Raw genomic sequence first — 113,886 nt, 5'->3', positions numbered from 1 at the left:
ACCACGACCTCGGCGGCCGCGGTCGGAGGCAGGAATGTCATCGCGTCCGCCCGTGCGTCTGTGCGGGCCGGCCCGTCACCGGTGAGGTCCTCACGCCAATCCTGGTCACCAACGCTTCCTCGCTTCCCGGCCCGTCGCTGTCGCGGGCGTGACCGGCTCGGGCTCGCCAGTTCCAGGCGAGATCTCGTTTCGGCGGTACTCGGGCCATCATCCGCGACGGCGGTACTCGAAACGGCCTCAGAACAGCTTCACCGCCGGTACGGGAGTCTCACCGCTCGCAGGACAGGCGAGATACGCCGTACTCGGCACGCTGGCGGCGGCCATTGTCACCTCCGGGGCTGGAATTGCCGCGGTCCACGCCGAGGTCGGCCGGCAGGCCGGCCCGCGGACCGTTCCGCTGGTGCGCTATTTCGACGGGCTGAAGCACTATGTGACCAGCGGGGCGCGGCCGGGCCCGAACTACCGCGAAGAGGGCCGATTCCCTATTTTGACCAGCAACGTTCCGGGCACGAGGGCGATCTACGGCTGTATGGCCGGCCAAGCTCCGCGCGACCAGTTCCTGTCGGCCACGGCCAACTGCGAGAACAGCGTCGCCAGCGCGAAGAAAAACACGGCCCTTCGGCAGGAGGGGTTCCTTTACAAGAGCCCGGGGGCGGGCAGGCGTCCCCTCTACCGCTGTTATGTCCCGCACACGAAGAGCCACTTCGTATCTGTCCGCTCCGACTGCGAGTCGAATCCGCCGACGTCGAAGGTGAACGTCGAATTCATCCTGGGCTATTTCCCGTACTCCGGGTAGCGAGCGGGGCTGCGTCTCCTCTTCGGGTAATGTGACGTGCGAGGCTCCCCGTGCGGTGGTGAACCTTCAAGGTGCACCGCTCGGGGAGCTTCTGCATTGGCGGGACTTCAGCCGCCCTGCACCTGCCCGTCAGTTGGACTGCCACCATCGCCGTCAGCTTCCCCGGCGTAAGTGAGGCCGTTCCCGACGACGCCGGGGCAAGGCTCACGTGACTATCTCAACGGCCTGGCCCGTCGCCAGGACGGCCAAGTCAGCGTCGCCGACCAGCCGTCACCGAGACCGACGCTGGCGCCCTGGACGAGTCCCGCGGTCGGCACAGACTCGGCGAGTTCCTCGGCTTCGTCATGCCCGCCCTGACTTCTGTGCGGGATCAGAACCCAGATCACGCCGTAGTCGGCGAGGTTGCCCGCCGCGTCCATGAGGGCGTCCACCAGGTCACCATCGCCCGCACGCCAGCACAGCAACACGACGTCGACAATCTCATCGGCACTCTCGTCCAGCAGATCGCCGCCGCTGCGTTCCGTGACGGCGGCCCTGAGGCCGACAGGGAACCGAGCGTTGTCCCGCCCCCAGTTTCTGCCCTGGACCACCATCCCCGGTTCGATGCCGAGCTCGTCGGCGACGACACCCTGGTAAGGGTCCTTCACGACTTCCCTTCCCTTCGCTCTCTCGCAGTGTGCATCTGACCGGCCACCAGGCCGGGCGGTGACCCGATCCCTGGTGCCGGGACGGCTTCAGCAGGCGCCGCCCCCACCTCCTCCGCCGCTGCTTCCACCGGTGCCGCTGTAGACGCCGCTCGAAGAGCCGCCGCCGGAGTAGCCGCCGTAGGAGTGCTTGGAGGAGCCGGAGGGGCGGGTCCCGGCGCCCGGGGAGCGGGATGCGCGGCGACGCTCGCGCGCCTCGCTGACCAGACCCGCCAGCATCAGAGCCGCGAAGGCCGCCCCTATGATGATCATCATTGTCAAGCCGATGATGTGCTTCAGAGAGGCGCGCGGTCCCTCGATGCCGAGGATGCTGCCGAGTCCGGACACCACGTCGGCCCCTTCGGGGTTGTCGTCCAGCAGACCGCGCGGGAAGGCCAGCTCGGCGGTGCGGGCCTGGCCGGGGGCGACTCGCCGTTCGGTCATGGTGGCCGTCCGCGTGGTCGCGTCGATGGTGAGCGCGGAGCCCTTGCCGCTTTCCAAGACACCCTCACCCGGGTCGCCACCGCGCGGCAGCCGGATCTCGACCTGAAGCAGGTCGAGCGCCCGCGGCCAGTTCTTCCCCCACACCGGCAGGCGGAGGAATGCCTGGTCGGGGTAGGCGGTGACGGCTCCGCGCAGGGTGTAGCGGACGGTGAAGGTGCGGGTGGAGCCGGGGGCGGCGGAAAAGTACCAGCTCACGCGCTGCTGGTCGGCGTCGCAGCAGGCCGTCCGGTACGTGCCGGCCGGACGGTCCGCGCCGCCGGCGGCGTCAGGACTGTGATGGTAGGCGACGTCACCCTCGCTGACTGAAATGTCCTCGACACGCATCTCCGAGGTCAGGGGGATGTCGACGTAAGCGGCGTGTCCCGGCCGCTGCCAGGTGAAAGCGTGTTTCTCAGTGACCGCGACCCGGCCGTCCGCCGTGACCTCCGCCAGCACGGACGTCCCCGGAAGCGTGTAGCTCGGATCGTCATGGGTCGCCGCCTGCGCGGCCGCGCTGCCGGGGAGGAGCAGCGCACACGGTGCGAGGATCAACATCAGTAATTGACGCATTGATTCCCCCTGCGCGTCATCTGAGCAGATTTCCGTGCTTCGAGCGTACGAGGAAAAGACACGTCCATGCCGCTCGCCATCGGGGCGGGCTGACCGTGGCCGAGGAGATTCGCACCGCCACCAACTGCCGGAACACCACTCTTGTCGCTGGCCTGCCATGAGTTCAGCCGCTCCGCAATGCCCGCCAAATGTCCGGTTGCTGCCCTGAGGCGGCCACTTCTCATCGTAGAAAATGTACTGATTTGAAAGGTCGTGCGGATGTCTGATCCCCTTCATCCGATGGGGCGTGGCATGCCGTGCCGTCACCGTGAAGAACGCTCAGGCGTGGTCTGGAGGCACGTGATGGGCGATGTGTCGCGGCAGGGCGCGCTGACGCCGACGGTCGCCTGGCTGTTCGCCCCGGCCTTCCTGTGCCTGGTGCTACCCGCCAGGTCGGCCGTGGCGGTGTACGGGGCCGGACCGGTCGGCGCGGTGGCGGCCATGACGCTGTTCGTGCTGCCGTTGTCGTACGCGGTTCCGCCCGGCCGGGCGCTGTGGGCCCGTTTCCGTGGCCCGCTGCTCGTCGTCCAGGCTGTCCTGACGTATGTGCCGTTCGTCGTGTTCGGTCAGGACTGGTTCGTGGGGCTGGCGGGACTGCTGGGCGGTCTGCTGCTGCTCACGGTGGGAGCGCCGGCCTCCTGGGTCCTGTTCGGCGCCGTCCTTCTGCTCGAAGGGATCCTGCGGGCCGACAGCTCGTGGTCGTTGACCATCTGGGCGCTGACGGGCCCGGTGAACATGGCTTTGGCGTTGTTCGGCCTGGTCCGGTTGGCCGATCTGGTCCAGGAAATGCATATAACCCAGGCCGAGCTGGTCGCCATGGCCGTAGCCCGGCAGCGCCTTCGCGCGGCCGGGCTCCTGCGTGAGGCGATCGGGGACCGGCTCCAAGCCGTCACCGCACATGGCAAAGCCGCCTTGGCGTTGATCATCGACAGTCCGGGCCAGGCGCGTGACCGTCTCATCGAGGCGGCCGGCATTACGCGTCAGGCGCTCGACCAGGTCCGGGTGAGGGTGGCCCGCGACGACCGCGCCCACGGCCCGCCGAAGGCCGGACGGGAAGGCGACACCGCCGACGGCATTCAGGGCGGCATTCAGGGCGGGACTGTGGCACCGCAGGTGGCCCGGATGGTGCTGGTGGTGGTGCTGTGCGCTTTCTCGGCCCAGACGCTGGTCAACGTACTGGAAACGGCGGCGGATGTGGCCGCCAAGGTCGGCGCGTGCACCGTCATCGTCGCGGTAGGGGCGCTGCAGCTCCGGCACACCCGTGATCGCCGCGATGGTGTTCGCCCCCCTGGCTGGGTCTGGACTTTCACGGCTCAGACGCTGCTGAGCGTCGCGTCGGTCTGGGTCTTCGACGAGGTGAACCTGCTCGGCATGGCGGGATTCGCGGCGGGTTCGGCGATGCTGCTGATTCCGGGCCGCTGGGCGTGGGCGGCATTCGGGGCCATCTCGCTCGTGGCCGGGACGACGATGGTGGCCTACAGCAGGTACGGACTCTACGACGCGGTGTATGCCGCGACAGGAACAGCGGCGTACGGCCTGGTGGTATACGGGCTCTCGCGACTGACCGACCTGGCGCTCAGGGTGGAGGCCGCTCATCGGGAACTGGCCGGCAACGCCGTGGTACGGGAGCGGACACGTGTCGCCAGGGACACCCACGACCTTCTGGGCCTGGGCCTGTCGGCCGTCGCACTCAAGTGCGACCTGGTGGTGCGACTCATCGACCGCGACAACGCCAGTGCCCGAAACGAACTGGAGCAGCTCCTGCGGATCATTGCCGAGTCCCGTGACGAGGTTCGGTCGGTAACTGAGGATGTGCGCGATCAACTGTCCTTTCTCCATGAGCTCGCCACGGCCCGTGACGCTCTGGCCGCCGCCGGCGTCGAGGTTCGCACCGATCTGCCCGTTGTGCCGATCCCTCCTCCGATCGACGAGGTGCTGGCCACTGTGCTGCGCGAAGGCATCACCAACGTCCTTCGCCACGCGGCAGCCGAGTGGTGCGCCATCCGGCTGTCCGCCACGGACGAAGCCGTCCGGCTGCGCATCACCAATGACGGTGCCCGTCCCTCCGAGGCGGCCGGCACCGGCCTTGGCAACCTCCGCGCACGAGTCGGTGCCCTCAGCGGGCGCCTCACCGCCGCGGACGATGGTGCGGGCCGCTTCGATCTGGCCGTGGAGATTCCGCTCGTTCTTTGAGCAGGGGCGGTGCCGGCGTCCACGGGTGCTACGTTGAGGGCTCGTCGGCAGTGGGAACATCGGCAGTGGGAACAGTGGTGGTGGCCTGGACACCGGGCCATAAGGTCGCAGCAGCCGTCGTGGTCGCCGCGGGAGGTGGAGATGATCCGGGTCCTGATCGCCGAGGACATGCGCATCCTGCGCGACACCCTGGTCGCCCTCCTGGAGTTGGAGGACGACCTCAAGGTCGTCGCCGCATTGAGTTCCGGTGAGGACGTCGTACCCGCCGCGCTTGAGCATCGCCCCGATGTGGCCGTGATCGATATCGACCTGCCCGGTTCCGATGGGCTCACCGCCGCCGCCGAACTGCGTCGGCGGCTACCGCAGTGCCACACCTTGATCCTTACAGGCCTGGGCAGGCCAGGGACACTGCGCCGCGCACTCGCCGCGCAGGTGTCCGGGTTTCTCGTAAAAGACGCTCCGGCGCAGGAACTGCTCGACGCGGTACGCCGGGTTGCCAAGGGCGAGCGCGTGATCGACACGAAACTGGCTCTCGCCGCACTGGAGACCACCGAGAGCCCGCTTTCTCCCCGGGAAGCCGAGGTGCTCAGGCGTCACGCAAACGGGGCCTCGGCGGCCGAAATCGCTGTAGAGGTGCATCTGACGTACGGGACCGTACGGAACTATCTGGCATCGGCGGTCACCAAGCTGGGCGCGCGCAACCGGGTGGACGCTGCGCGCATCGCCGATGAGGCCGGCTGGCTGTAGCCGGCCTGCGCCCACGTGATCGATCAGGGTCGGCAGCCACGCGCAGTGCCGTCACCGCCATCCGCCGTCCGGAGAACGCGGGCCCGCCGAACCAGCCAGGCGGCGCCGAGGGCGGCGGCCAGTCCCGTCAGGCCCAGCAAGAGCGGGCGCAGGGCCAGCGTCCATGGCCACCCGGGACCGGACAGCCCAAGCCCGTCGGCCGGGTACTCCAGGACCTTGGCGGCCCACCGCGCCGTGGGAACATCCATCGTGCGGGCGACATCCCGCAGTGCCTCGTCGAAGGCGAAGCCCGGTCGCGCCTGGAGGTACTCCACCGGCACACCTCCCCGTCGGGCGGCCTCGACTGCAGGCTGCGGATTCGCCGCCGCAGCGGCGCCGGGCACCAACAACCGGTCAAATCGGACAGTGGCGTTCGCCAGGGTGTCCCGCGGGGTGAACGTCAGCCCATGGCGGGAGCGGATGGCGGCTCCATCCGGCGTGACCGCGACGGTACGCGCGGCCATCGAGTGCTCGGCATACGGGTCGAACGCAGCGGCCAGTTCAATCTCGCCGACGCCGTCGGTGAGCACAACACCCACGTTGGGAGCTTCCCAGCGGAAGCCCACGTTGAGCGTATGCAGGATGGCATCGCCGAGAGTCAGCTTCGACTGAGGGAGCGTGGCGGCCTTCCCGGGGGTGTAGTACCGCCAGCCGACGGACTCGGCGGCGGCCCGGGCGGAGTCGGTGCCGAGGAGCCGCTCGACCACGCGCAGTGTTCCGTCGACCGCCGACAACAGCCCGCCCGTGCTGATCACATCGCCGTCATCGACATATCGGATGCCGCGCTGCCAGTTCACCTCGGGATGGTCGCGCTGGAGCCGGGAAATCCAGTACCAGTGCGAGGCCGCGTCGCGCCCGTCGAGCAGCCCGGCTTCGGCGACCAGTTGCGCGCCGGCACACACGCTCAGCAGCAGCCCCTTACTCGCGGTGTCCCGAATCCAGGTGGTCACCATCGTACGGTCGGAGGCGTCTGAGTCCGGCATGGCAGGCACTACGGTCACGTCCGGGGCCGAACCACTCATCAACTGCTCCAACTGCGCGAAGCTGAAGTCCGGCACCAGATCCAGCCCACCAAGCAGAGGTAGCGGACGGCGGTCCGGCGCGACGGTGTAGACGTTGAACTTTCCCGTGATGGCCAGGATCTCGTACGAGACGAGTGCGTCGGCGATGTTGGCACCGCTGTTGCCGACGACGACCACGGCCGTGGGCTTGCCCGGATCGTACGCCGACGGCGTCACGGTGGCCGTGGTCCTCTCAGGTTGGCTGTACTGGTTTCTCGCGTAGGCCGCGGAGCCCGCTGTGTACGCGGCGCCGGGAACAAGCAGGAAGGCGAGCAGAACGGCCAGGCCGCGGCCGAGCTTCCGGACAGCCGGCCGGGCAGGACCGTGGGCCATGCTGTATTCCTGACGGCGGCGGAGCATGACAATCAGCATGGCCGGCAGCATCAGCACGTGCAGCAGCATCATGAGCGCCCCGTCCGAAACTGCTCCCGCCCATAGCAGTGCCACCAGCACCACGAGCGGGGCGACCATGGCCGCCACCATCTCCAGGATGCTCCCCCACCCGTGCCGGCGGTAGCGCATCCATGCGGCCATGCCCAGCGACATGGTGAGCACCATTTCGCTCGCGCCGATCACCGGGTGATCGGCGTGGGAGTAATCCCACCCGACGGCGCTGAGCACAATGCTCAGCGCCGTTCCCAAGGCCAGCATCCCGGCCAGCATCGCCACGACCATTTCCACGTAGTGCCAGGCGAAGCGCCACCAGCTTCCGCGGTGAGCGGTATCCGCCCCTTCGACGGCCCGCACCCGGCCGGCCGGCGTGTCATGATCCAGTCCGGTGTGAGTCATCACACAGTTCCTCCTCCACGGGAACGGAATTCGCTCCTGTTCCCCGAATTGTCTGCTTGACGGGGCGAACCGGACCAGTGCCAGACGCACGACCTGCATATGGGATCCGCAGCAGTTCGGGGATGCAAAATGCACAAACGGTCTTCCATGCACCGGAAGAGAAAAGCGTCGTGAACTGAAGGCATGGAGAAGGCCCAGTACCTGTCGAAAAAACCGGTCGCGGGGATGCCAGCCGCGGAGCTGAAGCATCGCATTCATCTCAAAGCGGAACCCGCAGCAGGGCGAGAGTCCCCGCCACCGCCTGACCAACGGGCTTCATGACGAGGGATCCGGCAGCGTCGTAGGCGTGCACCCGGCCTCAGCGCCAAGAGCACGAGCACCTGCCACCGTTCGGGTGCGCCCAGGGCGAACAGGAGGGCGAGCAGCGGCTGAAAGACCAGGCGTGACCGGTGTCCGCTCAGAGCCGGCTTTGTTGGGATAAAGATGATCGAACGCTCCTCTGGTGGAGGCCGACTCCCCCATTAGGGAAGGGCCGCATCCGGGCAGCAGGAGGAGAAGAACCAGGGAATCGCCCGTGTCCGCAATACCGAGGCATTATGCCGATCATCGGGTGCGAACAACGCTATCTTCGAACATTCCCACATGAATATCCGGAAGCCCGATCAGGCCGGCACATGACCGGTGCTGTCGTCAGCGCTGGGTCACCCGCATCGAGCTCGCCACCTGGGCACGCTCACCCCGATACAGTCCCAGAACGCGTCCACCGTGCCATGACAATCCAGGAACGCGACTCCACCAAACTCGGGGCTCACCGGTGCCGGAGCGGTTCACGCAGCCAACAGGGCGCGGACCTTGTTGGCCTCGGGGCTGCCGATGTCGGTGAACAGCTCCAGAGCTTCCTTCCAGCGGCGCACGGCCGTCAGGAGATCGCCGGCATCATGGAGCACACACCCCATCACCTGCAGGGCGCGGGCGGCCCCGAGTCTGTGACCGGTTTGCTGGTGCAGCTCCAATGCCTGCCGGGCGTGCATGAGCGCTTGGTCATAGCAGCCGAGCCGATGGTGGGTCGCGGCCAGCGTGATGTGGGCGTTGCCCTGAAGGAGGCGGATGCCAGCTTCGGCTGCGAAGTCCAGTGCTAGCCGGGCACCGTCGAGGGCCTGGCGGGGCTGGTCGAGGGCGAGGCAGACGTCGGCCAGCCCCAGCCGCGCGGTGGCCTCGGTCCAACGGCTGAAGATACGCTGTGCCAGCTTCAGAGCCCGCCGGCAGTGATCATCGGCGTCATGGGCCTGGCCGAGATGCAGGTGAATCCTGGCCAGGACGATACGGACCCTGGCCTCGGTATAGGGGTCGCCGATCTCTACGGCCAGCCGCAGTGCCTCCTCAGCTGTGACCAGCGCCTCCTGAGGCTGACCGGCATCGCATGTCACTGCGGCAAGGGCACGCAGCCAGTAGGCTCGCCCGAACCGCATGCCCAGCTCCTCATAGAGCCGCGCCGCGTCGGCGAGGTGCTGGCGGGCGGTCTCCCACTGCCCCAGCTCGTGGTCGATCTCGCCCAGGGCGCCCATGACGCCCGTGTCCCCGAGGCGTGAGCCGATCTGCCGGTAAAGCTCGGACGCCTGGTGGTGGTGGGCGGCAGCCTCCTGCAACTGGCCAAGCTCCCGCTCGGCCAGGGCGAGGTCGAACAGGCTGTCGGCCTGCGCGCCCTGCGAACCGCTGCTGTGGTACAACGCCACCGCCTGGGCCAGCTCTTCGGTGGCCTGCCGGAGGTCGCCCGACAACACGCTGACGACTCCCTGGCAGCTCAGGGCGGCGGCCTGGCCCTCGGTCCAGCCGACCTGCCGGGCCAGGGTGAGCGCGTCGGTGAGATGTCGGCGAGCCAACTGCGGCCGGCCGGCAGCCCGGTCGACTTGGCCGAGGCTGAGGTGGCCGAGGACCTGGGCGCGTACGTCGCCGATGACCGTGGCGGCCTCGAGTCCGGCCTGAGCGATCAACTGCCATTCCACCATGGGCCGTCGCTGCCAGAAGTATTCACGCAGCGCGTCGGCCAGGCGCCAGGCGACCGGATGAGGACCGTGGTCGGCAGCGTATCTGGTGGCTGCGACCAGGTTGGCCAACTCGGCTTCGAGCCACGCGGCCGCCTCTGGCAGATCGCCGAACGCTGTCGGGAAGGTGGTGTCGGCCGCCGCTGGCTGAGGCAGCCGCATCGCCTCCGGATACAGCAGCCCCACGGCCGCGTCGACTCCGCCCAGGTACCAGTCCAGCAGCCGTTCCACAGCCGCCTCGCATTCCACTTGGCCGTCGTGAAGGTGCGCGCGCTGGCGCGCGTACACCCGCAGCAGGTCGTGCATGCTGTACCGGTCCCGGCCGTGTGGCTGCACCAGGTGTGCGTCCGCCAATTCGCTGAGCGCCCGTCTCGCATCCTCTGCCTCAACGTCCGCCAGCACCGCGACGCCCGCGACGCAGACGTCCGGGCCTGGGATCAGGCCCAGCAGCCGGTACAGCCGTTGGCGGTCAGGGGTCAGGCGATCATAGGAGTGGTCGAAGGCCACCCGGATGGCCGCTTGGGGATCGCGGGAGATGGTCAGGCCGTCCAGCCGGTCCTCCTCCTGCAGTTCGGCCAGATACTCGGCGATCAGCTTGTCCGGCCGGCCGGTGAGGTTGGCCGCGGCGATTCGCAAGGCCAGCGGCAGGTAGCCGCACACCTGTGCCAGCGCGGTCACGGCCTCAGGCTCGGCCGCCGCCCGCTCCGGCCCGATGATGTGCGTCAGCAGCATTGCCGCCTCGCCAGGGTCCAGGACCTCCAAGGTCAGCCGGTGGCCACCGTGGGTGGCCGTCAGCCCGGTCAGCCGGTCACGGCTGGTGACGATCACCATGCATCCCTGAGCGCCGGGCAGCAGCGGGCGGACCTGCTCGGCGCTGTGGGCGTTGTCCAACATCACGAGGATCCGTTTGCCCGCCAGCAGCGATCGGTACAGCCCTGTGGCCTCCTCCAGTTCCGTCGGGACCTGGCCGGCCGTGACGCCCAGGCCGCGCACAAGCGTGGCCAGCGCCTGTAGCGGGGAGAGCGGCGGCCCTGGTGCGTACCCCTGGAGGTTGATGTAGAGCTGTCCGTCGGGAAAACGGTCGGCCATCCGGTGCGCCCAATGCACCGCCAGCGCGGTTTTCCCTACACCCCCCATCCCGTCGATGGCCGTGATGATCAGGGTACCCGCGACGTGGGCCTCGTCCACGAAGGCCAGTTCCCGCCCGCGGCCCACGAACGCCGCCACATCAGGAGGCAACTGCCGCGGCATCATCACCGGCGCCGGATGCGAAAGGTGCGGAGCGGCGTTCGTGGTATTGATCAGAAGCGACGATTCCTCGGCATCCAGGCCCAGTGCCTCGGCCAGCAACCGCAGCGATGAACTGCGCGGCCGTCGCAGCTCACCGGTCTCCAGCCGGCGTACGGTTCGCTCATTAAGCCCTGCGCGTACCGCCAGTTCCTTCTGGGTCAGCAGCGCCCGCTCACGCCAGACGCGCAACAATGCACTCAACGTCGCTTTCTGCGCGTGAGGATCCTCCAGACCATTGTCGCGTGCGTCTAACGGCATGAACGCCCCTCCTCGCTCCCTCGACTTTGCAGACTACCGGGCTTGGACCTCCTGAGAGTCTGTCCCGCGGATAGGGCCGATGCGTTCTCGGCTGGTGGGACACACGCGGGCTGGTTGAGGCCGGGCGGTTGAGGGGGCACCCCGGGGTACAGATGGCAAACGCGACCCCTGATGATCGTTGGGTGTCCACACCAGGCGATCAAGAACAGGGGCCGCGTTCGCGTGCCGTCATCCCCGATCGACGTGCTCGCCCGCTACTTGGAGCACGTCACCGTCACCGTCCCGCTGATTGACCCGTCCGGCCTGCCGACCTCTGGCCGAGGTTCTGAACGCCGTTCCTGACCCGCGAAGCCCGCCAGGGACGCCGCTACCGGCTCGGCCCGCTGCTGGCGTTATCCCTGCTCACCGTCCTCAGCGGAGCAACATCCCTGGTAACGATCACCCGGTTCATCAACGGATACGATCCCGACCTGCGCGCCCGCGCCGGCCTGCCCGCCACCTGTCGACTGGCCGCCAGCACCCTGGGACGCCTGCTCGCCCGCCTGAACGGTGACGTCTTCGACACCGCCACCTGCAGCTACCTGGCCATTCTCGCCGCCGATGCGCCACCCACCAGCAACCCGTACCCAAGCCGGGTTCCGCTGTCCGGCCTGGCCGTGGACGGCAAGACCCTGCGCGGCAGCCGCACCGCCGACGGCACCACGGTCCACCTGCTGGCCGCCACCCGTCATGACTCCCAGACCGTCGTGGCCCAACGCCAGATCGCAGCTAAGAGTAACGAGATCCCCGCGTTCACGCCGCTGCTGTCCGGGCTGAACCTGACCGGCGTGGTGATCACCGCCCACCAGCAGGTCCAGCATCTCCAGGCAGTCGTCGACCGCCTTGCCCTCCAGATAGATCACCGTGGCCAGCAGCGTAGCGAGCTGACGGGAGGGGCCATGGCGGCGCAAAGCGGTCGCCGTGGCCTGCATGCCGTACCGCGCCAGACCGACCATCCGCCGGTGCGGCACCTCCAGCGGCAGCGGCATGGCCCCCAGCCCCACTCCGAGGATTTCCGCAGCGAGCTCCAGCGCCTTCTCCAGATTCCTGCCCGAGGGCGCCGCCGGGCCCTTGCGCCAGCGCTCCAGGTCCGAGGAGCGCCGACCTTCGGGCATCTCCAGCAGCATCTCCAGGAACCGCTGCCGCGGCGACAGCACCCCGCGCAGCGTGTCATAGAGACGGTCGGTGGCCTCATCCCGCACCCGGGCGACCAGCAGGGCCAGCGTGGTCACACCCGGGAGCAGCACCTTGTTGGTGCGCAGCCACGTCACCCCGTCATAGAAGATCGTCTTCTTGCCGTCGCCAGTGTTCCACGCCCGCGCGCTCGCCCACACGATGAAATCCGCTTCCACCTGGGAGAACTCCTTCAACGCGTATGCCTTGCGGATCACGTCCTGGTGCTCGAACGGCGTGCTGCGCCGCTCGGTGTACTGGCTGATCTGCGGGACATCCTCGATCCCGAGTTGCTCGCCGAGGTACACCAGCACCTCATCGGGCACATCCAGCGGGTCGGTTCACCCGCTAACGGGACTTTTCGTTCGGATGCTCGTCATGCCCCGTTACCCGAAGGAGCTGCGCCTCGGCGACGCCGTCGCCAAGGGCGCCTACTGCTACTCCGACCCGCACATACCGATCAGCCCGCTCGGATTCGACGTGCTGGGCCACTTCGCGCACTGTTTCTACAAGCCCTACACCATCACCGTCGACTTCACCGCGATGAGCCTCTACATCGCCCGTGGCACGGCCGCCGCCTGATCGGCGGCTCCGCACGCCGGGCAGCGGCGGGAGTTCACGGGACTGCCGCCGCCGTCCTCATCGACCCGCGACCCTGGAACCCGTGAAGGTTCACCACCTCAACTGCGGCACCATGCGCCTGCCCACCGCGCATCTGGTCTGCCACGTCCTGCTGCTCGAGTCCGGCAACGGGCTGGTCCTGGTCGACACCGGCTTCGGACTGGCCGACATCGAGGACCCCGCCCGCCGCCTCGGCCCCTACCGCCACCTCATCAAGCCGGCCCTGGACCCTGCGGAGACGGCCGCCCACCAGGTCGAACGCCTCGGCCACCGGCGCGCCGACGTCCGGCACATCGTGCTCACCCACCTCGACATCGACCACATCGGCGGCTTGGCCGACTTTCCGCACGCCCGCGTCCACCTCACCGCGGCCGAAGCCGAAGGGGCGATCCGAGCGCCGTCGCGTGCCGAGAGGATCCGCTACAGCCCGGCCCAGTGGGCCCACCGCCCCCACCTCGTCGAGCACACCCCCGACGGAGAGCAGTGGTGGGGGTTCCCCGCTGCCCTGCCGCTCGACGAGGTCTCGCCAGGCATCGTCCTCATCGCGCTGCCGGGTCACACCCGCGGGCATGCCGCCGTCGCCGTCGACGCCGGGGACCGCTGGATCCTGCACTGCGGCGATGCCTTCTACCACACGGGGACCCTCGACCGGCGCTTGCGCGTACCCGCCGTCCTCCGCCTTCAGGAAACGCTCGTCGCCTTCGACCGGGCAAAGGTCCGCGACAACCATGCCCGCCTCGCCGAGCTGTACCAGCGCGCCGACCCCCGCCTGAGCATCGTCTGCTCCCACGACCCCGTCCTCTACCAGCAGGCACGCGCCGGCGCCTGACACGAGCGCCGACCTGCGGGCGGCGCCTGTCGGCTCGCCGGAGAAGAGCGGGCATGACGGCCCGGCAATGTGTCCTGTGAATGTCCACAGAATGTCCTGGCCGGCATTCACCACGCGGCGGGACAATGGCCTCTCCGGCCTGCGAGAACGACATGCCGGAGAGAACGACATGCGAAGAGGTGAAGAACCGGTGCGGCGCGAAGGTGTCGGGCCGCTTGGTTCGAAACGTCCATGAGGGTGGAACTCCATGATGTCCGCTGTGATCCGGAACCGCCTGAGTATCGGGAGTTCCGTCGCAGTGAACGATTGACCGCGGCGTGGTCCTATGACGTTCTGCAGGCATTGTCCCACTCTTCTTGGGCGCCCGTTCTCATCGCCTTGCTGCGCGCCGGCCCACGCGTGTGCGGAGTGGTCTGCGCCGGCTATTTTGGCGTGCGGCGCAACGGGCGCCCGAGACCGCGGAGAGAGCTTTGTTGCACACCAGCTGCAGCCGCAGCCGCCGCGCCCACCGCAGGTCCAGCTTTGGGGTTTCACCGGTCGCCCATGCACCGGGTGGCCGTACCGCGCTGGCGACTCGGCACGAAGAGGCAGAAGAAGGCGAGGAAGGCGGCGGGTATCTGGTCGCCGTGGCGCTCGCCGGAATCATCTGGTTCGGCCTGCCGCACGAACGCGAGATCGATTCGCTGTGTGCTGTTTCTGTTCAAGCTGACGCCGTTCGCGGCGGCCGGTGTCGCGATCGGCTGTGGCGAAGACGTCCTCGTGGGCGAACAACGTCGCGAAGTAGTCCGCGCGGCCGAGGCCAGGCTGGCAGCCGCCCTGGACACCCTCGAACTGGACATCAAGCCGAGCTGAGCGTCTCGGCATGCTCCTTGAGGGCGTTCTTCAACAATCCGGCTGTACCCTCGTCCGACCGACGAGGCAACCCGCTCACGAAGGACTGAGATGATCACGGACAGGGCCGGCGCGATGCCCGCCGAGGCGACCACGCCCACCTGGAGGAACGCTGCGCGCCTGACGACCTCGGCCTGCGCCGTGTCCCTTTCCGTCGTGCTCCTCGCGAGTTGTTCGCCGGTGCCGGGGCCCATCCAGGACCCCGGCCAAGGCCTCGCCGCGACGCGGAACCCCGCCACGGCGACCGCGACGCCGGCGCCGTCGTCCGGCCCGGCCGACGCGTTCGCCGGTGTCGATCCGTGCGGGCTCGTGCCCCACGACGCCCGCACCCGGCTCGGCCTGACCGACCCGCGGGACAAGCAGGTCGGTCAGGCCCGCGTCTGCCGGTTCCGGATCCAGGGCGCGACCCTGCGCAACAGCTACACCGTGGGCGTCGAGTTGTTCTCCACCCGCGGGCTGGAGGACATCGTGGCCGCCCGGACGGATCGGCTTGCCGACATCGGGCACCACCGGGCCGTCAGGTTCGAGGGCGCCAACGGCGGATGCGCGGTCGCGCTGGGCGTGGGCGACCGGTCGCGGGTGGACGTCACCGCGGTCGGCGGCGACCTCGAACCCGCCTGCGACATCGTCGCCAGGCTCGCCGCCGCGCTCGAACCCTCGCTCCCGTGACGGGGATGAGCCGGCACGCGGGCGGGGACGACACCGAGATCAGGCGGCCCGCCACGCCGTGCAGTTGTTGTCCGTCCCCGAGGGGCGCCAGCAGAATCTGACCCCGGTCACGTTGGACGGCAGGTCGCGCTGGTAGCACAAACTGGGGACGGGCGGCGCGTCATAGCGGCGGAGAACGCCGGTGCCGAACCTCACCGTGGCCCAGACGTCCGAAGCGGGGTACCTGCCGAGAATCCTGCAGATGTTCAGCTGCGCGTGGTTGGAGGTGAGCTGTGCGTAGCCCCACGCGTTGCCCACGCTCACGGTGTGCGCCTGCGCGGGGGAGGCCATGGCGAAAGTCATCACACCTGCGGCGATGGCCGCCTGAGCTGTTCGTGTGATCGTCCGGTGCATGCTCGTTTCCTTCTTCCGTTCTCACAACGGGACTCGCGCCTGACGCTGTTGCTGGAAAGCGGCTGCTGACCGGCAGTTTCGCTGCCGGCGATGGCCGTGGCAAGGGCGGTGACCGGGCACTTCCCGGACTCTTCGCGCAGCCACCGCGTGCGCCTGCCAGCCCCGCCGCGCCGAACGAGTTGAATTGCCGGTATGTGTCCGGTGAATGTCCTGGCCATCGCCTTACTCGCTCTTTATAGTCCGAAGAAGGCAGGAGTTCCCCGGGCCACAGAGACGGGACGCCCGAAGCAGCGGCATCCGTCGTCTACGAAGCGGAAACCTCACCCACACCCATGCTGTTTCAGCGGAAATGCCAGGAACAGGTAATGAATCCCTGATTCCGGCGTTCTTCTCATCGCTCTCCGGCGTGCCGGAGAGCAGCCCCTCGCTCTGAAAGGAGCCATGCCCATGCGACGCGTCATGACCGGTCGGCGCGCGGCGGCGCTGCTCGCCGGCTGCGCTCTCGTCCCGCTCCTGGCGAACTCGGCCGTCGCCGCACCTGCGGCGTCGGCGCAGCGACAGGCGATGTGGGGATGCCGGACGTCCACGCTGACCGACGTGGTCGACAGGACCACGCGGGTTTCGGCAGGCGGATCGATATCCTGCGACAAGGTGCTGACACCCGATTTCATGTCGCTCATCATCTTCGTCGAACTCTACCGCAACGGCACCAAAGTAGCGGCGGCGACCAAGGCCTGTCCCGGCAAATACTCGTGCTGGGCCGGGGTGGAATTCACCGACAACACGGCCGGCAACCAGAAATGGCAGGCCAAGGCCACTTACGGCGGTGTCTGGACTGAAGTGAAGTGGGGCAACGTCCTTTATCACTGACCATTCGCGAGCCGGGCCGGCCTGTCGTCCGAGGCGTTCTGGTCCGCCATGACGCGCAGGAGCATGCAGAAAGGAAATTGCGATGTCATCGACCTTAGCCCGCACGACCGGACGGGTCTGCCGTCTCCTCGCGGGAGTGGTGCTCGCCGCCGCCACCGCGAGCGTGGTGACGGCGAGCCCGGCCCAGGCGGAACCCGCCTGCAAACTCTGGGTCCTGACCGACAAGGTGGATCGGCAGGCGCTGGTGTACGGAGCTGGCGGCTCCAACGGCTGCATCGGCGGGCACGCGGCAGGCGTTCTCGCCGTGGACCTGTTCCTGGACACCCGCCTGGTGTCGCACAGTCAGACCGGCCCCTGCGGGCGGGTACGCTGCGCCACCTCGACCAGGTCGATCGCCATACCGAGGGGATCGCACTCGTGGTGCACCATCACCAAGGTCTACACCATCCTGGGCAGTCATACCGACACCGAGACGAAGTCGCACTGCATGGTCACCACGGCCTGACCCGAGGCACCGGCCACGGCGGGCTCCCGCCCGTCCATGGCCGGTGCCGCCCTGTGCGACTCACGGCCGGCCCAGTAGCGCCAGCGCCTGACGGGAGATGATTCCCGAGATTTCGTCGAGTGTCAGGCGCCCGTCCGGCCGGTACCCCAGCGCCACGCCGTTGCACATCTGGATGATGGAGAACCGGGTCAGGGCCGGGTCTTCGGGCTTGAAGCTGCCGTCGGCGATGCCGTCCTCGATGACGTCGCGCCAGATCTGCTCGAACTCGTCGCGCAGCGCCACCAGTTCCACGCGCGCCTCGGGCTGATGACCTCCAGTTCCGAGCGGTTCAGCCGCCACACCTGGCTGTCGCGCACCTCCGCCAGGACGTGCGCCTTGACCAGGTTGATCAGCCGCTCGGCCGGAGTCGTCCCGGTCATGGCCGCCTGCCTGGCGCGCGCGGTGGTGCGGGCGTAGTTGCGCCGCATCAGCGTGAGGAACAGGTCTTCCTTGCTGGCAGCAGGGTGGCGCTGGGGCGGCGCTCCACCGTGCCCAGTTCGCAGTGCACGGTCTCCTCCAGCGCCAGCGGGGCGCCGAAGGTCCAGGTGAAGGCGCGGTTGAGCACCGTGCGGAAGCTGCCCATGTGCCGGCCGCGGGTGATCAGCCCGGACGCGGTCAGCACGATCAGCGGCCACGGTATGTGCCCGGGGAGGTCCTGGTCCCGGGTGGGGTCGCCGGGCAGCCACGTGCGGAAGAGGCGGGCGTCGGCCTCCGTCATGGTCCGGCCGGCGGAAGGCCGTCCTGGCTTGCGGGGCAGGTCGGCGGGGGGCCCGGTGACGACGGATCCGTGTGTGACGATCTGCCCGTCGGCCGTCCCGCTCAGGGTGTGCTCCTCGCCCGCGGAGTGTCCCCGCACCTCCAGCCGGGTGCCTTCGAACAGCGGCCTGTCGAAGGACCAGCGCAGCCGGGTCAGCGGAGCCCAGATCAGCTCGGGCCGGTAGGCGTCGATCGCGAGCAGCATGCCGGAGACGCCCGACAGGATGCGCTGCCTGAACATGCTCTTGCGGGCCATGAGGCGGTTGGTGTGCAGTTCGTCTCCGGTGCCTTCCCAGATCGATCCCATCAGGAAGTCGCGGGCGGTGACGACGTGCGGGGCGAGCTCCGCCGTCATGTCAGATCTCCACCTGGCATCTGGCGGGGTCGATATGAATGCGCAACGTCTCTCCTGTGATCTGGTCGCTGGTCTGGTGCATGGGGATGTGGGCGATGAGCGGGCCGAGCAGGGTGGTGGTGAGATCGACGCGTGCGTGCTCGCCCAGGAACACCACCGGTCAGCTGGCCAGCAGGTCCAGGAAGAAGCCGGCGATGAACAGCACGAAAGCCACCCAGCGCAGCACGTGGCCAGGACGGGCGCGGTCGAGCACGGCGGCGACGAGACCGGCGATCCTCGCGGCGAGGAGCTGGGGCAGCAGCCCGACGTGCGGGCCCTTGCGCAGAGCCAGGAAGATCGAGGCCAGGAACAGGGCGAAGCCGATGCCCACTGCTCCGGGCGCGGCGACCGTCTCGGGGACGAGGCCGTGGGCGGTAGCCAACCTGCCTGTCACGAGCAGGACGACGAACGCGGCCATGCCGCTCACGAAGCACACCGCCGCGCCCTTGGTGTCGGCACGCGCCATGCGATCGCTGTGCGCCAGGAGTTCGCGTTCGCGGGGCGGCAGGGCGGCCAGGACGAACTCCCGCACGCGGTCGCGCACGTAGCGGGCCTGGGCGTCGCACGGCTGGCGGCCGTACCAGTGAACGTGCTCGCTGCCGCAGGCGTGTGCCGAGGCCAGCGAGGCGATGATCGTGTCGCGTAACCCGTCCGTCATCTCGACGGTGATCCACGGCTGGTCGGGCAGCGGCTCCATGGGCCAGGTGCCGTCCACCATGAGCAGGCGTTCGTCCTTGATGTCGGAGCCGGACACGCGCATGATCCGTCCGCTGACGTGGTGGTGGAGCCTGACCAGCGGACGCTGCTCGTACATGCGGGCCAGCATGGCCCGGTGGCCGCGCCATCGGCCGGTGGCACGCGCGCCCGCGGCGCGCAGGCGTTCCGGCCCCACCAGGTCGAGGAGCACGGCACAACCCGCGAGGAACTGCAGCAGCTTGCCCGCCCGCCCCCACCACACCATGGAAAGGCCCCACAGGGTGCTGCCCGAGGTCTGGCTTCCTGACAGCCAGATCGTGACGACCTTCTCCAGGTCCTGATGGCCCCGTACGACCACGACCACGAGGGCGACCGCCAGGCCCCAGACTGCCGTGGTGAAGACGATCCTCGACCGCATGACACCAGCGTGTCACGCAGCGTGCGCCGCTGCTCGGTCCGCATCGCCCTCGCCGCCCGGAGGCGGGCGGAGGCGGGCGGAGGCGGGCGGTGCGCGCCGGCTACCGCCCACGAGGCGGGCCCGGCCGATCACGGCCAGGCATAGGTCATCTCGCAGGGGGCGTGGTCGACGGACTCGATGGACATGCAGATATCGGCGCCCGCGTCGTAGGCGTACTCACGGGCGTGGTCGATCCCCCACTCGCCGATGAGGGAATCACTGCCCGCGCCACCGTAAAGGTAGTCGCCGCCGCCTATCAGATCGCTGTCGTCGGAGTCGCCGTAGAGCTTGTCGTTGCCGGGACCGCCGTAGAGCCAGTCGCCGCCCGGCATGCCGATGAGCGTGTCGCTGCCGCCGGGACCGCCGTTCATGGTGTTGTTCGCGCGGTTGCCGACGAGGGTGTCGTTCGCCCAGCCGCCGTAGAGGTCCTCCACGTCGTCCGGGACGTTCTCCAGCTCGCCCGGCGCGCCGTCGTCGGCCTTGCCGTTCAGCGACACCCTCACGGCCGCCGTGTGGTCGGCGTAGCTCACCAGGTCGTGGACGCCCGCGCCCCCACGGTAGGTGTCGGTGCCGAGGCCGCCCCGGAGGTCGTCGTCGCCCGCCCCGCCGACGAGGTCGTCGTCGCCGTCCGACCCCTCCAGCAGGTCTCCGCCGTCCGCGCACTGCTGCTCGCAGCCGCCGAAGAGCCGGTCGTCACCCGCTTCCTGCTTGCCCGCGTTGAGGCGCAGGTCGTCGGGGCTGAGCCCCCCGGAGACCCACTGCACCCCGGGCCCGCCGTAGATGACGTCGTTCCCCTTGCCGCCGAACAGGCGGGCATCGGTCTTGCTGCTCGTCGGCAGTAGGTTGACGATCGTGTCGTCGCCCCCGCGGCCGTCGACGTACAGTTTGGTGGCGCCCGCACTGCAGCGGACCTCGTTGTCCGTGAGGGCGATGCAGCCGCCACCGGCGTAGATCGGGAAGTTGTCGTCGATGACTCGCACCCGGCCGTTGGCGTCCGGCACGATCCGGACGTCATTGTCCCCGTGGCCGCCGTCGAAGTACAGGACTCCTGCCGTGTCGAGCCTGACGTCGCCGGTGCTGGGTCGAGCGGGTCCACCTCAGCCGTGGCGCTGACCGGCGCGACCGCGGTGAACCCCGCGGCTAACGAGTTTGAAGGCGTGATGTCGTCCAGGGCTGACAGGCAACAGTCGTAGCGGTATGCCTGGTTGATGAGGTATCCGCAAGGCGGTGGGCTGACAGCCGAGCGGCGTGCCTTCCGCGAGGGCATCCGCAGGCAGGCGGCCGAGCGTTTCCTGCAAGGCGCACCCAACACGACGATCGCCAAAGAGTTACGGGTCACCATCCGGTCGGTCCAGCGCTGGCGCGCCGCATGGCAGGCGGCCGGGCCGGCCGCATTACGCTCCAAGGGCTCGCCAGGGCGGCCGCGGCTGAGCCCGGCACTGCTGCAAGCACTGGAACAGGAGCTGGACAAAGGACCCCTCGCGCATGGCTGGCCGGATCAGACCTGGACCCTGCGCAGGATCCAGACGGTGATCGGGCGGCGCTTCCACAAGAGCATCTCCTTATCCGGGATCGCGCAGCTGCTCCGGCGGCGCGGCTGGACCCATCAGCTCCCTGCCAGGCGCGCCACCGAACGCGACCATGCAGCGGTGACCGGATGGATCAAGGAGACCTGGCCACAGGTGGAAGCACCGCGGCCGCGCTCGGGGCATGGATCGTCTTCGAGGACGAGGCCGGCTTCTCGATGACGCCGCCGACCCGGCGGACCTGGTCCCGGCGCGGCCACACCCCCGTCGTCACCGTACGCGGCCGTTCCCAGCGGCGCTTTTCCATCGCGGCCCTGACCTGCTACCGGCCCGGCCACCGCTCCCGCCTGATCTACCGGCCCAAACGCCATCCCGACCACCGTAGCGGGCAACGGCGCAGCTTCGCCTGGACCGACTACCGCGACCTGCTGATCGCCGCCCACCACCAGCTCGGCGGCCCGCTCGTGCTGATCTGGGACAACCTCAACGTCCATCGCGATGCCCGGCTGCGTGCCTTCATCGACGCGCAGGACTGGCTGAGGGTCTACTACCTGCCGCCGTATGCACCCGATCTCAATCCGGTGGAGAGCATCTGGTCGCTGCTGCGGCGAAGCAGCCAGGCCAACCGCGCCTTCACGGATCCAGAGCACCTGCTCGGCACCCTTCGACGAGGGCTTCGCCGGCTCCAGTACCGTCGCGAAGTGATCGACGGATGTCTCGCCGCAACTGGCCTGAATCTGACGACATCACGCCTTCAAGCTCGTTAATATCGCGATGCCCAGCCACAGGGCGACTTGCCTGCATTTCATGTTCTCTCCTTCTGCCTGCCTGAGGGGCGCCGATCTAGAGACGCAGGGACCAGCCGTCGATCCGGCCCTCGGAACCGGTGACGAGATCCCGGGCGCGCAGTTTCCACGTTCCGTCCGCCACCGAGAAGGAGAGGTTCTCCGTGAAGGTCTTGTGAATGCCCGGCAGCCCGCTGCTGGTCCGGTAGTGCAGCGCGATCGCGCGCCCGCTCGCCGACACCAGCCACACCTCCAGGTCGGAGATCCTAGGGTGGACGATGTCCACCGTCACCGTCGCCGTCGTCGAGGCGTTGCCCCCGCAGCCGTCGATGGCGATGTACGACTCCGTCATGGCCGTGATCGGGATGTCGGTGCCGTTCGCGCCCGAGCAGCCCGGTTCGGGCACCGGGACGACCGTCCAGTCGTATGAGGTGCTGCCCGAACGCTTCGGGTTGGTCGAGTCGTTCACCGTGACCCGCACGGTGAACGACCCTACCTCGGTGGGGGTGCCGGAGATCGTACCCGTAGTGGCCTTGATGGACAGGCCGGGAGGCAGGCCCGTCGCCGTCCAGGTGTAGGGACTCTTCCCGTCCGCAGTCGTATGGCTCACCGGCGAGATCGCGGTGCCCACCACATCGGCCTGCATGCCCGGGCCCCGCACCTCCAGGCCGCCGGCCGGCACCCACTCCCAGTCGGTCACGTCGACGTTCTGGCCGCCGGTCATGTGGACGCCGCCCTCGTAGTCGGCATGGAGGTACCTGCCGGTCTCGTAGTTCGAGATCGAGGCCCACGAGCGGCCCGCGGCGGCGACGATGTGCCATTTCATGGCGGGCCGCGCCGGCCAGTCGCCGCAGCTGTGCAGGTAGACGTCGGTGTAGGCGGCTTCCAGGCATTGGAAGCCGTCGTAGGTCTGCAGGCGGTAGTCCGCGTTCGTCACCTGGTTGAAGCGCCACTTGGTGCCTTCGGAGCCGCATGTCGCCAACGCGACCTCGGTACCGCTGTACGCGAGACACTGGTCGGTGTCGAGAACCCGGAGATAACTCACGTACGCGATCGTCGAGTCGGCCGCGGTCGGCGCCGGAGCCGCCAGGCCGCCCGCGAGCGCCGCCATCGCCGTGATGGCCGTGCCGATACGCCGCAGGGATAATATGCCCGGCTTCTTCATGTGTTGCCTCCTGAATTTTCGGGTCTCCGGCCGCCGGACAGCGGGTTCGGTGATGTCGTCCTGGCCGGGCCGCGTGACGCGTTGCCGTCCATGAATACGAGCCACGAACCGTCCACGCTCATCGGCGTCCGCCGACGGGTGAATTTCTGACGGCCGTGCTACGTGAATGTGCACGGGGCCGGCGTCAAATCTGCTTCACCCAAGGCCGCCTCCATCTGCGTGCGCGGGAGAGGTGAAGTCGGAGTGAAACGGCGTCCCAATACCATCGCACTACCGAAGAACGGATGAAAGGGGAGCGGGATGCGGCGACTCGCATGGTTGGCGACAATGGCCGTCATCGCACCAGCCCTGGTCGTGGGCAATTCCGGTGCGGCACAGGCGGATCCGGGAAACTGCCGGTGGGGCAGGTACGATGCCCACTCCGGTTACGCCCGCTGCTATTCGGGCTCGGGCTGGTACCGGGCGTGGGCGACCTGCTGGGGACGCTCCAACGTGTACGGCCCGTACGTCGCCAGCGGCCAGACGAGCATCGCCTACTGCGGCATCGCCTACGAGGTGAAAGAGGTCTTCCTGCAGATCAAATAGGGCATCGCCGAACGCGCAGGCCGCCCGCCGATCGGACGACTTCATGAGGCCGGAGCCGGCGTCGATCCGTCGTCCGATCGCGCCCATGACGAGGCGGTGCGGCCTGGTATTCCCCTCAGTCCACGTAGACGTAGAGAATCCAGTACGGATGCGTACCCGAAGAATACTTGCAGTAATAGTCGATGACTTCCCCGCTCCTGACCAGGTCCTCGCCCACATAGACGCATGCGGAATACGGGACGTAGGTCGCGTACGTGTACCAGAGGTAGTTCGTGGAGAAGTCGGGGGCCGCCGAGACGGCCGTTCGCGGTGACGCGTGGGCGGTTCCGATCAGCCCGAATCCGAGCCCGGCCGCCACCAGGATGACAGCGAAATCCTTCTGATCACGATGTATCTCCGATCTCCGTTCCCGGGGAGGAGCGCGATGCCGGGAGCCATTGCGCAAATGGCCCCGAAGTGACTGCGGGTGCGACGGGCGAGCAGGCGGGGCAGCAGCCGGGCAGGGCCGGACTGCCACAGGGCCTCGACCAGGTGCCGGTCGATGACCTTCGTGGCGTCGGTGTTCTCCCGGCGCCGCTAGACCAGCACGGCCAGGTCGGAGGTCAGTGTCGTCGGCGGCCGGGGGCCGCCGATCGCGCTCGTCTCGCGTACCGGCACGACGCTCGACCTGGACGGGGTGCTCGCATACAAGGCCGACAGCACCGACGAGCCGCTGGGGCAGCATCAACAAGATCTCCATCGACCAGGAATGGCAACGCCAGACAATTACGTCTTCAGGGACATTGCCAGCGGCGGACTGAGGAGAGCTTCCACGCCGGCAAGGACCTGTTCGGCCTGGACCAGTCCCGGGTCCGTCTCTATGAAGCGATCCTGCGGCACGCCGTGCTGGTCATGGCCGCCCTGGCCATCTGCGCGGTCAGCGCCGCAGCCGCCCGCCGGCGCACCGATACCCAGGCCCCGCCACAAACCAGACTCGACCAGATCCCGCCCGCGGATCCCAGCATGATCCCGTTGACCGTCGCCGCCATCAAGCACCTGTTCAACGCCGCCACCGCACACACTTCATCGCTGGAACACGCCGTCCATTGGTCAGCCTGGCGTCGCCGCCACCAAGCACGCGCCAGCTGGTTCCACCGGCGAGCCCGCCTCGCAACCGCATACACCCAGCTCAGTTAATAAATGGCGGCTGCCGTACTGGTGCCGTACGCCTGCTCGAACTCGGCGTCAGCGAATAATTCGCCCAGCCTATCGCGGACCCGCATGGTCGGCGGGTAAGCACCCTTGGCCGAGTCGGCCCGGGCCACCTTCGCGGTCATCTCCGGAATCTGCGCCCACGGCCGCGGCTGCACTGACACTACACGCCTCATTCCACGGCCGGGATAGGGGGGAACCGGCTGCAGAGGGCATCATCGTGACAGATCAGCCCAAGATCACGACATCGCAGGCGTGTCATGGCAATTGGCCACCAGGGTCCGCGTGACCTTCACCCCGGGCCGTCATGTCCGGTAAACGTCCGGTAGAAGCCCTGGCTCGAAAATCATCGTTACATTAATATCATAAACATCCGACCCTAAATCGGTTGCGGAGACAAATTCGATCTTGGCACAGCTCGCCAACAATCGGAGCAGGCATGTCAATGAACTTCCGGAAAGCCCGGCCGAGCATAACGCTAGCCGCAACCGTCGCCGCTGCTATCAGACTTTCCCCGCTACCCGCACAAGCCGCAATTTTCGAGAAAATCTGCCCTGGCGGAACTCCGATAACCGGCCCACTGGCGTGCCAGGTCAACTATTCCGGCTTTCCCGGCGGCAGGATCTCCTTTGATGTCGAACAGACGGGCTCCAACACAGCTTCGCAGGACATCATCCTCGCTTCGGGCGGCAGGATCATTTGCCGCACGACGTATAGGGCGGTCGATCCGCCCAGGTCGTGGATCTGCAACAACGTGCCCAGGGGAAGCGGTACGCTCACCGCCCTTAAGCGTCCCTATAACGTGGGCAGAGTTGCGGTTCGTTGGTGACGATCGCGTCAGAGAGCCTTGCCACGCAGGCCCCCGTCCGGTCGCGCATCACTGAGCCGGGGGCTTTCGCGGTTGCTCTGGTACGGCAGCCGAAGATCGTGATCCCCATGGCGTTGCCGCTGGTCGTGTGCCGTGACGCGAAGAGCCGCCGCGATCATGTCAAGGTGTAAATCAAGATCAGGCCGCGGCGGCTCGCGCCGTCACCATAGCGCATGCTGAGCATGCCCACTACAGCCCGTGCTCTCCGCCGTGCTCTCCCCGGTGCTCACTGCCGCACTCAGCGGTCAGGCCACAGGGGTCGGCGGTGGCCAGCAGCAACTCGCTGAGGGCGGGTGGGTCAGGTGTGTCGCCACGCCGCAGTTGCAGGCAGGCCAGCAGCGCCGCGACCCCGGCGACGATCGGTGCGGCCACGCTGGTGCCGCTCCTGCGTGTTGTGCCCCCGCCGGGCAGGGCGACCGGGATGTCGTGGCCGGGGGCCAGCAGGCCGTGGCGACGGCTGCGGGGCCCGAAGTTGCTGCTCGGCAAGGGGTTGCCGCGCTCGTCGCGAGCGCCGACGACCAGCACCCCCTCGAGCGCGGCGGGCACGTGATCACACAGACAGCCGTCGTTGCCGGCGGCGGCCACGATCAGCACCCCCTGCTCGCGGCAGTGGCGCACCGCCCGCGCCAGCACGTCCTCGGCGCCGCCGGTCTCAACCAGTTGCCCACCGCTGATATTGATGACGTGTGCGCCGACGTCGGCGGCCAGGTCGAGCGCACGTGCCAACTCCAGCTGCGAGGTACGCCGCCCTTCGGCGAACACCGGCACGCTGACCGCCCGGCAGCCGGGAGCCACACGCGGGACCGGGCCGTCGTGCCGGCCGAACAGCACGCCGGCCACCGCAGTGCCGTGGGCGGCTTTGGCGCCCGCGCCTTCGCCGCCCGGCCACAACTCGGGCAACTGGGTCAACTTCGCGCCGGGGAAGGCCGGGTGAGTCTCGTCGACCAGGCCGTCGATGACGGCCACCGTGATCCGGTCATCACCCGTGCTCTGCTGCCACAACGCGGCCAGACCGGGGGATGTCGGGCAGCTCGCCCATGGCACTCCAGCCGTTTCAGGAAGGTCGGAGGTGGATCGGACTGACCGCTGCGGCCAGCGCCCGGTGCGGGCCGCCGACAGCGGCGAGAGCCGGGGCGCTCACCGGTTCAGCGGGTGCTACTCGTCACCCTCACCGGCGAACGGCGAGGCGTAGAGCATCTGGAACGAGACCAGGGCGGGGTTTGCCATGAGAGCCGCGGAGGGTTCGGCACCGAACCGGTCGGCCGAAGGAGCTCCGATGATCATACGCCTCCCGCTCGATGGACTTCACGCTGACGTTGCCCGGCTCTTCGCGGATCGCGGCGAAGATGTCAGCGCCCACGAGCTCGTCCTCGTCCCCCTCTTGCCCCTGTTCGTGTGGAGCCACCTGCTTCGCCGCGTTCGCGTTTTCTGCGGTCTGGTACCCGCCCGCCTCGGTTGTCGCCTCAGCTATGGAGCCCTCCGGGCTGTCCTTGCCGTCGGGCGCCTTGTCCGGCAAGGCTGTGCGCCGGGCGATCAGGGTGAGCATGCGCTCGATGGTCTCGACGGGTATCCGGGAGGCGATCTTCGTAGTCAGGGCGGCTTCGGAGCGGCTCAGCGCGGAGCCGATCATCTGGCTCAGCCGCAGGCGAGTGGGCCGTTCGAGACGTTCCTCCCGCAGTTGCGCCAGCAGCGCCTCACGCACCCGATCGGCGCGGCGCTCCCGCTCGCACACCTGGGTGGCCAGCCAGTGCGTCAGCCGCTCGGCATCGGCCACGGTGCATTCGCCGAAGTCCAGGAACGTGCGGACCTGCGCCCGGTGGCGTTCGGCGGTGCGGCCCTGCCAGTCGAACAGGCTCAGCTCGGCGGCGGGGACTTCACCTGGGCGGCGACGAAAGCGACCACCTCGTCCGGCAACTCCGAGCGGCCCTCGGGGAAGCGGCCGTGCTGGGCGAAGAACTTCAGCCATAACGCCAGCGCCAGCTTGGACGGGTCGGCCCGGCCGATCAGCAGATCCGGCTCCTTGCCGATCAGCAGCCAGTGTTCGATCAGCTCATCTTCGTCCGGGGCGCGCGCCACGGGATTCGGGTCTCTCTTCTACGCTCACGAAGGTGGCGGCCTGTCAGCCGCCGCGGGCATGCGTGCGTGGAAAGTGCCGAGAACAGCCGGAGGCGGCACTTTCCTCCCCGAAACGGTTCCCATCCTGGACGTATCGGTACCAGCGTGTCCCCAAAACCGGCGAAGTGCCGATGCCATCTGGCAACTCCTCGGCACTTCGAACGGGTAGCTACGGCGTAGATGTCCGGCTGTGATGATGGGTTGCTATCAGCTGCCTATGCGGGTGTCACTGGGTGATGTCGAAGCGACCTGCTGCGCTGGCCTTGAGGCTTGGGGCTTGCGCAGGGTTAGGGCCACCGCCGCACCGACGAGAGTCAGTGCGGCCGCCAGCAAGCCGGCGGTTCGTAGTCCATCGGTGGTGGCGGCACCAGCAGGGCCGGTGTTGATGACGGCGACCAGGACGGCCAATCCGACCGCGCTGCCGATCTGCTGGGTGGTGGAGGCCATCGCCGAGGCGATGCCTTGACGTTCTGGTGCGACACCGGTGGAGGCGGCCACGAACATGGCCGTCCAAGCGATGCCCTGCCCGAGGCTGATCATGACGATGCCGGGCAAGAGTACGGCATAGCCGCCCTGCGGGGACAGCGCCAGCCCGAATGCGATCATTCCGGCTGCCCCCAGCCCCAGGCCAGTGAGCAGCGTGGTGCGGGTGCCTGTCCGGACCAGCATCCGCTCGCTCACCTTGGTACCTACCAGAGCCATGAGGCCCCCCGGTAGGAACGCCAAGCCCGTCGCCAGAGCGTCGAAGCCGCGCAGGTCTTGGAGATAGACGGTCAGGATGTAGTACTGCGCACCAAACGTCCCCATGAAGATGAACGTGACCGCCATGGCGGCGGTGAGACTGCGGTTGGTGAACAGCCGCAGCGGCATCAGCGGCTCAGCGGAGCGAGCCTCGATCGCGACGAACAGTCCAAGCAACGCCATCGCCGCGAGCAAGGCGCCCACGATGATCGGGCTGCCCCATCCCGCCTCCGGCCCCTGAACCAGCCCGAAGACAAGCAGCGTGGACCCCAGCGTGGCACTGAGCGCGCCGGGGAGATCGAAACCGCCGCGCCTGTCACCACGAGGTTCGGCGGGAAACAGGATGAACGCCCCAGCAACGGCGACGGCAGCGAGCGGAACGTTGACGAAGAACACCGACTCCCAGCCGAGGGCATCGGTGAGAACACCACCCAGCAGAGATCCGAGCGCAAGCCCAACGCCCCCGGCGCCGCCCCAGACCGCCAGAGCTCGGCTGCGCGCAGGCCCCTCAGCAAACGTGGTATTGATCAGGGACAGCGTGGCCGGCAACAGCAATGCGCCGCCGAGTCCCTGCACGGCCCTGGCCGCGATCAGCAGACCGGGAGAGGCCGCCAAACCGCCGGCCAGGGATGCGATGCCGTACAGGGCCAGCGCGACAGCGAACATCCGGCGCCGCCCCAGCAGATCGGCGGCCCGCCCGCCCAAGAGCAGGAACCCGCCGAACGCGACGGCATACGCGCTGACCACCCATTGCAGCGTCTGCGTCGAAAACCCGATCTGGCGGCCGATCTCAGGCAGCGCCACATAGACGATGTTGTAGTCGATGGCGCTGATGAACTGGGCGAAGGCCAGCAAAGCCAGCATCAGACCGCCCCGCGATCTCCCGGACCCAGGCATGAAATCCCTTCCTCCTGACATAAGAGGGAGTGGTTAATCACTCACTCATTCGGTGAAAAGAAAATCGGGCCGCTCGCAGGCGACCCGATGACGACTCAGCCGAGCAAGGTGCGCGCCCACCGCGCATCCAGCGCGGCCGCGTCGACGCCGACGAGAACATTGGCCAGCAAGCCGTCGCCGAAGAACCGGCGGATCTGCTCATCGGAGGCGCCCGAGGCCGCACGCACATACTCGACCTGCTTGGCATAACATGCCCGTACCGCCTCCCGAATCGCCGGCTCGCTGCTCGCGCACGTGGCATGCAGAAGCACCATGAGCAGATCGCGATCGGCGATCAGCTCTGTATACGCGGCGGCCATCGCGGCCAGCACTGCAGCAGGTTCGGCCGTGGCGGCGGCCGCCGCACCCTCGGCATGGCATTCGCGGATCCTCGCCGAGCAGTAGTCCACGACCGCGACGAACAGCGTCTCTTTGTCGGGAAAGAGCCGGTACAGATACGCCTGCGAGATGCCGGCGGCCTTGGCGACCTCGGTCGTGGTGGTGCCGTAGTAACCACGTGCCGCGAAAGCTTTGATCGCCGTGCGTAGGACGGTGTGGCGTCGCTCCTCCGCTGTCGACAGCCGACGCGAACTCGTCATCGTCATGTGAGTAATAAACCACTCACACTTTGCATGGTCAAGCTCCCTTTAGCTTCTTGGCCGAGCACTCACCCCTGGGATGTCACAGATGGCGGCTGGTGGGGCCGTCCTTACCGGCAGGCCGACATCCGGGCCAGGCCCAGGTTCGTGGACATCGCGATGAGCACCGCCAGGATGATGCGCTTGGTCTCGGTCGAGGTGCTGAGCTTGCGGCCGCCGGCGTGCGTGAAGCAGTCCAGGAAGTGCGTGCGCGCGTCCAGCTCGATCGGCAGCGAGGCGATCGGAGCGAACGGCAGCATCGCGGCCAGCTCGTCCTTCAGCGCCTTGGCCTCGGCGGGCACGTCCTCGGCCGACAGCGGCGGCACCACCAAGTGCTCGTCCTCATCCAGCCGGACCATGCCGGCGTCGCCGGGAGCGGCACCGGCCAGGGTCTGCTCCAACTCCTCCAGGGCGGTGTGCAGTTCCTCCTTGCCCTGCTCCAGCGCGTCCGCCCCATTCGAGGGCTTGCCCACCAGGCGGCAGTACTCGCCGCGCCGCGGCGCCCACTGCTCGGGCGTGTACAGGTAGGTGGCCGGATCGGCGTAGCGGCGCGAGCCCGGCACGAACACGTCCCCGCTGCGTAACCCGTCCCGCAGGCACAAGATCACGCACAGTTCCCAGAAGTGGCGGTAGGCGGTGTCCTCGCCGGACTTGCGGGCCTTGGCCAGGTAGTCGGCGTACTTGGCGGGCACGAAGCCGGTCGGCGCCCCCGTGGGCACTTTCCGGCCGCCGAGCCGGTTCATCTCCTTCAAGATGGCCATCGCCTCCGATAACAGCGGAGCAAGCCGCACTGCGCGCGTGGAGAAGTGGGTCGACAATAGCGACAACGAATTCACCATCCGCTCCATGGACGGCAACGTAAGTCGCTGCACCATCGAACCGTGGCTCACGTACGACAACCCGAAGGACCCCGGCAGTCGCGACCGGCAAACACTTCCAGGATGGGGACACCCAGCATGGGTGGACGCGAATCCTGAGCGTCTCCGCGAAACTGCGCCTAGGGTCCGCTGCGACAACCTACCAATGGGAGGGGCCGTTGAGTATTACAAGGGCGGCTGCATCTTCTCTGCGGCCAAGCGAGTCCTGGTCCTGAACTCCTGGAACTACGACTACGGGCAGGTGGCCAGGCACATACAAACGGCGTTCACCAAGCCCAGCACCACCGTGCCGTTCAAGACTGATGGCCCCAAGCACATCCCAGGCAACCGAAATGCAGGAGAAAGGACCCCGGAAAGAGAGCCGCTCACACGCATCCTCTCAAGCTCGTCCCGCTATTCACAGAACAGGACAGCCAAGGACAAGGTGTGCAAGGAATTTTTCAGTGACCGCCCCCTGGAGAGCAATGGAGCCCCGGAGGACGAGTGGCAAGAGTGCGATGAATATCCGTTCGCATCCACGAAGGAAGGCGGCGCTTACGACCACCCTGAGCACCGAAAGAACAACTTCTCCGTACAGGCCGTGCTGGGGCGGCACAACTCGATCGCGGGTAGCGATCTTGGCGTGTTCTTCGCTAGATACCGTGTCCTGAACGGTAACAAGTTCTGGGTCGCCGTTCGCTGACCTGCGCGGGGCGCCGCTTGAGCGGCGCCCCCGCAGCACCATGAGATATCAGGAGGAGACCGATGAGGGAGTCGGAGAGGCTTTGGCACCTCGCTCACAAGTACCGTATGGGCATGTCATTCCACGGCTTATGGGTGGAAGATGCAAACCTCGCCGACGTTGCGTCAAGGATCGGCGCGGACCCCGCATCGGGCGTCGAGTGCACATGGGCGGACATCGGCGAAGGCCCGAACCCTGGCGGCAATACCGGTATCGCGTGGATGGGACAGCTCAACACCGGCTGGACACAAATCATCGTCGTCGGGGCCACACCGTTCGATCCCCTGTCGGCGTTGTCGGCAGGAAATCGCCGCGCTTTGGAGTTCGCCTGGACGGTGAACGGCGTTCACGATGTCCTCCTTGCAGTTGACGGACGCTATGTCACGGCGCTCAGCGCAACACGGCCAGGAGTACGGAAAGGCACAGACCCGCACGCACTCGACCGCTACACCAGCGGCCTCCAGTTCGATGCCGAAGACTCCTCCTGGCGGAGTGATCCCGATCTCCTGCCCAACTGGCTTGAATACTCCGACTGGGCGGAAACGCTTATCGACATGTCGGACGACGACATGGTCGACGATCCGCACGAAAGCATGCCATCAGAATTCAGGCAGCCGCTGGAACTGTCCCTCAATGGCTACAGCCCGCCAATGGCCACCTGTGTCACCTCCGCACTCGTTGTCGTGGGGCGGGTAACCGGGAGAGAATTGGACGAGGAGTGGATGAACGGGCTCCACACCCGGGTCCTCATCCCCTGACGGACTCTTGCCCTGACCTACGGTTGAGCAGCGTAGTGCCGCGCGATACCGTTTGATGGTAGTTCATGCCGCCTCCCGCGTACATCGCGTGTCAGGCAGTGCCGGGCCTTGACGACACGTGACGGAGCGTACGAGCACGCACCGAGCACGGCGAACACCCTGATGTGGTCATTGCGGTTGGCGCCACACAATGGATTCAGTACCGCACACGAAGCGATGACCGGGCACGGCGAGGTCCATGTCGTCACCCGCGGCCACCTGCCGCACGACCCCATGGACGGAGTCTTCGCCGACCTGTGCGAGGACTGGCCGCGCCCATTGGCCCGCGTCGGCGCCTCGGGTCGCACAGTCTGGCCGACAGGAGCGACCGCCATCCGTCCCCTCATTGCGCGCCCGACGGAACGGCATGAGCTCTACATTTAGAGGGCATATCGATCTTCACCAGCGGAGAGCGTCAGGGAGGATGTCGCGATCCAGGCCAGCAGCCGGCATCCATCACCGAGCTGGCGCCACGGTGCGGCAAGACACACAGGCGTGCTTGAAGCTCCTCGCGCTGAATCCGATGTTGCCCCGGCCTCCACTTTGAACCGCTCTGGCGGAGCCGCTGCAGCTTGTGCTCGAATAGAAGTATCCCTCGATGGTGCTGTTGTTAATAAACGACAGGAAAGGGTTGCCAAGCGTTTCACATGTCCCACTCGGGCTGCGGGTTATCTGGAATGGCCAGCCCTCGTAATTCGCCTTTTTGTAGATGCAGAAGGTTCCTGAACCGCATGCCGGGGCCGCTGATGCCGGCGAGCCAGCCAGGAACGCGCCAAATGCGACGAGAACACTCGTCACGATGGCCACGGCTTTGATTGCTCTCTGTGCCACAATCTCCATGGTCACTGATTGTAGAGCACGGGACACACCCTCAAAAGGGCACTATCCAGGCATTTACGGGACTTTACCGCGGGCCTTCGCTGGCGCCACCGGACTATGTGAGCGGCTGCAGAACACGGGAAAGCCTGATCAGCGATGCCGCCTGCCCGTCACCGCGGGGGCTGTCCGAAGCGCGTCTCACGCCCGCAGCCAGGCAAGAAGACATCCGGCATCGGTTCGGCGAATGTCGCGAGCACGAGGTGACACTGTAGTGACGCCGATCTGAAGGTCGCCGCTGGAACGATGGACTCAGGATCTCACCAAGTCAGCTCATTGCTGCCAGATGCGCTACAGGAGGTTCGCTATGGCAATGGCGCCTTCACTAGCCGCGCATCCTGAACTACATCTGCCCGGCTACTGACCCCTCAAAGACCTGGCGCTATGCCCAGCCTTGAAGGATGCTTCAACGAGGCCTCATATGGCTCAAAACGATTCTGCACGCGAGGCAAACTCCCCACAGCCGGATACCATCAGGAGGGTTCATGAAAGTTAACCGAAAAATCAGCTCCGTCGCTACCTTGATGACATCCATCATCGCTGCAACAGCGCTGTCCGCCCAACCCGCGCATGCTGCGATGTATGAGAAGATGTGTCCCGGGGCGTCCCCTGTTACCGGTCCCGGCCTGTGTATGGTCAACTATTCTGGATTCCCTGGTGGAACCATTTCTTTCGACGTCGAACAGCTCGGATCCAGCTCAAAAGCTCAAGACATAATCGTGGCTGTCGGCGGCCGGATCATCTGTCGCACCACCTACAAGGCAGTCGATCCGCCAAGGTCGTGGATCTGTAACAACGTGCCGAGAGGAAGTGGCACAGTCAGTGCCGTAAAATGGCCCTACAATGCGGCCAGAGTCGCGGTTCGATGGTAGCTACGTGACATACGTCGCACTGTCGAATCCGTACAGATTTCGACAGGCCGTCCGGGATTTTTCGTGCGGTCGGGCGGCTTGGGAGGTGCCGGGGTAGCTGGCCGACCTGTCTCTTCACCGCAGCGATCTCGGCGGGTGCTCGCGCACGCAGATGTGTGCGCGAGCACCCGCTCCCTGATCTCGGATCGTGCTACCGCCACAGAGCGGATACGTATGGGTAAGGAGCCGACGCCAGTAGAAGCTCCAGGGTTGATACACCAGCGGCTACAGGACGAATTCGATAACCCCATGCCCGTGACACGGCCACGGTATGCCGCATGCGGCGGCGACTCCGCAGCGGCTCCGGTGGGGGCGTCGACGACTTGGCGGCCTTGCGCCTGCCGATAATTGCATCCACCGAGGTCATGACTCTGCGAGGGCTTCGCGTGGCGTACGCGAGCTCCGGTCACCCGGGAGACGGAAGCGCGTACGGCAGGATGATCCGCTGTGCTGCTTCGCCTGGCCTACCTGACCGTCACGAACGCCTTCGCCGCCCTGCGGTTGCTACCCATGGGCGATCGGGACAAGGACGTGGAGATACTTGCTCTGCGTCACCAGATCACCGTCCTTGAACGCCATCTCGGCGCCGACACCCGAGTGAGATTCGCGCCCGAGGACCGAGCCTTCCTTGCCGCGCTCCTGACGTCGCTGCCGCGCAAGGTCCTGCGCCGGCTGCGGCTCCTCATCCGTCCGGACACGGTTCTGCGCTGGCACCGCGATCTGATGCGACGGCGTCATGCCCGTACCTGTCGGCCGAAGCGGCCTGGCCGCCCACCCACCGTCCGCTCCATCCGCGCCCTCATCCTGCGCCTGGTTCGAGAGAACCCCGGCTGGGGCTATCGGCGGGTGCATGGTGAACTCGCCGCAGTCGGCATCAAAGTCGCGCCGTCCACCGTGTGGGAGATCCTCAAGCAGGCCGGTCTTGGTCCGGCGCCCGAGCGGGCCTCCACCACCTGGGCCGACTTCCTGCGCTCGCAAGCCGACGCCATGCTGGCCTGCGACTTTGTCGAGACCATTACCCTCAATGGGCAACGCCAGTACATCCTGGCCGTCATCGAGCACACCACCAGGCGTGTCCGTGTGCTCGGCACCACCGCACACCCGAGCGCGAGCTGGGTCATCCAAGCGATCAGGAATCTGGTGATGGATCTGAACGATGCGGGCTGTCGGGCGCGCTTTCTGCTCCGCGATCGGGATGGGAAGTATCCCGCCCTCATGGACGAGATTCTCTCCGAGGCCAGCATCAAGACCGTGATCACCGGCATCCGCATGCCGCGCATGAACTCGATCATGGAGCGATGGGTGCAATCATGCCGTAACGAGCTTCTCGACCGCTGCCTGATCTGGAACGAACGCCACCTGCGGCACGCCCTGCGCGAATACGAACACTTCTACAACCAGCACCGAGCACATCAAGCCCTGAACCAAGCAGCCCCGCTGCGCACCGTCCCGGATCCGATCACGGATCCAGAGCGAATCATCGACCTGAATGTCCGCCGACGAGACCGGCTCGGCGGCGTCCTCCACGAGTACTCACAAGCGGCTTGACCTGCATGGATGGAATTGTCGGCAGGCGCAGGCCCCTGAATCACGGTCGAGCCGGCAGACAAACTCAGCTTGTGCCCGCCAAAATATTGTGTCTCCTCAGGTGAGCTGCGAGTACTCATGCAAGAAGCCGCTGAGCCGGTCTCGTCCGGTGACGCGATGTCAGCGTCGACCGCATCGGTGGCCGCGACCCCGCCCCGGCCTGGCGACCACATCCGGTGGTCTGGCTACGCCTGCACGTCTCGCCCGGGATCATGCTGGACAGACCGCACGCCATCCTGGTCTGTACGGCACCATTACCAGCAGGCCATCGCCGTGGTTCCGTCGCGATGCGGGCCACGGAGTCCGGCGAGTGATCCGGCGATTCACTGTCAGCCGCAGTTGGAGTGGTAAGGGAGCGCGAGCAGGTAGCGCTGCCACTGCGGGCGGGTCGGGGTGTCGGTGTTGGCGCAGATCTGTCGGACGCTCACGTCCACTGCCAGCGGCCACAATCGCACCGTGTTGTCCCGTCCGCCGGTGGCGAGAATCTGGCTGTTGGGGACGTATGCCAGTGAGGTGAGTTCGGCAGTGCTGATGGCGAGGGGTTGGCCGATCGCCGCAGGGTGGGCCGGGTCCCTGACGTTCCACAGGCGCACACCGTCTCCGCTGGTGGCGAGAGTGTGCCCGTCAGGGCTGAAGGCCAGGGCGGTGACATTGCTGGTGTAGCCGCTCAGCGGCGGCCCGAGGAGCGTGGGGTGGTTGCGGTCGGAGATGTCCCACAGCTTGACGTCGCCGTCTCCCGGGCCGTCCTTGACCGGGGCTGAGCTGACCGTGGCCAGGGTGCCCCCGTCCGGGCTGAGTGCCATCGACCGTGCGCCGCCGGCGATGGGTGGCCCCGACCGGATCGGGTGGTCCGGATCGCTCACATCCCACAACTGCACCGTGTTGGACGTGTAGCGACCGGCGATGACCAGGGTGCGCCCGTCGGAGCTGAAGCGGGTCTGCATCGGACCGTTGGCGCCGTCACCATCAGTGTTGATCGATTTTCCACGTTGCCGGGGGTGGACGGGGTCCGACACGTCCCAGAGTCGCACGCTGTGTTCGCCGCCGACGACGGAGGTGCTGATGGCAGTGGCCATGGTCTGCCCGTCGGGACTGAACTCCACCCACGAGACGCCGGTCCCAGCTCCCAGGGGGAAGTAAATCTGTGAGAGCACAGCGGGCTTGGCCGATTCGTCAAGGCTCCAGAGGATCACGCGTCTCTCGCCGTTGGGGAGGGTGGCGAGGATGCGGCTGTCGCGGCTGAACGCCAAGGAAATGACGGCTTCGCTGAAGCCGTTGATCATGCTGAGGGGGGTGGGGTGCGCCGGGTCCGAGGTGTTCCACAGTCGCACGGTGTTGTCGGCGGAGGCAGTGGCGAGGATGCGGGCGTCCGGAGAGAGCACGGTCGAGGTGACGACTTCCGTGTGGCCGGTCAGCAGGGCGGTGGGCAGGTGCCACAGATGCACCACGCGCTGGTCACCGCCGGTGGTGGCGACTGTGCGACCATCGGGTGCGAACGACATGTTGCTCATGCCGCGGCTGGGCATGGGCGGAGCGATGGACGACGGATGAGCAGGGTCGGTGATGTTCCACAGCCGGAACGTCTGCTCTTCGCCGGGGGTGGCGAGTGTGCGGCCGTCCGCGCTCAAGGCAATCGCGCCGATATTGCCCAGGAAACTCGTCACGGGACCGCCCAAGGCGACCACATGCGTAGGGTCGGTCACGTTCAGCAGTTGGACCGTGCCGCCGTCGCCGACGGCGAGGGTGTGGCCGTCCGGTGTGAAGAGCGCGACGCCGAGAGCGTCCCAGATCTTGCCCAGCAGGACAGGGTGCGTGGGGTCCGTGACGTTCCACATCCGTGCCCCGTCCTCCACGGAGGAGGTGACGAGGGACCGGCTGTCAGGGCTGAACGTGACGACGTTGACTGCGGACGCGTGCTTGAGGGGTCGGCCCAGCGGGACCGGGCGGGCGGGGTCCCGCACGTCCCACAGTTGTTCCTCCGTGTAGCTGCGGGTGCCGGTGGCCAGCGTGTGCCCGTCAGGGCTGAACGCCAGCGGGCTGCCACCGACGGTATCCGGGAGGGTGGTGCCGAGCGCGCGGGGACGGGTGGGGTCCGTGATGTCCCACAGTCGTACTCCCGCATTGCCGGGGACCGGGCCGGAGGATGTGGCGAGTACGTCTCCAGCAGGGCTGAACACCATCCAGGCAGCCCCAGGAACCCTAAGGGGCTTGCCGAGCGGGACGGGACGTGCCGGGTTCGTCATGTCCCAGAACCGCACGACGCCTGTGTCCTTGGCGTCGTCGTGGCCGGCGGCGGCGAGCGTATGGCCATCAGGACTGAAGGCCACCTTGTGGACGCTCAGGGAAAAACCACCCAGGACGGTGGACAGCGGCTTGTTCGCGTCTTCGATCAGACGTGTATAGCTGTCTCCAGTGGGGTTCAGTCGATATGCCTCGATGTCGACCCTGGCCGCGAGTGAAGGATCGGTGGCGCGTAGCTGGTCCGCTCGTGCCGTGACCTGGCTGATCAGCGCGTTCTGTTGCTGGGTTCGGGCGAGGTCGCGCTGGTGGAGGGCAAATGCCCCCGCCGTCACGGCGGCGAGGACGAGCGCTGTGACGACGATACGACCAGCGCGCAACTGCCGAGCGTACCGGTCGGCCTCGCGCAGGGAGGCGGCGAACCTCACGTCACCGGGACGGGGAGCAGTGGCCGAGACTTCGAGCCGGTTGGGCTCGGGCGCCACCAGCCGGAAGCCCTTGCGGCGCGCGGCAAGCAGCTTCGCGTCCAAGTCCGCGACCCTGAGCAGGCGACCATCCGTGTCGAGAGCGCCCGTCACCACGGTGCGCGGACGCGGCCCGAAGAAAACGTCGCGGAGCCGGCCCGCACCGGGCCTGCTTCGCAGCAGGGCGCGAAGCCCGAGCACGAAGGCAACGCCGAGGGAGGGCCCCTCGATCCGTTCCGGGGCCGCGGGCTCGTCGGACAGGATGATCCGCCACACCACGCAGCGGCCTTCGGCCTGCCTACCGGCCAGGTGCCAAGCAGTGGCCAGCGCGGAGGCGAACTGGGCGTTCGGGCTGCGCACTCCGTCCATTGTTCGCGGGTCGGGATACAGCCCTGCCGGTCCCGGCGTGAACTCGCGCAGTTCCAGAATGCCAGTTACGCCCTCCACGGCCGGGATCTCCCCGTTCCGCCCGCGTGAACGGCCGAAGACCACCGGGACCCGCACGACAGGGCGCCCGCGCGGCGTGACGCCCGCCATCATGAGCGCAGCGATCACCAGCAGTCTCTCAGCGGCCGGCGACGGCCCGCCTAGGGCCGCGGCACGGCGCAGTTGCCGGCTTCGTTGGAGGAGCGTGTCGATCCCGCCGGCGAGACGGGGCGAGAGCTCAGCGAGTCTCTTGCCGGAGGGCTCCGCCGGCCCAGGAGCGGCTTCGGAGCACAGCAGTCCGCTGTCCTCCCACGCTTCCAGCAGTCGTACGAGTGCGCCGTCGCGCTCCTCGGCACCGTCCTTCGGCGCGACGAGCGCTCTGGCCAGGAGGAGGGCGTGGTCGGCTCGCACCACAGCCGCGCGCTCCTGGTCCGGCGCGGTTGCCCCGAGCCAGGCGTGCAGTTCCTCGCAGTCGCGACCGGCGAGCCAGGCCGGATCGTCACGAACCGCCTCGCTGCAGCAGCTCCACCACAGCGCCGACTCGCCCAGCATCTCCCGAACGGCAGCCTGCGAGCCGGATGCCCGCGCCAGGACGTTCTCGACCGTTGCCCGAGCCGCAGGGCCGCCGCGGATCGTGTGCCGGCGCCAGCCCGTCCGGCGCGTCGCCCCAGCCTTTGAGCGGGCTGCATCTCGAGTACTCGCTGAATGCCCAGGTCCCGTTGGCCCGGTCATCGCAGCTCCTGGTCGATGGCGCGATGAAGACCGACGTCCGAGATCAGCTCCCGCACCTCGCGCCAGGCATCACGGGTCGCGTCATTAAGCGAGGCGCCGATCGACAGCGTGACCGTCGCGACGTCCCACGTACTGTCCGGCCCCACCGGTGCCATCGAGGCCGTCCACTCCTCGCCGACGTAACCCGGGAGCCGGACGTACGAGGCAGCTGGGCCAAAACGCCTCCGCACCACAGGCACGAGCAGCACTCGCTCCGAACCGGCCCCGTCCGCGTACCTGACCGCTGTCATCAGTGGCGCGGTGCCCTCGATGCCGTGCACGACAAGTTCCAGGCTGTACCCAGGGACGGAGTCCCTGTGCCTGCGCACGAGGAACCGGGCGGTGCCGTCCGGGGACGATGCCTCCAGCAGGCCATTGTCGTCTCCCGCGGCGGCCAAGCCGCCGGCCCGCGGGAACTGTGGGAGATGAAACCAACCAGGACCAAGCGGCTGAGGACGTGACCGATCACGCGCAGATTTGGAAGCCGGATGCGGGTTCCCGTCTGGCTCCTCCGGGAGGGCAGGCTCGGTGGCGGGCGGGGCGGAGGGTAGGTCAGCGCCGATGAACGAGGCCCATAGCCGCTGCCGCAGTGTGTACCCCCCGCGGGCGCGAGCCCCCGTCAGGGGGCGGTGGGCGACCGTGCCACCAGTGAACGAGCGCCAGGAGCGCCGGACGACCGAGCCTATGCTCATGACGACGCCTCTCTGGACACGGGAGGCGTTCCCTCGTGGTCCGCTGAGGTCGGAAGTGTCTCCAGCGGTGCTGCGCCGGGTGCGCGGAGAGCCTCGGCTGATGTGGCCGCACGGCCGATCTGGGCCAGTAGTGCCGGGGCGGCGGCTCCCACGGTCACCGCTGCGTAGATACCGGTGACCTCGGTGTGGAGCAGCCACCCCGCCGCGCCTCCCATCGCCACGCGCATGAGTGCGGCGAGTGAGTCCGCAAGTGGATCAATGAACCTGCCGAGCGGGGGGAGCGGTATCTCTGCAGCCAGCGCCGCATGTCGCGCGTCTTGCCAGTTTCGTAAACGTCCGTAGGTGACGACTGCTTCGGCGATCAGCCCACCGGCCGCCCCGGATGCCACAGCTTCGATCCACGTCAGCATCAATCTGCCCTCAGTCGATCTCATGTCGCAGTACCTGACGGGAAGTTAGCGTATGCCTTCGTGTAGGCGTGGGGCTGGCATTCAAGGCCACCACCGGAGCCGAACTGCCTCATCGCCGTCGACCCCATCCGGGGATCTGGACAGCCCGACGGGCAGCCCGCTGGCAACAGTCAGGAGAACGTCCGGCGACCGCGGTGTGGACCGAACAGCAGCTCGCGGCGTTCCTGGCCGACCTGACACAGGACGGCCTGTACGCCGCCTGGTGGCTGGCCGCGCTGCGCGGCCTGCGGCGGGGCGAGATGGCCGGGCTCCACCGGACGGACGTCGACCTGCAAGGTGCGGAGCTGACGGTGGCGCAGCAGCGAGTGCACGCCTACGGCCAGGTCATGGTCGGCCCGCCGAAGAGCGCCCCCATCTGCCGGGTAGTGGCCCTGGATGGGAGACCGTGCGGGTGCTGATGCGGCATCGCGAGCGGCAGGAGGAGCTGAGCGCGGCGGCGGGTGCAGGCTGGCAGGATTCGGGGTACGTGTTCACCACCGCTACAGGTGCGCCGCTGCGGCCGGACTACCTCACTGGCCGGTTCCGCCATCTGATGGCCGCCTCCGGGCTGCCACCGATCCGGCTGCACGACCTACGCCATGGCGCCGCCACGCTGGCGCTGGCCGCGCACACTGACCTCAAGGTGGTGCAGGCCATGCTGGGGCACGCCAGCATCGTGCTCACCGCCGACACCTACGTCTCGGTGCTGCCGGAGGTGGCCCACCAGGCGGCCCAGGAAACGGCCCAGCTGGTGCTGAAAGCCGCGTCCGCGCTGGGGCAGCCGCTCGGCGGCTGACTCAGGATTGCCTCACATCGCCCCATGCCGCGCCGGCGCGCAAACACGGCTGCGGTTTCCGCTGGTGAAAAGCGCGCCCTGCAGGATTCGAACCTAATGACCGTCGGATTAGAAGGCTGTGCCGTGGTGTGATGGTTCGTGCCACCTCAGCGCATTTTGTGTGTCAGGCGGTGTCAGGTCCTGACGGCGTGTGACGGGGCGTACGAGCACGCACCGAGCACGGCTGACACCGCTAATTAGATCATTGCAGGTGGCGCCACATATGAATCCTGTACCCAGAGCACGCCAGCACCACGTATAGATGACGGTCACTGTGCTCGGCACGTGCTCTATCGGGTGAAGCCGCCATGATCAGTGGGAGGCTTGTACCTCGGCAGGGGTTCACTCCAGGTCCTGCCACCTCCATGAGGCGGCGGGGCTTCCGCCCGGTTCGCGTCCGAACATGAACGCGTCCTCCTGGTCACCGCGGAGGGCGTGCCGGAAGTGCCCTGCGGCGCAGAGCCGATCAACCAAGGTGGCCACCAGCCCGTATTCCTTGAGCTCCCGAAGGGCTCTTAACAGCCGGGCCGCGGCGTCCGGGTCGTCGACAGCGGCCTGCTTCGCGGCACGCTCCGCCAGGGAGTGGAGATGTTCGCGGGCGCCGAGGTGATGCAGTCTGATCATCAGGTCGAGCGCGGTCTCCGGGTCCTCGACCGCGGCTTGGGCGGCGCGGTCGGCTAGCATGCAGGCCTGCGCGTTGGCCTCGGCGTCTTCGACGTCTTCGATGTCCTCCAGGCTCTGCAGCAGATCAGCCCCGATGTCCGGGAGGGCAAGCGCGGCGGGCGCGCCAGGGTCGCCGCTCAGCGGTGTCGTCGCAGCCTGCCACTCGTCCAGGCGCACGGCGGCGCGGGCGGCCAATCGGGTGGCTTGCTCCTGCTCCCCCATGCTCTGCAGCGTTTCCAACAGCCTAAACACGGCGCTCATCTCGTCGAGGCGTACCCGCGCTGCCGGGTCGCGAGCCAGCAGCACCTTGATCGACTCGTCCACCCCGAGCTCGAGCAGGCTCTCCAGGAGCCTTGTCACGGCCTCCGGATCGTCGACGGGGCTTTGTGCGGCGGCGAGGTCCGCCAGCGTGATGCCGTGCTCGTGGGCGCCCATGTGGTGCAGGTGTGTCAAAAGCCTGGCTGTGGCGGACGGATTGTGGACGGTGATGCGGCTGGTGGCGCGGGCCGCCAGCGCGCGGGCGTGCTCGTGCTCGCCGATGCTGGCCAGCGTGCCCAAAAGGTCGGCCACGCTGCTGGGGTCGTCGAGACAGGCGTGTGCTGCCGGGTCACGGGCCAGCAGTATCTTGATCTGTTCATCCGCCCCGAAGTAGTACAGCCTGCTCAGCAGCTCAGCGACGCTGCCTGCCCGGTCGAGGGGAACGTGGGCGGCGGCGCGGGCGGCTAGTACGGCGGTGTGCCGATCGATCGGCCCGAGGTCTCGCGGGCGGGCCAGCAGGGCGACGTGGTCGTCGAATTGCAGGTTCCGCAGGGCGTACAGCAGATCCTCCACGGCGCGCGGGTCGTCGAGGGCGGCGTGCGCGGCAGGATCGCGCCTGAGCAGCGCGGCGAGCTGCGCCTCAGCGCCGGCCTCACGCAGCCCTCTCAGCAGGACGGCCACGCGGGAGGGCTCATCCAGCGGTACGTGTGCGGCGGCCCGGCCTGCCAACACCTTCAACGGCGCATCAGCCCCGAGCTCCCGAAGTTCCAGCAGCAAGTCGGTCAGGGCGTGCTCGTCATCGAGTGGGGAGTGCGCGGCGGCCCGGTCGGCCAGTGCCGTGAAGTGTGGGTCGGCCCCCACCTCCTGCAGCGTGCTCAGCAAGCCCGCCGTCGCGTACAGGTGGTCGAGGGCGACCTTCGCCGCGGCGCGGCCAGCCAGCTTGGTGACCTGATCGCGCGCCCCGACGTGGTCCAGCGTGATCAGCAGGCCAGCTACGTGGGCGGCGTGATCCAGGACGGCCTGTCCGGCAGGGTCGCGCGCCAGTAGCGTGGCGATCGCCCCCCACGCCCCTGCCGTTCGCAGACTCTCCAGCAGATCGAGCACGGCATCGGGGTCCTCGAGTGCCGCATAGGTGGCTGCCCAACTGGCGGCGTGAAGACCGGTGTCTGGCAGGGCGCGTACGTGTCGGACGAGGTCGTCGGCGGCGCGGGCGTCACCGTGGCGGGTGGCGTTCTTCCACAGCTGAGCCGCGTGACGATATAGGCCGCGAGCCTGTGCCGCCCGGCCCAGAGCGCCGAGATCGCCAGGAAGGGCATGCCGAGCGGCCGCGATCCACACGTCCTCGCGCGGCCATGTGTCGGCGGCGCGGTGGCGGGCGCCGTGCTGCTGGAGGTAATCGGCCAGCCGATACAGCGGCCCAAACTCCGTACCGGCAGATGGGGCAGCGGCCGCGCGGCCGGGCCGCCCGGTCCGGCGCCCATGCGGTCTGGCCAGGACCGGGACGAGGATTCCGGGGATGCCTCGGCAAGGGCGAGTCAGGTATTCCAGCGCCTCGGTCGGCCAGCGCGTGCCGTCAAGTTGTTCCCAAGCGGTCTCGGTGAGGTAAGCGGGAGCCGCCTCGATCAGGAACGCCAGCGGCAGGCCTGGCCCGCAGCCGAGCCGACGGGCCTCCAGCGCAGCAGCAATCATCGCTGCGGCCTCCGGCGGCGCGTTGTGGTAGCGGCTCATCAAGACGGGTACCCCAGCCAGGTACTGCGTGATCTGGCCATCCCGGGCGCGTGTGGCCGCCTCCTGAAGTCGAGGATCCTTGTCCGCCTGGCTTGCAAGCGCATCGCGGTCGGCGCCGGTGAACGCGGCCGGAACCGGGATCTCGCTTCCGGTGAGAAGCTGCCGGGCGTGGGCGTGCCGGTCCGGCTCTGCCGGACTCGTCAGGGTGTCCCAGTACCTGGGCCATAGCGTGGCCAGCACCAGCACCGGCGCCCGCCCCGGATTACGTAACAGCTCCCGCAGCTCAGCCGCGACCCGCTCGCCTCGTTCCCGGTCAGCCAGATAGTACTGGGCCTCGTTCAGCCACACCACGGTGTAGGGCGCGATGTTGTGAAGCCCGGCAAGGATGGCCTCGGGGCGGGCAGGGGCGATGGGATGCCACAGCCGCCACGGCTGGTCCCGCCCGCGCAGCAGGTGCAGCACCTCCCAGCAGGCACGGGTCTTGCCAGTGGAGGACCCCCCGACCAGCACCGCGATCTGGCTGGTCCCAGCGATGGCCTGCTCCGCCACCGTCCGCAGCGCCCGGTCGTGCGCACGCGGAACGTAGGCCGGAAGGCGCGGCAGCACGGCGGGAGGATAGTCGATGGCGTGGTGGACCTCCAGGGCGAAGGGGTCGCTCACCTGCTGCAGCGGCCACCCTGCCCCAGCACGCGCCTCTGCCGCAGGCCAGGGCAGGGACGTTTTCCGGTCGGCCTCCAGCCGTTCGGCCCAGGCCCGCACCGACGGGGGCTCCTCTTGGGCCCATCTGGCCAGCACAGCGCCAACCTGCGCCAGCTGATCCACCTCACGGGGCAGGAACGCTCCGGTCGACCAGGAGTTCACTGTCTGCGGCGGTACACCAGACTCCTTGGACAGCCGTTTTTGCGTCGGCCGGCGCCCCTCGTGATGGGCGGCCTGGTCCCACAGCCGAGCCAGTTCGGCCAGCACCCGCGAGGACGCATGGGGGCCGGTCTCGGGACGAAACGGCGATCCCGGCACGCACCCCTCCCGGCACTAGCGGCTCGGATCCGGCTGGGACATGACCGGATCCCCGCCTGAAGCAGGAGCATAACCAAGCGTGGCCCAGCCGGATCCGGAATCGGTCGTATCCGGTCGGCCTGCCCTCCTTAATTGGCATCAGGCCGCCCCGATAGCCCCGGCAGCCTTTGTCTCTGCCACCGCGAGAAAGGAATATCTGCTGATGCAGGTCTCCCGCTCCACGCTTCGCCGTCTCGGTCATGCCGTCGTCTTCGCCGCCGCCCGCGGCGCGGCCGCAGCCTCGGGCTCCGCCCTTGTCGGTGCCGTCATCTGGTGGATCACCCACCAAAGCTGATCGCCTGCCCCACAGGTAGGTGACACGAAGGCCAAGGGCAAAGGCAGCCCTCAAGATCCCCCGCCACGACGGCGGCGACATGGACTGGTACTCGGGTCCCGCAGGCTTGCCGATCATCGGGCTTTGGGCACCCTGAACATCGACGAACGCCAGGTGCTCATGGCCATCTGTGAGCCTGACCCGCACCTCCTGACTGACAGTCCCGGCCTACTTCTTGGATTGGCTGCTCATCATGAAGGCGAGGACCGCCACGCAGAAGCTTAGAGCGGTGAACGCCATGTCGAGGGGCGCATGGATCTTGTCATCAAGGGCTACGGCAATGGGGGCGCTCAAAGCGGCCCCAAACGAACCGCCGAGGATCATGTACCACATGTGCTGCGCTGCCCGCTTCGGGTCACAAGTAGGCAGGTCCTCCACCAGCGCCTCGATGGGTTCACGAAGTTCACTGCTGGCCAAGATGTCACTTGTGAGGACTTCGATGGCCTCGGAGTTCTCACGCGCCAGGCTGACCAACTGAATCTCATCGTCGGAAGCGTTTGGTGGAAGTACCGCTTCGTCCAGTGCGATCGACACCGCACGCAGAACGTCAGGCCGGCTTTTGAGCGACTGCCTGTAGTCCTCCAGATTGGCCTGCGCTCGTTCGCGCTGTTCAGAACGACGTGCGGCTACAGCCCTGACGATCTCGCTGCGCCGCGCCTCTGCCGCTTGCCGAAGTGCTGCACTAGCAAGGATACCTCTGTGAAGTTCCTCAAAGAGTTCGGCGTTGTCGCGGGCGATACGGGCGAAGACAGGAGAAAGGGACTCCTGAATCTCGCGCATTTGCTGTACCGCGGGAGCGAACGGTACCGCAAGTGCCGGGCCTACTGCCTTTGCAAGCTGCTCTACCTGCGGCAAAATCGCCCTACGTATCGATTCGCCAATGGAAGCCAGCAGTCTCTGGGCGGCAGGAGACAGCTGCCTGGCAACACCGTCGTCATCCGCGAAGCTCAAGGTGGTCACGGCGGTCAGACTATCGATCAGCTCCGACAAACGCCCCGTGCTCGCAGGTGGGCCATGAGAAGGTTGCCTGTCATGCAACCCTCCTCAAACCGAGTATGTCGACCACTGCAACGGTCATCGCCCACACCAGTCCCGCTCGCAGCGACCACCCGATCACGATGAGCAAACCAGTGTGCCACTGGAAGACCGGATCGAACGCCGCAAGATACTCGACCGGCTGATCAACGAGTACCATCGAGCAGCGTAGCCACTCCGGAGGACTCCCAGGCTCAAGCCCCATGCGATGATTTGAAGCGGTACGCCGTCTGCCGCTCACGCAACGTCAGTAGGTGCAACGCCGAAGTCACCGCGTGGCTGCGACGCAAGCATCTGGACGGACGTCCCTTCCTGCTGCGCCACCTCGAGATCAAGGCCGCGCTCGCGCTGCAGTTCCAAGGGAGCCCAGACGCCCGGCGAGCTTGAGCGTGACAGAGTCGAGCGCCTGGCGTCACGGGCTGTGCACCATTGGGTGATCAATCTTGCGCCTGGGTCACGTCCACGGACGTGGTGTATGAGTCGATCTTCGCGTGATCCTATTTCTGCAGGTTAAGCGGTAAGTGTCTGCGGGAGTGGGTTCTGGGCCGGTGTGTCGCTTGCGATGAGCCGGACGCGGGCCTTGGCCAGGATTGCGCCTGCCGATAATTACGTCCACCCAGGTCGTGGCCCTGCGAGGGCTTCGCGAGCTCTGGTCACCCGAGAGACGGAAGCGCGTACGGCAGGATGATCGGCTGTGCTGCTTCGCCTGGCCTACCTGACCGACACGAACACGTTCGCCGCGCTGCGGTTGCTGCCCATGGGCGATCGGGACAAGGACGTGGAGATACTTGCTCTGCGTCACCAGATCACCGTCCTTGAACGCCAGCTCGGCGCCGACACCAGAGTGAGATTCGCGCCCGAGGATCGAGCCTTACTTGCCGCGCTCCTGACGTCGCTACCGCGCGAGGTCCTGCGCCAACTGCGGCTCCTCATCCGTCCGGACACGGTTCTCCGCTGGCACCGCGATCTGATGCGACGTCGCCATGCCCGTACCTGCCGGCCGAAGCGACGTGGGCGCCCGTCCACGGTCCGCCCCATCCGCGTTCTAATCCTCCGTCTGGTTCGGGAGAACCCGAGCTGGGGCTATCGGCGGGTGCATGGTGAACTCACCACGCTCGGCATCAAGGTCGCGCCGTCCACGGTATGGGAAATCCTCAAGCAGGAAGGTCTCGATCCGGCGCCCGAGCGGCCGGCCACCACGTGGGCCGACTTCCTGCGCTCGCAAGCCGACGCCCTGCTGGCCGCTGATTTCATCGAGACCATCACCCTCAACGGGCAACGCCAGTACATTCTGGCGGTGATCGAGCACGCCACCAGGCGTGTCCGGGTGCTCGGCACCACCGCACACCCGAGCGCCAGCTGGGTCATCCAGACGATCAGGAATCTCGGGATGGATCTGCACGATGCGGGCTGCCGGGCGCACTTTCTGCTCCGCGATCGGGATGGGAAGTTCCCTGCCCTCATGGACGAGGTGCTCGCCGAGGCCGGCATCAAGACGGTGCTCACCGGCATCCGGATGCCGTGGATGGACTCGATCATAGAGCGGTGGGTGCAATCGTGCCGTCACGAGCTTCTCGACCGCTGTCTGATCTGGAACGAACACCACTTGCGGCACGCCCTGCGCGAAATGAACACTTCTACAACCAGCACCGAGCACATCAAGCCCTGAACCAAGCAGCCCCGCTGCGCACCATCCCCGATCCGATCACGGCCCAGAGCGAATCCTCGACCTGAAGGTCCGCCGACGAGACCGGCTCGGCGGCGTCCTCCATGAGTACTCACAAGCGGCTTGACCTGCGTGGATGGAATTGTCGGCAGGCGCAGAGTACGAGCAGGGGCTTGCCGGGATGGGTCCAGCCGTCGCCATCGGCAGCGGCGCGCAGCCCGCTGCGCGCGGATCAGTTCGGCCAGGCGGATCAGGATGTGATTGGACAGCGGAATCGCGGCACGGTATGACAGCAACGAGGCTCTCCGGTAGAGGCATCGGATCTTGGTCGACTGCCGTCTTACCGGGAGCCTCTTCTCATGCCAACCCGTCCCGGCGCCATCCCTGTTGACCAGCGCGATCAGGTTGGAAAAGCCTCTATGTATAGCAACAGACGCGCATCCTTACAGCCTCAGCGAGTCTCAGCCATACCGATAAGCAGGTATTTAGTCCGCGTGATGCCAGTTGTAAATGACTGAGAAACAGTTACTTCGAGAGTTGCTATGACTTGACGCTCATACCAATTACGAAGTTGCGGAACAAGATCCTCTCTCACTTTTCCCACCAACACTTCACCTTCTGGCGTAACAAGCTCAAACGCGTTTCGAAGGCTACTTACTCCTCGGACAACCCCTACTTTTTCCTGAATTTCCTCCCCAACCCTGGCACGCTTGAGAATTTCATGGATTCTACGGGCCTGGGTGGCTCTTAGGTGCGCTCGGCGCTCACCATCGATGGGTGATAGCAGGCTAAGTTCCGCATCGATTCCGGCGTCCGCCATTATCCGCAGCAGGCTATTGAGGTGCTTATGCGTTCGTGGACCTAGTGGGTACACGTCATCGACTAGAGTGTCCTCGTTGAGATCCTCGGGTTGTGCGTCGCGGACTACAGAAAGTAGTCGCTCAACTGCAGCGACCGCCAGTGGCGGAGGCTGATCTGTAGCATCCGGGAAGGGGAGTTCATCCTCCGTACGAGGATCGGCAGGAGTACGCAGTTGGAGAACTACGGAACCAGGCGCTGCGGCTTCAAGAGAGAGCGAAGTTTGCTCTCGGATCTCTGAAGGGATGGAGCTGAAAGCAGTCGCACTCCCTTTGAGCGCCTGCCCGATCGAAGATACAGTTTCCTGCAACTCATCTAGAAATGGCCCGAGCGCATCCAGCTTTATTTCATTGCCCACGATGGCTGACCCTGCAAGATCGATACGCACCTTCGGGCGTCTGCAATCGTCAAGGCGCGCGACAACTTGTTCCAACCTGCGTCGCAGACTAGAAAGGGCCAAGCGAACACTCGGAGAGGAATCGCTTGCACGCTCGGCAATCATTTGTTCGAGCTCTTGGCGCTCCTCTTCGAGGTTGGCGATCCAAGTCATCACCGCACCTCCAAATAGCCCTTGGCCATCCCCGGACGAAACCGGGACCAGGCGCCACTCCAGTAGTCCCGGTCACTTTGGTATAGCGCACTCCGATGGTCCCCATCAGGGAACACGGACACTATATAACTATCGACGCGTGAATAGGCGAGCTGACCGTGGCTGTTACACAGCTCTGTGATCACATCACGGCGCCATCTGGGAAGGCGGTCATACGCGGGACCGTCCACAAAAGTGACGACATCGATGTCACTGGGATTTAATTTGTTGGTAACAAAACTCCCATCTATCCACTGATAGAGCACAGGAGCAAGCTGCTTCATGGCTGCCCTGTGTGACCGCCATTCGTCATAGATCGTCGAACGGTTGCTCGTGTGCGAGAACGCCTCAACAAACCGGCGCTTCACCCCTCCGGGCGAGCACTGGTATCGACCGGGAGGGAGCACCCCCTCCTCGGTGAAGGAAGGAAGCGTGGTCTGTCCGGCGACCGTCACAGCCCCTCCTGTTGACGACTGCATAGCTACACCACACTAGCTGAGCTGGTGATGGTTCGGCAGAGGCGGTCGGTAACAGGTCGGCATGTCGTACAGAAGCAGAAGTATCTAGTGCTGTGACCGGAAATGATCACCGGGTTGGCGTGTGAGACGGTCCTGCCGGTTGGATGAGCTGATCACGTTCGTTCAGCAGTCGGGAGGCCCGGTGACGCAACCGGTCAAGGTCCGCAGGCTCTCGGACCAAGAGGGGCAGAAGCTGCAGCACATCGTGCGGCGCGACACGATGAGCACAGTGCTTTACCGGCGGGCGATGATCCTGCTGGCCTCGGTCGGCGGCAACACCGTCCCGCTCATCGCGCGCCTGGTCCATGCCGATGAGGACACCGTGCAGGACGTCATCCACCGGTCCAACGAGATCGGGCTGGCCTGCCTGGACCCTCAGTGGGCGGGAGGCCGTCCCCGCCTGATGAGTCCTGACGACGAAGACTTCATCACGGCGACGGCCACCACCCGCCCGACCAAGCTCAGCCAGCCGTTCACCCGCTGGTCCATCCGCAAGCTCCTGCACTATCTGCGCCGCCTGCCCGGCCGGGCCATCACCCTCGGCCGGGAGGCGTTACGCACCCTCCTACACCGGCACGGGATCACCTTTCAACGCACCAAGATTTGGAAGGACTCGCCCGACCCGGACTTCGACGCGAAGCTGGAGGAGATCGAGCATGCCCTCACCCACCGCCCCGAGCGCACCTTCGCCTTCGACGAGTTCGGCCCGCTCGGCATCCGTCCCACCGCCGGGACGGGCTGGGCACCCGCCGGTGAGCCGGACCGGTTGCCGGCCACCTACCGCCGTACCCAGGGCGTGCGGTATTTCCACGGCTGCTACTCCGTCGGCGATGACCTGCCATGGGGAGTTAACCGGATGCGCAAGGGCACCGACCACACCTGGGTCGCCCTGAAATCGATCCGGGCCGTCCGTCCCGATGGCGCACCGATCTACGTGATCCTGGACAACCTGTCGGCGCACAAGAACTGACGCAACCGCACCTGGGCCAAGAAACACAAGGTCAGGCTGCTGTTCACGCCGACCTACGCCTCCTGGGCCAACCCGATCGAGGCCCACTTCGGGCCGCTGCGCCAGTTCACCCTGGCCAACTCCGACACTCTTCGGGGATGTGTGCGGGGATCGTGTGGATCACTTTGGCACGGTTGGATCGCTTCCGACAGGGGTAAGAGGTTGCCGCCAGGTTCCCAGCGGGAGCCATTTGGTTGGCCTCGCGAGCGGGTGTCACCTGGACAGTTCCTGATCCTTTCGATGGTGTACGCCGTCACTCGCCGTTCGTTGTCTGAGGTGCCCACCTCCAGGTCATGCTGAACACCAGTAGCACCGCCCTCGCCACCCTGGCCGACCTGCCCGACATCGAACCGGCTCCCCTGAAGGTCATCGAAGCCTGCCTGCCGTCCGATCGGCACATTGACCCCGGCCTGGGGATCGCCGCCCTCTCCACCCGGTGACCGCCCACCGCCTGGCTGCCGCTCAAAACCCAGCGGACGAGCAGCGCTCCATCTCACCCGTGCGAATCGAATCGCAACAGCAGCCAGCACCAGAACACCCCAAAGCCTCCCAGCGGGCCGTCGACCTGTACGGCGAGCTGGCCTGACTCACTTTAAGGTCCCCCGCACTCCCAACACTTGATCTCAGGCCATCGCCCGATCCAATGCGATACTGGCACGTCTGTCGTCGCCGGAGACCGGGGTGCTGGCCAGCCGGACGCGGCGGGCGCTGGATTCGACGGTGCTGCGGGATGCGGCCGCCACCCAGGACACCATCACCCAGTTGATCGCCGCGATCCGCCGGGTCGCCCGCCAGGTGCCCGGCGCGAGCACGCTGATAGCGGCACACTGAGCACTTTTCATCTTGAGTAGCGGCCTTCTTCGATGAGTTGCAGGACGAGGATGGCCTGCACGATCGTGGTGGCGCGGTGTGGGCGGCATCGCAGCCGGGTCAGGACTTTCCAGATCTTCAAAGTGGCAACGGCGCGTTCCCCGCGGGCGTGGATGCGGGCGTGTGCGCGGTTGACCGCGCGCTGATGGCGTGACAGCGGTGGCCGCAGGTGGTGGCCTTTGAACGGGGTGCGGATGCTGCCGCCTGCGCCTTGATATGCCTTGTCGGCGAAGGATCATGCGTGGCGCCGGGCAGCGCGGGTGAGGCCCACACCAGCCGGCCGGCCGGATCGGCCAGGACCTGCACGTTCACGCCGTGGCGGCGGTGTTTAGAGTACGAGTCAGGCCATGGCCCCGGAGCAGCACAACATGATTCTCACAGCCGGAGTAGTACGGGCGTTCGTCGGCCAGCCGGTCCATCGGGATCAGGGTGCCGTCCAGGATGGCGTAGGCCAGCCGGCCGGCGCGTAAGACGGCGGCGTGGACGTCGTCGGCGAGCATGGCGAGCAGGTCGGTCGCCTCGCGGACGTAGCGCCAGGCGGTGCTGGTGCCGACGTGGAAGCCGGCGGCCAGGCGGGCGTAGGTGTCGCCGTTGCGCAGGTGGGCGAGTACGAGCAGGGCTTGCCGGGATGGGTCCAGTCGTCGCCATCGGCAGCGGCGCGCAGCCCGCTGCGCGCGGATCAGTTCGGCCAGGGGGGGCAGGGTGTGATTGGACAGCGGGATCGCGGCACGGTATGACAGCAACGAGGCTCTCCGGTAGAGGCATCGGATCTTGGTCGACTGCTGTCTTACCGGGAGCCTCTTCTCATGCCAACCCGTCCCGGCGCCGCCCCCTGCTGACCAGCGCAATCAGGTTGGAAAAGCCTCACTGCCATACCCACGACTACACCGACCCGGGCAAACCGAAGATCGCCTGGGACGATGAGGAAGCCGAGAACGCCCTGGCGAGCGGGCTGGTCACCCACGCGCTCACCCTGCCAGACCACCTCAACGGCCAGCCTGTGGACAACATGGCCGAGTTCACCATTCATACGCCGGTGTCTCCGCCTCGAGTTCTCTGCAGCCATGCGCAGGACAAGGGCCTTGACCGCAGTCGCAGTGGTGGCCGTCCGGGACAGCGCCGTCTGCTGTGGTCCTGCTTCTTGGCCACGATTTCGCGGTGCCAGGCCAGCAGCGTGGCCGGAGGATCGGCAAGATTGACCCGTCGGGAGCGAAGTACCAGATGCGAGAGCGCCGCGAACCAAAGGCGGTCGGCTGGTTGGAAGCGCACCTGCGGGACCTGACTGTGTAGAACCGTGTTCTATGTCGCAGCACGAGCAGTTCCGCCTCCTTGTAGACCCCCAAGCCGTAGCAGCAGCAGTACAGGCAAAGACAGCAGGCGCCGTGTAACGATGTATACGGTGGACGAGATCACACAATATGGTCCTGGGCAACCCCGGCCAACCGCTTGGCGGTCCTCAACCGCACCCGCCAACGAAGGCTCTCCTCGTGATAAGTGATAGGAGTTCTTGAGCCCCATAGTTTCTCGTGACGGAGCACCAGCCGCTCAAAGTCATGGGACGGGCCGGCACATCCAGCACCGGCGGCAGGCTGATCAAACCCCTCACCAACCGGTAGACAAACGGCACAACACCCCGGCAATATCGCAGCCCTCTGATCATGCAGCAAAACCCCAGCTCACAGCACGAAGCCGTGTCTCCAAGCGGGACGCCATCTCGTACGCCGCGTCGCGCGCATCGACACGGCCGCCACCCATGGGGACCTGACCGACTCAAATCTCCCATCAACAGCTGGTCGGCGGCGTACCCTATCGGGGTGGGCCATCCGGGTGGGACTACTTCAGGGCGGTCTCCGATCATCGGCCCCCGCTTTGTCAGTCCCCTTGCTACGTTCACCTATATACACAGACCAATCTCGCAAGGACCGCAATGACAGAGAGTAATCGGAAGCTCCACATAGTTCGCGCCCTCCAGCAGTACGAGCAAGCGCCAGGCGCAAAGGAGACTCTCACGCTCCCACTCAGAGGTGGGACGATCCTCCCCGTTATCGAGCTCCCCCTCGACGTTCCCCTCCTGAATCACGAAAGCTTCCGCATCGCCCCGCAGCTTGACGACCATCCCGACTGCGAACTGGTACGAGCAGATCCAACTTCCGAGCGCTCACAAAGGGTCATAGCCCAGCTAGTTGAGGAGGTGCATCGCAACGCCGATGCCCTTAAAGAGAATCTATCTCAGGAGGGACAGCAGCAACCCGGGCTTATAACCCGTTCGGCGAAGCTTATCAACGGAAACACGCGATGCGTGCTACTCCGGCAGCTGGACCGGTCAGGAAAGGGAAGCACAACCACTATCAAGGTCGCTGTCCTGAGCGACATCTTCGATAACCGTGAACTCCTAGAGATCGAGACCGTACTTCAACAACAAGTCGAACTCAAAGACTCCTACAGACTCGCAAATCAGCTTATGATGATAAAAAGGCTCCATGAAGCTGAGCTTACTGACGAGCAAATAGCACGGACGCTGCGCCTCAATAAAGCCAACGGTATGACCGCAGCAGAACGAGTTTTCGAGCGTAGAGAAATCCTTCGACTCATGGAGAGAGCGCGCAAGCTCGTACATCCACCGCTTCCTATGACGGTATTCGCCACAGACGCGGACAAGCTGCAAAATTGGCAGGAACTCCTAAGAAGCGTCAAGCACGCCGAGCTGGAGCGGAATAACACCTTCGCTTCTGATCCGATCATAGCGAGCTGGATGATCGCATATTTGACTGGCAACAACTCAGTACACAAGCTTCGCCACGCGACCGGCAGCTTCATCGAAGAACACGTCCTAGAAGAGCTCGGCAGGTACAAGGAGCAGCTTCAACCCGCTGGTTCTACGCCTAAGGGGCCGCCGCTAGAGGGCGATTCTGCCGACGGCCTGGATATTCTCGGAGAGGATACAGAAGATCCAAACGACGCCGTGCAGCCAGAAATCCGAGCTCTCCTCAATGTTGTCGCACGGGCCCATCAGGCCGACGAACATACCGAAATCGTCCTTCCCACCGGGGAAACTGTCGCAGCGCCCGACCTCCTTTCCGAAGTGGGCGTCAAGGTCAAGAAGGCTCTCGACCTTGAGAAACGACGCAGTGCAGCCGGCACGAAGCTCCTCAGACCACAAGGACACCTCAACAGCGCCAAGACTGCTCTCAACGATGCTCTCAAAGCACTACAGGATGTCAGGACCGACATTCAATTCGAAGGCAGCAAGCCCACTGTCCTTATGCTCCTCCAAGAAATACAAGAACTCGCAGGTAAGGTCGCTCAACTTGTCGCGGACTCCCCAACCCAAGAAGTCATCGTTCTGGAGGAGCGTAGCTAAATGAATCCATCGGTCCGCATGTTCTTGCACGGTACGCCGCCGTCGATCGTGGTTGAGCGCCACAACATGGATAGAGGAGTATGGGAGGACATACTCCTCGCGCTGAACGATGGATCGTCGTCACTCGGCCTCGAAACCAAGATCCGTCCTGACACGTTGGTTGGCAGAAGACGCATACTCAAAGGCGTGCTACGTCGCCATGGAGTCCGCCTCGAGGTTGATCACGCAGTGGCGTCCCTTCTCGAGGCGGCCAATCGCGACTCTAAGGCTCTCAAGGGCGCCCTAGACCGAGTAGATCACGGCGGTTCCGCATCAATCGATGGCCGCTCAATCGGACCGACACTCGATCTGCAAACACGCTTTACGCGTAGTCTCCGAGACTTCCAAATTCGGGACTTTAGCAAGCTTGCGAGCCTTCCTCACGGTGCTAACTTCTCAGTTCCGGGCGCAGGCAAGACAACCGTCACCTTCGCCCTACACGAACACGTGAAACGGGCGGGCCAAGTTAATCGTCTCCTCGTTGTGGCGCCGCTTTCAGCCTTTAGTGCTTGGCAAGAAGAAGCCACCAAACTGCACGAGCCGCCCCTGACTTTCTCCCGTTGGATGAACGGTCCCGTTCAAGATACGGACCTGGTTCTTATCAATTACCAACGTCTTTTAGCTGCACAGGTCCCTCTCAGTATATGGATGGCCGAGCACGCAGTGCATCTCGTTATCGATGAAGCACATCGGGCAAAGAGAGGAACAGCTGGCGAGTGGGGAAGGGCTATCATCGACCTAGCCCCCTTTGCGGCACGAAGGGACATCCTGACCGGCACGCCCGCACCCAACCATCCCCGTGATATTGCGGCATTACTCGATATTCTCTGGCCTGGCGGCGAGATTTCTCGCCAGCTTCCTGACGACGCGTTGCGCGCGGATCCCTCCACGACCGCTCTATCACAGATGAACCACACGATCCGCCCACTGTACGTGCGTACCACGAAAGGGGAACTCAAACTTCCAGAACCAGACATCGAAGCGATGCTCGTACGCCCGGGCCGCATACAGCGCGCTATCTATGACGCAATGCTCAACAGATATGCCGGAATGTTCGATCTCGATCGACGCGATAGTGCCATGTTTTCACAAATGGGTGAGGTCGCGATGTATCTCCTTCAGGCCGCTAGTAGTCCGCGATTGCTCGCACAAGATGCCGACCCAGGCCGTGCATACCGTTTCCCGCCACTCTCGATTCCACCTGGGAGCCGCCTTGCACAACTCGTTGAATCATATTCACAACATGAAGTTGCGCCCAAGATAGCTCATGCGTGCGCTATCGCTAGAGAGAATGCACTCGAGAAAGAAAAGACCCTTATCTGGTCCAACTTCCCCGATAATCTACTTGACCTTGAACAACAGCTATCCGCTCTGCGTCCAGCGCTGATCTATGGCGCCATTCCTTCCCAGGACGATGCCCCCACGGGAACACGAACCCGGGAACGCGAGCTCGATAGATTCCGCAATGACCCTAGTTGTCGGGTCCTGCTCGCTAACCCAGCGGCTATGGCCGAAGGCGTCAGCCTGCACAAAGACTGCCATCACGCTATCTACATCGATAGAACATTCAACGCTGGCCAGTACTTGCAATCGCTCGACCGGATTCATCGTCTTGGCCTCGACCCGAATATCACCACCAAAATGACAATCCTGATCACGCAGGGTACTATTGACGAACGCGTAGCGCGCAGAGTCGAACAAAAGACACGTAGACTAGGCGCCATTCTGGCGGATGACTATCTTGCTCAGATGGCTCTTCCAGACGATGAGGATTATGGCGCCCCGATGGACGACCCTGCAGACCTCGAAGAGATTTTGCGCCACCTTCAGGAAGATAAATTTGGGTGAATAACGTTAATCGTCACGCGAGAGTGACCTACTACGAACTACGGAGTGCCCTTTACGTCGCACGCCTTCTTGATGTACAAGGTAACAGCGAAGCGGCTCTACATGCCTCATATCAGCGTGCGTTAACTGACGGCCTCCATATGCCACAGAGCCTTCGTCGTGGTGAGCAACTTTTACTAAGCCTCCGGCTTTTGTCTAAGAAGGCAGACGATCATATAGTTGCGACGCGGGAACTCCGCCAAATTGCTTTGCTGGACGACCGGCAGGCGCTGACATACCTTGCTATCTGCCTCGGCGCAGACATCCACTCTGCACGTCGCCTTGCCTCTGCAGAAGAGCGATCGCTTGGAGTCGGGTCTGGAGCGACGGGCCTCGACGCTAGAGCTGAGTTGGGGGAGCTTGGTGAAACGTTCGTCGTCGAACGATGCGCCGATGAGCTCGCTTCGCTTGGTCGAACCGATCTGGCTTCGAAGGTGCTGCAGGTTAGTAAGATTTCGGACTCCTTTGGCTATGATGTTAGTGCCCCGACTATTAGTCGGGAGAGTCGGCTGCTCGAAGTCAAGACTCAGAGGAGCCGAGGCGGATCCACCTTTCGCCTCTTCATCTCCAGAAATGAGGTGGAGGTCGGGCGTATTGAATCAGCCTGGGCCCTCGTCTGCTGCGAAGTAACAGACAGCGAAGTTTCGATTGTAGGATGGTGCCGCTGCCAGGCTTTAATGCCTTACCTGCCTGAGGACAGGAATGGGCGCTGGACCGAAGCATTAGTCGTTCTACCTAAGAGCGTATTGGCTACTCACTTTCCAACCGCGATTTGAGTTCTCTCAGAAAGCAGATAGCTGGCCCAACTCTTCATGCGGCAAATCTTCAATGCCTAGCACGACGCAGTACGGGATCCTTCACGATGTCGTACGGGATCCTTACTGTCAGGAGAGCCCGTGGCTCCAGCTTCAGGAGGCCGTCCCCGTGATGTCGGGCTACTGCCGCAAGTGCGGCTTGTCCATCGTCGCTTCGAAGCCATTCTGCTAAACACCTCAACCAGCCGTCGAAGAACTGGATCTCCGTTGATTGCCGAGTATGCCAGCTCTGTTGTTTCCAGCACTGCCGAGACGGGGTCCTTGCCCCGTCCGCCAGCCAAGAAATTGTTCGCTCCCGGGCACTTGGGTGAGCTGACCGCGCTCGTGCCGTTCGAGATCGTCGCTGCGATCCTCGAGGAGACACGCAACGTGCAGCGTCGCCTGCGCGGCCTGCCCTCGCGGGTCGGGGTCTACTTCCTGTTGGCGATGTGCCTGTTCCCCGAGGTCGGCTACCTACTGGTCTGGCAGAAACTGACGGCCTCGCTGACCGCCCTGCCGGTCCTGGCACCCACCGCCAAAGCCCTGCGTGACCTACGCCGCAGGGTCGGCAGTGCGCCGATGCAGCGTCTGTTCGAGGTGCTGAGCGGACCGCTGGCCCAGCCTCGAACTCCCGGAGCGCGCTTCGGGGTCTACCGCACGGTCTCCCTCGACAGCTGCAGCTCGCTCAAGGCCCCCGACACCGTTCGTAACCGGGCCTGGCTCGGCAGCCCCGGCCACGGCGGCTACCCCCTGCTGGAACTGATGACACTCGTCGAGACGAGAACCCGGGCCCTGATCGGTGTGGTCTTCGGCCCCACCGGCGAAGGCGAGAGCGCCTATGCCCGGCGCCTGCTGCAACTGCTGAAGCCGAACATGCTCGTGTTATGGGACAAAGGCTTCGACGGCAATGTCTTCCTCGCCCAGGTCAGCGCCACCGGCGCGCAGTTCCTCGGCCGGCTGCGCAGCAACCGGCGCACCCCCATCCTGGCTCCGCTCACCGACGGCTCCTACCTGTCGATGATCGGTACCTTACAGATCCGCATCATCGAGGCCCGCGTGACGGTGACCTGTGCGGACGGCACCACCTTCGCCGGCACCTACCGCCTGGCCACCACGCTGACCAACGCCCGCCGCTATCCGGCCGCCGCCCTGATCAGCCTCTACCACCAGCGGTGGGAACACGAGTCGGCCTACTACGCGCTCCGCCACACGGTCATGCAAGGGCGGAGACTGCGGTCAGGCGATCCCGCCGGCTTGGAGCAGCAGATGTGGTCGATACTCACCCTCTATCAACTCCTCCGGACGGTAGTGGTCGACGCCGCCGAGTCCCGGCCCGGCACCGACCCCGATCGCTGCGGCTTCTCTATCGCCCTGCATGCTCCGCGCGACCTGGTGATTCGGCCTGGCGACAATTCGGGGTATGCCACCGGCCTGGTGGGCGTCGTCGGGCGCCGTGTCTTGGCCGCGCTGCTCCCACCCCCCGCCCGCGAATCAGCACCCGCAAGGTCAAATCGCCTATCTCCTGTTACAACGAACGCGTACTCCGGCAGAGGCGCTCAACGAGCAGCTAGGCTTGCTGACAGGCAGTGTTGCAACGACTCCTTGAACCCGAGCTGCGCCTCGTTATCGGTGTGAAACACCGCGGCGTCCAGACGGCCGCATAGCCGAGACGATCCGCCACGGATCCCCTATCGGCGTCGTGACACGGTCTGCCCCAGCATCCCGGTGCTCCCGAGTGGTCAGCAGCCGCGAGGCGAGATCGACCACCGAGCGCCGGTCGTGAACTCCGCCGAAGGTGACCAGGCCATCGCGCATCAACATCGTGGCGGCCCGTACCGGCCCATCGCTGCTCGCCAGGTTCACGTAGTGGCTGGCGAAAGCCTCATGGTCCACCGTCATCACCTCTGATAGCCGCCGGGCGCGGGGTTTCTCGGCTCCAGCGTCTGGTAGACCGTCCGCATTGGACAAGTGGCAGGTTGTCAACTCCCGGATCCCCGGTCTGCAGCGGTCGGCCGTGTTAGGTGCCAGGCACAGCCATCCACGAAGAGAGGCCCCTGCTGATGAACTACCGCCCCCCACACCTTTTCCTGTGGCGGTAAAGGGCGTGATCGTCCGCGAGGGCAAGGTGCTGCTGCTGCGCAACTAACGCGATGAATGGGAACTGCCCGGGTGGCAAACTCGAGCTCGGCGAAGACCCGCCAGCCAGCCTCGAGCGCGAGATCAGCGAGGAAGCCGGCTGGGATGCCCACATCGAACCGATCCTGGACTCCTGGCAGTACCACATCTTCCACGGCGTCGACGTGCTGATCGTGACGTACGGCGCCACCGTAACCACCGACAAGCCGCCGGTGCTCAGCCACGAGCACAAAACAGGTGGGCCTGTTCGCCGAACATGAGGTGGAGGACCTGTGGATGCCGCAAGGCTACAAGCGCTCGATCGCCGAGTGGTTCTCCAGGCTGCATGATCCTCTAAGGTAGGGCACTTGCTGTGTGCCGCGTGCGCGACAACCGTCGACGACGGATGGAACGCCTCCCAGGTCTGCCTCGCCTGTCACATCATCAGCGGCGCCCCACTGCCCAGCCGCGCCTCCGCCGGCTCACCAATCTGGCTGTGGACATCTCCATCCGCGAGCCTAGCCCTGGCCTCCGGCACCTGGCAGTGGTCACCAAAGCGTACCGACGCACCACCCAGATCACCCAGTCCACCGTGAGCGCAGTGGGCTTGAGCCGGTTTGGCGGACATCCGAGATCAGGGGTTCGTCCCCGGAAGGATGTCCATGATGCAGAGCATGGGGAAGAAGAAACCGCGTCCTCGCCGCTCGTTCACGCCGGAGTTCAAGGCCGAGATCGTCGAGCTGTGCCGGCGCGGTGACCGCTCGGTCGGTCAAGTGGCCAAGGACTTCGACCTGACCGAGACCGCGGTGCGTCAATGGATCCGCCAGGCCGAGGTCGATGCCGGCCAGCGCGACGGGCTGACCAGCAGTGAGCGGCAGGAGCTGGAGGCGTTGCGGCGGGAGAACCGGCGGCTGCGCGAGGACGTCGACGTTCTCAAGCGGGCCACGGCTTTCTTCGCCAAGGAGACCCGGTGAACGTGCACCCGTTCATCGAGGCGGAGAAGCAGGGCGGTCACAGCGTCAAGCGGGCGTGTGAGCTGCTGGGAGTCTCCCGTGCCGCCTTCTACGCCCGCCGCAACGCCGCACCCGGCCCCGCGCGCGGTACGCGATGCCGAACTGGCCGAGCAGATCGCTCAGGTGCACGCGCGCTCGCGGGGCAGCTATGGCGCGCCGCGGGTGCACGCGCAGCTGCGGCAGGACGGGCAGCGGTGCGGACGGCGGCGGGTGGCCCGCCTGATGCGTGCGCTCGGCCTGGCCGGACGGTATCGGCGTCGGCAGGTCACCACGATCCCCGACCCGCATGCGGGCCTTCGGCCGGACCTGATCGAGCGCGACTTCACGCCGGACGCGGCGGCCGTCGATACGCGCTGGTGTGGCGACATCACTTACATCGCCACCGAGGAGGGCTGGCTGTATCTGGCCACCGTCATCGACATCGCCTCCCGGCGGGTGGTCGGCTGGGCGACCGCCGATCACCTGCGCACCGGCCTGGTGGCCGAGGCCCTGCAGCAGGCCTGCGCCCGACGCCGGCCGACCGGGCCGGTGATCTTCCCCTCCGATCGCGGCTGTCAAAATACGAGCGCCGGCTACGCCCGTCTGGCCGGGCGGCTCGGCGTGCGGCTGTCGGTCGGGCGCACCGGCCAGTGCTGGGACAACGCGCTGGCCGAGTCGTTCTTCGCGGCCATCAAGGGCGAACTCCTCGACCAGCAGTCCTGGCCCACCAGAGCTGCGGCCCGCAGCGCGATCTTCGAGTTCATCGAGGGCTGGTACAACCTGCACCACCTGCACAGCAGCCTGGGCTACCGTAGCCCTGCCGACTACGAGGCCGCCGCAGCGGCCTGACCACCACAACAACGGTGTCCGTCAAAGCGGAGCAAGCTCACAGCGCTCGGCTATGACACGACCTATATCTCGATGCTTGAGAACGGGCGGCGAGCCATCACGGACGTGCCCACCCTTCGACGGCTGGCCCAATATATGGGACCGCCCCCACATAGTCTCGGCGTTACCGACCCCGCGGAAGCCGACTTCATCTCCGTGATCAAGTTCGGCGAATCCACCATCCGCCTGGCCTCCGTCGCTCGCGGGCCAGGACACAGCGCCGAGGCCATCAACGAACTGTGGCCCCTCGTCTGGCGACTCGAAGCACGGCTTCTCGAAGGGCACGCCGACCATGCCGCCGCGCGCTGGACCGGCCGCGCCCTTCTCATCGCCCACCGCCTCGACGACGTCGCCCTCCAAACCTGCGCTCTACGCGTCCACGGCAACGAACTACGCAAGATCGAAAAGAAGCCGGCAGCCGCTGCTCGTCTTCAACGAGCCCGCGACATCGCTCCAGCCACCGCACGCGGCGCAGTCCTCATCCCCCTGGCCCGTACGCTCGCCGAACTCGGCAACATCGAGTACTTCGACACCACCATCATCGACCTGCAACACTTCGTGGACTCCCACCACGGCACACCACTGGTCAATCCCTTCGTTCTACGAGAAGTACACCTCCGCGGCTTGCTCGCCACCGGCCGTCTCCAGGAGGCGACGCGTCTCGCAGAAGCGGACGCACCAGACGCGACCGGTGTCGCGCCGCAACGGCAGCCCATCGAACGCGTCACCGTCGCCGAAGTCTTCCGCGCCACGGGCGACAAAGCCGCAGCCTCCTATGCACTCCTGCAGTCGATCGCGACCGCGGAGAGCACACGGCTTCCGCATCAGATTCAACGTGCCATGCGAGCCTCACGTGGGAGCCCTGCCGCAAGTCGAAGAGGCTGGCGCAGCCGCTCTCCAACGCCTGTACCTCACGTTGCCAGCGGCCTGATCACTCAGAGGTTTCGCCCCTAACGTGATAGCCCACGAGTTTAATCTGCTTCTTTTCGATGCTTGTGGTCCTGAGCCGATGGCTGCGGTCGCATCAACGTGTGCTCTCGATGAATCTCGCGAGAGCTTCTAGGTCGTGCGCCCAGAACAATGCAAGCCCGTCCTGCTGCGCTGCCTGAAGGTTACGTAGCTTGAATACACCGGCCAGCATCGCGGCCGGAATTATTTGTGCAGTCCCAAACTCGCGCAGCCAAATCTTCGCTTTTACTGCAGCATCGTTATTCAGACGCTTTATACTGTTGGTGGAAGAGTTACTCACCTTGCACTCTAAGGGCATGTGGCGCCCATCCCACAGACCAACAGTCAGATCCGCCTTTCGGCTACCGAAAATACTTTCTTTACAGTATTCACCAGCTCGCGGAGCGAGGCTTAGATTAGAAATCGTCCGAGTTGCAACCTCGCGAAATCCAACGGACTCCAAGAAGTCAGCAACAGCTCCTTCTTGATCATTTTTAGAGCCATTGGCTCGATCCGTCATCACTCGACGGGTCGCAATTAGGGCCGCCGTGGAATTGATGGCAATGGCCAATTCATCATCCTCGGCAGGCCGATTGCGATGAACCCAAGGAAATCGTTTAGGATCCAAGACCGAGAGAATTGTACGGATGACACGACGCGCCATCTCTTCGTCCGCCTGGAGCCTCGTGGGCGAGAGACGGGCATCGGCGAGGACTTTAAGATCATCCTCACTAACGGCAGGTGAGGCAAGATACCTGCAGGCGACCAGCAGGTTTGGCTTTGTCAAGACATCGCATGCCTTAGCTTCCAAGTCAGCAAGATTCCGAGTGCTCTTCAAAAGAGTGCGAACCGCCATGCTGTAGTCGTCGAACGCCTTAAGATACTCCTCAAGAGGTTCCTCGATTCTCTCTGCACGGAAAATATCGATCGCCTTCACGCGATCGACTTCCAGTTCCTCTGCAGTCAACACTGGTGGACCCAGAAGCATTGGATCGTCTCTCCAAACCGATGGCTAGATTACCCTTTTGCTAGAAAGTCGTATGCGACGGACAGATCATGGAACCACCAGATAGCGAGGCCCCTAGTCTGCGCGTCCTGTAGATCATTTATCGCATAGGGTCCAGCGAGGATGGCCGCAGAAACAGTCGACGACCCTAGAATCTCTTTCCATCCTTCAGCCCGCGGCACAGTCTCAACGAAAATCCTTTTATGGGAGTTCAACTCCGTGCTGCTCGACTTACATTCAACCGGAACCGCCAAGCCGTCCCAGCGCCTGATGACAAAGTCGGCTTGGCCGCCCTTATCTCCATCCTTTATAGAAGCACGTCCACAGAACTGCCCGGGACCGGGTAGATCTTCGCGCCGCTGGATTTTCCGTGATTTAACCTTCTCGAAGCCGCGCTCTTCCAAGCCTTTGCAGAACTTCTCCACCTTGGCGCGCTGTTTTGCCTTACGTGCGACTTCGCTGTCATTAGCAGACATCAGAGCAGCGGTGGCGAGTGCAGCAGCCGTAGTCTCGTGCTCATCCGGCTCATAGTCATGGCCTATCCAAGGAAATCTTGATCGATCATGCCCATCATAGATGACTTGGACAATGATGTCCCGCGCTTCGAAGTTGTTCCTGATCTCTTTCTCTGAGACCGAAGAAAGACCTGTAACCTCTTGGAGGTCACCCTCAGATATAGGCGGTCCGGCAATATATCTGAACGGTTTAAGAAATTCACGCTTTGCGAGTGTTGGGGGATCTAGAACGGACAGATCTCTGAGATCACGAGTCTCTGCTAGCAAAGCATCGACGAGGTCACGATTCTTGTCGAAGCGATCGTGGTACTCCTGCGTCTCTTCCGTCAGCCGCTCGTCCCGGAAAATATCAGCCGACCGCTTACGGTCAGCTTCGAGCTCGTCTGACGTCCAGAGCTGAAACTTGTCACGACCAGGCACATGGTTACCATAGGAGATCAAAGGCCGTTCAGCAAGGTCTCAACGGCTGGCACCGGGAGCCGCTCCATCTCCTTGGGTTCGAACTTGGTCAACCCGCCGGCGTATGTCCTGCCCTGTGTCTGGCTTACCTCAGTCCTTAGATGTGCAGCAAGGCGTTCGAGAGCTTGTGGAGGGAGTTCCATTCGTGGATAGATCCCATGCGCGATGTTGAGGTAACTAGCGTGGGCATCGTTGAGTACGAACGCTGGCGGCCGTCGTGCCATGTAACTAGCAAGGATCGGGGCTGCTTGCCGCACCCCCAGGTTCCACCACACACGCCGTTTGGAAGCCAAATACCCTTCACGAACGCCTTGTTCTTCCGCGAACTTGAGAAAGGCTCGAACTGCCGCGTGCTCCTCGTCGTTCAAATCCTGGAGACTGCTAGGAATATCAATGATACAACGCAGATTCTCAGCACTTTTAAGCCGCTCTCCTGCGGCAAAGAGCTCTCTTGCTCGGGTGACTGCAGGCACCAGGCAACTGCGTGGGATTCGCCCGTCGTTCATATCCGTCACCCATACATCGTTAGCACCTGTGGCGGTGCCGCGGTGAACCCTCGCCAGCTCGCCCAGTTCCACGAAGTCTTTCGGGAGCTTTGGTGTTACGCGCGTGAGTACGGACCAGCGGTTTGCATCTGCTAGGCGCGCGCGAGAGATCTCGCGCCCTCCTTCGAGGCTTCCCAAGTTCTTGGTATCCTTGACGCGCCTGAGTCGCATCTTGGCGTGCGCCTTCCCGACTTCAAAACACGTAATCGCCCCAGTGGTTACAGCATCGGCAAACGGTCTTGCCTCAGGCTCGATGACATGAATAGCCGTTCCACCAAGGCCATCAAGTAGGAGTTGGCGAACTAGGCTTCCATAGTTGACATCAAGCCATTCTGCACTAGTAATAAACGTGCCAAAGTCACCTGGCGCCGCCTGTTGAGCAGTAGCTAGGAAGAAATGGACATGCAAGCCTGCCAGCGCTGAAGCGCGCAGACCCCGCTCCTGAGCAGTTTTGAGAAGCCACTGCTTCCAGGTGCTGTCGATTTGGTGATGCCGAACATAAGGCGGATTGCCAATATAGAGTGTTCGTCCTACGTGGGGAGCGGCTCCCATAATACGGTAGTCGCCTAGGGCAACCGTTGCAGATGCTGCGTGGCCAGCAGCGGCAAGGCTCGCGCGAGTCATCAGCGTCGCCAGGGGGTCAATGTCGATAGCGAGTAGCTGCGCCTTCGGGAAGCGTCGCGCAGCAGCAAGGATATAGCGGCCTGAGCCGGATCCGGGGTCGATTACTCGGTCGGGTATGCTTTGTGCGGCGGACCACTCGATCATCGAGTTGATGATCGCCTCGGGTGTGTAGGTTTGCCCCAAGGGCCTTCGCGCCTCTGCAGACCTTATTCGATAGAATTCATCGCCGAGAGGGTCTTGCCCTTCCCGAATTGCCTCTCGCAACGAAGCAATGTCGGACTGGCTCAATGATTGAGGCCTTGCAGCGAAGCGACCGATAAGTTCGAATTCCTCGCGGCTCCAACCTGCGACTTCTTGCGCTCCAAGCGCAAGCGCCATAGATACCAACCGCGCCATCGAATCATCCGTCGTTGTCATGTGCACATCGTGCCCCATGACGCCGACATTTTCACGTCGGTTCACACTAGCAACTGTCGCATTCGTGGATCTTCACCGGGTGCAACCGCCTCCCAGTCGTTCTACTGGAGAGTAGCAGGTGAAGAAGTCGGATCATCATACGAGGTCACTCCTCCTCCTCTGAACCCGGGCCTGCGGCAACATCGAGGCAGGAGCATCATCGCCCGCGGTAGATCGCTCCGGCCAGAAGCCTGCGCCACGTGCCTCGCGCATGCTCTCATGACGACACCCACGCCGCTTGAGCGCTCAGCACAAGATGAGCTCTTCGACAGGCTTGAGGTGGCTGTCAACGACGGCCGAATTCTGGATCAGGCACACATTCCGTGATCGGACCCGTCGAGTAGACCACGGTTCGGGCGTTCTGGCCGGCAGCCGTGCCTCTGATCACAAGCATCTGCAGCGTGTTGATCGAAGAGCTGTTCGCTGTCCTGTTCCCTCATCTGGTCGGCGTGTGCGTTGAGCAAGTCTTCGGTCGGGAACCACGGTACGGATCCAGGCCAGGACCGACACCGTGGAGACCGCCTGCCCGGCCTGCGGAACACTATCGCAGCGGGTGCACAGCCTGTACCGATCATAGTGCTCCGCCACGAGATGGCCGTGTTGAAGCGTCAACTCGCCCGCCCGAAGCCGGACTGGGCCGATTGGGCGCTCCTGGCCGCCTTGACACGCTTCCTACCTGCGGTACTGCGGGCGCATCGGCTGGTCACTCCGGGCACCTTGTTGGCATGGCATCGCCGATTGATCAAACGCTCGTGGACCTATCCCCACCGCCCTGGCCGTCCCGGAACGAGCAAGGAAGTCCGGGATCTGGTCCTCCGCCTGGCACGGGAGAATCCGAGGAGGGAGTATCGGCAGATACACGGTGAACTGGTTCGGCTCGGCTTACAGGTCAGCGCAGCGACCGTGCGACGGATCCTGCGTTCGCGCCGACACGGTCCGACTCCCCGAAGCCTCGACACCTCCTGGCGGACGTTTCTACGCCTGCAAGCGAAGGCGCTGCTCACCTGCGACTTCTTCCACGTCGACACGATCTTCTTGAGACGCCTGTACGTGTTGTTTATGATGGAGGTGGCGACATGGCGGGTGCACGTCCTGGGCGTGACCGCCAACCCCACCGGCGCATGAACGGCCCAGCAGGCCCGCCACCTGCTCATGAACCTCGGGCGGAGGGCCAGCTCATTTCGGTTCCTCATCCGTGATCGGGACACCAAGTTCACCGCCGTTTTCGATGAGATCTTCGCCGGCGAGGGTGTCACGGTGATGAAGACGCCGCCGCGGACGCCCCGAGCCAACTGCTACGCCGAGCGCTGGGTGCGCACCGTCCGGGCCGAATACACCGACCGGATGCTGATCTACGACGAACGCCACCTTCGATCGGTCCTGGAGGAGTACGCCGAGCACTACAACGCGCACCGCCCGCACCAGTCCCGTCAACAACGCCCACCCGATCAAGATGAGCACGTTGTGGTACCGCTGGAAGGCCGGATTCAGTGCCGAAAGGCGCTCTGCGGAGCGATCAACGAGTACCACCGAGCAGCCTAGCCGACCCAAGAAACACCAGTTCAGACCACGCTCACGAGTTTTGAAGCGCTACAGGTGCCGAGTTTTTCTCTTAGGCCCCTATCTGGCTTTAATAGACATTGTCTAGTGCGGAGTATCGTCACGTCCGAACGCGACATCGTTCAGATCAGTCATCTTCTTCGCCTGACGGCAAGGAGCGCTCTCGCGTCGGCGGCGGGTCATCAGCCGCACCGCACAACTCCAGCGCTTCGAGCACATTGCTCGGCTGCGTCATGTCGGCGCTGCGCTCCAAGAAGATGAGCTGACGCTGCGTCAGCGTACGGACTGCCAGGCGGCCCGCGTCTTTGATGACCAGGACCGACCCGACCATTACCACCGCCTGTTCGGTGCCATCGAGCGCCTGGATGAGGGTCGCTGCGGCCTGCGCCTGCTTGCTGTCGTTCTCAGCCTGGACGCTGTGCAGCGCGCGAAGCTCAGCCGCCCGACGCAGTTCTTCGGCGATCTCCTTAGCATCCGCAGACATCGCCAGGTCTCTAGCCTTCAACCGGAACCGGCGGAACCACGAGCCCTCCAGTGGCTCGGAACGCGGCGTCACTTCCCACCCAAACGCCTCACCGAACTGCCGCAGCGCCCTCTCCACTGCCGGCGCACTCTCGGCGTCTCCCAGATAGGCGAAGCTCTCCTGCGCGCCCCTGGGCAAGAGCGACTCACGCAAGGCGTCCAGCACCTCGTCGTCCGGCCCGTCCGGCATGACCTCCAATGCCGGATCCGGCTCCACCTCGTCCGGCCTGACATCGGCGAGCGCCTGCATGACCAGCGCAGCGGAGAAGGCACCCTTCAAGGGATCTGATGATGGGCGATAGCCAAAGAAGGCGAGGAAGGCCCTCTCCCCCCCGTCCGCAGCCTGCATTCCCAGTTGAAGCGGCACCTCGTCCGATGGCCGTCCCGCTGACAAGATCTTCGATATGCGACGGTCTAAACGGCCTGATGTCGTACGATCCGAATCCAGGGCTGCCAAGGCATGATCCACGTCTGGTGAAGTCGGTAGCCCAATCTGGCGAGCCACCGTCCGCCATACCCCCGCTTCGCTCGCCAGGGTTGCGCCTCCGCCCACCTCACGCGCGTCGAGCCATGCGCGCAGCATGAATCGCCAGCCGCCCGGAGTAATCCGTTCCGCACCGGACAGGTCAAAGATCAGCCAGCGTTCACTCTGCTCAAGGTGGGCCCCCAGCAACCGGGCGACCTCCTTCGCGGCGCGGTCGTCAACCACCCCTCGCAGTACAACCACGATCGCCTGGGGCGTGGGACGCGCCACAGTTCCTCCTCCGTGAATAGCCATCATCGAGCATACGCGCGCTGCGTTCGCCACGCATGAAACGTCTCAAAAAGTTTGATAGCCACTGTCTCGCGACAGATGTACGGACGAAACCGTGATTCGGCTCGATGGATTTCGCGAGAATCGCAAATAGGTTGGTTTCCGAAGCAATCGGCTCGGTTCGGGTTATCGTCGTTGGGGGCCTTGAGAGCCGTACCGAGGGGATCCGGGATGCCTGGTCTTGATCGAGAGGCGATGCAGGCAGCAGTGGTACGCATCCAGAAGTTGTCTGATGACCACTGGTGGACGCTGCATCCTTCCTGCACGTTGATGGGTGCCCGGGCCTGGGTGGGAACGAGCGGGAGTCGCTTCGAGCAGACCTTGCTCAGTCGCCAGCGCGAGCTGCGTGCGTTGTTGGCAGGGGCCGTCGCGGATGCCAAGGACGAGTTGGCGAGCATGCGATGAGCTACAGCGGAGTCAAGCAGCCCGAGTTCGACACCCTGGTCGCCCGCCACACCACTGCGGCGCTGCAACTGGAGGATCTGGCCGCGATGCTGCACGGCGAGCTCTCCGCGGCAGGGCTGAGCACCGAGCCGGCCCTGCGCATCCGCGCCATGGCGAAAGAAGTCAGTGCGGAAGTAGACGATCTGCGCCGGCGTCAGCGCATCGTCCAGGAGATGGAACGCATGAAGGTCGTCTACCGTGAGTGCACGCCAGACGGGACTATGATCGCGGTTCCTGATTCGACGGCGGCCGCGCAGGGTTTTCTGGATGGGACACTGGCCGCGAACGCGGCGGTTGCCGCCAGTCGCGGGGACAAGGCGGCGCTGGCCAAGCTGCACGGGTATGCGAATAGGGCAAAGGATCCGGAGTTCGTCAAGGTCTTCCTGGCCAAGCTAGGTGCCAAGGGCATCACTGAGCTACCGGCCGCGTTGGGGCTGCAAGTACGCGCCAACGTCACGTCCCAACGTGATCCGCAACAGATCGAGCAGGTCAAACAGGTGATGAAACTGCTGTCCACGGCCCTGGCCAAGGGCACCGACCCCGCTGACGAGGCCTACATGGGACAGGCTTACCTGGATCAGCTTGTGAAGGAAGGCCGTGCCGAGCACAAGGCGCTTGAGGTGACCTACGTCGGCTACCAGGCTCAGGCGCTCATCTGGCGGGCCAGCGAGGGCAAGCCACCGTTCTCGAAGCGGTTCATGGAAATAGTGGGCCGGGACGTGGTTGTGCATCAGAAGGAACTGTCGGATTCCCGCGGCCCGTACGCCAACAGCCTGGATTTGGCCACGGTGCTCGGCATCAGCGACTCCATGCAACCGGGCGGACCACGCATGGGGCAGCCTGGAGAACAGATCAAGGCCAGCGTCATCGACGATCTCTCGCAGGCCGGAAGATTCTCGTCGCCAGCGGCGCAGGCGTTGCTCTTCCACACTCCGAAGGGCTGGACGACGTCCATCATGGAGTACCTGCTCACCGATCGGCTCGACGGCTTTAACCACACGCGCAACCAGGCCCCGTTCGCCGGCCTGCTGCAGAAAGCGCTCAGTGGCAAGGACAAAGAGTCTCTCACGCACACCAACGAAGCACTCATCCTCCTCAAGGAGGAGCTCGACGGGGTGGTCGGACGGGGTGCAGACGGCAAACTGGAGATCCTCGATCGGAAGAAGCTGGACCGGATGTCCTTTCTCAGCGGCCCGATGGGAATGATCATGGCCGCCCACGTCGACAAGATCTTTGGAGTCTTCGATGACAAGACGCCCGAGCTCAAAGACGTCGACCGTGCCGAGATGGATCGGCTGCTCCTTTTCGTCGGCCGTGACGAGGCCGCCACGAAGGCGCTCGTGGGTGCGGAGGTCGAGAGAATGCTGCTGAAGGTCCAGGAGTCCTACCGGCGGGACGGTGGCGAGAGCTTGAATGAGGTGCTGATCCCCGAGGCACGCTTCATGGGACATCTGCTCGAAACTCGACGACTGTTCCTCCTTTCGCAGGCCACGAGCGACGGGCAGGCCAAAGAGGAAATGAAGAGCCTGATCAGCGGTGTGCTCAGTGAGGCGACCGGACCGGTCGGCAAACTCGCCACGCGATTCGGATTCTGGGGCGACAAGGCACATGAGAAGCTCACGCCGATGGGATTCGACAAACTCTCGGCGTTCCTGACCGACCGGCTGATGAAGGAGGGCCTCTCCGCGGACTCGGCCCTGCAGGAGGCGGGCAACGATCGCGAGATGGCCATGTGGATGGTCCACAAGATGGTCCTCAGCAGCAGCATCGCGAACGGTCAGTGGAGCCGCAGCGCGCTCGAGGACGCCAAGGGCTCGCCCTTCGCCACGAACAACGACCCGCCCAAACTGAAACCGCTCGACGAGATCGTCGCCGACCCAGAGACCTTCGACAAGTTCATCGAGTGGGCGCGCTGGCACACCAAGGTCGAAAGCAGTACTCAGACCGTCAAGGAAGCCATGGACAACAGTGCTCTGTTCGACGTGCACAGCAATCTCGGCATCGAGCGGTATTGACATGTCCACACGCGCCGCGATTGCTGGCCTCGGTACTCTTGTCATGCTGACGCTGAGCGTCGGCTGCGCCCAGCAGAACACCCCTCCTCCGGCCAAGACGACTGTCGCACCACAGCCGGTGATTGACTCCAGCCCTTATTGGTGCGACGTCGTCCCGCAGGAGGCCATACGGACGATCAGCGGTCTGACCCTACCGCTGGAAGAGAGCAAGGACGGCGTTCCCGCCACGCATGGCGCCTGCTCGCTGAGAAACGAGTACAACCGCTTCTCACTCAACTGGTCCATTCGTGATGGACAAGAAGCACTTGATCTCGCCCGCGAGAACTTTGGAAAGAAACGCCTGTCAGAACTTCCAGCAGACCTGGGAAAAGGGCTGATCGCCTACACGGGGAACAGCCCTAGGACGAGGCCGTATGTGGCGTTCATTCTCTTCCGATGCGGCAACGACCGGCCATGGATGGGGATGGATGTTTCACAGGTAGCGCAAGGGCGGAATTTGGTCAAGGACTTCACCGACCTACTCCGAATCGCCCGCGACCGCTACGGACAGCTGCATAACTGCGTCCCAGAAGTGGCATAGCCCTCAGCGCGCATCCATACAGCCGCATCAGTCGCAGCGCAGGGTACATGATGATCTTGTACGACGGCGCAGCCCCGTCACCTGCTGACAACACCCCTGTGATGCAACTGACGGGCGCGAACAACTACCTCCCCCCATACTGACTGCGCTGCCGTACCGGCCCTTGCATAGGGCAGACTCCGCTTCTTCCGCGGTAGACAGCTCTGCTGATGCACCACGCCGCCGCCCAGACGCAGCCCTCGTCACTCTCAGGTTGCTCCAGGGATGGCGGCAGCGAGCCGGTCCTCTGGTCCATATCAGTGACCGTGGACTCTCCTGCTGTGGGCTACGGAGGCCAACAGGGGACTGCTGCTCAGCCCAGCACTCGAGGACCAGACGAGGCTTAGCACCCGTTGGACTGTCGTTCTTCGGACATATCGTGATCCAGTGGCATTATCAGACCTCAAACGCGAGATGGTCCTCCTGGCCATCGAGGAGTACGACCAACTGGGCCGCGACACCTTCCTTGAGCGGTACGGCTACCGAGAAGCACGCGACTACTTCATCATCCACAACGAACGCCGGTACGACTCCAAGGCAATCGCCGGCGTGGCATACCGAGGTGTCAACGGCCGCGCGCTTCGCCCTTCGGAGTTCTCTGGAGGGGCCGCAACGGTCGGCAGGATTCTCGGCCACCTCGGGTTCCTTCTTGGTGCGCGCCAAGACGCATCGCCTGCCGCGGCGTTCCTGGCGAAGATCGGAGATCTCGACACTGCCGTCCCGAACGGCCGCCCCAAGCGTTATCAGCCGCTCACCCTCCTGTGGGCCCTTGGTCGAGCGGCGCACGGAGCGGAGCGCCTTGTTCCGTGGGATGTCACACGAGCCGAGATCCGTACCCTATTCAGAGAGTTCGGTCTACAGGGCGACCGGCCCACCCCCCCCAATACCCTTGAAGCTCGCGCACTTCGGGTTGTGGACGCTGCCCGACCACCCGGAGCCGCCTCGCCCCAGCGGCAGTCCGCCTTTGGCATGGATGAGCCGGAACCAGCCGGTCTCCGATCTGCGCGAGTGGGTGTTCGACCTGGTGGCGGAAGACCAGGCGGTACGGTCTCAAGCGAGCGCGTGCCTCTTGGAGAAGTACTTCCCGGACGAGGATCAGAACGCGCTGCTCCTACGCGTCGGCCTGAGAGACATCGAAGAAGAGCCGCTCCCACCGCCCGACGACGTTCGTGCAACGGAACGCCGCCCAGCCACGATCAAGCGCATCGTTCGGGACAGCGCACTCTCGCGGCTGATCAAAACCCTGCACGATCACACCTGCCAGATGTGCGGAGTCCGACTGCTCCTCCCTAACGGCCCGTACGCCGAGGGAGCGCATATCCGGCCGCTCGGCAACCCGCACGACGGCTACGACGTGGCAGGCAATCTCCTCTGTCTATGCCCCAATGACCACGTGCTTTTCGACCAGGGCGCCATCATCGTCAAAGACGACCTTACGGTGGTCAATCAGCTTACCGGCGAGTCGAGGGACGCCTTGCGGACCGTTCCCGGGCACGACGTCGATCGGCAGCATCTGACATACCACCGCAATCTGTACTGACCCGTAGCACTGTTGATTACGAGTGTTCAGCCTGCGATGAAACTTGCCGTACCCCTCTGCCATGATTCCTCTGTGACGGATCCCACAATTCCCACGTACAAAGACCTTTTATGGCCCACCCTCACGGCAGTCCGGGACCTCGATGGCTCTGGATCGATCACCGAGATCAGCTCCAGGGTCATCGAGAGTGAGCGGATCTCGGAAGAACAACAGGCTGTCCTCAATAACCGGGGGGCGCAGAGCCTGCTGGAGGAGCGGATCGGGTGGGCAAGGAGCTATCTCAAGGGCATGGGGCTCCTCACTAACAGCAAGCGGGTATGGTCTCTCACCGAGTACGGACGCACGGTACGACTCGACGAGATCGAAAAGCTCCACAAGGACTACCAGCTGGCTGTCCGGAATAGGCCGCGGCAGGAGAGCGACCAGGCCACCGAGCCAACAGGGAAGGTCGTCACTCTTCCGGAGGAGGAGCTACCACCTCCTGACAGCAGCGCGGTGGAGCCCGGGCAGGAAACCTGGCGGGAGGTTCTCCGTGAGACCCTGCTGGCGATGCCTCCGGACGCTTTCGAGCGTCTGTCGCAGCGGCTCCTGCGTGAGGCTGGCTTCTCCAACACCCACGTCACCAAGCTTTTCGGCGATGGCGGCATCGACGGTTGGGGGAAGTACCGGATCTCACTTGTCAGCTTTCCAGTCTTCTTCCAGTGCAAGCGCTACCGCGGGACCGTGGGCGCGCCCGAAGTCCAAGCTTTCCGCGGTGCGTTGAGCGGACGTGGCGACCGCGGATTGATGATCACAACGGGAACGTTCACCGAACCCGCTAAGAAGGAAGCTACTCGCGATGGAGCCACACCCATCGATCTCATTGACGGTGATCAGCTGTGTGACCTGCTCAAGGAGTACGGGATCGGAGTCACCACCACAATTCGCCAGGTAGAGGACGTGGTGATCGACACGGATTTTCTCCGAGGGATGTGATGGTTCGCCGGGGGAACCGGTCGACGGACGGTCCTAATCCGTAGAGGTCCGCCAACGGTAGACGAACGTCGAGCGCGAAGAGAGACGGCCCCAGCTTGGCCGGGGCCGTCGTCGCTCCAGTGACCTAACCGGTCAACACATCGGCGATCTTCGAGTTGATGTGCTCTTGCTGGCCGGTCCATGCACTTCACCTACACCCGAAGCTGTCAAGAGCTCAAATCACTACCAGCGCAGAGCCCTTCGTCCGGTTGAACGGAAGGGGTCAGGGCGTCGAACGGCCAGCCCGGGTCGCCTGGGATCATGTTTCATGATCATGTCTACTCTGTATGCGTCACCGGGCGCCCGCTCAGCGAAGGCCCGCGCTGCCGTTTCGCCGACGAAACGGCCCAGCAGATGGGCAACTTCTTCACTGTCGATCTTCGACGCCTCGACCAGATGGCCGGCCTGCCGCCAGGCATTGATCTTCGTGTCGAGCGTGCCGGTGAGCAGGGAGTCATGGAGACCCAGGACCGGAGCGTTGGTCATGTCATGTCCTCGGAGACATAGGAAGATCACATATCTAGCTGATGCCGCCTAGGACGGCAAGGGATCACCAGGCGCGCTCGTCCGCGATGTCGGACATGACCTCGAAGCCGCCGACCATTAAGCGCTCCGGCTTCGGTGGCAGCTCGTCCCTTGCAAGGACCGAGTCATGGCAGCCAAGCCATCCCAGCCCGGGCCGAGCTGCGTAAGCATGCGGTCCGGACGGTCGCTGAAGTCCCCCCGGATTACGCGATCGAGCGGGCCGCAGACCTACTGACACGCGTGCGCGACGTTGAAACTGACGGCCTATCTCACTCTCTGCATTGCCATGATCGCCCTCATGGCCTGCCGCCTCACCAGCGCGAACACCCCTACCTAGAGCAGCACCTGAACTCGGGATCAACCGGCCTAAACGCCCACAAAGTACGCTAAAGAACCCCGAGTGGCCAATTGTATTTGGCCTGCAGTTATAGCGGTGCAAGCGTTACAGCCCTCGCAGCCCGGCCCCGGAAATACGAAATACTCTCGCGTTCTTTCGGCATAGCGGGCCATACCTATCAAGTTGAGCCAGAACGCTTAATTCCCCATTTCGGCGTTACCTAGGACGCCACTTGTGCGAGTATGGGTCCGCACGTCGGTGGCTCTCCACCTACGTCCGCCTCATGCCGCCGTCGGCGGAGTAGGAGCCAGAAGCGAAACGCCCAGGCGCCACCGTGGCGCCGGTAGGGCTGTTCTTTCTGCGGGCAGAGGCAGGAGGGCCGTACGGAGCAGGCCGCAATCGGGGACACTGCACGAACCGGTTCGTATTCTGCTGGCGCGAGACTTCGGTTTCGGGTGCGTGTCACGCCCTCGGCAGCCGAGCGCGTGCTTCTCCCGGCATCGCCGGAGAAAGCCAGCCCATAATGACTGCTATAAGACGGCCAGACGGCATCTATCCCTACATCGGTACCGAGGCTTATGCGGAGCGCCTGGCCGACGCCATCGAAAACACCTGCATAGAGCAGGAGGTTACCCCGCCGCCACGCGACGCAATCATCGAAGGCCTCGCCACCACCCTAGGCAACACCGAGATAAAGAAGCTGCTGACTTCCCAGCGCGGCAAGAAAATCCTTGCCCCCCACGCTTATCGAATCGTCCAGGCTGGCCAAGAAAAGGTGCTCCTGCTCACCTGTGACGTCCACGGCGCAGGTATCGTCCCCTGGGACCTGAACGACCGCACTGCCGGAGCGTGGACCACTCCCGACGAGGAGGCCATGCAGCGAGTCCGGGAACTAGTCGCTGCCGAGGTCGCTATGGAGCAGGCCGACAAGGATGCGAAGCTAGCGGAGAAGGAGCGCGATGCTCGTCGCCGTACGGGAGACAGTCAACCCCACGCCGCGGCCGCGCTTGCGGCGGCAGACGACAAACTCCGGGTAGCACGCAAGGCGGTGGCAGAAGCGCAGCGCGAGTGCGAGCGCCTGCTGTCATCGCTCGGCAATCGCCGACCCCGCCCCGCCGTACGGCCAGCGGAGCACAACGGACAGCCTGCGGCCGCGTTTACACTCGCGCCTCAACCGCAGGACGTCGCCGTGCACCTCCAGCGCTACGCAGTAGAAAGCCTTCGCCGCGCTGGCCGCCGCCGAGGCTACAACCTCATTGAGTCACTGGTCGCGTCCGGTCAACTGTCTCGGGGGACGTGTGCGCTCCAGCAGTGGCAGATTCAGCAGCCAGACGGTCAGATCACGAGTCTGTGGCGCATGGTCGCCGTGACGGCGAACAACAGAACCCTAGCCCGTCTCGACATCTACGGAGTGCATACCGAGCACCTGGTGACAGGCATGCCCCAGCATCTGTGTCCGATGACGAACGACAAACCCGAGTCCACACTCCTGCTGCTGAACATGCGGGAAATCCTGAACCGCATCTCTGTCAACCTCAACACCGTACGTGCCAAAGAGGATGCGGGTCACGAACTCCCGGCGCACCGTGCCGCAAAGATCACCACCGTGCCCACGGACATCGTGATCGGCTGTAGTAATCCGGCAGCACTGGAGCATGTGCTGCGGACCCTGAACGTCGACGACCACCTGCGCGGCATCCAACCCTACGACGAAGACGCCCGCCTCATAGCGCTCTGGGCAATCCTCGTCGACGCCTACGTCACTGACGAGCGACTCGTACCAGCACTTAGCGACGCGTTCCCCGATGCCAAAGCTTCCGACCGGCTCAACGTGGACGCCGTGCGGGCAGCGCTAACCGCAAACGGGCCACTCGATCCGCTCGCTCCGCTACTACCCATGGAGGAGATAGCCGACCCAATAGCACTGCGGGACATTGCCATCCGCTCCATCACCGCACTCGTCTTTCCCGACCTTCCGCCAGCGCCGCCAGAGACCGGACGGCGCCAAGTACGCGACACTGGACCTAACTGGCCGATTGTGCGCGGCGCGCTACAGGAGCCAGCCTGGAGCCAAATCAGCGCGAAGGCCGCCGTGACCCGTACAAGACTCTGGTCCGCAGCCGTCGCTCAACTATTCTTGCAGCGCGGGAACATTCTGTCCGCGACTGGACTGTTCGGAGTATCGGACGTCAAAGAGGGCGCCCGACAAGACCCCAGGTCGGTCAGAAAACTGCTGCTAAAAGCCGAAGCCGGCGATTCCGCAGCCTGGTCAGCACTGGTCGACCGCATAGTGCCTAACCTGATCCACGCCCCCGAGCCGCTGGTCACCCCCGGCCAGGGCAGCGAGGCGGGCGACCTTCGTAAGGGAACACGCCGCAGTCCGTCAAGTGCCGTTGCCGCGCTAAAGATGGCCTACACGCGGGGGGCGCCGGCCGTCACCCGGGAACTGCTTATCGCCTTCGCGAAGGAGATCCTCTCCCATCCCGACGCATCCAGCGCTCCGGAGGCTCCTGACGGAACGACTCCCGTCTGTTACGGGGAGCAAAACAGAGTTCCTGAGAACAGGACGCCGATCGTGCCTGGCATGATCCTGGTTCCCGACAGCGAGGGGAACCCTACGAACTTCCTAGTGGACAAGGCATGGTTCGACGAGATCTTCGGACCTGACATGGCACCGGTCCCGAACCGTTCCGAAGGCGGGGGGGACGAGGACGAGGAAAGCGGCTGGTTCAGCAGCGGAAACTCCGGCCCAGAGAGCGTGATGAGGGTAGCTGAAACCATCGCGACTAGCCCTCGTACGCAACTCAGTGATCTTCGGCGGGAGCTACCCGCTCGGATCGAGGTCGTCGCTGGTTCGTACGAACACGCAGTCCAGTCCGCCGACGCTCTGCTGAACGACTTCGAAACAGCCCGGCAGTTGCGCATCGATCTAGAGGAACAGACTCTCTCCGCTGACCAGCGGATTGAGTGGATGGAGAAGCTGACCAAAGCACGCAGTGCCGCCGAGGCCAGTATCGCTGCTCTGCAGCAGGTCGAGGCGTTGATCCTCCAACTGTAACTTCCATGCGCCGTCCGCATGAGATCCCACGCGGACGGCGCAGGCGGTGACGCCACTTTCAGACGGTGTCGGTCCTGAAGCCGTTCCTGCTGGTAGCTGCATACCGCATGCCCGTCGTGCCACCCAGCGCCAGCGCTGACCTCTCAACTCCCCCAGCTATCTATGACGACCTCCAGTGGCGCGATGCCCTTGTGATCCGGCTGGGGTGGGCCCAGCGGACGCGATCAGCAGCACCCAAGTGCCTTAGGCGAGATGGTTGAGGGATCGGCGGCATATCGCGTCTCGCATCCCCATTGGCGCAACGGCGGCGCACGTCCATCGCCTGGTCCCACGGCGGGCGGGCGGAGATCCGTACCTGGTGGAAGTGCGCCGGTACTGGCAGCGAGGAGTACCGCTGGGTCGTCGACGGGTTCGCCGAGGGCGTCGCCCGGGCGAGAGCGAACGCCTACTCCTTGCAGTACCTGCGGGTCATCTGCTAGCGAGCCGGTCTTGAGTTCTGGTCTCACCACATGAGGTGAGTTCCGTTTCAGGCCGTGACGATTTCGCTGTATCGCGTTCTGCTGAGGAGATGGGCGACAACAGACTGGAACCGCTCGTGCTGAGTGAGGCCGAGCGGATGGCGTTGCAGGGCTGGGCCGGCCGCCGCTCCACCGCACAGGGCTTGGCCAAACGGGCGCAAGATCGTGCTGGCCTGCGCCCAAGGGCTGAGCATCACGGCGGTGGCGGCGCGGCTGGACACCGATCGCGGCACCGTGGCCCGATGGCGCAGGCGATTCTTACGCGATCGGCTGGACGGGCTGACCGACGAACCCCGGCCAGGGGTGCCGCGTACCATCACCGACGCCCAGGTGGAGGAGGTGGTGGTACGCACTCTGGAAGAAGTGCCAGCGGGGCTACCCACTGGTCCAAGCGTGAACTGGCTCGCCGGGTGGGCATCTCGCCGACCAGCGTGCTGCGCATCTGGCGAGCGTTCGGGCTACAGCCCTGGCGCACCGAGACCTTCAAGATCTCGGCCGACCCACTGCTGATCGACAAGATCCGGGACGTGGCCGGGCTGTATCTGGCCCCACCGGCCCATGCCGCGGTGTTCGCCGTCGATGAGAAGCCGCAGATCCAGGCGTTGCAACGGAGCGCTCCGGTGCTGCCGATGCTGCCCGGGGTGCCCGAGCGGCGCAGCTTCGATTACGTCCGGCACGGCACCGTGGACCTGTTCGCCGCCTTGAACACCGCCACCGGCAAGGTGATCGGCAAACTGTCCGCCCGGCATCGCGCCGTCGACTTCCGCGACTTCCTGGAGGAGATCGACCGCCAGGTCGAGCCGGGCCTGGCGGTCCATCTCATCTGCGACAACCTGTCCACCCACAAGGCGCAGGTGGTGCACGCCTGGCTGCTGGCCCACCCGCGTTTCACGCTGCACTTCACCCCGACCTACTCCTCCTGGATCAACCAGGTCGAGCGCTGGTTCGCCGAGCTGGAGCGGCGCTGTCTGGAGCGCGGCAACTTCTGCTCCCTGGACGCGCTCAAGACCGCGCTGGAGGAGTGGATCAAGCTCTGGAACGAGGACGCCAAGCCGTTCACCGGGACCAAGACCGCCGACCAGATCCTCGACCGCATCTGCCGCTACTGCGACCGAATCTCAAAACCAGCTCACTAGGGATCGCCCACCGCGATGGCGGGCATGCGGCGGCCTCGCCAGACCATGGTCGCCCAGCCGTGCGGCGTCGCGATGGTTCGTGTGGCTGCGCGCAGCTGGGCGATCCGGTGGGCACGCAGGATGCGCGTGTGGACGAGGTGAAGGCCGCTCGGGCTCCAGCATCTGATCGGGCCGCGGCCCCAGGTGTCGAATCGTATTTCGACGCGCGCGTGCTGCCCGGCCGGAGGGGGCTCAGCAGTGCTGATGGCGGTAGTGCCCAGTGAGAGCCAGTCGGAGTCGTATTCGAACACGACCCATTCCAGAGCATTCCCATGAGCGAACAACGCTGAGGCTTTTCCAACCTGATTGCGCTGGTCAGCAGGGGGCGGCGCCGGGACGGGTTGGCATGAGAAGAGGCTCCCGGTAAGACAGCAGTCGACCAAGATCCGATGCCTCTACCGGAGAGCCTCGTTGCTGTCATACCGTGCCGCGATCCCGCTGTCCAATCACACCCTGCCCCCCCTGGCCGAACTGATCCGCGCGCAGCGGGCTGCGCGCCGCTGCCGATGGCGACGACTGGACCCATCCCGGCAAGCCCTGCTCGTACTCGCCCACCTGCGCAACGGCGACACCTACGCCCGCCTGGCCGCCGGCTTCCACGTCGGCACCAGCACCGCCTGGCGCTACGTCCGCGAGGCGACCGACCTGCTCGCCATGCTCGCCGACGACGTCCACGCCGCCGTCTTACGCGCCGGCCGGCTGGCCTACGCCATCCTGGACGGCACCCTGATCCCGATGGACCGGCTGGCCGACGAACGCCCGTACTACTCCGGCTGTGAGAATCATGTTGTGCTGCTCCGGGGCCATGGCCTGACTCGTACTCTAAACACCGCCGCCACGGCGTGAACGTGCAGGTCCTGGCCGATCCGGCCGGCCGGCTGGTGTGGGCCTCACCCGCGCTGCCCGGCGCCACGCATGATCCTTCGCCGACAAGGCATATCAAGGCGCAGGCGGCAGCATCCGCACCCCGTTCAAAGGCCACCACCTGCGGCCACCGCTGTCACGCCATCAGCGCGCGGTCAACCGCGCACACGCCCGCATCCACGCCCGCGGGGAACGCGCCGTTGCCACTTTGAAGATCTGGAAAGTCCTGACCCGGCTGCGATGCCGCCCACACCGCGCCACCACGATCGTGCAGGCCATCCTCGTCCTGCAACTCATCGAAGAAGGCCGCTACTCAAGATGAAAAGTGCTCGCTGCAGCAGAGTCGCCTTCGACAACATCACGCGACACGGCACCGGGTCGGCATCGTGCGGAATGTCCAGCCCATGCCCGATGATCCGGCGACCCTGTTCGGCCAGGGCCGGGTGGAACTCTGGCATGAGCTGACAGTACGTCTGCCAGATCGGGCGTGTCGAGGAACGTTGGCCTCATGGGAACACTCGACAGGCGCAGTGCCGCCCGCTCCATGCCGAGGTTACGTGCGCATTCACCTATTGCTTGTGGTGACTGAGTAAGGAGCCGACAGGTCGAATCTCCCGGGCAGACCGAGCGTGGCGTCCCGTGGTGGGGACGCCGCGACATGACCCGGGCAGGAAGTGAAGCGGCCCCGGTCGGGCCGGGGCCGAAGGCAGATGCATGCGGGCTATTCGTTCAGAGCCTCGTTGATCTTGCTATTGATGTGCTCCTGCTGGCCGTCCATGCATTTCGCGTAAACCCGCAGCAGGACATCCACGCTATGGCCCGCGCGCTTGGCGACTTCGACGGCCGGGACGCCCGCGTTCAACCAAAGCGAAACTGCCGCGTGCCGCAGGTCGTACGGTCGAGCAGCCATAGAAGAGGCGAACTGCGCCGGGGTGAGCGCGAGTTTGCGAGCTTCCTGCCAGACATAGGAATGCGCCGAACTGGAGTAGGTGCCACCGGTACCCGTGTGGAAGACTCTGCCGTCCTCGGCGGTGCCGTACTCGGCGATGTGCTCGCGAAGCATGGCAACCAGGACGGGCGGGATGGGGATCTCTCGTGTTTCCTTGTCCGCGCGGTGCTTCAGGTTGCGCGATTCATGGGTCTCGCCGGAGTTGGTCCAGCGTTTCGTTCCCTGGGGCCGCGCCTTTTCCAGGACAATCAGGCCCCATCCCGCGTCCGGCAACGTGCAGTTGGTCAGCCGCAGGTCCGCTGCTTCCTCCGGCCGGAGCGCGGCGTAGTAGACGCATGCGAACAGGGTTTTGAGCCGAGGACCGCGCTTGCGGCCTACTTTGGGCACTGCGTCGAGGAGTTGCCGTGCTTGGGTGGGGTTGACCACTGTACGGGGATCAACGAGTGTCACAGGCTTGGGCACTCTCCTTTTGATCTTGTCCAGCGGATTGCTGTTGAACAGTCGCTCCTCGACCGCATGCTCCAGCAGGTGATGCAGGATGGCGCGCCTGCGTCGTACCGTGTTGGCTGCCGCCGGTGCGCCCGAGAAGGTGATCGAGATGGCGTCGAGGGCCTTGCGAAGGACCAGTGCTTCTTCCAAGGCCGTCATCGGTAGAGAGGCCCTCTCCAACCAGCCCAAAGCCACGGCTTGTGCCGTTGTCAGGTCGGCCCGCCGCTTCTCCGGGAGCAGCGTGTGGATCCGGAGAACCTCCCTGAGTTCCCCAGCGGTGGGACGGTGCGGCGCGTCGGTAACCAGCTCGGGAACGAGAGACAGCAGTGCGTACGCGTCTGTCTCCCGCGTTCGAGGCGCTGTCGAGTTCCAGCGCCGAAGAAGGTACGCCTGAGCGAACTGCAGGACGGACGGCCCGGAGGATTGCCGCGCGCGCTTCGACACCGGGAGACCGGTGGCGAGGTCGAACTCCTCCCCCACCTTGGTCGCCTGCCGCAAGTCGGATATGAAGGCGTTGGCCAGGCCCTTGGTCCGGAAGCTCTTCGACCTCTCCTTGCCGGCCACTCGCCAGCGGGCGATGTAGGTGGGTGCACTTCTATTGGAGCGCTGCTGGACGTAGCCCACTTTCACGTCGTACGTGGTGCTCACCTCGACTCCCGTCGTGAGTCGAGCCAGGCCATGAGATCGCTCCGCCAGACGCGGAGTTCGAGATTGGGTAGTTGGACGCAGACTGGTGCGCGGCCAAGCTGACGCCAGCGGTAGAAGGTGCGGCGGGACACGCCGCCCAGCTCTTTGAGGACCTGAGGAACGGTCAGCAGCTCGTCATGCCTGGTCATCGACCAACACCCGCGTTTGGAGCGCCGGTACTGACGTGGCCGCTCTCTGCGAGGGCCAGATGAACTACGGCACGTCGCACCTTGCAGTGGACGCGGCGGACACTGTCCAGCTTATCGGTGGTGTTGTCGTGGCACAGGAGCCCGCCCGGGGTGTGGTTTGGGCGGTTCACAATGCCATGTAGGTGAAGGCGTCGACGGGGCTCGCCGGTTCTGCAGATCTGGCTGGCCCCGCAGTCGTCAGTTTCGGCATTCAGCCAGTTGGTCGTCCCAGTAGTGGTGCGGGAATGAGCAAGGTTGTCCAAGATGTACGTCTTTCCTCTCCGGTGATCTGATCTGATCTGGCCTCGGCTCGACAGGTGTCCTGGCGGACGTACGGTCCGACGATCACCGCATGGTGGGTGATTGCCGGCCCGGCTGACGCACGGGCTATGGACGCTCACCTCTGGCCGCGTCGTCAAGTCCAGCGGCTTGGCGCGCTCACGTATCGCGGCAGCTCAGCGTGGGCCGAACCGCCGAGCGGATGAAGCGGGCCAGGGAGCGGTTCTCGGTGGCTTGCGGAAGACGCGCAGACCTTCGTACGCGGCGGCGTAGATCGGCAGTCCACGCGCCCAGCCTTTACATGCTTCGACCAGTTGGAAGAACGACGCACGGTTCCGCAGCTCGCCGCGGCCCAGCCCGCACGGAAGGCACACGATCCGGTCGGTGAGCACCAGCGCGCCGCGCTGGGCTACCTTCTGTACGTGGCTGGGCAGCTCAACCAACTCTCCCCGGTGCCGGTACGGATGAACCGTCACCGCGACCACGCCACTCGGCCGCAATAGCTGGGGTACAGCCAGTCGGATCTGGGCGAACCCATCCAGCATCGGTGAGCCAGGTAGGTGCGGTCGAGCAGATGAGCGGGCCTTTCCCCAAGGCCAGGTAGTTAAGGTTTCTGAGCTGCTGGCAAGAGCGCTGCGAAGATCGGCTCGGCCGAGTAGACGCCTGGTTTGATCTTGCGGATGAGTCGGTTGGCGGCCCAGCGCGATAGCTGCCGACACATCGTGTTTAGAGTGACATCGCCGAGGTGCTGGGCGATGTCACGGGCCTTCCAGGGTCGGTTGGGGTCTTGACGCAGGAGGGCCAGGACCTGTTGTTGTCTGCGGCGGTCGGCCGCGGCCATGGGCCGTTCGTCGCGGGACGCGGCAGGCAGTTTGGGTGGGAGCGGCAGGAGGGTGATGTCGAGGTCGGTGATGGTGCGGCTGTGGTCGAGTCTGCCGTCGTAACCTGGCAGGCTGACCACGTTCAGAAACAGGCTGAGCACGCGACAGGGGGCAGGACCATGCCAAAAGGGTGCCTCATCACCCTGCTCGCCGCCCTGGCCATCGGCGTGCTCAGCCCGTTCGTTCTCGGTTATTTATACGGGGCGTCGGCCGCGAGCCATAACGAAGAAATGGCCGATCTTTTCGCGACGAGATTGTCGCAGGAATGGGGAACCGAACTGCCGCCGGCGGGTGCCGTCAAGGGCTGGCCCGGTGAGATCTCGGTCTTCTCCTCGGCGCGAGAGCCGCAAAGGCTACTCCTGAAGATCGCCGTGGTGACAGCCAAGGAGAACCTCTTCGGCCAGAGCACATTCGTTCGCTGCTACACGCTGGCCTTCGACCGCCTTTCGGCAGGCGCAGTCCGGCACAAGGTCGAGGATCTGCCCGGGTGCCCGTATGAGGAAGGCTGAGTCGAGAGACCCCAGGTTGCGAGGCCGCGGCCGCAGCCTGGGATAGCTGCGCCTGGCGGAGAGTCCATCCTGTGGGGTTCAAAGAGTCGAATCACTCCCAGCGCAGAGCCTGTCGCCCCTGCTGGATAACTCGCGTGGTGCCGGCCGGTTCGTGATCTGATGCCTTCTGTTCCTGATCACGTTCGCGGGAGCAGCCATCGCCTTCGTCTGGCTGCGGGATAGATAGAGGTAGCTGTGTCGATGCAGCCAAGGCCGTGGCCGGAGTTGGCGCCAGAGGTCCCGGCGGCGATACGGACGATCTACCGGGGCAAGCGGCAGGTGCCGTTACCGGTTCGGGTGCGTGATGAATTAGGTGAGGTGTTCGCCGATGACGTGTTCGCAGGAGCCTTTGGCGCCCGCAGCGATACATCAGACCATCGGTCCCACGTGCAGTTGGTCCCGAGAGGCGGGTCCAGCCTTCGCCGTCCGGGATCCGCCCTCGCGATTTCACTCGTGCGCACCTCGCCGGCCACGTGGAACACGGCTCTCTCAACCGCGGCCAGCACCTCAAAGAAGACGTGAGCATAACGGGCCGAGGTGCTATCGACCCTTGGCGGCGTAAGTCAAGACGGTAAGACAGAAGTGGTGGAGCCGTTCACAAAGGCGGCCCTGACCTGCTATTCGGCCTTATCTCTTTCGATGTCGGTAGTGGTCAGAAGTCGAACTCACCCTTCTTGGCGCCGTCGATGAACGCAGCCCATACTTCGGGTCGAACAACAAAGGGGGCCTGGTCAGGCGCTTCCGTGTCACGGATGCCGACACGACCGCCGGACAGTGGTGCGACTTCGATGCAGTCTCCGCCGTTACCAGTCGAGCGTGTCGCTTTGCGCCAGGCCGCCGTCTCCAGTTCGGCCGTCAGGTCCATTTCTCCACCATCTTCCTGATGAACTCGACCGACGCCCTCTGGGGGAGAGCATCCGCCCGGATGGCGTCCAATTTCATGGTAACCATTTCAATCACCTCGGCATGGCTTGTGACGAGCGGTTCCGCGGCGGTCTCCAAGTACACCGTGCGACGGGTGCCGTTGGGAGCTTTCGCGATGACGATACCTCCGCTCAAGCCGGGGTTGGCGCCCAGTGGGCAGATCTGCACGGTGATGTGTGGGACGTGCGTAGCCTGCAGAAGTCGCTCCAACTGCTCGCGCATGACTGCAGGCCCGCCGATGGGCCGGCTGAGTACCCCTTCGTCCAGCACCACCAGATAGCGTGGCGGATGCGTGCGCGAAAGGACCTTCTGCCTGGCCAGGCGAGCAGCTACGAGTGCGTCGATGCGTTCGGGATCGTAACCGTTCTCGCTTTCCAACAGGGATCGGGCGTAGTCGGCTGTCTGCAGCAGCCCGGGAACCACCAGCGGCTGCCAGGTGCTCAGGGACTGGGCTTGCTCCTCTTCCTGGAGCCAGGGGGCGAACCAGACAGGGGCGGTGTCGCGGTGGCGTGACAGCGAGGACCACAGGTCACGCAGGCCAGGCCCGAGTGCCTTCTCGACCTCGGTGAGGAATTGCTCGGTAGGCGGGCGTTTGCCGACCTCTACCGCGCCGATCTGGCTTGATGAGTAACCTGCACGACGTCCGAGCTCGGCTTGGGTGAGCTGCGCCTCCTCGCGCATGCGCCGCAGCTCAGCGCCGAAGGCCGCTGTCCTGCTCTCGTTCGGATCTAGTTGGCGTGCCGCGGGCATGTTCCACCTCCGCATGATTGGTCCCGCATCGGCTACGCATCCCACACTCACGAATGCGACAACCTGTCGGATGAATGGCGGCGAAGACTGCGCCACAACTTACCGCCAAGACACCAAGCTATGGAGAGAACACAGGGAGTCAAGGGGTTCGGAACTCTTCATCCCACAAGTGATCTATCAAACGCCGTGGCGCTTCTGGCCACAAGAACAAAAGCGACAAGAAGGTGTTCTCGCGTGAATTCACATTCGCGTGGTGAGTCGGTGTACATCGGCCTGGGCTTGCGTCGGGCGTGGCACGCCGTCATCCAGACCAAGAAGCTCCACGCCGCCATCAGCCCGGGAGCTTCGGAGCAGGTGGCCTCCGGACCGGCCATCCCGGGGCCGGTCGCCTCAGCGAATCGCCGAGGCTGGCATAACTCTCTAACCATTCCAGGTGCCAGACAGGCTGCGGTCGACGGAACCTGCAGTGCGGCTTTGTCGGCTTGGTGCCAGCCGCCGAGTTCACTTTCCGGGCATGCGAGAGGCCGCCGACCACCACAACGTTTCTCTTCACCTCGTATTGACGTAGATTGCGCGGACGGAGGCTGGGAAGTAGCGAGGCGAATCCGGTGATCTATCCCATGGCTCCCACCACCCGCTTCGAGCAACTCGGTGCCACCCATCTACCGTGCAGCGATCAAGCGCCCTATCTGGCACGTCAGGCGGTGCGCGCATGGCTGGGAATCGAGCATGCCGCTCAGGAGATCGTGACGTTGGCGACCTCGGAACTGGTCACCAACGCTGTGAAGTACACCGACGCCACCGCCGCCGATGACAACTGCAGCCAGATCACGCTCAAGTTGTCTCAGGACAAGTCCGTCCTCCGGTTGGCGGTGACCGATCCCGGTTCACGCTGCTCGACGCCTGCCCGAACCCCGATGCAGGGGCCGAACCTGCACTCCGAGCACGGGCGAGGGCTGGCGATCGTGGACCACCTGTCGCATGGGCGATGGGGAACCTATCGGATGCCCAGGCGTGGATACCGCTGCGTGTGGTGCCACCTGGACCGCGAGCCCACCCCGGAGCAGATGGAGGAACTCTTCCGGCCTCCGATCTAGTCGGCGGACGAGCCTTGCTGCTGACCGCCGGGTTCATTGCCTTCATGCTCCTGGCCCCCACCGCCCTGGCCCGACCAGTGTCCAAGGCGGTGCTTGATCACCTCTTCGGCGTCGTTGCAGTGGTCCTGGGAAAGGCCCGCCTCACTCGGCGTTCTGCCGGCCGCACTCAGCCGCCTCCTAGATGCCGCCGCTGTCCAACCTCCCTGGGAGAGACCGCCCATGTCTGAACCCGTCCCCACCGCCGTGGCCAAGCAGGCCACCATCCACCTCAGCGACCTGCAAACCCTCCTGCAAGAACAGGGCCTGCACGCCCGCATCCTCACCCAGCCTGAGCATTTGCCGCGCCTGCGGGTGATCAATCCGGGCTGCACCGCCCTGTGCGAGGTCATCACGGCCGCACCCGTAGAAGGCGAGTGGAGCTTCTGGTGGTCGTGGGCCGAGCCGATCACCCCGACCAGCGACACGGCCACGGCCGCCGAACGCATCGGCCATGTGCTGACCCCGACCGCCCACCAGCCCGCCTGACCTGTCCCCCGGGTAACCCGCCTGTAGGGCGCACTTCCCGCCCGTCCCGCGACCGGCCGCGGGCAGGAATCGACGCCGAACCAACCCACCCGTTCAGCGTCGTCGGACACATCACACACTCCTGTCAGCCACCGCCACACGTGGCGCTGCGACTGGCAGAGCTCTCACCCGGCCGCCCAGGAGGCCGGGTGAGAGCACTCCTTCTCGAGAGCGCACGGCCGTCATGAGAACGAACTGGACACGCTCTCGAACCGATGGACCGCGAACGTCCCAACTGCAAGGCGTCGTCGCGGTCGTCCACGGATGGCTGGCCGCTGCACCGAGACCGGCCTGCCATCTCGCCGGCGGCGATCACGGTGGTGCCCCCGTCCGCCTGATCGCCGCCCAGGGCGGCCCCTGGATGAGATGACGTCGCAGACGCAGAGCCGTGCGACGCGAGGGGGCCGCCCATCTCCATAGACGTCCGGCAGCAGCGGGCCACCTTCCCAGCCTGTGCTGCTGCCGGACCGAGCCTCTTGGGCAAAGCGCCGCAGTTACGTCCACGGACGAGAGCATCGTCCCCGCCTGCCGTCGGAGTGAGCGGGCAGTTCAAGCTGGTAGCCCCAGGTGCCGTGGGAGGTGCTCCACCGGCTGCCGCCGTCACCGTGGGCGCGGCGCAGTTCGGGGCAGGTCTTGCAGATGTTCTTACCGGTGACGGGGTCGATGCGCGAGCAGATCTTGAACGTGGTGCCCTTGGCAACTCTCGCCGCCTTCACCGCTGTCCGTTCCGCATCTTCGGCCATTGTGGTTATCCTTCCCGTCCTGATGGGCTGTTGTAGCCATCCGGGGTGATGGGGTCGAGCAGCGCCCGCAGTCCGCGCACCGGCACCGCGTACCGTCCGCCGATCCTGAGCACCCGGCACGGGAACTCGCCCGCCTTGGCTAGACGATATGCCTTGGTGCGGCCGATGCCGAGCAGCCGTCCGGCTGTCAACAGGCTGACCACTTCTGGCTGTTCATTGGCCTCGGTCGCCTGGGATTGGGTTGGGGTTGTGCTGGTCATGCATCACCTCCATGAGCGTTGATGAACAAGGCCGTTCGGGATGCGCGGCCGGTGCGGCTGTGGTGGACGCTGCGCCACCGGCCCGGCACCGCCCGCGGGTGTGGGGGATGTGACCGCCGTTCATGGAGCGGGCGGTCACAGCCCCGGCCCGTGGTTTCGGTGCGGGGGTGGGGCGTGGCGGCGGTATGAACGCCCACCTTCGGCCCGCGTCAAGCGAAAGCTGCAGGTCTACCCACGCACCCCTGTTCGTGGCCCGGATCCGGGCCACGAACAGAGGGCTCGTCACCGGCTACTCCAACTCGCGGCCGTCCCGAAGGTCATCCCCGTGGCGGGAGCCGGGCTCGTGCGGCGGCGCGGAAGGCTTGCGGAAGACCAGTAGGTCCTCATGAGCGACGGCGTGGATGGGCAGGCCGCGCGCCCACGCCTTGCGCGCCTCATACAGCTGGAAGAACGACGCCCGGTTCAGCAGGTGGCCCTGGCCCAGCCCGCACAGCAGACACACAATCCGGTCCGCGAACGCCAGGCCCGCTTCCTTCGCCACCTGGTGGATGTGACCAGGCAAATCGACCAGCTCACCGCGCGCCCGATATGGCCGCACCGTGATCGCCGCCACCCCGCCAGGACACAGGAGCTCCATGCATCCGGCCAGGATGCGACCGAATCCCTCCAGCAATGCCGGGAGCTGCTGATGGGCGAGGTTGCCGCGGTCGGTCGAGTAGTGATGGTTCCACTTGCGCACACCCGGCTCGCCGGTGTCGCGGGTGGAGCGGATGTGTCCGTGGGTGTGTGCGCCGTACGGCGGGGAGGTCAGCACCAGCGCCGCTCGCCCGGTCAGATCCGGCAACAGCCGGGTGATGTTGCGGGCATCCCCGGCCACCACCCGACAGAAGCCGGACGCCCCCTGCTTCTTGGCAAGACCGAGGTTCGCGACGGCCAGGCGCGCCCATATCTCCTCGTACTCCACGCCCACGGCGTGCCTGCCCAGATGGGCGGCTTCGACCAGGGTGGTGCCGATCCCGCACATCGGGTCGACCACCAGCTCGCCCGGCCGGGTGTAGGAGGCGATCACTCGGGCGGCGATCGAGGGGAGCATCTTGCCCGGATGCCGCATCGACTCCGGCACATACCGGCCGCGTCGCTGCACGCGCGAGGGCTGCTGCCCAGTGGCCCATACCGACGTCGTCACCTCGGCCATTAACGCCCACCTCCTACCTGGGCAACGGCCCCGGCAGCAATCGGCGAGGCAGCAGCATCCGAAGGTGTCGTTTCTGAGTTTTGAGGCGCAGAAAGCCCCTTTGGCCGAGTAAACAGCAGCACGTCCGAGTGCACCCGAGCACTGGCCGGCAATCCAGCACAGGCCGGGAGTTCCTGCAGCGCGCGCAGGCCACGACGCAGGGGGTCCGGTTCGATGCGCTCGCCACGAGCGGGGTGGCGCAGGGCGATGATGTGCTGCAGGTATGCCAGCCCCGCCTCGCGGGCCTGAACGATGATCTCCGGCAGCGGATCGACTACGCCGCCTTGCCGCTGCAGGCCGGCCACCACTGCCAGATGTCCGTCTGGCTTCACCAGTCTCGCCGCCGCCGTGATGCTGTGCATCTTGGCCGCATCCGGCGAGCTTGGCCGGCCGAGGTGTCGGCCCGGCCGGTCGCAGGTCTGCTCCATCACCACCAGCCCCACCCTGCCGACGAGGTCGGCATACGGCGTCTCGTCGTCATCGAGGTCGGTGATGCGCAGGTCGGTGACCTCCAAGTCGTGGGCGGGATGGGTATGCGCGAGCCGGGTCCAGATCACGCCCGCGCGGGCGGCGTCGGTAAAAACAGCCACGGGCAGGCAGCCCGCCGTCAACGCGGCCGTGACCAGTTGGTGGTCGGTGGCGCCGAGATGGACCACCGTGTCGCCCAGCTGAGTACACACCGCGACGAGGTGGCGGGCCAGCGGGCCGTTGACCGGATGACAACAGCCCCCCGTGCAGGCAGAAACCAATTCGGTGTCGGCTGCCGCCAGCCACACGGTCAGCGGCAAATGCCCCTCGATGGCCGGTGTGGAGGTAATGGAGGTGCCAGGCGAAGAGGTGATGGGTTCGGTCATGCGGGTGTGGCCCGAGTACCGGGTCAGCGATCCCTGTCACTGATCCAAATACCGGTCCAGGAGCCTGAGTCGGGACAGGCCGTCAAGCAAAAGTTCGGCAATGCCTGCCGCTACCGTCCGGCTCCGCGGTGTTCTTGGTTCGGTCTTCTCTGCGAGCCCATGGCCAAAGCACCAAACGAGCCGGATATCGAGGGTCGGCCCGTACGCGTGGGTTGGACGTACCCTGCCACCGCCAGACGACCCGCCTCGCGCCGCACACGTTTTCGCAGGTCACAGTATTCTCGTGCACACGTCGTACGTGCTTCGGACAGCATCCGTCACCCGGCTTCATCTCCCCTGGCCACCGCTTCCGCGCAGCATCGGCCTACGCTGAGAAGACACGGACCCGGCCGTGTCAGCGGGAGGTGGCTCGCATGAACAGCCGGAAGGACGAGCTGGCCCAACGCCGCTTCGCCAAGCTCGTCGACCAGCTCAAAGCGATGATGACCGCCAACCTCAGACCGGAGTACCGCGGGTTCTGCGGCCAGCTCATCCTCAACCGCGACGTTGTGACGGAACTAGGAGAGCTCGCGGACCTCCGACGGGCCGCACGAGCAGCCGGTCGCCAGCTCGGCTGGCGTGTACGCACTCATGTAGCCAACAACGGGACCCTCGTCATCATCGACGACCGTGACCCTCCCCAGGAGATCCGCGAACTGGCAGGCCGTCACGCGGCCGAGGCCGTCTCGGCCGTCATCTCCCGAGCCCGGGCGGAGGCCCGCATGCTCCGCACCAGCCAGCCCATCACCCGACCGATCAACCCCGCCGAAGACTCCTGACCTACTGCACGGCAGCTCGCCTGCCGCGATGCGCCCCAACGCCTAAACCCAGGTGCGGTCTTCGGTTCGCGTCCGGTCCACCCCGTTGAAGCAATCTTGACGCGACAGTTTTGGCCATAGCTCGTTCTCGCAGGTCAGGCAGCTTTCCCCATCCAGCATCGTGGGATGCGACTTCGTGTCAACCGGCAGGCACAGACGCCATTTCTCGACGTTTTCCCAGGTCATCCTTAGTTCAGACGTGTCATCCAAAGCTGACGTGATCTTTACCCTGTCCGATGTCTGATCATTTCCCGTCCGGTTTTTGCCCAGACCCACTGGCGGGATAGCGACGTCCGAACCGAACACATCTTTCGGGAGCGTCGCCATGTCTCACCCTTCGGCCCGCCTGTCTGCAGACATCGCCAGCCCGATCATCAACAGCCTGTCGTCGTCCGCCCTCGTCCTCGAAACCTCAGACCAGAAGCGCAACGACCTCGACCACGGGCCCGGACTGGCCAGTGCGCTGCCGCTCGACGTGGCCGAGCACGCCTTCCACCTGCTCATGCGCGGCCCGGACCCGCTATCGGTCGACGGCGCGGCAGGTCGCCAACCCGCACAACCGCAGAAAACGCCTTGTCGTCGTGGATGAGGCCTGGCTGCTGATGAAGGAGCCCGAGGGAGCACGGTTCCTGTTTCGGATGGCCAAGGCCGCACGCAAGCACTGGGCCGGGCTCGCCGTCGTCACCCAGGACGCCGCCGACCTGCTTGGCTCCGAGCTCGGGCAGGCCATCGTGGCCAACGCGGCCAACCAGATCCTCCTGCGCCAGGCGCCGCAGGCCATCGGCGCGGTCGGGGACGCCTTCGACCTGACCGACGGCGAGCGTCAGTTCCTGCTCACTGCCGAACGCGGCGAGGCACTCCTGGTCGCCGGCCCCGCCAGTCGAGCCGCCTTCCACGTCATCGCCTCGCCTCGGGAGATCGAGCTGATCACCACCGACCCCGCCCAGCTGATCCGACTCGACCAGCACGATCAACACGGCCAGTTCCAGGCTCAGGCGGCGCAACCACCCAGCTCGCCTGGCTTGCCCGAGATCGGCACCGCTGACCAGGACGACGACGGCGAGAGCGACCCGCTGTGACCGTCATCCCGTCAGCTCACCAGGATGAGCCGTGCCGACTGTGCAGCATCGACGACCACGACGTCCAGAATGCGCTCGACTTCCTCGCCGAGCTTCCTGGGCGCCTGCCCGAACTCGCCCTCGCTTACGGCCCACGCCTCGCCTTGGCTCTCGCCGTCGTCTGGTCCCTGGCCGGCGCTGTACGACACCTGTGCGGCTGGCTCCGCCACATCGACATGACGCCCGAGGCCCGACTCATCGAGATTTCCAGCCCGCCCCGCAGTGACCCCGAGGGCGCCGTGGTGCTGTGGCGCCAGCTCGTCGGCCTGCTCCGACCCGCCTGGAAGCGCCTGCTCACCGGACAACCGCACCTGGTGTGGGAGTACTACGGAAGCGAGGCGGGGGTGCGCATCCGGCTATGGGTGCCCGGCCTCATCCCGCCCGGGATCGTGGAGAAGGCCGTCCAAGCTGCCTGGCCAGGCTCGACCACGACCACAAGCGCCGCCACCCCGCCCTTCCACAAGAACTCCAAGGTTGCGGGCGGGCGGCTCGTCCTAGCCGCTCCGGAGCACTTTCCGCTCAGAACGGACCACGACCACGATCCGGTCCGATCGCTGCTGGAGGCCATGAGCGGACTGCGCGAGGGCGAGCACGCCGTCGTCCAGATCCTGGCCCGGCCCACCACCGGCCGGCGTCTGCGCCACGCCTATCGAGCAGCAGCCTCTTTGCGCGGAGGGGGCAGCCGCAATCACTTCGGCCGCCTCTTCGATGAGGTTCTGCCCCTGCCCACCCATGCTCGCGACCACCGCCCCGGTGACCTCGCCCGCGACTTTCCCGAACGCACCGAGCAGGTGCGCGCGATCCTGGCCAAAGCCGGTCAGCCTCGGTACGAGGTGGCCATTCGCTACGCCGTCGCCGCCGACCGTGAACCCGCTGCAGCCCCGCAACCCTACGATGTCCGAGCCGGTACCACGACGCCTCCGGAGCTGGTCCGCGGATGGCTGCGAGGTCAAGCACACACCCTGGCCGGCGTCTTCGCCCTCTTCTCCGGCAGCCACCAGTACCTGCGCCGAGTCCGCCTATGGCACCCCCGTCGCGTGGTCGCCTCGCGTCGTCTCGACGGCGGCTATCTGTTGTCCGTTGCTGAGTTGGCCGCGCTCGCCCACCTGCCGTGGGACATGGACGCCCCCGGCATCACTCGCGCGGGAGCCCGTCCCATCGCCCCGTCCTCGGCCGTACCGCGCACGACACCGGGAGGGACGGCCCGCATCCTGGGGGACGCCGACAGCGGCCCACGGCGGCCCGTCGCGTTGCCCGTAGCCGACGCCCGTCACCACACCCATGTGCTCGGCGGCACCGGTGTCGGCAAATCCACCCTGCTGGCCAACCTCGTCCTGGCCGACGCCCACGCAGGGCGAGGCGCCCTGGTCATCGATCCCAAGGGCGACCTGGTCACGGACATCCTCAACCGGCTCCCCAAGCGAGCCATCGGCAGAACCGTGGTGTTCGACCCGCAAGACGACGCGCCGCCGCCGTCGATCAACATCCTCGCCGGGCACGACCCCACCTTCGCCGTCGACTCCGTCGTCACCATCTTCCACCGCTGCTTCTCCACAGCCTGGGGACCACGCGTGGATGACCTGCTCCGCTCCACCTGCCTCACCCTGACCAGCGTTCTCGGACGCAAGGCAACCCTGGCCGACGTACCGAGGTTGCTCACCGACCAGGCGTTCCGCGCGCAGATCACCGGCCGCCTGGACGACAGCCTGCTGGGCGGGTTCTGGGACTCGTATGAAGCCCTGACCCCAGCCGGGCAGGCCACGGTCATCGGTCCGGTGATGAACAAACTCCGGGCCGTCCTGCTCCGCCCCTTCGTCCGGCAGGCACTGGCCAGCCCAGACACCACCGTCCCCATCGGCCGGCTCCTTGACCAGGGTGGGCTGGTCCTCGCGCGACTCCCGAAGGGCATCCTCGGAGATGACGCCGCCCGGCTGTTCGGCTCCATCCTGCTCGCTCACACCTGGCAAGCCACCACCCGCCGCTCCACACTCGCCGAAACCGCCCGGCCCGACGCCTCGCTCGTCATCGACGAGTGCCATAACTTCCTGAACCTGCCCGGCCACATCAACGACGTACTCGCCGAAGCACGCGGCTACCGCCTGTCCCTGGTCCTGGCCCATCAACACCTCGATCAGCTACCAGCCGACCTGCGCGAAGCCCTGTCAGCCGACGCCCGCAACAAGGTCTACTTCGCCACCTCGCCCAAAGACGCAGGCGACCTCAAGCACCACACCGCGCCCCTGATCAACCCGCACGACCTCACTCACCTCGGCGCCTACCAAGCCGCCACCCGCCTCATCGTGAACGGCCAGCAAACCCCCGCGTTCACGCTGCGCACCCGGCCCTTGCCCACCGCCGTTGAGGGCCGCGAAGCCGAGATTCGGCAGGCGTCCCGTGAGCAGTTCACACAGCCCGGCACCGCGCCCAAGCTCCCCATCCGCAGGGCACGCCAGGTCAGTGTTGATCTGGATGTGCGGCCCCGCCTCCAAGGCCAGCCCACAGCTCGTGACGAGCAGCTCGGCTAACCCCACCCAAGCCCGCCGCTCGCCCCGCGCCACTAGGAGAATCGTCATGCCCGTCACGCGCATCCCACTCGGCTTGCCGCGTTTCGACGCCGAGGCCATCGCCTACGCCGCCGCCCGTCTCACACCGCGCGACTACCAGATTCTGGAGCACCTTCTCCATCATCGGGTACTGACCACCCATCAGCTTCAGCGGCTGTTCTTCACCAAGCCACAACCCACGCGCCGCCGTCTGGGAGTCCTGTACAAACTCAACACGATCACGCGGTATCGACCCTGGAGCCCCTACGGCGGCTCAAGCCCTCACCACTGGGTTCTCGGCCGAGCGGGGGCCGAGCTCCTCGCTCTGCGCCGCCACACCACCGTCAAAGAGCTGGGCTATCACCCGGACCTTGCCATGTCGATCGCAGTCTCGTCCAAGAGCGGCCATCAGATCGGCGTCAACGACTTCTTTGTCCACCTAGGCCACCTGGCCCGCCACGACCCCGAAACTCACGTACGGGCGTGGCTGTCGGAAAAGCAGTGCGCCAAGATCTGGGGCGACCTGGCCCGACCAGACGCCTACGGCTGCTGGTCCGAGCACGGCCATCAGGTCGACTTCTTCCTCGAACACGACACCGGCAGCATGACCCTCGCGAAGGTCACCAACAAACTCGCTGCCTACGCCGACCTCGCCGACACCACCGGCATCACCACCCCGGTGCTGTTCTGGCTGCCGAGTCGCACCCGGGAGAACAATCTCCGCTCGCTGATCACCACCGCCGACCTCCCGATCGCCACCGCCGTACAGACTGACCTCGATGACGGCCCAGCAGGACCCTGCTGGCTCCCCACCACCGCCAAGACCGGCCAAAACCGGATGCGACTGGCCGACCTCGCCAGCGGCTGGCCGCATCTCGCCCTCGGCCAGACCACCGAACAAGCCGCCACCGGCGAAGACGACAGCGAGCGCCTCTACCGCATCGTCGGCGAGGAGAGCAGGTGAAGGCAGCCGCGGCCGGCGCCGCCCTCCTGCTGCTCATCATCTTGGCGCTCCTCGCAGCCGCCACCAGTCTCCTGAGCACCTCCGGGACACCCGGCGGCGTCGCCTGCGAGGTCACGACCGCGACGATGAGCAGTATGGCCGGCGAGCCGGTCGCCACCCCGGCTGGCACCAACCAGGCCTCCGGGCCGATCCTGGACAGCGAGCAGCAGGCCAACGCAGCGCTCATCGTCCAGATCGCGATGGAACGCGGCCTCCCCGCGCGGGCGGCGGTGATCGCTCTGGCCACCGCCCTACAGGAGTCCAAGCTGCGCAACCTGCGCTACGGCCATCTGGACTCGCTGGGCTTGTTCCAGCAACGACCCTCCCAGGGCTGGGGAACCACGGAGCAGGTTCTCGACCCTCGGCACGCCACAGGCACCTTCTATGACCGCTTGGTCAAGGTGCCGCGTTGGGAACAACTCCCGCTCACTCGCGCCGCCCAGGCGGTGCAACGCTCCGGCTTCCCCGATGCCTACGCCCAGTGGGAGCCGATCGCCCAAGGCACCGTCGATGCCCTGGCCGGAACCTGCGTCCTGCTCATCCCCGGGGAGCAGATCGCCGCCGTGCTCGCCTACGCTCACGCCCAACTCGGCAAGCCCTACCTGTGGGGAGCCGAAGGCCCGGCCGCCTTCGACTGCTCCGGCCTGACCATGCGTGCCTATCAAGCCGCCGGGATCTCGATCCCCCGCGTTGCCGCCGACCAGTGGCGGCACGGCCCTGCCATCCCACCCGGCCGTGAACAGCCCGGCGACCTCGCCTTTTTCCGCATGGAAGCCGACGGCCCCGGGCACGTCGGCATCGTCCTCGGCAACGGCCAGATGATCCACGCACCCCACCAGCACGCAGTTGTGACGATCAGCAGTTACCAGCGCCCCGACCTGATCGCGTTCACCCGCCCGGCCGCCCACGCGTCCACCGGCCGACCCGATTCACGCTGACAGACGCCACCGACCCAACTGAGCGGGCACCGCCCCAGGCCGGCCTCGCCGTACAGGAACGCCCTGACGGGCCGTCGCATGGCCCACGCGGGACCGTGAACGGTCATGTACGGCATTTAGCCGCGCGGTCAACCAGCAGTGACATCACGTCGCGCTGGCACTGCCTGAAACGCCCCTCTGCCCGCCCGATCTCGGGGGCCAGCTGCTCGGTTCTTCTCGAAACTCGCAGTTACTATCAGCGACTTGGTCGATACTGCTGAGGAAGGACCCGTCGCGGCACCAGGTGAAGGAGACGCCCCATGTGCGCCGTGCGACTCGCCCCTCCCCCGCTCGTCGTCAGCCTCTCCTACGACCTCAACAACCCGATCAAGATTCGGGCCAAGCACAAAGTCGCCGGCATGCTCCTGCTCGACCGAGACCACGCCAACCGCCTCGAGCGAGGCTGGAACGTCCCCGGCGCCTACATCCTGCTCGACCGTCCGGACGCGGAGGGCCGGTGGGGAGCGTACATCGGCAAAGCCACCAACCCCGGACTCCGGCAACGCGTCCTCCAGCAGCTCAAAGACCGTGACCACTGGTACCGGGCCCTGCTCATCCGCTACGAATCCAACGACGACGAGACACTCAACAGCAGCGAAGCCGGGTGGCTCGAAAGCCGCCTCTACGACCACCTCGCCGAGGCCAGGCAGGTCAACCTGCACAACCGCAACCGGCCTCAAGACCTCACCCTCTCGGACGACGACGAAACCGGCCTGATCGACTACCTACTCCCGATTGAATGCGCTCTACGCCTCATTGGCCACACACTTCATCCCCGAAACCCCAACGGCCCAGACGGCGGCGGTCCCCTCGTCAAAATGATCAAAGGCGAGTCAGCGCCTGCGCAGGAGGCGCCAAAGCCCTACGTGAGCGTCTTTGGGTACGGACCCAACCCGTATCTCCTTCAGAACCCAACGCCTCAGGCCCTTCAGGAACGCATTGCGTTGATCAAAGCAGGCAAGCATCCTCGAATCATGGAAACGAATTCCCCCAGGCCGGTGTGATCCGGTGGTGCAGAAGGTCTGCCCCGGCCAGCACACTGTCTCTGTGCTGGACGGGGCATGCCTCCTACGCCACCGGATCAGGCGCTACGGCAAGTAGCCCTGTCCCTTCTCCCCGCCGAAGATCCGGCAGGCGAGTTCCTCCTCGGTCGTGAGTACCACGGCGGGCAGCTCTGCCACTCCCATGGCCAGGGCCTTGTACAGGCGGTGCCAGCCGTCGATGATCAGCATCCCGCCGTTCGGAACGGTAGCCACGATCAAGGGCTCGGACAGATTCACCTGGGCGGCGTGCTCGGTGTCGATGGAGACCAGCCGGAGCATGCCCGCCCATTCCGTAGGCTCGATCCGACCCTGCGGGGTGCGGGCGCGGGTGAGCTTCTTGGCGGTGGTGATGTCCCACCTCCAGGCCAGCATCTGGAAGAACTCCAACCGCGAGCTGTCGGCGCGGTCCGGGGCGGGTCCGCTCGTGGTCGGTGACTCGGGCACGCTGGAGGGACTGCCGGAGGCGATGCTGTTGCTCATGCCTCCGCCTCCTGCCCCGCCGAGCTGCCGAGAGCCTGCTCCGCCGGGGAGGCCGGCACAAGTCTCGTGACTTGAGCCAGGAAGGTTCGAGCCGCGTCTTGCCGGATGAGGGCCAAGGCCCGCTCGACGTGGGCCAGGGCGAGCTCGTGCTCGCAGCGCAGCCCAAGGACTCTGAAGCTCGTAGCGGTGTCGAGCACGCTGGAGTCGTCATCCTGGTACGGGCTGATCCAGGAGACGAACCTGGCCACCGTCTGCTCCGGGGTCAGGCCTTGGCCGTGCTGGATGTGCCGGTCGACGAGCAGCCACCAACCGGCGAGTGTTTGGGCGTGCAGGACGTCGTAGAGCACCTCGGCGCTCAGCCGCTCGCCTCGGCCCAGCCGCCGTCCGATGGTGTCGGCGTTGTGCTTCCACATCTGGCGGGCCTGCTCGATCACCGCCTCGACCGACAGCGTCTCGCGCTGAGCTGGGCTAGAGGCGGGGGCGCTATTCATGCCGCTGCGTACGCCAGGTACGGAGGCGTCGGTGCGTTGCGGGTTACCCATGGAACTGTCCTTTCGTTGGGTGATGACGCCAGCGACGGAAGCGCTGACACGGCCGGTCGAATGGTCACGGCGCAGCCGCCCTTGTTGAGGGAGCCGATGGGACCGCTACCGGGTTCGGCGTCGAGCCGGTGGCGTGGCGATTGGGCAAGGGAACGCCTGAAGCCGGAACACCGGCTCCGTCACTGGGCTCGGCGAGGTGCTGGGTGAGAAGCTGGCCGCTGGCGGTGAGGAAGTCGCGGGCGGCGATGCGTGAAGCATGGGCGATTGCGTGGTCGAACAGTGTGCCGGGTCGGGCGACCGGAGGCTCCCCGGTCAGATAGTGGCGGGCCCAGGAGCGCACCCGCCGTACCGCGTGATCGGAGGTCAGCTTCTTGCCGCTGATCTCCTGTTCCGCCAGATCCCACCAAGCGCGGGTCGCGCGTGAGTGGGCGGCGGCGAACAACTGCTCGCTGGAAAGCCAACGCCCGTTCTGCAGGGCGATGACCACCTCGGCCGCCGCCGCGTAGTAGGCGTGGCGCGCGGCGGCAATCTTCTCTGCGGTCAGCTCATCGAAGGAGCGTGCGTCTTCGGCCGGACCAGCGCTGGGCCCGGATGCGAACGTGGTGCCGCCCTGCTCGCCATTGGGGCGCGCGTAGCCGGGCTGGTAGTGGTCATCCATGGATGGCGTTCCTTTCGTCGGGTTACATGAACGCTGAAGGGTGAGGATCATGGGGCGGCCGCTCGTCCGGCGACCTGCCCATCGCCGCTGTGAACCGACGCTGGTGCGACAGCAGCGGAAGGCGTGGTGAGTGCGTCGGCGAGCGCCTGGGTCGCGTCCAGGAAGGCACGGGCGCCGCCTCGACAGGACTCGGCCATCGCCAAGGCGAACAGACCACCGTTGGTCAGCGGGCGGGCGTTGATCAGCAGTTCCTGCGCCCGTTGCCGGACGATCAGCAGCGCGCTTGCGCCATCAACGGTCTCCTCGTGGCCGCAGATGAGGTCGGTGACCTGCTGCCACCACGACATCCGGTGGTAGGCGTAGGCGATACGGCCCAGGTCCTTGCCACGCAACGTCCCCTCATCGTCGAGGCTGGCGAGGCGGTTGAGGGCCTCGCTGAGCTCATGCCGGGCGAGGTTGGCGTTGTGCAGGGCTAGGTCTTCGAGTCGTCCCATGGTGAACTCCTTGGTTGGCGGTTGGTGGGGTGGGACGGCGTGCAGCGCCGCAATATCCGGTACGGCCCCACACCGGGGCCGTACCGAGCACCTGGGTGTCAGGCGGTGGCCAGGAGGCGGAAGGCGCGGGCCTTGATCTTGGCGTTGTCGTGGTCATCGAGCAGGGCCCGCTCCGCGCGCACCGTCGCGACATCGCGGCTGCCGAACACCGGACTCTTGTGATCCAGCCGCTCTGTCACGGCGTTGTACGCGGCCCAGCGCGTGTTACGGATCGGCTCCTGGGTGGGGGCCTGCGCGAACAGGTACTCCAGCTCGCGCATGGTCAGGTCGTGGTTCCGCCTGGCCAGCTCCTTCGCGTCCGAGGGGAGCGGGTGGAGGCGGGTGGCGAACTGACGGAACTCCTTGAGGTCCATCGGAACGGCGAGGAGTTTCTCGGCCTCGGCGGCGAAGGCTTCGCCATGCTTCCACGTGAGCTTGAGTGCCTCTCGGGCCTCCGCGATGCGCCCGGCCACGTTGCCGGTATGCCGGACAGTGAACTTCGAGGCGTGATTCGCCAGCGCCGCCCGTTCGGTGTTCGCGCACACCACCCGTACCGGGGTCGCAACGGTCGTGAACGCGCCCCACCCGTCATGCCGAGAGAACGCCGCCAGGTAGAGGTCTATCTGATCGAACCCACCGACCATTAGCGGCTCGGGGAGGCGCATGGTTACGAACACCCGCCGCCCACCGTTCAGCGAGCCGCCCGTGTCGAAGATCGCTCCCGACTCGTCCACCAGCGTCTGCAGGAAGTCGGTGACGTCCTCGTTCTGCAGGATCTGGTAATCCCTGCCGACACGGCCGAGGCGCTCCGGCTGGCCCGTGACCGGGTTGGTACGCACCACGAGGAAGTCCTCGTCCGTGACCACCGGCTGGCCGGTGACCGGGTCGGTGACCTGACCGACCGGCACCTTGCGTACATTCCACCCGGCGAGCTGGGCGTTGGACAGGAGTTCCTCGGCGGTCATCGGGCCAGGCGCGGTGTAGCCGAGCCCGTGCCAGCCGGGCTTCCCTGCGGCGGCGAATCCGGCCGAACCGTTGGCGAAGATCTCGATCTCGTGAGCCATGACAGTGCCTTTCTGATGCGTGATGTGATGTGCGGACATGCGGAACAGACGCGGTGGTGCGGGTGGTGGTGTTCCGGCTCCGTACGGGCCGATTGGTGGAAGCGCCGTACATCGGCGCGTTCCGGTCCGGCAGCGGGCGGGTCTGTAGGGGTGTCCCACCCGCTACCAGATCGGGGGCGTGCGGGCCGGTGAAGGACGGCCCGGCTCAGCTGCCGTAGGAGGCGACCTCCGCGTCCGCCTCGCCGTCCGCGTCGGCGGTGGCGAGGGCGAACCGGCGGGGCCGCTCACAGGACAGCACCGCCTCGCCGAGACTGACCAGGCGATCCAGGGCGTTGGCCACCGCACCGGACGAACGGTTGATGACCTTCCCGATCTCGTACGGGGTGAAGTCCTTGTCCGGGAACGCGACCAGGTGCGCGTGAACCATGTCGCGCAACCCGCCCTGCCGCACCATGTCGCCCGCGCCCGCGCCGCTGGCGGACGTGCCCGAACGGTCACTCGACCCCGCGCGGGCCGGGGCGACGGTGCCGGTCAGTACCGCTCGCGCGGTGCGGTGTGCCGAGGTGACCTTCGTCATGGCCATCTCCAGGCATCCCAACGCCATCACGGCGTTCCCCTCGTCCTTCGCCAGGATCGCCCCGCTGAGCAGGCTCGCTATCTCGGCGAGCTCCGCCTTCGCGCGTGCCCACGCCGGGTCCTCCGCCTCCGGCTCAGGCACCAGCTCCGATGCGGCGGCCTCGGGGGCCGAGCCGAGGTCGCTGTCCGTTCCGTCTGGCTCCTGACCGGCCGCCTCGTCGGCATTCAGGTCCTCCGGCTGGCTGACCGGCTCCTCGGTCAGGTTCCCCTTGTCGGCCCGCTCATCGACCGGTGCTGGGCCAGTCGCCACGGCGGCGGCCTGGAGATCCTCCTCCTCTGGCGCAAGCACCACGTCAGCGTCCGGCGTGTCCGTGTTCGGCGTGGTGACCTCGGAGGGCGCGACATCCGGTGCTCCCAATGCCGGGGCCGAGACGGAGTTGTCGGTGCTGTCGGTCGACTCAGCGTCGGCGGTGATCGGGAACCACCGGTCGGCCGCCCGGCCGCGCATGCCGCCGTCGCTCACGCCCAGCTCACGGCGGGCGCGGCCGTCCGCCTCGAACTGGTTGAGGATCTTGCCCGCCGCCATCCGGCTCAGGCCGGCCGCCGCCCCGATCACCGTGGCCGACCCGCCCGGCTTGGCGTTCAGCGCCGCCCACACCGCCGCTACGCGCCCATCCGCGTCCGTGGCGGGGTCAGCCGGGGTGGCGGTCGCGGGGCCGTCAGGCGCCGTCAGGGGCGCAGCGTCGTCTGGAATGGTGACGGCGGTTTCGGTGCCAGCGGGAACGGATTCGGTAGCGGTCATTTCCGAGTTGTGAATCGCCATTGCGTGACGCCCTTTCCGGTCGCGTTACCGGCCTCCGTGCGGGCCGGTGTTTTTTGTTTGCATCACGACCATCCCTCGCACATAACCAGGCTCGCAAGTCGACCGGGCAATAAATGTCGTCACCCAAACGACTGGAGAGGCTGCCCTAATAGACCCATCACTGATCTGCGGCAACGACTCAATGAAAAACTCGACATTATGATCCTGCCCGGTTCTTCACACATTTCATTGAACGACGGCGAACGATACCTGAATGACCGAATCCGCGTTTCACATCCCGAGACTTGTTGAGGTGAAGGCACTGCTCGCCGCTCAGAACGAGGCCAGCATGGGGGCTGGCCAGCGTCCAGGCGAGCGGCCGGCCGCGATGCCGCTGAACGCAAAAGACACAAGAAGACAGAACGGAAGGGATGCAAATCGAATCCCGCAGCCATTCATGCGAGGGCGCGCACATATTTAAGGAGTCGCCCCGAGGCGATTCGGGACAGCCATCGCAACAGCCGAAAGCCGTCTGACCTAAGCGAAAGACACACCAGGGTTGTCGTGCTCTCAGCGGCAACACCGAACGCGACAACAAAACGTGACACCGGACGCGACACCGAACAACGCCCAGCTATTGAGCCCGCAACAATAGGCGCGACACCCGCGCTGCCAGGCTCGCTCTTGCACTGGGCGGTGGGTTCGCCTCTCCCCTACGCGAGGCGAACCCACCCTGGCCCACCGGATAATCCCTTCGTGCCGGACGGGCGGACCGGTATCGACGCCCACCTGCACGCAGGATGTCAAGCCCGCGCTCCCGCATCACTCGCGGGCACGGGGCATACCACCACTCAGGCGACGACAGCCGCTACTGCGCCGGGCCTCTCCCGAGCGCGCCGATGACGCGCCCCGCCTTCGCCAGCAATAAGCCGGTCGCGGCCCGCCTCCTGGTCACCCTCCCCGACCCGCACCTCCAGCTGGGAGCGGCCCCGACGCCTACCCCATGGCCACCGCAGCCACCCATGCGGCCGCCGAGCCCGCACCGGGCCAGCAGCAGCTACCGCCCACGTGTCCGTCCCCGACCGTTCGGCGGCCAACACCCCTGATGGCGGCCCAACAGGCGTCAGCGTGCCGCTCAGCCCCGTTCCCGCATCACCCCCACGCGCCTCAGTCGCATCCGCCCCCAGCGGCAGCGACACGGTCAGCTTCGACTGCTCTGCAGTCGACAACTCGGCCAAGATCGGCAGGACCCGGCTGGACTCCAGCGTGCCTCGCCGGCCAACACCGGTCACGGCTGAGTCTGACTTGAGCGTGACGATCTTGGCCGATATCGATGAGAGGGTCTGCTCCAGCTCGCCGGGGCTAGGGGCGCTGATCATGATTTGCTTGCCGCGCATCGCTAGCCACCGGTACCGCACCACGAGGAAGGCCCAATCGGGCCTGGCCCGGCGCAGCACGGCCAACGCCTGCTGCGCCCACGGCTCCTGCCCGAACTCGGACGCGGACTCCTGGGCCGCGTGCGATCTCAACTCGCCTCCCACAAGCCCCATCGAGGGCCCAGGCCGGCGACCTCCTTCCCGCAGGCCGAGCAAGGTTCACTTCCCAAAGCCATCAAGACGTCGGAGAGGCCGACCGAATGATGGCCCGATATCTCGCCCGCAGTTTCCTCTACGGGTGCACAGTCATGGCAAGCGGTGGCACGATCAACCGCCCCGACCGCCGGGCTCTGACGAACCGCGTCACTTTTTGGAGGTACACAGGCAGTTTCGCTGTTGAGAGCGAGGTCGACCCAGACCGCGTGCCCAGTACTCGCATCACCAGCGACGCCCATCCGGATGGCCAGCTCAGCCACTCCGAGCAAGCCCCGCCCGCACTCAGCCGTCTCGGGTACCGAACCGGGCCTGCGGGCGAAGTCCGGGACGCAACCGCCGCCCAGGTCATAGACCACGATCCGGGCCACGTCCGTGCCACGCAGTACGTCCACCACGAAGAAGCCCTGAGCTTGCCCCGAGCGCGTGTGCCGCAGTGCGTTGCTGACCAGCTCAGCCGTCACCCACCGAGCATCATCGGCCCGCCCGGTGCCGGCCAGAAGCTGCTCGACCATCTGCCGCGCGGGAGCCGACTGATCCGCCCTCCCAGCAAAGGCCCGCCGCCAAGTCATCCCACTCCATAGCCGTGAGGAGCGGAACGTCGACATCACCAGCCCTGGCGCCAGATCCGGGAACTCCGCCACCCGCGGTTGCTGGTGACAGGACCGTGACGTCTGGTCCAAGATCGCGTGCTGATTGCGGTTGTCCATGCTGGTGTCCCTTCCGGTCACGCCCCGGCCGATCCCGGAGCGACCAGCACGATCACGCACCTCGCTGCCCGAATCACATCCCCAACCCACACGCCCACCGGCACCGCATCCCGACCTGCGGCCACACTGACGGTGGCGCCGCCAACACACGGCGATCAGCTCGGCGATCACCCCATACAGGGACTGGAGCTCCTGGCCAGAGCCCGCCTACCGTCACCGGAATCCCGACTCGGGGCCCGCATATCGCACGCTGAATCGCCAAGGGGGACTACCTCATGTCCGGCACCGCATACCAGACACTTCTCGATTGCCGCCGCCGCACCCGGTACCTGCGCCAGCATGGCTTCACCACTGACCAGATCGCCGTCATCCTCGCCCTGGATCACCCCGCCACCCCACTACGCCTCTACCGATACGCCACCGGGCTCACCGCAACGCAGACGGTCGATGCCTTCCACCGACTCGCCGGAACGAACGGAGCAGGGCTGCGCGAATCCCGCCTGTATGACTACGAGAACTGGCCGCGAACAGGTCGGCGCCCCTCGATCTTCACCTTGTGCCTGCTGGCTCGCATCTACGACACTCACCCCGTCCATCTGCTCCCGGTCGACGCTCTGACCACCTACCTGGAGCGGGACCAGCACACCATCCGCTACCTCGGATGCATGGACAGCTCCTGAAATACGCCTATCCGATGAGCCGCTCGTACACCTGCCGAGCCTGTGCACTCGGCACCGCGTCGATCTCCGCCATCCGCTCCTTCAACAGCTCGAACGAACGCCGTACCGCGGGCAGGCGCCCCAACTCACCCTGGATCGACATCAGCAGGCACCACAGCACCTCGCTGTGCGGATCGACGCGCTCCACCGCCAACCGCAGCACGTCCACCGCTCGATCGGGGTCCTCCGTCCGCGCCAGCTCAGCGAATTGCTCAGCCGCATCCACTGCCTGCCGCTGAGCGGCCCGCCGCAGCGGGAGCACCCAGAGATCATCACGCCCATCCAGCAACGGCCCCCGGTACAGGGCCAGCATCTCCTGCAGGGCAGTAAGCCGAGCGGCCCTGCCTTCCACGGTGCCCGTTCGCACGAAGGCTGCCTCGAACCTCCACAAGTCCACATCGAAGTAGGCGGCCGCCAATTGTCGGCGCTGTCTCACCTTCACCACAAACTTCACGCCGGCCCCGACACCGGACGCCTGCCGCATCACCTGATTGAGCTGCCGAACCGCCGACTCCAGCAGACGACTCCCCCGGTCACCGTTGCCCGCCCACAGCGTGTCGATGATGCCCTCCGTCGACACCCCTTCCGGTGATGTCGACAGCAACGCAAACAGGTCGGACGCCTCTGCGCGGCCGAAAGACACCTCAGTTCCCCTGTACGACAGCCGCGGCGCTCCCAGCACTTCGGCCTTTGCTTTCCCCGCAGCCGCCACGAACTGCGATGTCAGCGCTACGGAGGTCGACGCTCCTGCTGGGCCGTCCAGGGCGACGCCGGTTTCACCTGCATCTGTCTTGGTCCTGGCCAACCGAGGCGCGCCGACATCGGCCTCTTCCTCAGTCTTCTCTTCCGCTTCCTCCATGCGACAGTCGCCGGCAAGGAACCCCGCCACGGCCGCGTCGTTTTCCGGTGCCGTCACAGGGGCAGCAGCAACCGAGTCGTGGCCTCGCCCGCCTTCGACGCGGTAGGTAGTAGACCCCGCCGAGGAACCAGAGAGCGCAGAACCCAGCCGAAGGCGCCGACGGATAATCAGCGCACTCCCTACGAGCATGACCAGCAGCCCAAACGCCAGCGCGGCGCCAAGCGGTCGCGTCCCCTCAGACGAGGCCTCAATACGATTCCCCGTCATATTGCCTGCACCACCACTCGCGGCTGGCAACAGAGACGATCGAGATATCGAGGGCGATGGGGAGGGCAGCGGCGAAGTGGTCGGCCTGATTCGGACATCACGCTGCTGCAAGCGCGCACCGTTGTCCTCATCGCTCCTGCGGTCGACGCGCCTGATGTTGTCGCTCCTGACCGGAGCGGACTCCGACGGCGGATTTGGTCGCCAGACCGTCTCCCGCCTCCTGCGCGGCTCGTATCCTCCGCGCCGCTTGCTCGGCACAGGCACAGGCACGGCCACGGGCGTCGGCCGGGAAGGCTTCGTCCTGGAGGGCGAACTCTTCGGCGTCCATTGCACCCGGGGTCTCGACGATGGCTCCGTATTCCCCTGCATCCTCCGGGCCTCGGCTATTCGCCGTCCGAGATCGACGGGCCGGCCCTCCACCAGGTCTCCGTGGACCAACGTGCATAGCTTCTCGACGTCGAACATCTGACGCGCCTGCTCCGAGACCCATTCTGTCGGACAATAGGGATCTGCACGAGCCAGGGCCACGCTTGGATCACCCAGCAAATTGAACGTCAACACCCCTGCGATGATGATTCGGCACAAAAGCTCAGAAGCTTCGCTCTTCCGGTCATTTGCAAGGCATTCCCGAATCACCAGGTTCCTCCAGAGGGGTTTGACTACGTCAACGATTTACCATCACGCCCCTCGCATCACGACAAGGAAAGAGAATACGCATCACAAAGACTTGAAATCACCCCGACCTCGCACTCGCACTCTCATTCCAGCACTCCAGCGCTCAGCCCCTACGGCATGACACGAGGGCCAACGAACCGCACCAGAGGCAAGGTGATCGCACTGGTAGCCTGCGCCAGGTCTAAGAGCTGTTTCTTAGATCAGGTGCGAAGCCAGATGATCAGGGCGGCCAGAGTGACCGTGCCGAGGAAGATGTAGGCGCGTTTGTCGTAGCGCGTGGCCACGGCCCGGAAGTTCTTCAGCCGGTTGATCGCCCGTTCCACGACGTTCCTGCCCTTGTGGCGTTCGGCGTCGAAGCCGGTGGGCCGCCCTCCGGCCGTGCCGCGCCGGCGGCGGTGGGCGCGTTGGTCACGCGGTTCGGGGATGGTGTGGCGGATCTTGCGGCGGCGCAGGTAGACGCGGTTGGCGCGGGAGGAGTACGCCTTGTCCGCGGCCAGGCTGGCGGGCCGGGTGCGCGGGCGGCCCGGCCCCCGCCAGGGGACGCGGATGGTCTCCAGCACCCCGCCGGAACTGCGGGCTGTCACCGTACTGGCCTGGCGTCAGCACCAGTGACAACACCCGGCAGCGGCCGTCTACGACAGATGAATCTTCGTGGTGAACCCACCGCGGGAACGTCCTAGGCACTCCCCAGTCTGACCACCTCCGCCAGCCGGGCGGCCAGCGTGGCCAGCACCGGATCGCCCCGGTTTGCCCTGGCGGCTTCCCCCTTTTGCCGCCCGCTCGCCGTTGGCGGGGACGGTGGTGCCGGTGAGGGTGGGGTGCGGGGCGCGCCGGCGGCGTGCTGGTGAGCCCGCACGGTGGTGGAGTCCACGGAAATGTCCCAGTCGATGCGGCCCTCGGCGTCCTGCTCGGCCTGGATCGCGGTCAGCAGCAGCTGCCAGGTGCCATCGGCCGACCAGCGGCGGTGCCGTTTGTAGACCGTGATCCAGGGACCGAACCGCTCGGGCAGGTCACGCCAGGGCAGCCCGGTGCGTGCCCGATACAACACGCCGTTGATCGTCTGCGGTGGTCATTCCACCGGCCGCCCCGCTGGCCGCCTTCGGGCAGCAACGGCTGGAGGCGCTCCCACTCGGCGTTCGTTAAGTCACCTCGACCCGTGAACCCATCGTGACGGTCTAGCCACACATGGTCAGCGGATCCAAGAAACAGCTCTTAGGGCTTGCCATGCGCCTTCGAGGTCACCGTCCGCAGCCCTTCGGCAAGCGCGTCAAGAAGGGGAACAGCAGCAAGGCCGGCATTTTCAAGATTGAGATACCGCCAGCGCGCGAACAGGAGGCCTCGCCTACTCGGACAGCCGGGGCCGCCGAATACGGACCCGGCCCCCTGTTGCGACCGTCCAGCGAAACGGGGATACCACCGCCGGCATCCGGCATTCTCGCGCTTTGCGCGGTGTGCGCCCGCAAGATTCAGCCCAACCAGTCAAACGTGTTGGCCCAGGCTGCGAGCCCGATCAAAAGCGGAAGATAGTACCCGTCTGAGCATAAAGTTCACAGACGTTGGGAAAGGTCTTCTGCCAGCCGATGGACCGATTCTGCCACACACCATCCATCGTCGCCGTGACCGAGCCTTTCTCGGCGCACCCGCGACGCGGACGACTGGGGAGACGGTCGAGGTCGCCGTCAACGGCATCGATCGCGGCACACGCAGCCTCACCATATGGGTGGCCTTCCGTCGAACTCGGACACTGCATGAAAACGGCCTTCAACGTCGTGCCCCCGTGGGCCGTGACGGAGAGGAAGACCGAGTTCGACCGGGCAGCACCGTAGGCCGGGATGGCCGAGAAGATGACACCAGCACAAAGACCAGCATTGGCGACCAGCAGAGGCAGGCGCATCGACACTCCAAACGCTTCGTGGCGTAAAGTAGCTATAAGACTACAGTAAGTATTAACCCTCTGTCTGGTATCCCCTCAGCCAGCCTCACGAGACCGAACCTCTTCTCTTCGAGCCGGGGCCTCACGCATCAAGGGCCCGGCCTCCACCTCGACGTGCTCAGAGATGCGTGCTGTCCATGGGGATGGGATCGCCCGGGAGCCCGCATGGAATGCCAACCCCATAAATCACCACGGCAAGATCAAAGCCGCGGAACACCCCCAGAGCCGGCAGCTACGCTACGTCACGTAACGATCAAGAGCATCGGGGAGCCGGGCATGCCTGACAAGGGTGAACGACCACGTGGACGAATGCGCGCCAGAACGCTGCTGCAGGTAGGCGGAGTCACCGCCACCGCAATCGCAGCCGCGATAGCTCTGGGCGGTGCTGGGACAGACACCTCCGGCGCTCGGCAGGACTCCTCCCCTCAAGTCCCGAACACTCTGCACGGCGTCACCGGCAACGCTGCCTCCATGTCTTCTTTGCCGGGGCGCAAGACGACCACTTCATCCACCTCCACGACACCAGTGTCACTGGCCCTCCAGCGCCCAAAGATCGCCGAGCGAGGCGACCGCATGGACCTCGCTAAGGACGTCCGCCCGGCCAGAAACCGTGAGCTGCACAATCACCACCAACTCCTCCGCCCACGGCCATCGGTCGACCCCGCAGCCGAGCGTCGCTCCCCGCGGTCGAATCCTCGATCTAAGCGCGCACCGAGCCACCCGCACCCAACCTGGTCGGACGCTGTCGGACTCGGCGGGACCCCATCGCTGATGGCCATGAGGTGCGACGAGTTGTTCCCCGCTCACAGAAGTGAGTTCCGGATTCGCAACATCGCTTGTCATAGGCTTCTCGGCTGATTCCGCCTCCGTGATTGGGCCCGACGGCGAGTGCGCGGGCCAGAGCCCGCGCGGTGGACCTCCGATTGTCAGGGCCGAGCCGTAGTAGCCGCCGTCAGGGCTGGCAGGAGGTCAAGCGCGCGTTTCGGAGCTCGACGAGGGGTCACCCTGGCTGAGCAGCGCCCACAGCCGATCTTCGGCATGCCGCACGACCGCGGCCAGAGTATGCTCGTGGACCTGAGGGAGACCCTGGCTCCGAGCCCTGCAGCGGTTATCACGGCGTCGAGGGTTGCTGCTGCTGTTCAGTCATGTGGGAGCGCATCTCCGGATGGCCGAGGACGTCACGGGCAACGTAGGCGTCGGTGGAAGCCACCTCGACGAGCGCTGCACCCACGGTGGAGCATCATTACGGGGTCCCCCTCCTCCACGATCGCGCTGCTGCGCCGAGGGGGCACGGAGGTCAGGTCCAAGCCATGATCAGCTGGGTGTGGCGCTTCCGGAAGATCCGGCCTATGGCGGGAGCCGGCACCGCAGCGTCCGCGGGGTGGAGGGTGAACTGTGGCCCTGGGTGCCGGCGCCAATCGCGGTCCCACCTCTCGACGTGATCAGCAAGCCGCCGGGCGAGTTCGGCGCCGCGGCAGCCATGACCGTGGATACCGAACTCGTGGTGGACTTGCTCAGGCTTGTCGTCTCGGTGCACTTCCCGGTAGGTCAGGTAGGCGAAGCTGTCGGGTGTCATGAGGGCCGGGCAGAACCAGCGGAGAATGAGCCTCACCAGGTCACAGCCCCGATCCGGGTCCCGCCAGATCAGGCCGAAGGTATCGTCCACGGTCGCCGTCCACAGGCCCAGAGTGTCGAACGGTTCGCCACTGGCGACGATGACGCCTGTCCACAGCTCGGTGGGGTCGCCGGCCAACGCCTGGTCGAGTGCGGCGGCATCTAGGGTGGGGCCGCCGTCGATCGTCAATGTCACCGCTCCGTCCCCCAGGCTAGCCACCTGCTCCTGATGTGCTCCTGCGCCCTGGATCGGCACGAACCCGCACACCGTAGGGTTCGAACCGACGAACCGGTCGCCGTCCCGGACGAACGTGATCGATCTGGTGAGGCCGCAGAAGCGCAGCGGAATGACCATGCGGCCGCCCGAAGCCAGCAGGTGTCCCCAAGGGCAGTCCCACGCACCGACTGTGACGAGGATGGCGTCATAGGGACCGAACTCCCCGGCGACGTGCTCGGCATCTCCGAGGATCACCTTCACGTGCGAGTAGCCCGTTTCGGTGAGGAAGCGGGCAGCTCGCTCGGTGACGAACGGGTCGACGTCCACGGTGACCACCAGCCCTTCCACGCCGACGATCTCAGCGATCAGGGCCGCGTTGCAGCCGCCGGAACCGATCTCCAGAACTCGCGCCCCGCGTGTGAGTCGCGCCGCTTCAAGCATCTCGGCTTGCAGCCATGGCGCGCTGACGGAGCTCGTCGCCTTGCCTTCAGCGTTACGTTTGATGATCACGACGTCGAAGACAGCGTAGGCAGCGGCGAGGGACGCCTCGGGAGCGAACTTCTCGCGCGGGACCTTCGCGAATGCCTCGGCGACTTCCGGGGAGCGGATCGACCCGCGTTCCTTCAGCCGGGCGACCATGTCGGCGCGTACCACTTCGGAGGAGTCAGATGATGACAGGGTGTCGATGGCCACTCGCTCGATGTTAGCTTCGGGCGGCCTCAGCGAGACTGCTTCACGCTTCTTCATTGAAGATCCACTTCCGTGACGGGCCGCGCGTAGTGAGCGCCGCCATTGCTCACAGCGGGTCAGCGAGCTGGCGCAAGGTCAGGTCGCGCGGCGACTACGTCTCGGAGGAAGGTTCGCTTGGAGTAGTACGTGCGTTCCTGCGTCAGACCACGCGCGGTGAGGTACTCCTGGAGCCAAC

Annotated in this window: 103 protein-coding genes and 9 pseudogenes (2 of these 112 only partly in view); 55 read left to right on the top strand and 57 right to left on the bottom strand. The window is 65.7% G+C overall.

The window, feature by feature from the left end; all coding sequences use genetic code 11:
• Positions 1–41: the start of a hypothetical protein gene (locus tag SMD20_RS40050; protein ID WP_329591234.1), read on the bottom strand. The gene continues 145 nt to the left of window position 1, outside the view; 41 of the gene's 186 nt are visible here — the first part of the coding sequence; its start codon is at positions 39–41; the stop codon falls past the left edge of the window.
• Between the two features lie 359 nt (positions 42–400).
• On the opposite strand from SMD20_RS40050, the gene SMD20_RS40045 reads away from it, so the two are divergent.
• Positions 401–796 carry a hypothetical protein gene (locus SMD20_RS40045; protein WP_329591232.1) on the top strand — a complete coding sequence of 132 codons (396 nt, stop codon included), beginning with the start codon at positions 401–403 and terminating at the stop codon, positions 794–796.
• A gap of 212 nt (positions 797–1,008) precedes the next feature.
• Here the strand turns inward: SMD20_RS40045 and SMD20_RS40040 are convergent, their stop codons facing one another.
• Positions 1,009–1,443 (bottom strand): DUF3052 domain-containing protein, encoded by a 435-nt coding sequence (locus SMD20_RS40040; RefSeq protein ID WP_329591229.1) that lies wholly within the window; start codon positions 1,441–1,443, stop codon positions 1,009–1,011.
• An 87-nt stretch (positions 1,444–1,530) separates the two neighbouring features.
• Entirely contained in the window at positions 1,531–2,532 is a 1,002-nt protein-coding gene (locus SMD20_RS40035) for a DUF2207 domain-containing protein (RefSeq protein WP_329591227.1), read from the bottom strand.
• 342 nt (positions 2,533–2,874) lie between these two features.
• Between SMD20_RS40035 and SMD20_RS40030 the strand changes: the two genes are divergently transcribed.
• Both SMD20_RS40030 and SMD20_RS40025 read left to right on the top strand, forming a co-directional pair.
• Positions 2,875–4,764, top strand: coding sequence for a sensor histidine kinase (locus SMD20_RS40030; RefSeq protein ID WP_329591224.1), 1,890 nt, complete (start codon positions 2,875–2,877; stop codon positions 4,762–4,764).
• 141 nt (positions 4,765–4,905) lie between these two features.
• The gene (locus tag SMD20_RS40025) at positions 4,906–5,511 is read left to right on the top strand and encodes a response regulator transcription factor (protein ID WP_329591222.1); all 606 of its coding nucleotides are present in this window, start codon (positions 4,906–4,908) and stop codon (positions 5,509–5,511) included.
• A 23-nt stretch (positions 5,512–5,534) separates the two neighbouring features.
• Here the strand turns inward: SMD20_RS40025 and SMD20_RS40020 are convergent, their stop codons facing one another.
• The 3 genes from SMD20_RS40020 to SMD20_RS40010 all read right to left on the bottom strand — a co-directional run bounded on the left by SMD20_RS40020 (position 5,535) and on the right by SMD20_RS40010 (position 12,528).
• Positions 5,535–7,400: a DJ-1/PfpI family protein gene (locus tag SMD20_RS40020; RefSeq protein WP_329592825.1), complete on the bottom strand. Its 1,866-nt coding sequence runs from the start codon at positions 7,398–7,400 to the stop codon at positions 5,535–5,537.
• Between the two features lie 827 nt (positions 7,401–8,227).
• Positions 8,228–10,990: an ATP-binding protein gene (locus tag SMD20_RS40015; RefSeq protein WP_329591220.1), complete on the bottom strand. Its 2,763-nt coding sequence runs from the start codon at positions 10,988–10,990 to the stop codon at positions 8,228–8,230.
• Positions 10,991–11,382: 392 nt separating this feature from the next.
• Entirely contained in the window at positions 11,383–12,528 is a 1,146-nt protein-coding gene (locus SMD20_RS40010; RefSeq protein ID WP_329591219.1) for a DUF4158 domain-containing protein, read from the bottom strand.
• Between the two features lie 52 nt (positions 12,529–12,580).
• Here SMD20_RS40010 and SMD20_RS40005 point away from each other — a divergent pair, with 52 nt between their 5' ends.
• The 4 genes from SMD20_RS40005 (at position 12,581) to SMD20_RS39990 (ending at position 15,212) form a co-directional block, all read left to right on the top strand.
• Positions 12,581–12,784, top strand: coding sequence for a hypothetical protein (locus tag SMD20_RS40005; protein ID WP_329591217.1), 204 nt, complete (start codon positions 12,581–12,583; stop codon positions 12,782–12,784).
• Between the two features lie 82 nt (positions 12,785–12,866).
• Positions 12,867–13,652: an MBL fold metallo-hydrolase gene (locus tag SMD20_RS40000; protein WP_329591215.1), complete on the top strand. Its 786-nt coding sequence runs from the start codon at positions 12,867–12,869 to the stop codon at positions 13,650–13,652.
• Positions 13,653–14,195: 543 nt separating this feature from the next.
• Entirely contained in the window at positions 14,196–14,504 is a 309-nt protein-coding gene (locus SMD20_RS39995) for a hypothetical protein (RefSeq protein ID WP_329591213.1), read from the top strand.
• Positions 14,505–14,594: 90 nt separating this feature from the next.
• Positions 14,595–15,212, top strand: a complete 618-nt coding sequence (locus tag SMD20_RS39990) for a DUF3558 family protein (protein WP_329591211.1) — start codon at positions 14,595–14,597, stop codon at positions 15,210–15,212.
• Positions 15,213–15,251: 39 nt separating this feature from the next.
• Here the strand turns inward: SMD20_RS39990 and SMD20_RS39985 are convergent, their stop codons facing one another.
• Entirely contained in the window at positions 15,252–15,605 is a 354-nt protein-coding gene (locus SMD20_RS39985; protein WP_329591209.1) for a hypothetical protein, read from the bottom strand.
• Between the two features lie 447 nt (positions 15,606–16,052).
• On the opposite strand from SMD20_RS39985, the gene SMD20_RS39980 reads away from it, so the two are divergent.
• A complete protein-coding gene (locus SMD20_RS39980; protein WP_329591207.1) occupies positions 16,053–16,475 on the top strand; it encodes a hypothetical protein in 423 nt (140 codons plus the stop codon).
• 82 nt (positions 16,476–16,557) lie between these two features.
• Entirely contained in the window at positions 16,558–16,980 is a 423-nt protein-coding gene (locus SMD20_RS39975) for a hypothetical protein (protein WP_319709433.1), read from the top strand.
• A 60-nt stretch (positions 16,981–17,040) separates the two neighbouring features.
• Here the strand turns inward: SMD20_RS39975 and SMD20_RS39970 are convergent, their stop codons facing one another.
• Positions 17,041–17,319 carry a hypothetical protein gene (locus SMD20_RS39970; protein ID WP_329591205.1) on the bottom strand — a complete coding sequence of 93 codons (279 nt, stop codon included), beginning with the start codon at positions 17,317–17,319 and terminating at the stop codon, positions 17,041–17,043.
• Between SMD20_RS39970 and SMD20_RS39965 the strand changes: the two genes are divergently transcribed.
• Entirely contained in the window at positions 17,287–17,436 is a 150-nt protein-coding gene (locus SMD20_RS39965; protein WP_329592873.1) for a hypothetical protein, read from the top strand. The two genes, SMD20_RS39970 and SMD20_RS39965, sit on opposite strands and share 33 nt — an antisense overlap.
• A 10-nt stretch (positions 17,437–17,446) precedes the next feature.
• Here the strand turns inward: SMD20_RS39965 and SMD20_RS39960 are convergent, their stop codons facing one another.
• From SMD20_RS39960 to SMD20_RS39945, 4 genes are all read right to left on the bottom strand, one after another.
• Positions 17,447–18,130, bottom strand: coding sequence for a hypothetical protein (locus SMD20_RS39960; protein WP_329591204.1), 684 nt, complete (start codon positions 18,128–18,130; stop codon positions 17,447–17,449).
• Between the two features lies 1 nt (position 18,131).
• Positions 18,132–18,284 carry a hypothetical protein gene (locus tag SMD20_RS39955; protein WP_329591202.1) on the bottom strand — a complete coding sequence of 51 codons (153 nt, stop codon included), beginning with the start codon at positions 18,282–18,284 and terminating at the stop codon, positions 18,132–18,134.
• A 6-nt stretch (positions 18,285–18,290) separates the two neighbouring features.
• Positions 18,291–19,283, bottom strand: coding sequence for a hypothetical protein (locus SMD20_RS39950; protein WP_329591200.1), 993 nt, complete (start codon positions 19,281–19,283; stop codon positions 18,291–18,293).
• Positions 19,284–19,411: 128 nt separating this feature from the next.
• Positions 19,412–20,323 (bottom strand): calcium-binding protein, encoded by a 912-nt coding sequence (locus tag SMD20_RS39945; protein WP_329591199.1) that lies wholly within the window; start codon positions 20,321–20,323, stop codon positions 19,412–19,414.
• A gap of 207 nt (positions 20,324–20,530) precedes the next feature.
• Here SMD20_RS39945 and SMD20_RS39940 point away from each other — a divergent pair, with 207 nt between their 5' ends.
• Positions 20,531–21,070 carry a winged helix-turn-helix domain-containing protein gene (locus SMD20_RS39940; protein ID WP_329591198.1) on the top strand — a complete coding sequence of 180 codons (540 nt, stop codon included), beginning with the start codon at positions 20,531–20,533 and terminating at the stop codon, positions 21,068–21,070.
• The gene (locus SMD20_RS39935; protein ID WP_329591196.1) at positions 21,067–21,615 is read left to right on the top strand and encodes a transposase; all 549 of its coding nucleotides are present in this window, start codon (positions 21,067–21,069) and stop codon (positions 21,613–21,615) included. Before SMD20_RS39940 ends, SMD20_RS39935 begins: the two co-directional genes overlap by 4 nt.
• A gap of 76 nt (positions 21,616–21,691) precedes the next feature.
• On the opposite strand, the gene SMD20_RS39930 is transcribed toward SMD20_RS39935, so the two are convergent.
• Positions 21,692–22,798 (bottom strand): putative Ig domain-containing protein, encoded by a 1,107-nt coding sequence (locus tag SMD20_RS39930; protein ID WP_329591194.1) that lies wholly within the window; start codon positions 22,796–22,798, stop codon positions 21,692–21,694.
• 300 nt (positions 22,799–23,098) lie between these two features.
• Here SMD20_RS39930 and SMD20_RS39925 point away from each other — a divergent pair, with 300 nt between their 5' ends.
• Complete coding sequence (locus SMD20_RS39925) at positions 23,099–23,383, top strand: hypothetical protein (RefSeq protein ID WP_319709422.1); 285 nt, start codon at positions 23,099–23,101, stop codon at positions 23,381–23,383.
• Positions 23,384–24,181: 798 nt separating this feature from the next.
• Positions 24,182–24,559: pseudogene (locus SMD20_RS39920) on the top strand (IS701 family transposase); the annotation flags it as partial.
• A gap of 1,072 nt (positions 24,560–25,631) precedes the next feature.
• On the opposite strand, the gene SMD20_RS39915 reads toward SMD20_RS39920, so the two are convergent.
• The 5 genes and pseudogenes from SMD20_RS39915 to SMD20_RS39890 all read right to left on the bottom strand — a co-directional run bounded on the left by SMD20_RS39915 (position 25,632) and on the right by SMD20_RS39890 (position 30,633).
• Entirely contained in the window at positions 25,632–26,444 is an 813-nt protein-coding gene (locus SMD20_RS39915; protein WP_329591188.1) for a S8 family serine peptidase, read from the bottom strand.
• Between the two features lie 166 nt (positions 26,445–26,610).
• Positions 26,611–27,518 (bottom strand): annotated as a pseudogene (locus tag SMD20_RS39910) (DUF4158 domain-containing protein).
• Positions 27,519–27,764: 246 nt separating this feature from the next.
• On the bottom strand, positions 27,765–29,162 hold the full coding sequence (locus SMD20_RS39900; protein WP_329591184.1) for an MFS transporter: 1,398 nt from the start codon (positions 29,160–29,162) through the stop codon (positions 27,765–27,767).
• A 128-nt stretch (positions 29,163–29,290) separates the two neighbouring features.
• A complete protein-coding gene (locus SMD20_RS39895) occupies positions 29,291–29,839 on the bottom strand; it encodes a TetR/AcrR family transcriptional regulator (protein WP_329591182.1) in 549 nt (182 codons plus the stop codon).
• A 104-nt stretch (positions 29,840–29,943) separates the two neighbouring features.
• Complete coding sequence (locus tag SMD20_RS39890; RefSeq protein ID WP_329591179.1) at positions 29,944–30,633, bottom strand: Tn3 family transposase; 690 nt, start codon at positions 30,631–30,633, stop codon at positions 29,944–29,946.
• On the opposite strand from SMD20_RS39890, the gene SMD20_RS39885 reads away from it, so the two are divergent.
• Together SMD20_RS39885 and SMD20_RS39880 are read left to right on the top strand one after the other, a co-directional pair.
• The gene (locus SMD20_RS39885; RefSeq protein ID WP_329591177.1) at positions 30,626–31,432 is read left to right on the top strand and encodes a NucA/NucB deoxyribonuclease domain-containing protein; all 807 of its coding nucleotides are present in this window, start codon (positions 30,626–30,628) and stop codon (positions 31,430–31,432) included. The genes SMD20_RS39890 and SMD20_RS39885 overlap by 8 nt on opposite strands.
• A 113-nt stretch (positions 31,433–31,545) precedes the next feature.
• Positions 31,546–32,229 (top strand): hypothetical protein, encoded by a 684-nt coding sequence (locus SMD20_RS39880; protein WP_329591174.1) that lies wholly within the window; start codon positions 31,546–31,548, stop codon positions 32,227–32,229.
• A 495-nt stretch (positions 32,230–32,724) separates the two neighbouring features.
• On the opposite strand, the gene SMD20_RS39875 is transcribed toward SMD20_RS39880, so the two are convergent.
• Positions 32,725–33,108: a peptidase inhibitor family I36 protein gene (locus SMD20_RS39875; protein ID WP_329591173.1), complete on the bottom strand. Its 384-nt coding sequence runs from the start codon at positions 33,106–33,108 to the stop codon at positions 32,725–32,727.
• A gap of 1,394 nt (positions 33,109–34,502) precedes the next feature.
• Between SMD20_RS39875 and SMD20_RS39870 the strand changes: the two genes are divergently transcribed.
• Positions 34,503–35,603, top strand: a complete 1,101-nt coding sequence (locus SMD20_RS39870) for an integrase core domain-containing protein (RefSeq protein WP_329591171.1) — start codon at positions 34,503–34,505, stop codon at positions 35,601–35,603.
• 368 nt (positions 35,604–35,971) lie between these two features.
• On the opposite strand, the gene SMD20_RS39865 is transcribed toward SMD20_RS39870, so the two are convergent.
• On the bottom strand, positions 35,972–39,322 hold the full coding sequence (locus SMD20_RS39865; protein WP_329591169.1) for a hypothetical protein: 3,351 nt from the start codon (positions 39,320–39,322) through the stop codon (positions 35,972–35,974).
• A 176-nt stretch (positions 39,323–39,498) separates the two neighbouring features.
• Positions 39,499–39,822, bottom strand: a complete 324-nt coding sequence (locus SMD20_RS39860) for a hypothetical protein (RefSeq protein WP_329591167.1) — start codon at positions 39,820–39,822, stop codon at positions 39,499–39,501.
• A gap of 1,015 nt (positions 39,823–40,837) precedes the next feature.
• On the opposite strand from SMD20_RS39860, the gene SMD20_RS39855 reads away from it, so the two are divergent.
• Both SMD20_RS39855 and SMD20_RS39850 read left to right on the top strand, forming a co-directional pair.
• Complete coding sequence (locus tag SMD20_RS39855; RefSeq protein WP_329591166.1) at positions 40,838–41,101, top strand: hypothetical protein; 264 nt, start codon at positions 40,838–40,840, stop codon at positions 41,099–41,101.
• Entirely contained in the window at positions 41,089–41,478 is a 390-nt protein-coding gene (locus SMD20_RS39850; protein WP_329591164.1) for a tyrosine-type recombinase/integrase, read from the top strand. Before SMD20_RS39855 ends, SMD20_RS39850 begins: the two co-directional genes overlap by 13 nt.
• A 381-nt stretch (positions 41,479–41,859) precedes the next feature.
• Here the strand turns inward: SMD20_RS39850 and SMD20_RS39845 are convergent, their stop codons facing one another.
• Positions 41,860–45,183, bottom strand: a complete 3,324-nt coding sequence (locus SMD20_RS39845; protein ID WP_329591162.1) for a hypothetical protein — start codon at positions 45,181–45,183, stop codon at positions 41,860–41,862.
• 79 nt (positions 45,184–45,262) lie between these two features.
• On the opposite strand from SMD20_RS39845, the gene SMD20_RS39840 reads away from it, so the two are divergent.
• Entirely contained in the window at positions 45,263–45,517 is a 255-nt protein-coding gene (locus SMD20_RS39840; protein ID WP_329591160.1) for a hypothetical protein, read from the top strand.
• Positions 45,518–45,614: 97 nt separating this feature from the next.
• Positions 45,615–45,733 (top strand): annotated as a pseudogene (locus SMD20_RS48495) (IS982 family transposase); the annotation flags it as partial.
• On the opposite strand, the gene SMD20_RS39835 reads toward SMD20_RS48495, so the two are convergent.
• Positions 45,725–46,516 carry a hypothetical protein gene (locus tag SMD20_RS39835; RefSeq protein ID WP_329591158.1) on the bottom strand — a complete coding sequence of 264 codons (792 nt, stop codon included), beginning with the start codon at positions 46,514–46,516 and terminating at the stop codon, positions 45,725–45,727. The pseudogene SMD20_RS48495 and the gene SMD20_RS39835 sit on opposite strands and share 9 nt — an antisense overlap.
• 769 nt (positions 46,517–47,285) lie before the next feature.
• Between SMD20_RS39835 and SMD20_RS39830 the strand changes: the two genes are divergently transcribed.
• Positions 47,286–48,260 (top strand): hypothetical protein, encoded by a 975-nt coding sequence (locus SMD20_RS39830; RefSeq protein ID WP_329591156.1) that lies wholly within the window; start codon positions 47,286–47,288, stop codon positions 48,258–48,260.
• 167 nt (positions 48,261–48,427) lie between these two features.
• On the opposite strand, the pseudogene SMD20_RS39825 reads toward SMD20_RS39830, so the two are convergent.
• The 3 genes and pseudogenes from SMD20_RS39825 to SMD20_RS39815 all read right to left on the bottom strand — a co-directional run.
• Positions 48,428–48,553, bottom strand: a pseudogene (locus SMD20_RS39825) (IS5/IS1182 family transposase); the annotation flags it as partial.
• 155 nt (positions 48,554–48,708) lie between these two features.
• Positions 48,709–49,665, bottom strand: a complete 957-nt coding sequence (locus SMD20_RS39820) for a hypothetical protein (RefSeq protein WP_329591154.1) — start codon at positions 49,663–49,665, stop codon at positions 48,709–48,711.
• The gene (locus SMD20_RS39815) at positions 49,665–50,159 is read right to left on the bottom strand and encodes a DUF6932 family protein (protein WP_329591152.1); all 495 of its coding nucleotides are present in this window, start codon (positions 50,157–50,159) and stop codon (positions 49,665–49,667) included. Before SMD20_RS39815 ends, SMD20_RS39820 begins: the two co-directional genes overlap by 1 nt.
• A gap of 205 nt (positions 50,160–50,364) precedes the next feature.
• On the opposite strand from SMD20_RS39815, the pseudogene SMD20_RS39810 reads away from it, so the two are divergent.
• Positions 50,365–51,315, top strand: a pseudogene (locus SMD20_RS39810) (IS630 family transposase); the annotation flags it as partial.
• A gap of 209 nt (positions 51,316–51,524) precedes the next feature.
• Complete coding sequence (locus SMD20_RS39805) at positions 51,525–51,671, top strand: hypothetical protein (RefSeq protein ID WP_329591151.1); 147 nt, start codon at positions 51,525–51,527, stop codon at positions 51,669–51,671.
• Positions 51,672–52,069: 398 nt separating this feature from the next.
• On the opposite strand, the pseudogene SMD20_RS39800 reads toward SMD20_RS39805, so the two are convergent.
• Positions 52,070–52,844, bottom strand: a pseudogene (locus SMD20_RS39800) (transposase family protein).
• A gap of 1,184 nt (positions 52,845–54,028) precedes the next feature.
• On the opposite strand from SMD20_RS39800, the gene SMD20_RS39795 reads away from it, so the two are divergent.
• The 8 genes from SMD20_RS39795 to SMD20_RS39765 all read left to right on the top strand — a co-directional run bounded on the left by SMD20_RS39795 (position 54,029) and on the right by SMD20_RS39765 (position 63,131).
• Complete coding sequence (locus SMD20_RS39795) at positions 54,029–55,462, top strand: hypothetical protein (protein ID WP_329591149.1); 1,434 nt, start codon at positions 54,029–54,031, stop codon at positions 55,460–55,462.
• On the top strand, positions 55,463–57,349 hold the full coding sequence (locus tag SMD20_RS39790) for a DEAD/DEAH box helicase (protein WP_329591148.1): 1,887 nt from the start codon (positions 55,463–55,465) through the stop codon (positions 57,347–57,349).
• 140 nt (positions 57,350–57,489) lie between these two features.
• Positions 57,490–58,164, top strand: a complete 675-nt coding sequence (locus tag SMD20_RS48490) for a protein NO VEIN domain-containing protein (RefSeq protein ID WP_442942628.1) — start codon at positions 57,490–57,492, stop codon at positions 58,162–58,164.
• Positions 58,165–58,506: 342 nt separating this feature from the next.
• Entirely contained in the window at positions 58,507–59,817 is a 1,311-nt protein-coding gene (locus tag SMD20_RS39785; RefSeq protein ID WP_329591146.1) for an IS4 family transposase, read from the top strand.
• Positions 59,818–60,332: 515 nt separating this feature from the next.
• Positions 60,333–60,578, top strand: a complete 246-nt coding sequence (locus tag SMD20_RS39780) for an NUDIX domain-containing protein (RefSeq protein WP_329591145.1) — start codon at positions 60,333–60,335, stop codon at positions 60,576–60,578.
• A gap of 393 nt (positions 60,579–60,971) precedes the next feature.
• Entirely contained in the window at positions 60,972–61,271 is a 300-nt protein-coding gene (locus SMD20_RS39775) for a transposase (RefSeq protein WP_329591143.1), read from the top strand.
• 78 nt (positions 61,272–61,349) lie between these two features.
• Positions 61,350–62,138 carry an IS3 family transposase gene (locus SMD20_RS39770; protein ID WP_329591142.1) on the top strand — a complete coding sequence of 263 codons (789 nt, stop codon included), beginning with the start codon at positions 61,350–61,352 and terminating at the stop codon, positions 62,136–62,138.
• A 195-nt stretch (positions 62,139–62,333) separates the two neighbouring features.
• Positions 62,334–63,131, top strand: coding sequence for a hypothetical protein (locus SMD20_RS39765; protein ID WP_329591140.1), 798 nt, complete (start codon positions 62,334–62,336; stop codon positions 63,129–63,131).
• Positions 63,132–63,201: 70 nt separating this feature from the next.
• Here SMD20_RS39765 and SMD20_RS39760 read toward each other — a convergent pair whose 3' ends face one another.
• Genes SMD20_RS39760 through SMD20_RS39750 form a run of 3 tightly spaced genes read right to left on the bottom strand, consistent with a single transcriptional unit; the run spans position 63,202 to position 66,736 of the window.
• Positions 63,202–64,095 carry a XamI family restriction endonuclease gene (locus SMD20_RS39760; RefSeq protein ID WP_329591138.1) on the bottom strand — a complete coding sequence of 298 codons (894 nt, stop codon included), beginning with the start codon at positions 64,093–64,095 and terminating at the stop codon, positions 63,202–63,204.
• 47 nt (positions 64,096–64,142) lie between these two features.
• Positions 64,143–65,066, bottom strand: coding sequence for a XamI family restriction endonuclease (locus tag SMD20_RS39755; protein WP_329591136.1), 924 nt, complete (start codon positions 65,064–65,066; stop codon positions 64,143–64,145).
• A gap of 17 nt (positions 65,067–65,083) precedes the next feature.
• Positions 65,084–66,736 (bottom strand): Eco57I restriction-modification methylase domain-containing protein, encoded by a 1,653-nt coding sequence (locus SMD20_RS39750; protein WP_329591134.1) that lies wholly within the window; start codon positions 66,734–66,736, stop codon positions 65,084–65,086.
• 585 nt (positions 66,737–67,321) lie between these two features.
• Here SMD20_RS39750 and SMD20_RS39745 point away from each other — a divergent pair.
• Positions 67,322–67,855, top strand: a complete 534-nt coding sequence (locus tag SMD20_RS39745) for a hypothetical protein (RefSeq protein WP_329591132.1) — start codon at positions 67,322–67,324, stop codon at positions 67,853–67,855.
• Positions 67,856–67,882: 27 nt separating this feature from the next.
• The gene (locus SMD20_RS39740; RefSeq protein ID WP_329591130.1) at positions 67,883–68,272 is read left to right on the top strand and encodes an integrase core domain-containing protein; all 390 of its coding nucleotides are present in this window, start codon (positions 67,883–67,885) and stop codon (positions 68,270–68,272) included.
• Between the two features lie 145 nt (positions 68,273–68,417).
• Here the strand turns inward: SMD20_RS39740 and SMD20_RS39735 are convergent, their stop codons facing one another.
• Complete coding sequence (locus tag SMD20_RS39735) at positions 68,418–69,566, bottom strand: STAS domain-containing protein (protein WP_329591129.1); 1,149 nt, start codon at positions 69,564–69,566, stop codon at positions 68,418–68,420.
• Between the two features lie 231 nt (positions 69,567–69,797).
• Here SMD20_RS39735 and SMD20_RS39730 point away from each other — a divergent pair, with 231 nt between their 5' ends.
• The 3 genes from SMD20_RS39730 to SMD20_RS39720 are packed head-to-tail and all read left to right on the top strand — an operon-like array spanning position 69,798 to position 72,665.
• The gene (locus SMD20_RS39730; protein WP_329591127.1) at positions 69,798–70,031 is read left to right on the top strand and encodes a hypothetical protein; all 234 of its coding nucleotides are present in this window, start codon (positions 69,798–69,800) and stop codon (positions 70,029–70,031) included.
• Positions 70,028–72,085, top strand: coding sequence for a hypothetical protein (locus SMD20_RS39725; protein WP_329591126.1), 2,058 nt, complete (start codon positions 70,028–70,030; stop codon positions 72,083–72,085). Before SMD20_RS39730 ends, SMD20_RS39725 begins: the two co-directional genes overlap by 4 nt.
• A 1-nt stretch (position 72,086) precedes the next feature.
• Entirely contained in the window at positions 72,087–72,665 is a 579-nt protein-coding gene (locus SMD20_RS39720) for a hypothetical protein (protein ID WP_329591124.1), read from the top strand.
• 435 nt (positions 72,666–73,100) lie between these two features.
• Here SMD20_RS39720 and SMD20_RS39715 read toward each other — a convergent pair whose 3' ends face one another.
• Entirely contained in the window at positions 73,101–73,490 is a 390-nt protein-coding gene (locus SMD20_RS39715) for a hypothetical protein (protein ID WP_329591122.1), read from the bottom strand.
• 103 nt (positions 73,491–73,593) lie between these two features.
• On the opposite strand from SMD20_RS39715, the gene SMD20_RS39710 reads away from it, so the two are divergent.
• Together SMD20_RS39710 and SMD20_RS39705 are read left to right on the top strand one after the other, a co-directional pair.
• A complete protein-coding gene (locus SMD20_RS39710; protein WP_329591119.1) occupies positions 73,594–74,244 on the top strand; it encodes an HNH endonuclease in 651 nt (216 codons plus the stop codon).
• 72 nt (positions 74,245–74,316) lie between these two features.
• Complete coding sequence (locus SMD20_RS39705; RefSeq protein ID WP_329591118.1) at positions 74,317–75,219, top strand: restriction endonuclease; 903 nt, start codon at positions 74,317–74,319, stop codon at positions 75,217–75,219.
• Between the two features lie 222 nt (positions 75,220–75,441).
• On the opposite strand, the gene SMD20_RS39700 is transcribed toward SMD20_RS39705, so the two are convergent.
• Positions 75,442–75,744: a hypothetical protein gene (locus SMD20_RS39700; protein WP_329591116.1), complete on the bottom strand. Its 303-nt coding sequence runs from the start codon at positions 75,742–75,744 to the stop codon at positions 75,442–75,444.
• 899 nt (positions 75,745–76,643) lie between these two features.
• Here SMD20_RS39700 and SMD20_RS39695 point away from each other — a divergent pair.
• From SMD20_RS39695 to SMD20_RS39685, 3 genes and pseudogenes are all read left to right on the top strand, one after another.
• Positions 76,644–79,178 (top strand): hypothetical protein, encoded by a 2,535-nt coding sequence (locus SMD20_RS39695; protein WP_329591114.1) that lies wholly within the window; start codon positions 76,644–76,646, stop codon positions 79,176–79,178.
• A gap of 293 nt (positions 79,179–79,471) precedes the next feature.
• On the top strand, positions 79,472–79,657 hold the full coding sequence (locus SMD20_RS39690) for a hypothetical protein (protein WP_329591113.1): 186 nt from the start codon (positions 79,472–79,474) through the stop codon (positions 79,655–79,657).
• 89 nt (positions 79,658–79,746) lie between these two features.
• A pseudogene (locus tag SMD20_RS39685) lies at positions 79,747–80,832 on the top strand (IS630 family transposase).
• On the opposite strand, the gene SMD20_RS39680 reads toward SMD20_RS39685, so the two are convergent.
• Positions 80,829–81,122 (bottom strand): hypothetical protein, encoded by a 294-nt coding sequence (locus SMD20_RS39680; RefSeq protein WP_329591111.1) that lies wholly within the window; start codon positions 81,120–81,122, stop codon positions 80,829–80,831. The pseudogene SMD20_RS39685 and the gene SMD20_RS39680 overlap by 4 nt on opposite strands.
• Before the next feature lie 160 nt (positions 81,123–81,282).
• On the opposite strand from SMD20_RS39680, the gene SMD20_RS48485 reads away from it, so the two are divergent.
• Positions 81,283–81,717, top strand: a complete 435-nt coding sequence (locus SMD20_RS48485; protein WP_442942559.1) for a helix-turn-helix domain-containing protein — start codon at positions 81,283–81,285, stop codon at positions 81,715–81,717.
• Positions 81,714–82,057: pseudogene (locus tag SMD20_RS48480) on the top strand (transposase family protein). Before SMD20_RS48485 ends, SMD20_RS48480 begins: the two are co-directional and overlap by 4 nt.
• Here the strand turns inward: SMD20_RS48480 and SMD20_RS39670 are convergent.
• The 4 genes from SMD20_RS39670 to SMD20_RS39655 form a co-directional block, all read right to left on the bottom strand.
• Entirely contained in the window at positions 82,029–82,193 is a 165-nt protein-coding gene (locus SMD20_RS39670; protein ID WP_329592871.1) for a hypothetical protein, read from the bottom strand. The pseudogene SMD20_RS48480 and the gene SMD20_RS39670 sit on opposite strands and share 29 nt — an antisense overlap.
• Positions 82,194–82,456: 263 nt before the next feature.
• A complete protein-coding gene (locus SMD20_RS39665; protein ID WP_329591109.1) occupies positions 82,457–83,821 on the bottom strand; it encodes a tyrosine-type recombinase/integrase in 1,365 nt (454 codons plus the stop codon).
• The gene (locus tag SMD20_RS39660; RefSeq protein WP_329591107.1) at positions 83,818–84,009 is read right to left on the bottom strand and encodes a helix-turn-helix transcriptional regulator; all 192 of its coding nucleotides are present in this window, start codon (positions 84,007–84,009) and stop codon (positions 83,818–83,820) included. The genes SMD20_RS39665 and SMD20_RS39660 overlap by 4 nt, the downstream gene beginning before the upstream one ends.
• Before the next feature lie 494 nt (positions 84,010–84,503).
• The gene (locus SMD20_RS39655) at positions 84,504–84,872 is read right to left on the bottom strand and encodes a hypothetical protein (protein ID WP_329591105.1); all 369 of its coding nucleotides are present in this window, start codon (positions 84,870–84,872) and stop codon (positions 84,504–84,506) included.
• A 242-nt stretch (positions 84,873–85,114) separates the two neighbouring features.
• Between SMD20_RS39655 and SMD20_RS39650 the strand changes: the two genes are divergently transcribed.
• Positions 85,115–85,717 (top strand): hypothetical protein, encoded by a 603-nt coding sequence (locus tag SMD20_RS39650; RefSeq protein ID WP_329591103.1) that lies wholly within the window; start codon positions 85,115–85,117, stop codon positions 85,715–85,717.
• A 691-nt stretch (positions 85,718–86,408) separates the two neighbouring features.
• Here SMD20_RS39650 and SMD20_RS39645 read toward each other — a convergent pair.
• Both SMD20_RS39645 and SMD20_RS39640 read right to left on the bottom strand, forming a co-directional pair.
• Positions 86,409–86,621 carry a DUF397 domain-containing protein gene (locus tag SMD20_RS39645; protein ID WP_329591101.1) on the bottom strand — a complete coding sequence of 71 codons (213 nt, stop codon included), beginning with the start codon at positions 86,619–86,621 and terminating at the stop codon, positions 86,409–86,411.
• Positions 86,612–87,430 (bottom strand): helix-turn-helix domain-containing protein, encoded by an 819-nt coding sequence (locus tag SMD20_RS39640; protein ID WP_329591099.1) that lies wholly within the window; start codon positions 87,428–87,430, stop codon positions 86,612–86,614. The genes SMD20_RS39645 and SMD20_RS39640 overlap by 10 nt, the downstream gene beginning before the upstream one ends.
• A gap of 608 nt (positions 87,431–88,038) precedes the next feature.
• Between SMD20_RS39640 and SMD20_RS39635 the strand changes: the two genes are divergently transcribed.
• Both SMD20_RS39635 and SMD20_RS39630 read left to right on the top strand, forming a co-directional pair.
• Positions 88,039–88,527 (top strand): ATP-binding protein, encoded by a 489-nt coding sequence (locus tag SMD20_RS39635; protein WP_329591097.1) that lies wholly within the window; start codon positions 88,039–88,041, stop codon positions 88,525–88,527.
• Positions 88,528–88,746: 219 nt separating this feature from the next.
• On the top strand, positions 88,747–89,052 hold the full coding sequence (locus SMD20_RS39630; protein WP_329591095.1) for a hypothetical protein: 306 nt from the start codon (positions 88,747–88,749) through the stop codon (positions 89,050–89,052).
• A gap of 533 nt (positions 89,053–89,585) precedes the next feature.
• Here SMD20_RS39630 and SMD20_RS39625 read toward each other — a convergent pair.
• The 4 genes from SMD20_RS39625 to SMD20_RS39610 form a co-directional block, all read right to left on the bottom strand.
• Complete coding sequence (locus SMD20_RS39625; RefSeq protein ID WP_329591093.1) at positions 89,586–89,834, bottom strand: hypothetical protein; 249 nt, start codon at positions 89,832–89,834, stop codon at positions 89,586–89,588.
• A 5-nt stretch (positions 89,835–89,839) separates the two neighbouring features.
• Positions 89,840–90,094, bottom strand: a complete 255-nt coding sequence (locus SMD20_RS39620; protein ID WP_329591091.1) for a helix-turn-helix transcriptional regulator — start codon at positions 90,092–90,094, stop codon at positions 89,840–89,842.
• A 289-nt stretch (positions 90,095–90,383) separates the two neighbouring features.
• Complete coding sequence (locus SMD20_RS39615; RefSeq protein WP_329591089.1) at positions 90,384–91,289, bottom strand: TRM11 family SAM-dependent methyltransferase; 906 nt, start codon at positions 91,287–91,289, stop codon at positions 90,384–90,386.
• Entirely contained in the window at positions 91,289–92,182 is an 894-nt protein-coding gene (locus tag SMD20_RS39610) for a hypothetical protein (RefSeq protein WP_329591087.1), read from the bottom strand. Before SMD20_RS39610 ends, SMD20_RS39615 begins: the two co-directional genes overlap by 1 nt.
• Before the next feature lie 413 nt (positions 92,183–92,595).
• Between SMD20_RS39610 and SMD20_RS39605 the strand changes: the two genes are divergently transcribed.
• Positions 92,596–93,000: a hypothetical protein gene (locus tag SMD20_RS39605; protein ID WP_329591085.1), complete on the top strand. Its 405-nt coding sequence runs from the start codon at positions 92,596–92,598 to the stop codon at positions 92,998–93,000.
• A gap of 42 nt (positions 93,001–93,042) precedes the next feature.
• Here SMD20_RS39605 and SMD20_RS39600 read toward each other — a convergent pair whose 3' ends face one another.
• Positions 93,043–93,366: a hypothetical protein gene (locus tag SMD20_RS39600; protein ID WP_329591083.1), complete on the bottom strand. Its 324-nt coding sequence runs from the start codon at positions 93,364–93,366 to the stop codon at positions 93,043–93,045.
• Between SMD20_RS39600 and SMD20_RS39595 the strand changes: the two genes are divergently transcribed.
• From SMD20_RS39595 to SMD20_RS39570, 6 genes are all read left to right on the top strand, one after another.
• Positions 93,365–93,628: a hypothetical protein gene (locus tag SMD20_RS39595; protein ID WP_329591080.1), complete on the top strand. Its 264-nt coding sequence runs from the start codon at positions 93,365–93,367 to the stop codon at positions 93,626–93,628. The two genes, SMD20_RS39600 and SMD20_RS39595, sit on opposite strands and share 2 nt — an antisense overlap.
• Positions 93,621–94,118, top strand: coding sequence for a TraG/VirB4 family ATPase (locus tag SMD20_RS39590; RefSeq protein ID WP_329591078.1), 498 nt, complete (start codon positions 93,621–93,623; stop codon positions 94,116–94,118). Before SMD20_RS39595 ends, SMD20_RS39590 begins: the two co-directional genes overlap by 8 nt.
• Positions 94,115–96,682: a type IV secretory system conjugative DNA transfer family protein gene (locus SMD20_RS39585; protein WP_329591077.1), complete on the top strand. Its 2,568-nt coding sequence runs from the start codon at positions 94,115–94,117 to the stop codon at positions 96,680–96,682. The genes SMD20_RS39590 and SMD20_RS39585 overlap by 4 nt, the downstream gene beginning before the upstream one ends.
• 46 nt (positions 96,683–96,728) lie before the next feature.
• Positions 96,729–97,664, top strand: a complete 936-nt coding sequence (locus SMD20_RS39580) for a replication-relaxation family protein (RefSeq protein ID WP_329591075.1) — start codon at positions 96,729–96,731, stop codon at positions 97,662–97,664.
• Positions 97,661–98,641 (top strand): C40 family peptidase, encoded by a 981-nt coding sequence (locus tag SMD20_RS39575; RefSeq protein WP_329591073.1) that lies wholly within the window; start codon positions 97,661–97,663, stop codon positions 98,639–98,641. Before SMD20_RS39580 ends, SMD20_RS39575 begins: the two co-directional genes overlap by 4 nt.
• Positions 98,642–98,940: 299 nt before the next feature.
• On the top strand, positions 98,941–99,684 hold the full coding sequence (locus SMD20_RS39570) for a hypothetical protein (RefSeq protein ID WP_329591071.1): 744 nt from the start codon (positions 98,941–98,943) through the stop codon (positions 99,682–99,684).
• A gap of 84 nt (positions 99,685–99,768) precedes the next feature.
• Here the strand turns inward: SMD20_RS39570 and SMD20_RS39565 are convergent, their stop codons facing one another.
• The 7 genes from SMD20_RS39565 to SMD20_RS48475 form a co-directional block, all read right to left on the bottom strand.
• Complete coding sequence (locus tag SMD20_RS39565; protein WP_329591069.1) at positions 99,769–100,203, bottom strand: ParB N-terminal domain-containing protein; 435 nt, start codon at positions 100,201–100,203, stop codon at positions 99,769–99,771.
• Positions 100,200–100,745 carry a hypothetical protein gene (locus SMD20_RS39560; RefSeq protein ID WP_329591067.1) on the bottom strand — a complete coding sequence of 182 codons (546 nt, stop codon included), beginning with the start codon at positions 100,743–100,745 and terminating at the stop codon, positions 100,200–100,202. The genes SMD20_RS39565 and SMD20_RS39560 overlap by 4 nt, the downstream gene beginning before the upstream one ends.
• A gap of 64 nt (positions 100,746–100,809) precedes the next feature.
• The gene (locus SMD20_RS39555; RefSeq protein ID WP_329591066.1) at positions 100,810–101,403 is read right to left on the bottom strand and encodes a hypothetical protein; all 594 of its coding nucleotides are present in this window, start codon (positions 101,401–101,403) and stop codon (positions 100,810–100,812) included.
• Positions 101,404–101,450: 47 nt separating this feature from the next.
• A complete protein-coding gene (locus tag SMD20_RS39550) occupies positions 101,451–101,897 on the bottom strand; it encodes a hypothetical protein (RefSeq protein WP_329591064.1) in 447 nt (148 codons plus the stop codon).
• 98 nt (positions 101,898–101,995) lie between these two features.
• The gene (locus SMD20_RS39545; RefSeq protein ID WP_329591062.1) at positions 101,996–103,000 is read right to left on the bottom strand and encodes a DUF932 domain-containing protein; all 1,005 of its coding nucleotides are present in this window, start codon (positions 102,998–103,000) and stop codon (positions 101,996–101,998) included.
• 205 nt (positions 103,001–103,205) lie between these two features.
• Complete coding sequence (locus SMD20_RS39540; protein ID WP_329591060.1) at positions 103,206–104,399, bottom strand: hypothetical protein; 1,194 nt, start codon at positions 104,397–104,399, stop codon at positions 103,206–103,208.
• A 1,504-nt stretch (positions 104,400–105,903) separates the two neighbouring features.
• On the bottom strand, positions 105,904–106,539 hold the full coding sequence (locus SMD20_RS48475; RefSeq protein WP_442942627.1) for an ATP-binding protein: 636 nt from the start codon (positions 106,537–106,539) through the stop codon (positions 105,904–105,906).
• Between the two features lie 413 nt (positions 106,540–106,952).
• On the opposite strand from SMD20_RS48475, the gene SMD20_RS39535 reads away from it, so the two are divergent.
• On the top strand, positions 106,953–107,357 hold the full coding sequence (locus tag SMD20_RS39535) for a hypothetical protein (protein ID WP_329591058.1): 405 nt from the start codon (positions 106,953–106,955) through the stop codon (positions 107,355–107,357).
• A 7-nt stretch (positions 107,358–107,364) separates the two neighbouring features.
• Here the strand turns inward: SMD20_RS39535 and SMD20_RS39530 are convergent, their stop codons facing one another.
• The 5 genes and pseudogenes from SMD20_RS39530 to SMD20_RS39510 form a co-directional block, all read right to left on the bottom strand.
• Positions 107,365–108,312, bottom strand: a complete 948-nt coding sequence (locus SMD20_RS39530; protein ID WP_329591056.1) for an AfsR/SARP family transcriptional regulator — start codon at positions 108,310–108,312, stop codon at positions 107,365–107,367.
• 1,085 nt (positions 108,313–109,397) lie between these two features.
• Positions 109,398–110,382: pseudogene (locus SMD20_RS39525) on the bottom strand (IS5 family transposase).
• A 325-nt stretch (positions 110,383–110,707) separates the two neighbouring features.
• Positions 110,708–111,091 (bottom strand): SSI family serine proteinase inhibitor, encoded by a 384-nt coding sequence (locus SMD20_RS39520; protein ID WP_329591055.1) that lies wholly within the window; start codon positions 111,089–111,091, stop codon positions 110,708–110,710.
• A gap of 1,336 nt (positions 111,092–112,427) precedes the next feature.
• Positions 112,428–113,708 (bottom strand): methyltransferase, FxLD system, encoded by a 1,281-nt coding sequence (gene fxlM / locus SMD20_RS39515; RefSeq protein WP_329591053.1) that lies wholly within the window; start codon positions 113,706–113,708, stop codon positions 112,428–112,430.
• A 59-nt stretch (positions 113,709–113,767) separates the two neighbouring features.
• Positions 113,768–113,886 carry the 3' portion of a hypothetical protein gene (locus SMD20_RS39510; protein ID WP_329591051.1) on the bottom strand. Its footprint extends 229 nt past the window's final position, so the window shows 119 of its 348 coding nt (coding positions 230–348); its start codon lies off the right edge, out of view — the gene reads right to left on this strand; the stop codon is at positions 113,768–113,770.

This window comes from Nonomuraea sp. LP-02 (assembly GCF_036289125.1).
GTDB lineage: Bacteria > Actinomycetota > Actinomycetes > Streptosporangiales > Streptosporangiaceae > Nonomuraea > Nonomuraea bangladeshensis.
This window is presented reverse-complemented; position numbering and strand designations above follow the sequence as displayed.

What these genes read in the sequence shown, in the direction of transcription:
- SMD20_RS40035 (WP_329591227.1), bottom strand. Translation starts at nt 2,532, where the DNA reads ATGCGTCAATTACTGATGTTGATCCTCGCACCGTGTGCGCTGCTCCTC.
- SMD20_RS40030 (WP_329591224.1), top strand. Translation starts at nt 2,875, where the DNA reads ATGGGCGATGTGTCGCGGCAGGGCGCGCTGACGCCGACGGTCGCCTGG.
- SMD20_RS40025 (WP_329591222.1), top strand. Translation starts at nt 4,906, where the DNA reads ATGATCCGGGTCCTGATCGCCGAGGACATGCGCATCCTGCGCGACACC.
- SMD20_RS40020 (WP_329592825.1), bottom strand. Translation starts at nt 7,400, where the DNA reads ATGACTCACACCGGACTGGATCATGACACGCCGGCCGGCCGGGTGCGG.
- SMD20_RS40015 (WP_329591220.1), bottom strand. Translation starts at nt 10,990, where the DNA reads ATGCCGTTAGACGCACGCGACAATGGTCTGGAGGATCCTCACGCGCAG.
- SMD20_RS40005 (WP_329591217.1), top strand. Translation starts at nt 12,581, where the DNA reads ATGCCCCGTTACCCGAAGGAGCTGCGCCTCGGCGACGCCGTCGCCAAG.
- SMD20_RS39995 (WP_329591213.1), top strand. Translation starts at nt 14,196, where the DNA reads ATGCACCGGGTGGCCGTACCGCGCTGGCGACTCGGCACGAAGAGGCAG.
- SMD20_RS39990 (WP_329591211.1), top strand. Translation starts at nt 14,595, where the DNA reads ATGATCACGGACAGGGCCGGCGCGATGCCCGCCGAGGCGACCACGCCC.
- SMD20_RS39985 (WP_329591209.1), bottom strand. Translation starts at nt 15,605, where the DNA reads ATGCACCGGACGATCACACGAACAGCTCAGGCGGCCATCGCCGCAGGT.
- SMD20_RS39980 (WP_329591207.1), top strand. Translation starts at nt 16,053, where the DNA reads ATGCGACGCGTCATGACCGGTCGGCGCGCGGCGGCGCTGCTCGCCGGC.
- SMD20_RS39975 (WP_319709433.1), top strand. Translation starts at nt 16,558, where the DNA reads ATGTCATCGACCTTAGCCCGCACGACCGGACGGGTCTGCCGTCTCCTC.
- SMD20_RS39965 (WP_329592873.1), top strand. Translation starts at nt 17,287, where the DNA reads ATGACCTCCAGTTCCGAGCGGTTCAGCCGCCACACCTGGCTGTCGCGC.
- SMD20_RS39960 (WP_329591204.1), bottom strand. Translation starts at nt 18,130, where the DNA reads ATGACGGCGGAGCTCGCCCCGCACGTCGTCACCGCCCGCGACTTCCTG.
- SMD20_RS39950 (WP_329591200.1), bottom strand. Translation starts at nt 19,283, where the DNA reads ATGCGGTCGAGGATCGTCTTCACCACGGCAGTCTGGGGCCTGGCGGTC.
- SMD20_RS39940 (WP_329591198.1), top strand. Translation starts at nt 20,531, where the DNA reads ATGAGGTATCCGCAAGGCGGTGGGCTGACAGCCGAGCGGCGTGCCTTC.
- SMD20_RS39935 (WP_329591196.1), top strand. Translation starts at nt 21,067, where the DNA reads ATGACGCCGCCGACCCGGCGGACCTGGTCCCGGCGCGGCCACACCCCC.
- SMD20_RS39930 (WP_329591194.1), bottom strand. Translation starts at nt 22,798, where the DNA reads ATGAAGAAGCCGGGCATATTATCCCTGCGGCGTATCGGCACGGCCATC.
- SMD20_RS39925 (WP_319709422.1), top strand. Translation starts at nt 23,099, where the DNA reads ATGCGGCGACTCGCATGGTTGGCGACAATGGCCGTCATCGCACCAGCC.
- SMD20_RS39900 (WP_329591184.1), bottom strand. Translation starts at nt 29,162, where the DNA reads ATGCTGGCTTTGCTGGCCTTCGCCCAGTTCATCAGCGCCATCGACTAC.
- SMD20_RS39895 (WP_329591182.1), bottom strand. Translation starts at nt 29,839, where the DNA reads ATGACGATGACGAGTTCGCGTCGGCTGTCGACAGCGGAGGAGCGACGC.
- SMD20_RS39885 (WP_329591177.1), top strand. Translation starts at nt 30,626, where the DNA reads ATGGCCATCGCCTCCGATAACAGCGGAGCAAGCCGCACTGCGCGCGTG.
- SMD20_RS39890 (WP_329591179.1), bottom strand. Translation starts at nt 30,633, where the DNA reads ATGGCCATCTTGAAGGAGATGAACCGGCTCGGCGGCCGGAAAGTGCCC.
- SMD20_RS39880 (WP_329591174.1), top strand. Translation starts at nt 31,546, where the DNA reads ATGTCATTCCACGGCTTATGGGTGGAAGATGCAAACCTCGCCGACGTT.
- SMD20_RS39875 (WP_329591173.1), bottom strand. Translation starts at nt 33,108, where the DNA reads ATGGAGATTGTGGCACAGAGAGCAATCAAAGCCGTGGCCATCGTGACG.
- SMD20_RS39865 (WP_329591169.1), bottom strand. Translation starts at nt 39,322, where the DNA reads ATGCTGGGCGAGTCGGCGCTGTGGTGGAGCTGCTGCAGCGAGGCGGTT.
- SMD20_RS39820 (WP_329591154.1), bottom strand. Translation starts at nt 49,665, where the DNA reads ATGACTTGGATCGCCAACCTCGAAGAGGAGCGCCAAGAGCTCGAACAA.
- SMD20_RS39805 (WP_329591151.1), top strand. Translation starts at nt 51,525, where the DNA reads ATGCTGAACACCAGTAGCACCGCCCTCGCCACCCTGGCCGACCTGCCC.
- SMD20_RS39795 (WP_329591149.1), top strand. Translation starts at nt 54,029, where the DNA reads ATGACAGAGAGTAATCGGAAGCTCCACATAGTTCGCGCCCTCCAGCAG.
- SMD20_RS39790 (WP_329591148.1), top strand. Translation starts at nt 55,463, where the DNA reads ATGAATCCATCGGTCCGCATGTTCTTGCACGGTACGCCGCCGTCGATC.
- SMD20_RS48490 (WP_442942628.1), top strand. Translation starts at nt 57,490, where the DNA reads ATGCCACAGAGCCTTCGTCGTGGTGAGCAACTTTTACTAAGCCTCCGG.
- SMD20_RS39780 (WP_329591145.1), top strand. Translation starts at nt 60,333, where the DNA reads ATGAATGGGAACTGCCCGGGTGGCAAACTCGAGCTCGGCGAAGACCCG.
- SMD20_RS39775 (WP_329591143.1), top strand. Translation starts at nt 60,972, where the DNA reads ATGGGGAAGAAGAAACCGCGTCCTCGCCGCTCGTTCACGCCGGAGTTC.
- SMD20_RS39745 (WP_329591132.1), top strand. Translation starts at nt 67,322, where the DNA reads ATGGCCGTGTTGAAGCGTCAACTCGCCCGCCCGAAGCCGGACTGGGCC.
- SMD20_RS39740 (WP_329591130.1), top strand. Translation starts at nt 67,883, where the DNA reads ATGAACCTCGGGCGGAGGGCCAGCTCATTTCGGTTCCTCATCCGTGAT.
- SMD20_RS39730 (WP_329591127.1), top strand. Translation starts at nt 69,798, where the DNA reads ATGCCTGGTCTTGATCGAGAGGCGATGCAGGCAGCAGTGGTACGCATC.
- SMD20_RS39725 (WP_329591126.1), top strand. Translation starts at nt 70,028, where the DNA reads ATGAGCTACAGCGGAGTCAAGCAGCCCGAGTTCGACACCCTGGTCGCC.
- SMD20_RS39720 (WP_329591124.1), top strand. Translation starts at nt 72,087, where the DNA reads ATGTCCACACGCGCCGCGATTGCTGGCCTCGGTACTCTTGTCATGCTG.
- SMD20_RS39700 (WP_329591116.1), bottom strand. Translation starts at nt 75,744, where the DNA reads ATGACCAACGCTCCGGTCCTGGGTCTCCATGACTCCCTGCTCACCGGC.
- SMD20_RS39695 (WP_329591114.1), top strand. Translation starts at nt 76,644, where the DNA reads ATGACTGCTATAAGACGGCCAGACGGCATCTATCCCTACATCGGTACC.
- SMD20_RS39670 (WP_329592871.1), bottom strand. Translation starts at nt 82,193, where the DNA reads ATGCCAGAGTTCCACCCGGCCCTGGCCGAACAGGGTCGCCGGATCATC.
- SMD20_RS39660 (WP_329591107.1), bottom strand. Translation starts at nt 84,009, where the DNA reads ATGACCAGGCATGACGAGCTGCTGACCGTTCCTCAGGTCCTCAAAGAG.
- SMD20_RS39655 (WP_329591105.1), bottom strand. Translation starts at nt 84,872, where the DNA reads ATGCTGGATGGGTTCGCCCAGATCCGACTGGCTGTACCCCAGCTATTG.
- SMD20_RS39645 (WP_329591101.1), bottom strand. Translation starts at nt 86,621, where the DNA reads ATGGACCTGACGGCCGAACTGGAGACGGCGGCCTGGCGCAAAGCGACA.
- SMD20_RS39640 (WP_329591099.1), bottom strand. Translation starts at nt 87,430, where the DNA reads ATGCCCGCGGCACGCCAACTAGATCCGAACGAGAGCAGGACAGCGGCC.
- SMD20_RS39630 (WP_329591095.1), top strand. Translation starts at nt 88,747, where the DNA reads ATGTCTGAACCCGTCCCCACCGCCGTGGCCAAGCAGGCCACCATCCAC.
- SMD20_RS39625 (WP_329591093.1), bottom strand. Translation starts at nt 89,834, where the DNA reads ATGGCCGAAGATGCGGAACGGACAGCGGTGAAGGCGGCGAGAGTTGCC.
- SMD20_RS39620 (WP_329591091.1), bottom strand. Translation starts at nt 90,094, where the DNA reads ATGACCAGCACAACCCCAACCCAATCCCAGGCGACCGAGGCCAATGAA.
- SMD20_RS39615 (WP_329591089.1), bottom strand. Translation starts at nt 91,289, where the DNA reads ATGGCCGAGGTGACGACGTCGGTATGGGCCACTGGGCAGCAGCCCTCG.
- SMD20_RS39610 (WP_329591087.1), bottom strand. Translation starts at nt 92,182, where the DNA reads ATGACCGAACCCATCACCTCTTCGCCTGGCACCTCCATTACCTCCACA.
- SMD20_RS39605 (WP_329591085.1), top strand. Translation starts at nt 92,596, where the DNA reads ATGAACAGCCGGAAGGACGAGCTGGCCCAACGCCGCTTCGCCAAGCTC.
- SMD20_RS39595 (WP_329591080.1), top strand. Translation starts at nt 93,365, where the DNA reads ATGTCTCACCCTTCGGCCCGCCTGTCTGCAGACATCGCCAGCCCGATC.
- SMD20_RS39600 (WP_329591083.1), bottom strand. Translation starts at nt 93,366, where the DNA reads ATGGCGACGCTCCCGAAAGATGTGTTCGGTTCGGACGTCGCTATCCCG.
- SMD20_RS39580 (WP_329591075.1), top strand. Translation starts at nt 96,729, where the DNA reads ATGCCCGTCACGCGCATCCCACTCGGCTTGCCGCGTTTCGACGCCGAG.
- SMD20_RS39570 (WP_329591071.1), top strand. Translation starts at nt 98,941, where the DNA reads ATGTGCGCCGTGCGACTCGCCCCTCCCCCGCTCGTCGTCAGCCTCTCC.
- SMD20_RS39565 (WP_329591069.1), bottom strand. Translation starts at nt 100,203, where the DNA reads ATGAGCAACAGCATCGCCTCCGGCAGTCCCTCCAGCGTGCCCGAGTCA.
- SMD20_RS39560 (WP_329591067.1), bottom strand. Translation starts at nt 100,745, where the DNA reads ATGGGTAACCCGCAACGCACCGACGCCTCCGTACCTGGCGTACGCAGC.
- SMD20_RS39555 (WP_329591066.1), bottom strand. Translation starts at nt 101,403, where the DNA reads ATGGATGACCACTACCAGCCCGGCTACGCGCGCCCCAATGGCGAGCAG.
- SMD20_RS39550 (WP_329591064.1), bottom strand. Translation starts at nt 101,897, where the DNA reads ATGGGACGACTCGAAGACCTAGCCCTGCACAACGCCAACCTCGCCCGG.
- SMD20_RS39545 (WP_329591062.1), bottom strand. Translation starts at nt 103,000, where the DNA reads ATGGCTCACGAGATCGAGATCTTCGCCAACGGTTCGGCCGGATTCGCC.
- SMD20_RS39540 (WP_329591060.1), bottom strand. Translation starts at nt 104,399, where the DNA reads ATGGCGATTCACAACTCGGAAATGACCGCTACCGAATCCGTTCCCGCT.
- SMD20_RS48475 (WP_442942627.1), bottom strand. Translation starts at nt 106,539, where the DNA reads ATGACTTGGCGGCGGGCCTTTGCTGGGAGGGCGGATCAGTCGGCTCCC.
- SMD20_RS39535 (WP_329591058.1), top strand. Translation starts at nt 106,953, where the DNA reads ATGTCCGGCACCGCATACCAGACACTTCTCGATTGCCGCCGCCGCACC.
- SMD20_RS39520 (WP_329591055.1), bottom strand. Translation starts at nt 111,091, where the DNA reads ATGCGCCTGCCTCTGCTGGTCGCCAATGCTGGTCTTTGTGCTGGTGTC.
- fxlM (WP_329591053.1), bottom strand. Translation starts at nt 113,708, where the DNA reads ATGAAGAAGCGTGAAGCAGTCTCGCTGAGGCCGCCCGAAGCTAACATC.